Annotated in this window: 41 protein-coding genes and 4 pseudogenes; 18 read left to right on the top strand and 27 right to left on the bottom strand. The window is 50.9% G+C overall.

Translation table 11 applies throughout. The features are described from left to right. Positions 1-628 precede the first annotated feature (628 nt). Positions 629-895: pseudogene (locus H8L47_RS25570) on the bottom strand (OB-fold nucleic acid binding domain-containing protein); the annotation flags it as partial. On the opposite strand from H8L47_RS25570, the pseudogene H8L47_RS25565 reads away from it, so the two are divergent. Continuing rightward, a pseudogene (locus tag H8L47_RS25565) lies at positions 895-2,898 on the top strand (error-prone DNA polymerase); the annotation flags it as partial. The pseudogenes H8L47_RS25570 and H8L47_RS25565 overlap by 1 nt on opposite strands. A gap of 658 nt (positions 2,899-3,556) precedes the next feature. Here H8L47_RS25565 and H8L47_RS25560 read toward each other — a convergent pair. The 9 genes and pseudogenes from H8L47_RS25560 to H8L47_RS25520 form a co-directional block, all read right to left on the bottom strand. Beyond that, the gene (locus H8L47_RS25560) at positions 3,557-4,273 is read right to left on the bottom strand and encodes an IS6 family transposase (RefSeq protein ID WP_186956545.1); all 717 of its coding nucleotides are present in this window, start codon (positions 4,271-4,273) and stop codon (positions 3,557-3,559) included. A 729-nt stretch (positions 4,274-5,002) separates the two neighbouring features. Beyond that, complete coding sequence (locus H8L47_RS25555) at positions 5,003-6,043, bottom strand: PIG-L family deacetylase (protein ID WP_186956541.1); 1,041 nt, start codon at positions 6,041-6,043, stop codon at positions 5,003-5,005. 199 nt (positions 6,044-6,242) lie between these two features. Then, a complete protein-coding gene (locus H8L47_RS25550; protein ID WP_186956539.1) occupies positions 6,243-7,271 on the bottom strand; it encodes a LysM peptidoglycan-binding domain-containing protein in 1,029 nt (342 codons plus the stop codon). Positions 7,272-7,726: 455 nt separating this feature from the next. Further along, positions 7,727-7,915: pseudogene (locus tag H8L47_RS25545) on the bottom strand (Tn3 family transposase); the annotation flags it as partial. 15 nt (positions 7,916-7,930) lie between these two features. Continuing rightward, on the bottom strand, positions 7,931-8,695 hold the full coding sequence (locus tag H8L47_RS25540) for an alkaline phosphatase family protein (RefSeq protein ID WP_186956538.1): 765 nt from the start codon (positions 8,693-8,695) through the stop codon (positions 7,931-7,933). Between the two features lie 169 nt (positions 8,696-8,864). Next, on the bottom strand, positions 8,865-9,851 hold the full coding sequence (locus tag H8L47_RS25535) for a hypothetical protein (protein WP_186956537.1): 987 nt from the start codon (positions 9,849-9,851) through the stop codon (positions 8,865-8,867). Positions 9,852-10,102: 251 nt separating this feature from the next. Continuing rightward, positions 10,103-10,423 (bottom strand): hypothetical protein, encoded by a 321-nt coding sequence (locus H8L47_RS25530; protein ID WP_186956535.1) that lies wholly within the window; start codon positions 10,421-10,423, stop codon positions 10,103-10,105. A gap of 11 nt (positions 10,424-10,434) precedes the next feature. After that, a complete protein-coding gene (locus tag H8L47_RS25525) occupies positions 10,435-11,073 on the bottom strand; it encodes a hypothetical protein (protein WP_186956534.1) in 639 nt (212 codons plus the stop codon). Positions 11,074-11,343: 270 nt separating this feature from the next. Beyond that, on the bottom strand, positions 11,344-12,414 hold the full coding sequence (locus tag H8L47_RS25520) for a DNA-binding protein (RefSeq protein WP_186956532.1): 1,071 nt from the start codon (positions 12,412-12,414) through the stop codon (positions 11,344-11,346). Between the two features lie 747 nt (positions 12,415-13,161). Here H8L47_RS25520 and H8L47_RS25515 point away from each other — a divergent pair. Beyond that, a complete protein-coding gene (locus tag H8L47_RS25515; RefSeq protein WP_186956531.1) occupies positions 13,162-16,860 on the top strand; it encodes a leucine-rich repeat domain-containing protein in 3,699 nt (1,232 codons plus the stop codon). Positions 16,861-17,287: 427 nt separating this feature from the next. Here the strand turns inward: H8L47_RS25515 and H8L47_RS25510 are convergent, their stop codons facing one another. The 4 genes from H8L47_RS25510 to H8L47_RS25495 form a co-directional block, all read right to left on the bottom strand. Then, positions 17,288-18,028: a GIN domain-containing protein gene (locus H8L47_RS25510; RefSeq protein WP_230413908.1), complete on the bottom strand. Its 741-nt coding sequence runs from the start codon at positions 18,026-18,028 to the stop codon at positions 17,288-17,290. Beyond that, positions 18,028-18,438 carry a hypothetical protein gene (locus H8L47_RS25505; RefSeq protein ID WP_186956527.1) on the bottom strand — a complete coding sequence of 137 codons (411 nt, stop codon included), beginning with the start codon at positions 18,436-18,438 and terminating at the stop codon, positions 18,028-18,030. Before H8L47_RS25505 ends, H8L47_RS25510 begins: the two co-directional genes overlap by 1 nt. Positions 18,439-19,142: 704 nt before the next feature. Next, positions 19,143-20,084, bottom strand: a complete 942-nt coding sequence (locus H8L47_RS25500) for a hypothetical protein (protein ID WP_222616683.1) — start codon at positions 20,082-20,084, stop codon at positions 19,143-19,145. Then, positions 20,062-23,292: a hypothetical protein gene (locus H8L47_RS25495; protein ID WP_186956524.1), complete on the bottom strand. Its 3,231-nt coding sequence runs from the start codon at positions 23,290-23,292 to the stop codon at positions 20,062-20,064. The genes H8L47_RS25500 and H8L47_RS25495 overlap by 23 nt, the downstream gene beginning before the upstream one ends. Positions 23,293-23,923: 631 nt before the next feature. Here H8L47_RS25495 and H8L47_RS30350 point away from each other — a divergent pair. Beyond that, a complete protein-coding gene (locus H8L47_RS30350) occupies positions 23,924-27,787 on the top strand; it encodes a CHAT domain-containing protein (protein ID WP_186956523.1) in 3,864 nt (1,287 codons plus the stop codon). A gap of 155 nt (positions 27,788-27,942) precedes the next feature. Here the strand turns inward: H8L47_RS30350 and H8L47_RS25485 are convergent, their stop codons facing one another. From H8L47_RS25485 to H8L47_RS25475, 3 genes are all read right to left on the bottom strand, one after another. Further along, entirely contained in the window at positions 27,943-28,917 is a 975-nt protein-coding gene (locus tag H8L47_RS25485) for an IS5 family transposase (protein ID WP_186956521.1), read from the bottom strand. A 237-nt stretch (positions 28,918-29,154) separates the two neighbouring features. Beyond that, positions 29,155-30,876 carry a UvrD-helicase domain-containing protein gene (locus H8L47_RS25480; protein WP_222616682.1) on the bottom strand — a complete coding sequence of 574 codons (1,722 nt, stop codon included), beginning with the start codon at positions 30,874-30,876 and terminating at the stop codon, positions 29,155-29,157. Continuing rightward, positions 30,873-33,002 (bottom strand): ATP-dependent nuclease, encoded by a 2,130-nt coding sequence (locus tag H8L47_RS25475; RefSeq protein WP_186956519.1) that lies wholly within the window; start codon positions 33,000-33,002, stop codon positions 30,873-30,875. The genes H8L47_RS25480 and H8L47_RS25475 overlap by 4 nt, the downstream gene beginning before the upstream one ends. A 1,116-nt stretch (positions 33,003-34,118) precedes the next feature. Between H8L47_RS25475 and H8L47_RS25470 the strand changes: the two genes are divergently transcribed. The 6 genes from H8L47_RS25470 (at position 34,119) to H8L47_RS25445 (ending at position 43,569) form a co-directional block, all read left to right on the top strand. Continuing rightward, positions 34,119-36,152, top strand: a complete 2,034-nt coding sequence (locus H8L47_RS25470; protein ID WP_186956517.1) for a hypothetical protein — start codon at positions 34,119-34,121, stop codon at positions 36,150-36,152. A gap of 260 nt (positions 36,153-36,412) precedes the next feature. Then, on the top strand, positions 36,413-38,878 hold the full coding sequence (locus H8L47_RS29945) for a YecA family protein (RefSeq protein ID WP_186956515.1): 2,466 nt from the start codon (positions 36,413-36,415) through the stop codon (positions 38,876-38,878). A 78-nt stretch (positions 38,879-38,956) separates the two neighbouring features. Further along, a complete protein-coding gene (locus tag H8L47_RS25460; RefSeq protein WP_222616681.1) occupies positions 38,957-40,414 on the top strand; it encodes a Shedu immune nuclease family protein in 1,458 nt (485 codons plus the stop codon). A gap of 378 nt (positions 40,415-40,792) precedes the next feature. Further along, positions 40,793-42,193, top strand: coding sequence for a Fic family protein (locus tag H8L47_RS25455; RefSeq protein ID WP_186956511.1), 1,401 nt, complete (start codon positions 40,793-40,795; stop codon positions 42,191-42,193). A 31-nt stretch (positions 42,194-42,224) separates the two neighbouring features. Then, positions 42,225-42,521, top strand: a complete 297-nt coding sequence (locus H8L47_RS25450) for a hypothetical protein (protein ID WP_186956509.1) — start codon at positions 42,225-42,227, stop codon at positions 42,519-42,521. 121 nt (positions 42,522-42,642) lie between these two features. Continuing rightward, on the top strand, positions 42,643-43,569 hold the full coding sequence (locus H8L47_RS25445; protein WP_162062165.1) for an AraC family transcriptional regulator: 927 nt from the start codon (positions 42,643-42,645) through the stop codon (positions 43,567-43,569). 11 nt (positions 43,570-43,580) lie between these two features. On the opposite strand, the gene H8L47_RS25440 is transcribed toward H8L47_RS25445, so the two are convergent. The 6 genes from H8L47_RS25440 to H8L47_RS25415 are packed head-to-tail and all read right to left on the bottom strand — an operon-like array spanning position 43,581 to position 53,367. Continuing rightward, positions 43,581-45,338: an ABC transporter ATP-binding protein gene (locus tag H8L47_RS25440; protein WP_230413907.1), complete on the bottom strand. Its 1,758-nt coding sequence runs from the start codon at positions 45,336-45,338 to the stop codon at positions 43,581-43,583. Then, positions 45,338-47,152 (bottom strand): ABC transporter ATP-binding protein, encoded by a 1,815-nt coding sequence (locus H8L47_RS25435; RefSeq protein ID WP_230413906.1) that lies wholly within the window; start codon positions 47,150-47,152, stop codon positions 45,338-45,340. Before H8L47_RS25435 ends, H8L47_RS25440 begins: the two co-directional genes overlap by 1 nt. Before the next feature lie 20 nt (positions 47,153-47,172). Further along, the gene (locus tag H8L47_RS25430; RefSeq protein WP_186956506.1) at positions 47,173-48,366 is read right to left on the bottom strand and encodes an FAD-dependent monooxygenase; all 1,194 of its coding nucleotides are present in this window, start codon (positions 48,364-48,366) and stop codon (positions 47,173-47,175) included. Continuing rightward, positions 48,363-50,030 carry a thioesterase domain-containing protein gene (locus H8L47_RS25425; RefSeq protein WP_186956504.1) on the bottom strand — a complete coding sequence of 556 codons (1,668 nt, stop codon included), beginning with the start codon at positions 50,028-50,030 and terminating at the stop codon, positions 48,363-48,365. The genes H8L47_RS25430 and H8L47_RS25425 overlap by 4 nt, the downstream gene beginning before the upstream one ends. Further along, positions 50,027-51,307 carry an MFS transporter gene (locus H8L47_RS25420; RefSeq protein WP_186956502.1) on the bottom strand — a complete coding sequence of 427 codons (1,281 nt, stop codon included), beginning with the start codon at positions 51,305-51,307 and terminating at the stop codon, positions 50,027-50,029. Before H8L47_RS25420 ends, H8L47_RS25425 begins: the two co-directional genes overlap by 4 nt. Continuing rightward, entirely contained in the window at positions 51,304-53,367 is a 2,064-nt protein-coding gene (locus H8L47_RS25415; protein WP_186956500.1) for a TonB-dependent receptor, read from the bottom strand. The genes H8L47_RS25420 and H8L47_RS25415 overlap by 4 nt, the downstream gene beginning before the upstream one ends. A gap of 206 nt (positions 53,368-53,573) precedes the next feature. On the opposite strand from H8L47_RS25415, the gene H8L47_RS25410 reads away from it, so the two are divergent. From H8L47_RS25410 to H8L47_RS25390, 6 genes are all read left to right on the top strand, one after another. After that, a complete protein-coding gene (locus H8L47_RS25410) occupies positions 53,574-66,311 on the top strand; it encodes a non-ribosomal peptide synthetase/type I polyketide synthase (protein WP_186956499.1) in 12,738 nt (4,245 codons plus the stop codon). Between the two features lie 48 nt (positions 66,312-66,359). Then, positions 66,360-73,328, top strand: coding sequence for a beta-ketoacyl synthase N-terminal-like domain-containing protein (locus H8L47_RS25405; protein ID WP_186956497.1), 6,969 nt, complete (start codon positions 66,360-66,362; stop codon positions 73,326-73,328). Beyond that, the gene (locus H8L47_RS25400) at positions 73,321-74,469 is read left to right on the top strand and encodes a Gfo/Idh/MocA family oxidoreductase (RefSeq protein ID WP_186956495.1); all 1,149 of its coding nucleotides are present in this window, start codon (positions 73,321-73,323) and stop codon (positions 74,467-74,469) included. The genes H8L47_RS25405 and H8L47_RS25400 overlap by 8 nt, the downstream gene beginning before the upstream one ends. Continuing rightward, on the top strand, positions 74,466-76,175 hold the full coding sequence (locus tag H8L47_RS25395) for a thioesterase domain-containing protein (RefSeq protein ID WP_230413905.1): 1,710 nt from the start codon (positions 74,466-74,468) through the stop codon (positions 76,173-76,175). The genes H8L47_RS25400 and H8L47_RS25395 overlap by 4 nt, the downstream gene beginning before the upstream one ends. Then, a complete protein-coding gene (locus H8L47_RS30345; protein WP_329605494.1) occupies positions 76,166-76,861 on the top strand; it encodes a 4'-phosphopantetheinyl transferase family protein in 696 nt (231 codons plus the stop codon). The genes H8L47_RS25395 and H8L47_RS30345 overlap by 10 nt, the downstream gene beginning before the upstream one ends. Positions 76,862-77,200: 339 nt before the next feature. Further along, the gene (locus tag H8L47_RS25390) at positions 77,201-77,611 is read left to right on the top strand and encodes an energy transducer TonB (RefSeq protein WP_186956492.1); all 411 of its coding nucleotides are present in this window, start codon (positions 77,201-77,203) and stop codon (positions 77,609-77,611) included. Positions 77,612-77,916: 305 nt separating this feature from the next. On the opposite strand, the gene H8L47_RS25385 is transcribed toward H8L47_RS25390, so the two are convergent. The 3 genes from H8L47_RS25385 to H8L47_RS25375 all read right to left on the bottom strand — a co-directional run bounded on the left by H8L47_RS25385 (position 77,917) and on the right by H8L47_RS25375 (position 80,488). Then, complete coding sequence (locus H8L47_RS25385) at positions 77,917-79,176, bottom strand: type II toxin-antitoxin system HipA family toxin (RefSeq protein ID WP_186956490.1); 1,260 nt, start codon at positions 79,174-79,176, stop codon at positions 77,917-77,919. A gap of 16 nt (positions 79,177-79,192) precedes the next feature. Further along, positions 79,193-79,492, bottom strand: coding sequence for a helix-turn-helix domain-containing protein (locus tag H8L47_RS25380; RefSeq protein ID WP_186956489.1), 300 nt, complete (start codon positions 79,490-79,492; stop codon positions 79,193-79,195). 468 nt (positions 79,493-79,960) lie between these two features. Next, the gene (locus tag H8L47_RS25375) at positions 79,961-80,488 is read right to left on the bottom strand and encodes a helix-turn-helix domain-containing protein (protein ID WP_186956487.1); all 528 of its coding nucleotides are present in this window, start codon (positions 80,486-80,488) and stop codon (positions 79,961-79,963) included. 493 nt (positions 80,489-80,981) lie between these two features. On the opposite strand from H8L47_RS25375, the gene H8L47_RS25370 reads away from it, so the two are divergent. Both H8L47_RS25370 and H8L47_RS25365 read left to right on the top strand, forming a co-directional pair. Further along, on the top strand, positions 80,982-82,382 hold the full coding sequence (locus H8L47_RS25370) for a Fic family protein (protein ID WP_186956485.1): 1,401 nt from the start codon (positions 80,982-80,984) through the stop codon (positions 82,380-82,382). 31 nt (positions 82,383-82,413) lie between these two features. Next, positions 82,414-83,607: a tyrosine-type recombinase/integrase gene (locus H8L47_RS25365; RefSeq protein WP_186956483.1), complete on the top strand. Its 1,194-nt coding sequence runs from the start codon at positions 82,414-82,416 to the stop codon at positions 83,605-83,607. 1,611 nt (positions 83,608-85,218) lie between these two features. On the opposite strand, the gene H8L47_RS25360 is transcribed toward H8L47_RS25365, so the two are convergent. Then, a complete protein-coding gene (locus H8L47_RS25360; RefSeq protein WP_186956481.1) occupies positions 85,219-85,392 on the bottom strand; it encodes a hypothetical protein in 174 nt (57 codons plus the stop codon). Between the two features lie 1,752 nt (positions 85,393-87,144). On the opposite strand from H8L47_RS25360, the pseudogene H8L47_RS29935 reads away from it, so the two are divergent. After that, positions 87,145-88,026, top strand: a pseudogene (locus H8L47_RS29935) (IS3 family transposase); the annotation flags it as partial.

The following is an 88,026-nucleotide window of genomic DNA, read 5'->3' as shown; positions in this document are numbered from 1 at the left end:
TGCGCAAAGCGGAATTGATTGAAGCGATTCGTAACGGTTCAGTGGTCACTTGGCAGCATTTCAATTTGCATGGCGAATTCGATTTCTCTGATGATCGAATGGTTGATTCGGTCGGATTGACTGCGCCTAGAAATTTGACACCAAATGGAGGTTGAAAATTTGAGCCTGCACAAAGAAAAATCAACCTCTTAAAAGGCGCTACAATCAACGATCTGATGGTCGGGGGATAGAATATGTCGGTCGACCGTTAAAAAACGGCTGATTTACCATTTCTGTGGAACTTTAGCTCCGTTTGTTTAAACGCACCCTGAGTTTTGCAAACTCATGTACATGCTGATCATTGATATCTGGAATCTTAGGCATTACATTTTTATGTTCAATTGAAATAGGGGACATAAATTGGGGTTTCGATTATTGGTTATAAATGAATGAATCGGACTTTTACAAAAAATCAACGATGTTAGTACCATCTCCGAATCAATCTGTTCCTCATTTTTGGAAAAATATTCAATAAATATGGCGAATTCCGTCAGTAGAAATTTTCGTTTCTTCCGTCATCTTACAGCGATATTGTGATTCTTGATAAGGTAAGCCATCTCAAAGATAACTGCGTCGGTCTAGCCCTCTATTAACAAAAGTCACGACTCTTTGTATCCAGTTCACCCAGGAGATGAGACAGATCGACCAGGCGCATGGCGATCAAGTTTTTCACATTTGACTGCGACTGCCACTGCCCGTATACCCCTAAGAGAGAAGCGCCGTATATCTCCTTCCGAAATTGTTCAACGACAGATTCCCAGCAAATGACGTTGACAGTGCCAGTCTCATCTTCAACCGTCAGAAAAACCACACCGTTTGCTGTGTGTGGCCGCTGACGGCAAATCACAATCCCACAGCTATCTACGCAAGGAAAGCTATATCGGTGCGCATTGGCGATTTCCCGCAGGTATACCGGAAAACGTTATTGCTCAAATGGAGCATGAATTGAAGCTTATCGAGGATCTGAAATACGAACCATATTTCCTGTCTGTCTATGACATTGTGCGCTTTGCGCGCAGCCAAAACATCCTGTGCCAGGGACGTGGTTCTGCTGCAAATTCTTCGATTTGCTACGCCCTAGGCATAACAGAAGTCGACCCAGCCCGAGGCACTATGCTGTTTGAGCGGTTCATTTCAGCCGAACGAAATGAGCCCCCAGACATAGACGTTGATTTTGAGCATCAACGTCGCGAGGAGGTCATCCAGTACATCTATAAAAAATACGGAAGAATGAACGCTGCCTTGACTGCTGTCGTAACTTCCTATCGTCCCAAAAGCGTGCTACGAGATGTGGGGAAGGCTCTTGGCATCGATTTATCGATTGTAGAGAAGGTGGCGAAAGCCAGACATGGCTGGGGTGGTAGCGCTGATCTTAAAGAGCGACTCCAGGATTGTGGATTTGATCCAGATTCAACCATCGCCAAAACGTGGTCCGATATTGCCGACAAGATGATGCTATTCCCAAGGCATATGTCACAGCATCCAGGTGGGTTCGTCATCTCAAATGAAAAACTCTGCCGGCTGGTACCCATTGAAAATGCATCTATGAAGGATCGAAGTATCATTCAGTGGGACAAAGATGATATAGATGCTGTCGGCCTGCTAAAGATTGATATCCTTGCCCTCGGCATGCTCAGTTGCTTGCGTCGGACTTTGGATCTGGTTTCTGAGCAGCGTGGCGAGAGATTCGAGTTGTCTGATATTCCGGCTGAGGATCCGCGAACTTACGACATGATTTGCGATGCTGATACTGTGGGTACATTCCAGATTGAAAGCCGGGCGCAAATGAGTATGTTACCGCGGATGCGACCGCGAACTTTCTATGACCTGGTCATCGAAGTCGCGATTATTCGGCCAGGTCCTATTGAAGGGGGCATGCTCAAACCGTACTTGCGTCGACGAATGGGCGAAGAGCCAGTTACCTATCCTAGTCCCGAAACGAAAGCAGTATTAGAGCGGACATTGGGAATTCCAATTTTCCAGGAACAGGTCATGCAGATTGCCATGACTGCAGCCGGGTTCTCAGCTGGTGAAGCTGACCAGTTACGTAGAGCTATGGCTGCGTGGAAGAGGAAAGGCAATCTTGAACAATTCGATGCAAAGTTACGAATCGGGATGAGCGAGCGTGGCTATACAGCTGAATTCGCAGAGTCTATTGTCAACCAAATTCGTGGATTCGCCTCATATGGTTTCCCAGAGTCACATGCGGCCTCCTTTGCCCTGATAACCTACGCAAGTTGCTGGCTAAAATGCCACGAACCTGCGGCCTTTCTGTGTGGACTGCTGAATAGTCTGCCGATGGGGTTCTATTCAGCGTCCTCACTTGTGCAAGACGGAAAAAGGCATGGATTAGTTGTCCGGCCCGTGGATGTGACGATCAGTAATTGGGAAGCAAGTTTGGAAGCAATCACCGGTAGTCAACCAGCGGTCAGACTTGGACTCAACATGATCAATGGAATGGAAAAAGAGGCGGGATTACGGATAGAGGAGGCTAGGTGTATCCGGAATTTCTCCAGCGTTGCGGATCTTGCGAGCAGAGCGGGACTGGACAATCGAAATGTCAAAGCACTTGCGGCAGCCAATGCATTGGAACCTCTCTCAGGTAATCGTCGACAGGCACTTTGGCAATCTGTCGTCAGTGTTCCAGACAAAGGGTTGCTGAAAGGAGCACCAATCGCCGAATCACTCCTGGAACTCGAATCTCCCTCAGAGGGTGAAACAATTGTTGCAGACTATCGCAGCACCGGGCTTAGTCTGGGAGGCCACCCACTTTCACTCCTGCGCGCCAGGTTACGGGAAAAAAATTTCCTGCCTGCGAACATACTGAATGTTTGTCAGGATCGGAAACTTGTCCGCGGTTGGTAACAGTCTCTCCTTTTGGTACGAATTCTTCTGGATATTTGTATCGGAGTTCATCCAATGAGAACGTACATCGCTGTGCGACACGGACAGTTTCGTTCAAAGCCTCCCTGGAATAGAGATTTCCTAAACGCAGACGTGACCGCAAGTGCTGCTCCGCATTTGATGCGAGACGATAGCCGCATTCGGCGATTGGTAATCCGTGCCTGATTGCCGTCATCGTATCCTGTACGGGTTTGTAAGACCTGACGTGCATGCACACGTCGCCGGTGGCCACGATAGGCAGCCCATATATATCTGCCACTGTTTGCACAATCTCGGTGTGTCTATCGTCGTTGGAGCGGTTATGAAGGCTTAACGAAATACGTGCCCGGCCAGGCGCTGTATGCACAAGCCAGGCAGCCTGTTGAGACAAAGTGTCGATATCGCTCCCATACTCCGGGACCAGGATCAACTCACAGTCCGGTACTCCTTTCAAGTGCTTCATGTCCCCCTTCGGGTGGGCCAGATCTTCTGGCTTGATCAGGTAATTTCCTTTCTCAATGCGAGTACGCCCCACTGTAATGAGCTCGCATATATTGCCATAGCCATTTCTATGGTTGTGTTGCAATAAGGATTTGAGGTTGAGTTGAGTCGAGTCGAGCAATCGACCCAGAAATCAAAAAGCCAAGCTATAGAATTGTTCGGCAGCGGACGCAACTTCCCCGTTGGAGCATTGCAGTTGCCCCTTCTTGATCATGTGCATCGTCTCAATGCCTGCGATGATTTTGGCGGCGCAGTGGAAGTTTTTAAAGCCGAGCATGGGACGGGTTATTCGCTTGATGGCCCTATGGTCTTGTTCTACAAGATTGTTCAAGTATTTCGATTGGCGCAACATGATGTCAACGCCGCTGTCGGCGACCATGCTACGCACCGCCGCCGTGTTGGCGCCGCTCTTGTCGATCGTGATTTTCTCTGGCACATCGTGCGCCCCTATTGCCCGTTCGAAGAAGCGTCGTGCCGCAGCGTGATCGCGTTTGGCCGTGAGCAGAAAGTCCACGGTGTGGCCAAGTCTGTCTACTGCTCTATACAGATATTTCCACTGCTTGCCGACTTGGATGTAAGTCTCATCCATTCGCCAACTCCTGCCAACCGGCCGCTTGCGATGGCGAAGCACTTTGGCCAAGACCGGCAAGATCCTTACCGCCCACCGATGCACCGTGGTGTGATCAACTTCCACTCCGCGCTCGGCCATCATCTCCTCTAGATTGCGCAGACTCAGCGCATACGCCGCATACCAACGTACACACAACAACATCACATCAAGCGGATAATGCAAGCGCTTAACTACTCTACGAAGAACGGATTCTTCCAATTGGATCGACAGGGATTTCATGAATGCCATTCTAGCACTCCAACTTTCGCCTTACTGCAACAGAACCCTCCCCCGGTGGCAGCGTAAGCGGACAGGTATTTAGCAATTTGCACTTGATACCAAATTTCATGGCCACCGTGCATCGCTCGATCCAGTGTATCAATTAGTAATTGAAAGTTGGAAAACCCGTTCGCGGGAACAAGTGGCGCGGCTGGAAGGGTGGGGGGCACAGGATTAATCGGATTGACAATCGCGGCGCCGGCTAAGATCAGGCAGGGAGTCACGTTTACTGCTGCTGTTCCTCCTTGAGCGTAAGGAGCTGCGTTTGCCACTAATCCCGCAGTGGCTGGAAAGGAAACGGCCACAACCCCTGCCGGTGTGGTAGGAAGAGCAGCGTATGGATAACCGACGGCAAGTGCGCCAACGGGGGGAAAGCCGGCAGGTGGCCCCGCGGGAGAGGGCCCCAGGTCTCCATTGGATTGGATGAGGTGAACGACAGAGGAAAAAGCATTGAGCATTAAATTTAGAAACAGCATCTCATCTCACAAATTTAAGAAAGGATAGAAATTCCAAGGATAGGAGATTCTCCGGAGTCGTGAAGTTTACGATGTGCAGCACATTCCCTTAGTGTTCTTGGAATAATTTCTGGGCATCCATGTTATATAACTTTCCCATATTTGAAAATGAAGGTTTTTCGACCCGACCCCGTGGATACTTGATCGGAAAAAGTGCGCTCTCCTGCGAAGCAGGTTAATGATCGCTTGTGCTATCAGATGACGAGCATTGGCATCCACTACACCCGCTATAAAACGGCGTAGGCGGCCACAATGGTGCCAAGCTTGGCGGCGAAAAGTTGCCGGGTGTTGAAGTAGTAAATACCGGCGCTGCCATCATCCACCCGGCATACACCCCCAAATTATCCCCACCAATCGTGCAGCAGATCTTTCCCCCGCCGTTTTGCTGCCCCCGTGCACAGTCATAAACCTGCTTGTCATAAGCGGCCATCATGCCGATTTTCCAAAGGGCAGCTGAACCTTGTAACTGCGTTTTTCCATTAGGCGGTTGGGTCATTGCATAATCGAGATATTCGCTGACGGCCAACGGTGTCGATTGGCCGATGGCGGCATTGCTTGCCAAACCGGTCGCGTAGTGATCGTAATGATCACAGGGGTTGGTGGTTTGATCGGTCTGCTGGTAGTTGACCCAGCAATCGCTGATTGCATAGTTGCCATTGTCGGTGATGATGGCTTCCAAGGTGGTTGTGAAATCATTCCAGCTTGTATAGGTGGTGGAGCCGTCCACCGTACCGATAGTGGTAATCGTCGCCAGCGACGGAAACGGCTGAGGGGTAATGGCGCTGTTGCTCAGTTGCGGCAGGCTCACATCGCCTGTCACGCCAAACCCCTCGCCACACATATTGCCGTCCGGCAGGCGCATGAAATAGCAAGCGCAAGGCGTTTGTGCGATATTAGCGGTCCAAGTTGTAATATTGTGCTCATTGAAGCTCACAAAATTCCAAAGTGGAGCACCTGCCGCAGGGGACGGTGTTTCGTCAAAAGGGGCGTTTGGAGTGCAATCGAGCAACCAGCGCACTGACGCAATCGTCCCCCATTCGCGGGCCGCCCAGTATGCCGGGCCTTGCCCGCCGTCACCAGCGGTGGTAACGATAATGGCAACCGAATAGTCGCCGGATAGGATGGCGGCAGCGGCAACCGGATTCATGAAGAGCTGGAAATCATCCGGGTGGGCGACGACAAATACTGCTCTCTTCTGCTGTGCAACGGTATTCATTGCTGTTCCTTCCATTTCGATGGGAAACACTCAGGTACAACTTAAAACCACTGACAAAACATTAAAATATAAAATGAATGGCAAATTCAAACTGCTTATCTGGAGCCTTTACATGAGATAGCTGTTCATTTTTCACCTTTTCTACCGTATTTAAAAAACGGTTGCCATAAGAAATGCCTATATACGAATTTTCCGTAAATCACTGCTGCCACTGCAAAAATCCACCCAAACTTACCCCCTGAGCTAAAAAATATTCCTGGGCGTCAGCATATAGACTGGCATTGACTATGCTCGGAGCGACGATTGCCTTTGCATCCGCATATTCACTCCAGCTAACCCCTCCCGAAGTGGCATACTGGTTACTGGTTTCTTCTCCGGTGGTATAGAGCTGGGGCGATAGAATGTCGATGACGGGACTGGCGAAGAAACTGCGCATGAGTGCTGCAGCGTCTTCAATACCATAGGGCGCGGAATGACTCACCGTGACAAGAACCTTCAAACCTTTAGCCTTGGCTGCAGTAAAAGACGCTTCAAAAGCTGCTGCCAACCCTGAGCTACCTTCTTCAATGTCGTAAGCAATTCCCTGGTATGCGGACAGGCTGCCTGAGTTAATTGCGTTGGTGACAGAAAGCACAGCGGATTCAGTCCAGGCACCACTTTCATTTCCGCCACCCAGGCAAATGTATTTCAAACCAGGTAATTGACTGTGGACGGCATTGCTGTTGTCTATGGCTGTCTGTGGAGATACCCAACCACTAAAAGCGATACCCAGATTGGTGTTGTCAGGCACTTGTGTGTTTTTAGACCAAGTCCAATACCAGAGACCTTTCTGAGCATTGACAGACTGAGTCAATGGGATAGTTGGATCAGCAATGGGAGAGGTGAGGGATGCTGACGAAATAGGAATTGTCAAGACCTGTCCTACCGCCATTGCATTGGGGTTGACAGATGGATTCGCTTGTTCAATTTCTTGGAAACTCAGGCCGGTGCATCCTGCCAGATTAGCAGCAATGATTGAATAACTGTCGCCACTCTGGATGGTATATTTCAACGCAATAGCCTGACCAAGTTGTGCTGGGATATTGAGCAATGTCCCAATCTGCAACGCGTTGGCGTTGACACCCGGATTCGCTGCTTCGATTGCTTGTACGCTGACTCCGGCAGCGGAACTAAGCGCAGCAGCTATGTCATTGAGTGTATCGCCTGCCAAAACGGTGTACTTGAACATACGAACCCTTCTGTGAATAGATGATGATGACTATTACGGTTACAGACTTTCTAAGCGAGATGGCTTTTTGTGTTAGCACAGTAAGGAAACACACTTACTGCATGGAAACTGGTATGGGAATACTGTGGAAATCTGAGCAAGGTGACTACTTCTTTAGAGTCAATTAAAAATTGACAACTAATTATTATTTAAGTTAGCTTTTATTGCAAGTGAAAAAAGGTTAACTTTTTTTGGTCCGGTTCCATCAATCGAAATCTCATTTCATTCCATGTATCGGAACCAAATTCTAGAAACCTACAGATTATCCAAGCCAGCTAAGGCCGCGAATTTAGAATTCCCTGAAGTAAAGATCCATTTCTGAATCGCTATTCACCAACCCCATCTGGTGGGACGGCCGGGATTACGGTTTTTTCGCCGAAACAGATTAAGTCGATGACTTACACGGAAAAGTCGATTTAATAGTTGAGAGGCTCAATTTCCCTATCCATGTCCAGCGGATTTTCTCCAAAGCGATTGATGTGTTCACGCCGGAATGGCGCGGTGCCCCGTAAAATCGCCTCGGTGAGCACATACCCTTTTGCCCGGAGATTTTTCAGAATCCGCGACATTCCATGGACGTTATGTAAGATACCCATCATGGCGATTCCAGCCAGATTGAGTTATCGATGATCACGATAGAATTTTCTGGCCGCATGTCTTCGCTCTGTCATGTAACGCAACATCTCGGACTGAGACTTGAAAAGTTGCTCTAATGGCTTTCCGCTATCAGGATGGCCTGGATATTGGCTGCAGTAAGCCTTTGCAAAATCAAGTGCAACGGGTGGAACCGGTTTAGTTACCCTATGAATATACGGGCCGCTGTAGGGATCGTCGCCATTTGGGTCCGTCATTTCTGTTCCCCAATTAGCAAAGCCCACATGAGGTTTGATGAAGGCTGGACAGTGTTCATGTGGCGTTGCTCGCCACGCCGATAATGCGATGCTATTTGCGTTCAAATCGCGCTGAGTCAGACTCGGTGCCTCAGCGACTTGATTCTGTGCTGCAAACAGATCCTGAACGAAGCGAAGGATCGAGGTATTCCGGTACTGAGTACTGTCTACCACGCCCTTTTCGAGCCACGGCGATATTAACAGTGCAGGAATTCTCGGTCCTAGCATCGTGTAGTCGAATAGCAGCTTCTTATTGGAATAGTATCCGTACGAATCCGGAGCGCATACAGCAGGTGGCAGGACGTGATCGTACACGCCGCCATTTTCATCGAAAGTGACGATCAATAGCGTCTCTTCCCAAATCGGACTATTGCGTAATACGTTATATACCGACGCAATCAGATTTTCTCCCAGGCGGATGTCGCTGCACGGATGCATGGAATTACCGTTGGCGCTGCCTTCGTGTTCACCCGTCGAAAAAAGCAGGCTGGGCATGATTGTACGCGAAAGTAAATATGTAACCGTCGTTGCAGTAAATATGTAACTCTGCCTGAAAATGGTGGTTACCAGACCATTTTAACTTCAATTATCTCCAAATTCCCCGAAAAATCCTGAATAAAATCAATAGATTACAGCAACAGAAAAGTAATTATGGAACTATACGTCACGAGAATCCGAGTGCAGGCGATCCTGAATCAAATGCTGGAGTCGTCAACCAGCACGCGCGTGGCGGCACAAGATACGGATGAAGTGCATTGCGAGATCCGGTATTCAAATGCGTTAGCACACGGTCCCAGGCTTGCCAGGTGGATCGAAGATCCTGTTCAAAGTCGAGGCCGAGCCGATGTTGAATAACGGGGCGCTTAAGCAGTCGATCTGGCAAAACAGAATAACATGCCCACTCTGCGATCCCAAAGGGTGGATATGAGAATACAGTTGTCACTTCGCATTGGCGCGAGAATGCACCCTCCCAACTTTTGCGCCACCATTGCGTAACCTCGCGGTGCCGAGGCGAATTCAATTGTTGTAGCCGGTCGCAAAAGCGAGAATATTGTCCACAAAGCGACAAGAAGCGACTAGTTTGGAAGCGCGGCCAATGCAGCCGCGAGAATGCCGGCGCCGCAGTAATGGTGCCAGACAAATTTTGCATCGTCATGCCTGGCGGAAGCACCTCGTTCATTGTGAATATCGGCAGTGGCGGTGGATCATTGTGAAGTTTTTGCAATGCTCCTATAAAGCCGAGACGTCCGGCAATGCTCAGGGGCGCCGGAATATTTTCACGGTCCAGAAAGCGACCGGAAACATCGCGCCAGGTATGCGTACCTTCCGCGTACCAGTACACGTAGGTTGCCAGAAATCGCTGCCAATTCATGATGGAATTGTGTGATTTGGTGATATGGCTTTGCCTCGCGAGGATAGTCGGATCAGGAAGTAGCGAGTGTGCGCAGTGAGGACAGCAAAACGGTCTGACGGCGAAAGATGCATCGAGACGATAAGGGATTTTCTTTCGGCAGCTTGTGCAGATATCGAGCAGGGGAGTATGGTGAATCGGGCAGTGCAGAATCGGCGCGAATTGGAACAGCACCGCATGGAAGCCTTCCGCCATGCATGCCGCACAGAAGCGAAGATGCTGACTGGCGATTTCAATCATGCGTGAATCGGCACGCGGGCTGCACGCTGCGCCTGCGAGCAGGTCATGCGACACTGTACGCGAAAGTAAATATGTAACCGTCGTTGCAGTAAATATGTAACTCTGCCTGAAAATGGTGGTTACCAGACCATTTTAACTTCAATTATCTCCAAATTCCCCGAAAAATCCTGAATAAAATCAATAGATTACAGCAACAGAAAAGTAATTATGGAACTATACGTCACGAGAATCCGAGTGCAGGCGATCCTGAATCAAATGCTGGAGTCGTCAACCAGCACGCGCGTGGCGGCACAAGATACGGATGAAGTGCATTGCGAGATCCGGTATTCAAATGCGTTAGCACACGGTCCCAGGCTGTGTGGTTCGATACAATGCCTGATCAAACGAAAAATCTGGACGCGATTTACTGTCGTCGCTTGCTCGATCTTGGCCAAGGGCGTGCCGGCAACATATAACCTGATTGCCTCAATGCGGTTTAACAAACTCTTACGTCGTTTTCCTTCCAAAGCGTTCGGATCGACGGTAGGCCATTGGGAAAGGTCTTGCAGATCGGGAGGAATTAATCGTTTCATGGAGGATTCCTCTACGCCCGTGCCGCATTGGAATAGAAGAGCGTGGCACCGCTCAACGGCTTCTTTGTGAGATCAGCGCTAGTGATACGGCCCCTGTGCAAGAGCATGAATATTGCGGTGCGAACCAGTTGCTGGTCGATTCGACGCAATGCATGCTCAGCATCGAACAACGTGACCGGAGTCTCGAATAGGACAGCGGTCGCGTCGAGTATTTGCGGCGTCACAAAGCGGCCATTGCTAACAATGTAGGGATTGATCCGGTGCCAGTTGTTGATCCATTGCTGATGGCTGGCGAGCCACGCTTGCGTCACCGTATGGACTGCGGCATCGTGGAATGTTGGAACTGAATTGATGTTTTCTGGTTCGATCTGAATATCACCTTCAAGAACCAAAAACTGTTGCTGCCCGTCACCTTGTACCCAGAACGTCGCGAAGACCTGTTGATCATCAATGATGACGTATCCAGGATATTCACAGAAGCTCGTAATTGCAGGATGGCTTTCAATGAAAGCCCAAAGATTGAGGCTTCCATATGAAAAAACGGTGAGAAGATGTGAAAGCTTGGGACTAATAAGCGACAATCGTCGCATCCACGGGAGTCGCTTGATTTCAATAGGTGATGGTATCGTCAAGGGAGTGGATTGAGGCATGTCAGTACTCTCAAAATCGAGAATATGCAAAGTTACATATTCACTACGCTATTATGCAGAGTAACATAGTTCCTTCGCAGTCATGCGCAGTAAATGTGTTACATTTTTTGGCGAGAAAATCGTACTCTAGAGGGAAGCTTACTTGGACAGGGGGTAACAAAGTTACTTTCGCTGACACCTGACCACAAACAGCCAAATGAGTTGTGGAGTTAATATCCAACTCATCGAACCACGCGGCATGTATTCAAAGGACCCAAACAATGTTGCCCGCTATTCACAAATCCCATCCGGATCCGTTTCCCGTAGTGTTATTGCTCCAATCCCCCCGTTGCCCATCGTTTTCAGCTCATCTTCAATAACCCCCGCATCCAACAAATCCAACTGCCGCCCATCTTTTTCCTCAACCAGGGCAGGGGAGGCCACCACTGACGCTAGAGCCAATTCCTTAATCATCGCATCCCTCTGCAAATTCAAGGCAGTCAACTGACCCTTCAGCGCATTAATCTCCCCCCTGGACGCATCGATCGTCGAACGTGCATTTTGCAGCTGGCTTTTCACGAGATCCACCTCGGTCTGATTTCTGGAACGCAGAGAAAGTGCTTCCCCCTCCCAATGCAGCGACTTGGCCCGGGCCTCTTCAATCTGCTGCAGCATATGCCGTTCCATCCCCCGATAGCGCTGCTCATTCTGAACACCAGCCGCCTCAAACTCTGCCAACCGGCTCTTATGGTCCGCATTCAGATTGGCCAGGCTGTCCTGATATTGGGATGACAGGAGCTGCATCGCTTCCGTATGCCGCCTGTCACGCTCGTCAATCGCCTGCTGCATAGCATCCAACCTTTGGAGCAGCACACCTTGTTCCGCTTTCAGGCCCTCATTCATTTGCAAGGCTTGCTGCAAGCGCTCCTGAGAAACCGCCAGGCTCGTCGTTTGGCCAGCCAATTCGCCTTGCACTTGCTCCAGATGTCGTTGTTTCTCCTGAACAAGCTCAACCATCTGGGCATGCTCCTGGGTGAGCTGCGCACGCTCCTGGGTCAGAAGGGACTTTTCGTGGGCGAGATGACCCTGGGCCGCCGCGGTGGCCGTCGCCCATAACTGCCGCATGAGTTCCGCCACTTCATCTGGCATGCCCTGGCCAGCCGCTTGCGCACAGTGATGACTAAACAAACGCTCATACCAGGCGTGGATATCGGCTTGAACGTCGGTATCCGATCCCCCTTTGTAATAGCCGCGCACTTTAGATACAGATGGCTTTTCTGATGCAGCAGCCAGGGAATTACAGGCAGCCCAGACTGCTTCACGCCTAGTGTAAGAACGGTCGGACAGGACAAAAGTGGACATACGCATTTCCTGAAGGAAAAAAAACTAAAAAATTGCCATTAGCTCAATGAAATCGGCGACAACCCGCAAAAGAAGGAAATTTTCTTATTGGGAACGATCAAATAATAAATATATTATTTTATTTCGTCAATATTTAGACGTTTAATCCAACATTTGCATGATTATCTTACTTATCATGAATTATTTAAGGGAAATTCCTTTTGAATAAGTTGCAACTGCATTGGAAACGAGTATCCGCGTGAAACATTCGAGCGAAAATAGACGCGGGATTTAGCTGAAAGCCTTACGTGGTAAGGCTTTCCGGGGAGTTGAGAAGCTCAAATAACAAAAACAAATGTTTCACGGCGGCTATATTGTTGTCGAAATTCATTTAATTCTGAACTCTATTGCTCTGCATAGCTCAATTGTCAAAGAAAGGTAACCGGTGCGTCATCGGCGTTATTGTCAGCAGCCCCCATCCCCGGCACAAATCTCCCTCACGATTATCAAGACGAGGGTAAAACATGGGGCAGCAAGTGTCGGCAACATCCAAGGAAACCATTTGGCGTAACCACCTGACGCGCTAACCAGCCGTTATCGATGTTTCGAGCTGCTCCGAACCGGTCAAGACGCTTAAATCGACGGAAGATCTGATTTAGCGAGAAAATTATAATTTGATAAGACGCCACGTTAAATTCGTTATTATTTGCTGTAAATAATGTGATAATAATTATTCAACTAATTATTGTCTGACTGGGAAGAGTGACGATGGAGCAAAATGCGGTGTCGGCCATGACTGATAGTGGAATAATAGGTTGGGCGAAAGCCACGCCAGAAGAGTGTTTTGCAGAAGCAGAGGCACGGATAGAGTGTGAGTTGTTGGCTAAAACCGGCAGAATATATCTTGGCGACTTGAATAGACTCATTGTCTTGCCGCCAACGATTTCTCAATTGGAGCACTTATTTGAATTGGACATTGGCTACACGGCAATACATAACCTGACCCCGCTGGCGCAACTGAGCTCTCTGCAATCCTTGGATTGTGGCTTTACCGAGGTGTCGGAACTGACCCCTCTGGCGCAACTGAGCTCTCTGCAATCCTTGGATTGTTTCGATACCCAAGTGTCGGACCTGAGCCCGCTGGCGCAACTGAGCGCCCTGCAATCCTTGGATTGTAGCAAAACCCAAGTGTCGGACCTGACCCCACTGGCGCAACTGAGCGCTCTGCAATCCTTGGATTGTAGCGAAACTGGAGTCTCGGACCTGACTCCGCTGGCGCAACTGAGCGCTCTGCAATCCTTGGATTGTGGCTATACCCAAGTGTCGGACCTGACCCCGCTGGCGCAACTGAGCTCTCTGCAATCCTTGGATTGTGGCTATACCCAAGTGTCGGACCTGACCCCGCTGGCGCAACTGAGCTCTCTGCAATCCTTGGATTGTAGCCATACCCAGGTGTCGGACCTGACCCCGCTGGCGCAACTGAGCTCTCTGCAATCCTTGGATTGTGGCTATACCCAAGTGTTGGAACTGACCCCTCTGGCGCAACTGAGCTCTCTGCAATCCTTGGATTGTGGCTATACCCAAGTGTCGGAACTGACCCCTCTGGCGCAACTGAGCTCTCTGCAATCCTTGGATTGTAGGCGCACCCAGGTGTCGGACCTGATCCCGTTGGAGCAACTGAGCTCTCTGCAATCCTTGGATTGTAGCGAAACTGGAGTCTCGGACCTGACCCCGCTGGCGCAACTGAGCTCTCTGCAATCCTTGGATTGTAGGCGCACCCAGGTGTCGGACCTGATCCCGTTGGAGCAACTGAGCGCTCTGCAATCCTTGAATTGTAGCCAAACCAAGGTGTCGGACCTGACCCCACTGGCGAAACTGAGCGCTCTGCAATCCTTGTATTGTAACCATACCCAAGTGTCGGACCTGACCCCACTGGCGCAACTGAGCGCTCTGCAATCCTTGGTTTGTGGCTTTACCCAGGTGTCGGACTTGACCCCGCTGGCGCAACTGAGCGCTCTGCAATCCTTGGAATGTAACGGCACCCAGGTGAAGAACCTGACCCCGCTGGCGAAACTGAGCGCTCTGCAATCCTTGAAATGTAGCGGCACCCAGGTGAAGTACCTGACCCCCCTGGCGCAACTGAGCGCTCTGCAATCCTTGGAATTTAGCGAAACCCAAGTGTCGGACCTGACCCCACTGGCGCAACTGAGCGCTCTGCAATCCTTGGTTTGTGGCTTTACCCAGGTGTCGGACTTGACCCCGCTGGCGCAACTGAGCGAAGTACAAAAATTAGATATCTCTGAATGCAATATCCAAAGCTGGAATGCCTCGCTTATTTGGGGAAAGGCATTCCAGAATTTGATAACCTATCGGACCACATTGAACCAGATTCCATCCGAAGTTCTATCCTCTGATTGGAAGGAAAATTGTCTGCCAAACTTGCGCGCCCACCTACGTGACCTGGAAGCAGGTTCGGTGACAGCTTCCAGCGTCAAATTAATTTTACTGGGCAACGGCACTGTCGGCAAAACGCAGCTATGCCAGCGTTTGCGCGGCCTGGACTATGATCCCGCCATTTCCTCCACTCACGGGGTGCAGGTTCATTCACATTCGAATGGTGGGGTTGAAGGCGAATGGCATATCTGGGATTTTGGTGGGCAAGACATTTACCACAGTACGCACGCCTTATTTTTGCGTACGCGTGCTGTATTTGTACTGGTATGGTCACCTGGTACAGAGCAAGCGAGTACGCACGAGATTGACGGTATGTCATTTCGTAACCACCCTTTGGCATATTGGGTAGATTATGTACGCCATACCGCTGGCCTGGCATGCCCGCTGTTGATTGTACAAACGCGCTGTGAGCACATCAAAGACGAAGCTCACCAGTTGCCCTTGTCACAGGGCTTGCTGGATGATTTTGCCTGGTACAAGCCAGTGCAATACAGCAGCTTGAATAACCGGGGCTGGGCCGCCCTGGATGAAGCGTTGGGCTATGCACATGCCCGCTTGCTGGAACAGCACCCAACAAACATAGGTAAAGGGCGCATGCGAGTTCAACAGGCTTTGTGTTCCTGGCGCGATGCCGACAATCTTTTGTCCGCCCCAGAAAAGCAGCACCGCCTGGTCACACAAGCCGAATTTGCCGAACTTTGCGCGCAGGGCCATGGTGACGTCAGTGACCCAACTGCCTTACTCCATTACTTACACCATGCAGGTATCGTATTTTATCAGGCGAATTTATTTGACCAACAAATCATCCTTGACCAGGGCTGGGCGTTGGATGCCATTTACACTGTCTTCAACCGGGAAAAATGCTGGCCACTACTCCGCGACTTGCATGGCCGCTTCACACGTTCTCTTTTAGCCAGCCTCATCTGGTCAGGATACAGCCAGGCGGAGCAAGAATTGTTTCTCAGCATGATGTGCAGTTGTGGTGTTGCCTTTGTATATAGCGAAGGCGACTATACGAGAAATATCGAAACCAGGTACATCGCACCCGATCTGCTTCCAGGCAAAGCTGAAGTGCTAGCTGAGCTGGAGGAAAAATGGGACGATGCCGCGCCTTGTCTCAAGGCGCAAGTACATTATTCTGTGCATCAACCTGGTCTTCTCCGCAGTATCGTAGCTAAAATTGGAAGTGTCGCAGGGATCAATGGTCTGTACTGGCAAGGTGGTGTCTGTGTCTATGAAAAAAATACGCGCAGTCGCGCCTTGATTGAGCAAATTGCCAATACTGGCGTCGGAACATGGCATGGCGACATTCGCATCAGTACACAAGGCGGTAATGCCGACCAGTTGCTGGCGGCATTAAAAGAAGAACTGGAACGTGAAACCTCGGATTGGACAATACAAATGAAACATGAACTTTCTCCCCAGGCTGCAACGCCTCCAACGCCCCTGGAATTTTCTGCTGAACCTGTCAATTCCGTGCAATATGCTGTTTCCTATAACTGGGAAAATAACAGCAATGACGTGGTAGATAGACTCTGTAAAGACGCAGAGGCACGAGGCATTTCCATTTTACGTGACAAAACGTCGGTGGGCATAGGTGATAGCCTTTCTCAGTTCATGCAAAGGCTGGCGGTGCAAGACCGGATTTTTGTCATTTTGTCGGACAGCTATTTAAAGTCCCATAATTGTATGTATGAATTGTTTCAAATATGGCGTGACTGCAAGGGAAAAGACAAACAATTTTTGTCACGCATACGTGTATATCGTATGCCAGATGCAGACATTTTCAGCATCGATAAGCGACTAGAGTATGCCAGCTATTGGAAAACAAAATATAACAAACTCGATCAATCTTTCCAAACTGGAGACGCGGACATAATTGGTGTGCAAGGCCACATAATTTACAGCCGGATGCGAGACTTTTACAGCAACATCGGCGATATTTTGACTTTGGTAGCCGACACCTTGTTACCAAATAGTTTTGAGCAATTAGTCGAAAATGGTTTTAAGTAAACACATCATCGCCAGCAATGCCCATGATCTGAAGTAACGAGACTTCGTCCAAGCATCGCAAGCAATGTTTATACGGGGCGCGTGCGCCACTTTCCTCTTGACCTTTGATGAAGCTTTGAACCGCATCGTCATGTCTCGTGGTCAGCCGTTGCTGGCAATAAGCGAACGAACCTATTTTCTTCTCGCGAAGTTCTTACAGCTGGGGGATGGGCAAATTTAACCAATTAGTCGTTTAACGCTGATTGCGGGGATGTTACGCTCTCGTCATGGTACTACGCAAAATCTTGCGTTAAGTATGAAATGGAAGCATTAAAACAAGGCCAATATTTAGTTCAAATTTGGCCTTTTTTCATGGCTGGTTGCGGGGATGTTACGCTCTCGTCATGGTACTACGCAAAATCTTGCGTAAACTAAGAAACGGAAAGGGCTATCTAAACTTAATTTTGCCTGTTCCGAGTGTCCTACTATTGCGGGTTGCCGGATTACCGCGAACCACAATATCACCAGAGCCTAGAACCGATGCATGCACAGCATTACGCACCAGTGCATCAATTTCGCCTGAACCCGATACAGAAAGATCGGCCTGATCTGCTACCAGCTGGCTTGCGTCAACATCACCAGAACCCGCTATTTCGACATCCAGGTATTCGACCATACCTGAAGCGGCGATATCGCCTGACCCTTGAATTTTCAGTTTAAGGTCGGCCTGGTCCAGGTCAATTAAAGTTGCGTCACCGCTGCCCTTGATGCTGATTGTTGGTGCCGCCGGCAGAGCAATACCAACGACCACCCGGCCTATAGCTTTGTTCATGAGTATTTTTCCACCAGAAAATGTCATGTCGCCCATGATGACCTGACCCACTCCGCCATGAAAAACATTATTTTCACGCGTAAAACTGCCACTATCACCGGAAAGAATATTGACGGTTTCCTGTTCGATGACCAGCTTACCACCCTTGAAACTGGTGAAAACGCTCTCTAGGGCTTCCTTAAATTCTGCGGCCACTACCAGCTGCGGCTTGTCGGAACGCCTGAATATGACCTCTACAGCACCCTTGATGACGATTTTTTGAACAGGTTGCATCTGGCGTTCCTGTTTCACATAGTTTTCTAATCGACTCCAGGTAGAACCACTGGCGCTTTCATCACCAATTTTAAAAAAATCCATCATGCCCTCGTGTTTAAATTTAATCGCACCTTAGCCACATGCTTAGTCATTTCTGACACAAAATTGTGTAGCTCGTCTTCTGTCCAGGTGTCCAAGACTGGCTTCATTTGCGCGTATAGCGTGCAATAGATGCTGTCCAAATATTCCTTTGCTGCCTGCAGGGTGGCTTTTTCTTCCTTCGTCATTTCACTGACCACATACCCTGATACTTCGAGCAATTTTTTTGCGGCCTGGATATCCCCGCCTTCTTCGATAAGAAACATATCGTCACGGCTCATTTCACAGCTTGCACCATTGGGAAAACGCACGGTCGCTGTCAGTGATAGCCTCCATTCGTCCGGGTTCACTTCGCCCACCATTTGGTGGGCCATCCCGTACACATCCCAATTCTCCTTGATAACGCATTTCATGGCTTGATCTACCTGGCTTATAAAGTTGCTGTAATGACAGTGTACCCGCTGTCGTTCGTCATGCTGTAGTTGTCGTCATGGGTCACAAAGTAGGCTGCAGCGGTCGGGGACTTGCCAACGCGCAAACGGTCGCTGTTTTTCGCCATCACCTCGCGGAGCTGCTGCACCGCCCGGCATTGCCCGTAGCTGTCAAACAACCCAGGAATTACCACATTGCAGAGCTGGCCAGCGCGAAATTGGGTGTGTTTGTCCAACCTTCAAAAATGTAAAATTAGCTTGAATAGCCTTGGCCATCTTGCCCCCAAACTAACAGTTTAGGAAGTCTTTTAGGACTGCAATTTCTCTCTTTTTACAATTCGATGGGCAAATTTAACCACATTGGAAACGAGTATCCGCGTGAAACGTTCGAGCGGAAATAGACACGGGATTTAGCTGAAAGCCTTACGTGGTAAGGCTTTCCGGCGAGTCGACAAGCTCAAATGATAGAGGTGAATGTTTCACGATTGCAGAAAATCACTTAGATCTGAATTTTTCGTGTGCTTCCTCATCCGTTAAGACGTGCACAAATCCAGAGGTTATTTCTTAAACATCCAAATGTTGGCAAAGGTGACATACAACACATCATTGAGGTGGTTCATCAAGCCATTTCAAGCAGATCTACACAAACAGAAGGTTGCAGCATTTACAAAGCCAAGGGCATTAAATTACTTGCCTGTATTTACAGACACTCTTTTAACCCGCTGGCTTGTGCTCTTTGGCTTGACTACTGGATTTACTATCGCCCCACGTTTTACCAACTCATCAATGACTTTTGCCGCAGTACTGTCAACAATCGCCTGATTTGATTCGGCAATGTAGCTCTTCAAAACTTCGTTCATCAAAATTCGCATTTTCTCTACACTGGTCCTGCTGGCCAGATCACGTGCCATTTCCTTTAATTGGACATCCACCAAAGATTTATAGTAATCATCTGCATCAACAGTTTCTCCTATGCACAGCAACTGATGACTGTTGGCGATATTGCTCAACCCTGCTTCACTACTTACACTACCTGGTGCTCCCTCTGTAAAAATTCCTGAGACATTGTTGTATGGCGCTGCCGGGCGACCATCTCCTCCTAGCAACAGTTGTTTAGCTATTCTTATCACAGGACCCTTGCAAACACTGTTCTGCCTTATTATGCTGGACCAAGGCTGTTGATTCTTGACTGTTAATCCTGCGATATAGGTATTGGTTGTGCCACCGCTATATGACGACTCCCCAACTAAACCAAATCTGTTCCAACTCGACTGGTTCGTACTGTCCTTTAGAACAAGCGGATTTTGGCCTAGGTCGGCCAGACGGACGGTGGATTGTTGAAAAAAAACTCCATTTGGGCCTGTTAAGCGAAGGAGCGCAGGCACGGCAGAAAAATCCGCCAGCGTTACAAAATCCCCAGCGACAGGCTCGCGATAACCTACAGCTGGGTCCCAGAGCTGAACGTCGCGCACTCCAATACAAGCGAGGCACTGGACTGGCATGACCGTCCCTTGCTGTGTTGTTGTAAAGGTCGGGGTTTGAGCAATAGCAATCGATTCAAAAAATGCGAGAAACACTAGAAGAGTAATCTTTTTCATATTTGCCTCATTGGTTTTTTGATCGAACAAACGGGATTCTTTTCGGCTTTAAGAGGAAGGACATCAACATCGCCTCCCCCCCCTGTTTGTCCGCTTGATCTGGAAGACTCATCCGATTTTCCAGGTTGATGTAGTGTGCTACAGTTGTTAAAAACGTCTGCGCCAAAGGAATCACTTGGTAAAACTGGGCGCGTCCGCGCCATCTGCCCGACTCTAGTACTTCCTGACTGGGCAAAGGAGCGACCACACACACGTCCCTTTTCCTCATTTGCCAACGGGCATATTCATCACTCTTAGAATCTACTGGTTCAGTAAGACTTCCGTCATTTACTAAGTTGACATCGTTTGAGGGATCTTTAACCACTTTGTTGCCTACGCAAGTTCCGTTTCTGCATACAACTCGCGCATTTAAGGCCGGATCTTCAAAGCCACTGCAATGCCCCGCTAGTTCCATAAACCACTGGTCCCCTTGCTCCAACTCATTGGTGAAAGCCCGGCTATCGTCATTTGTCTTCAAATATCGAACTGGTATTGTCGGAAGTATATTCTGCAACATGCGCGGCTTTGATTGAGCCAACGCTATCCCATATTCGGGTCGAAAACTCGTTCCACGTGAAGTTTCATAGGGATCGATGCTGTTTGCATCTGAATGTTCTGGTTTCAACATCCGTTTTAGTTCAGCACGAACTCGCCACATCGCTATGTTTGCACGAATTTCAGGGAACTCCTTAATTGCGAGTAACGCATCTGCGTAAAGTATGTCCAGCCATTTTTTTCCGAAACGCTCACAAAGTGTCAACCCCTCCTCCCTCCGTGGCATTTCCGGACAACTACTTATAGCTTCTGCAGATGCTAGAAGTTCACTTATTAGAGGTACTGCGAAATCGCCTCTGTAAGCAACTTCTTGGGCAATTGCAATGTAAGCCAAAGGCGCAAGCTCCCACATCCAATTATTTGGCCGAGATTCAGAGATTTTCTCCAATACTCGAGCGTCGTCAATTTTCGCTGGAGAACGGTAGGCTCCATTTTCAACAGCTAACACCGGACTAACACCGCGCACTAGCAGAGCTGCCTGCAATATTTCGGCAATGGCGATCGTATTTAGCGGTCGGGAAACTGCCGAATGCAAGGAAACTGAATTTGAGGCACCAGCAGCCACTTTACCTAACCCATTCAATAGTTCTGGAAGATCCTGCGGCATCTGGGCACCAGAAGTGCGGTATTGCGCGAGGGCTATTCTTGCTTTTTCTGTTTGGAGCATCGAATCGGCTACAAGCATTAGCGCCCCCATCGCACCTTGCCCTTCCGGACCTACGGCAAAGTTGTTGGGTAAAGACATCATAGTTAGTCGGTAAAGGCTTTTGTAGCCTGAACTTGTCTTGGATAGCTCACCGGAAAGTGCATCATTTGTCGCAGCATTCGCAGCAGTCATTTGCATTGCTCTCTTTAATATATCTAAGCGCGCAGAAAACAATTCATTAATCGTTCCGTTAGCTTGCAAATTGGTAACCATCGACCCGCGCTGTAACCAAGTTGCACACTGAGGAATTTTGGTTGAAATAATATTGCTGACGGACGAAATTGCAGTCCGAAACTGTTGGTGATTGGAAATTCCGGTCTGCGTTGCAAACTCCGAAATATATTGACAATCACTAAACCCAGCACTTCCTACTAATTGCTGCAGTAACGCCAAGCTGCTTTGGCTGTATGCGGTTAGAGCGGCAAATTGACGGTCTTGCCTGGCAAACTGTTCAAGCATTGACTTATTTAATGCCTCTATTTGCGCGCTTATTTGTTGCAAGGCTTGCATTATCTTCTCGAACCGCTCTGCGTCCGGGTCTGGCCCATTTGCGGCGAACATACTTCCCAGAGACCCGCCCAAATCGAGGCAATGCGACGCGATGTTTACCCATCCCATTGGGCTAATGGAACCACTTGCCAGCGAAATGATCGAGGCAATTTCCGAACTGCTTTTCGCTGTAACAGCCACTGCACTGAATAACCTTACTGCCTCTGAATTGGCACCAACCGCACGTAAGCCCATTGCGGCGGTATTAGCTAATTGGCTTAGGTTCATCGCATTGTCAGAAAATACCTTCGCTTTTATCCGAAACACTACATCTTTTTCTATTGCTTCATAGGCACGGCACTTTTCACTTTCGGCATCAATTGCACAACTCAATCGCTTGTTGGAGATAGAAAATTTCTGGACAGCATTGACATCGTTGGGATTAACTCCTGATTGTTCCAATAATTGTTTTGCCAAGTCCCATATATTCCTATCCTTCGAGGCCGAAGATGCGGCTATTGCAGCAGCATCTGCGACTCCTTTTTCTTCCGACAAAAGATTTTGTGCTAATTGCTTTGCGTCATTTGCATTGACTATTGCCTCCTTTACTTTAGCTTCGATTTTACTTTTTTGTGCGCGCTCTTCGCGGCTTAAAGCTGCACTAGAGTTCCACTGAGCCAGATATCTTCTAAATGCAGCATCACTCGTTTTGGCACCTAAGCCCAGCCAGTTTGCCATTTGTTCGTCAAACCAAAGCCCGCCAGATTGATTTTCGGCTTTGGTCAGGACAATGCTTTCCAGTTGCGACCTGGCTGTGTTGAAAAAAATTTCCTTAGTTTCGTCAGATACCCCAGAAAACAAAGGAGACAATGGTTTGTCTCGTTCACTGTTCAACCATCGCATAACGTCCAACGCCGTAGCGGAACCTTGACCTTTTCTTGCTTCCAGGCTGGCCTCAGCAAATGCAATAAGTACTGCCTTTTTGATCAGGCTGCTATCAGGCGATATCATCGAAGTGAACCCTTCTACGGCACCTGAAGCTTCAACACCTGGCCCTTGCCAAGAACCAAATTTTTCACCGACTTTATCAACGGCTTTTGGCAGTAGCAGATCTGCGACCCACTTCCCCGCGGCACGTGAAACAGCTTGGTTACTGTATTCGTTTATGAGGTCTCCAACCGCTTTTTGAGCAGGCGTATATCGGTTCCGGACACAGTTTCGCATGTAGTTAGGAGCAATTATTCGCGCCGCAGCTGACGCATCTGAAAATCCGTTGCGCGCAAAATTTCTTTCCAAGGCTTTTAAATGATCAAACTGATCAGGCGTGAACTCACCACGAAGACCGGCTCGATATGCAACAGCAGGATCACAGTCAGCCAATTGAGCCCAAGTTTTTCCTGAATTAATCAGAAAGAGCGCACCTATCGCTACAGCGAGGTAACAACGCATGATTCGCTCCAAATAGAAGATAACTAATTAATATAATATATTGACCATTTTGTAATCACAACAGAAAAACCTGTCTGTTGATCCAGTGCTACTTGCCTAAATCTGCCAACATTTTCCGGCGGCGGCAAAGACAATTATCCTAGGACGGTTACGACAGCTAAAACCAGGAGAGGCGTCAAAATTTTGGACCTGACCCGGGTTGCGGCGCCACGTCCAGTCACTATTGATAGCTGGTAAATATGGCTTAGCTTGTGAGCATTTGAACGATAGGTTGCGGAACTTAGAACTTGCATCGCAAGAGTTCAAGTTGGTTTTCTTTGTCTAGAACAGTCAAAGACTTTTGCTCTATGGAGCTCCCACAAGACTTGTGCTTTTTAGTGCAGCAACGGCATGACACATATACCAGAGCTACACTCGCTACTAGCGAACAAATTCTTCAAGGAATTCTAAAGGAAGATATGAATGTTGTGTTCTTTATATTAGTATGGTCCCGGATGCTTTCTAGCAAAAAAATTACGGATATGTACGGCTATGTTTCAGCGTAACTAGGCACAAGCGCAAGTTGCGAGCGCTTGCTCATCGCTATCACAAATACAACAATTTGACTTGAGCAAGAGGATAGGGGACTGATGTGAGCGGAATACAGCAACGTAAGCAAGAAATACAAGGGTTTGACCCGGCAGTCCTATTTGGCAAAGGCTTCGATGTGGGCTGCATTGACCTTGTCGTAGGCGGATCTTTACGAGAGGTCGTTGGTCGCATTGTAGCTACTCTCCTCCCGCAAGCGAAGGATAAGGATGGGCGTTCTGTTTTCAAAGGCGCCTCCATTCTGTTGCCGCCAGTAGAAGCTACGGAGGTCACCGAAGAGAGAGTGTTCGCTGCTTTGCTTAAGGCAACCCATGAACTGCGTGGCTCTCCAGTCGATAGCGAAGAGGAGAAGGTCCTTCGACGCATAGTCCAGGTGCTGCACGTTCCCTCGCTCGTCGTCGCCGATTTAATTCATACGGTACAGAAACAGGGTCAACGCAGACTCATCGCGATCGCCGAGGCGAGCCGATTTCGAGACCTTGCTGTAAACTTGCCAGCCGCGTTCGGGGCGACTGTCACGCGGCTTCCAGAGGACCATTGGACTCCTCATGTAACGTCACTTTGCCAACAGCTGGTTCCTGCGGTTAAAGGAATAGACAGTTATGCTCTAGTGCATGTGCAGGAGCTTCCGCCCCGCAAGCCGGCGAATGAACAGCAGCTTCTGTCGGTGGACGAATGTTATGTCCTTACGTTGAGTTACGAAGGCGATATGGAGGAGCTGCTCTCTGCGCGAAGCGAGGCTTGGGTATCCATGGCGGTTCAAGGGCGGCTGGAAGAAGTAGAGGCCGAGCTGGGTGCCTTAGACATTTCCGAGGGGACTAAGCTGCATATACTTGTCCAGCTTGTGAACCGAATGGGGCGAATAGGTGACACGCTTGACCTTCTCAGACGACTCCAACCTCATCTGCCTGAGCTACCGGCACAGGCTGCCATTCAAGTCGCCCAGTTCGCGGCAAAAGCCGGCGACGAAGACCTAGCGCAGGAACTGTTGCCCGATAGCCCAAACGGTATCGGTGACCAAATTTGGCTCGAAGAGGGACTGGACGTTGCCACGCAGCTCGAAGACAACGACCGCATCGCGAAGTTTGATGCTCGGTTGGAGGCGCTTGTGTCAAGTTCAGAGCGGCTAAGAGAGAACCGAGACCGTCGCCTTCTCATGAACTGTCAGGAGGCAAAGCCTGGTGACGAGCAACGCTTCACAACTGCTGGCTTCACTGTACACCACTTGGAGCTGCAAAAGCAGCTGTCCGGCTCCCAGCCGGACTATGATACAGTCATCAAGACGGCTCAAGGTTGGGGGCAAGAATGGCTGGAACTTGCGGCGGTGTGCTGCGCAATGCACGCGAGGAGCGTAGGTCGATTCCGCGAAGCTGCCGACGTAGCCAGTGCCATCACTTCGTCGGAGGTTTACGGAAGACAGGCCACCCAGGTGTTGCTTTACTCCATTAGGGCAATGATGCTCAGGGAGTTGGTACCAAAGGAAGAGCACGATTACTACCGAGGGCTTTTTCAGTCGGTATTCCTGTTCTTGGCGCGCTATCCAGCCGACGAGGGTATCCGGTCAAACCTCACTTCGCTCCTCTCAGTCGAGTCATGTGGTGACCAAGGGGTACCTCTCGTCGCTTCGACCATGCTTGACCTGGCAGAACGCGGAGTCGACCTACCACTTCCAGAGACAGTGCCAGCTGAGACCAAAACTGACCTGTCTAACGAGGAAGTGAAAACTTCCATAACTAACGCGATTCACTGGATGGGTGAGAGAGGTGGTGGTGAGCCCGGAGTCACCGTAATCCCGCGAGAGCTCATCGTCGCGTCCCCGGATGACGTTATAAGCGCATTGGGGCAACTGGTCCAACGTGCAAGCGGGCAGTTGGGAGAGGACTCCGACCTGGACTTCATGGAAAAGCTCGTTTTTATCGCTTGCGCCGTGTGCCCTTACGCCACACAGGAGCGCGATGACGACATCCGCTTGATGCGCCTGCTTGCGTCACAATTTGCAACGTCGGGGCAGTTTCAGCGTGCGCGAGACTTCGCAGAGCAGATATTGCTGATAGGACAGACCTCGTTGCTTCGCCAACGGCTGGCATGGGGTGCGCTCGCCGACATCTATCACCGTTGCCGAAATCACGTCGTCGCACTTGTGGGTGCGGCCTGCGCGCTCGCGACTGACGTTGCTGTTCCCAAGGCGGACCTATGGCATGAGGTATATGCCATCCATCGCATCCTGCGTGACCTTGGCCTCTTTAACCTCTCTCGGCAGTTTCTTCCCTCGATGAAAAAACTCCTCGGAGGCCTGGGATTTGACCCGGACACTGATACCCGTGTTGTTGCCGCTGAACTTGGCTTGCAGCTCATGGAGTCTCGCCAAACATCCCTGGATGGGCTGCAAGAACTCCTCGCCAAAATCGCCGCGGCTTCCGAAAGCGCACTCGGGGACAGAAATCGTTTGTTTCCCCTCGCGGTGCTTCTGGGCCAAACTGCAACTAAGGTCGAAGCCGCGGGCGGCGTCGTGGCTCCGGCTATACGTGTGCTACTTGAAACGGCGCTTCAACAAGTTGGGAACAAGGTCGCCAATACAATCAAGACAATTTCAGCAGAGAAGCCAGTTGCTGCCGACGTTCTGGCCATGTTTAACGAAGTAGAACGTGCAGCCTTCGCTGCAGATGTCGCTCGCGACTATGCATACATCGGTCTGGCGGCAAGACGTCTTTTAGACGCTAGTCCTCAAGGCGCTACCATCGCTTCCGAAGCGGCGTTCGCGGTCGAGCTGCTTTCCGACCAAACCGTAAAGCTCCTCTCTGACGTGCCTGTGATGACGGTGGACTGGGCAACACAATACGCCTTTGAACTCAATGATGCCGGCTGCGACCTTGTGTTTATGGCTTTGGACGATAAGGGTGAACTATCGGTCACGCATGTCGCCGACCGCCAAGTTCGCGCAATACAGCAACCACGGCATTACGAAACGTTCCGGAGGCGCTTTGAAGCGTGGCTGGTGGAGTTTCCTAAGCATTACGGAAAAGTCGACCGTGAAGATGGAAATAACATCTTCTATCTCACTATGGAGCAGCTGGATGTTCGCCTTCCAAAAGCCGAAAGGTTAATTATCGTCGCAGAACCCGTGCTTCAGCAGTTGACTGCTAATTTGGTGGTCATGAAGCCTGATGACGGTGGCTGGGATTACCTAGCAGGGGCAAAGAGTTCCATCGGTATGGTGCCTTCGCTGACTTGGCTAGCTGCGACAAGAACCGCGCGGCGCTCAGAGAAAACTGGCTACAAGGCTTGGATCTCCGCTCAACTAGATTCCGAGCTCGAAAATAGTGAGGAACCAGGCAACCGCAATGGTGTCGATGCGCGAGCTGCTGACACCGCACAAACGCTTGACGTGGCACTGCGCCGTCTCAGTGGAAGCTTTGAGGAATACGGCTTCGCAGTCGACACTGGCCGCCGACTACCTCGTGATATGAAGGATGTGAGTCTCGCCGTAGTGACCGCGCATGGAGGACTTAGTAGCGACGGCCGCTATCTGCGTACCATTCGTGATGACAATGGGCTCGTAGAGGCTCCTTCCGCTCTGGCAAACGCACTCGAGGGAGTCGACCTGGTCATTCTCTTCGTATGTAGCGGGGGACGCATCGACAAAAATCCTTGGGACAACTCCACCACAAGCTTGCCAAAGCAACTTTTGAACGGGGGCAGCCGTGCAGTAATCGCGTCACCCTGGCCGCTCAACGTACTGGTCACATACAACTGGCTCGACCCGTTCCTGAGAGCGTGGGAATCAGGGGCCACAGTACTTGACGCTACGGGAACGGCTAACGATGCTGTTGCCAGACACTTCGGAGACGTCCCGCAGTACTCCCTCGCGATGCGGGTATATGGTGATGTCTTGCTAACCCGGCAGTAAGCGTGTGAATTGGGCGTCTAAGGCTACGCTGAATAAGCATCAATTTTTGATGGACGAAACTCCAAGTAGCACATTCAATTGATAAAAGCGTCGTTCAAGCTATTTTTCGCGCCCCCGATCAGGCCATTGATGGGGTTTTTGCTCATTTTTGCCCACTATGGGCGCACCTGTACCAGCAAGTGCCGACGCGATAAATAAATATTGGCCAAGGCCAGCGCAGTAAATGCGCGTGCGGCATTCTTTGCCAAACCACGATACCGCACCTTGTTGAATCCCCAGAGGCGCTTGTCCACCGCAAAGACGTGCTCAACGCGCGCTCGGATCTTCGATTTATTGCGGTTCTTGCCACGCTCAATCTCGTCAATCTCCCCTGATTTGCGGATGCGTTGATTGGTAAAGTCTTTGGCTCCTGGTGCTTTGGAGAGAATCAAATTCTTTTGACTGGCATAGGCACTATCACCGTACACCCGTTTTTCACGCCCATGCAGTAGCTTGGGCAGGGGATGCTTGTCATGAACGTTGGCTGATGTCACAACAGCACTATGTGTCAGCCCACTTTGGCTGTCGACGCCGATATGCAGTTTCATCCCAAAGTACCATTGCTTCCCCTTACGCGTTTGCCGCATTTCGGGGTCACGTTGCTTCTCACTGTTCTTGGTCGAACTCGGTGCAGCAATAATGGTCGCATCGACGATCGTGCCTGTCTTTAAACTCATGCCGCTGCTGCTAAGAACGCGGCCAACTTCCGTGAATAACTGTTCAGCGAGCTTATGCTGCTCCAGCAAATGCCGGAACTTGAGCATCGTGGTGGCATCGGGCACCGACTCACAGCCAAGGTCAATGCCAACAAAGCGACGCAGACTGACGCTATCGTATAAGGCTTCTTCGCAAGCAAAGTCAGCCAGGTTGAACCAATGCTGGATGAAGTGGATGCGTAACATTCGTTCCAGGCCAATTGGTGGTCGACCGTTCCCGCGCTTCGGATAGTGCGGTTCAATGATTGCGCAGAGTTCCTTCCACGGCACTATCTTGTGCATCGTGTCGAGAAAAACGTCACGTCGTGTCGGTTTGCGATGTTGTTCAAAGCTCGCATTCTGATCTTCTGCCATCGCCAGTGTCTGTTGTTTCATGGAAGTCAAACGTCTTGTTCGGTTGTCAGTCTTTAACGCTTGAGAATAGAATCCGTTTACTTAATCAGCGTAGCCCTAAGCTCTACCCACGATTAGAGCCGCAAACACCATCAAACGAGGAAAATGAAGCGAGCAGCGCCGTCTAGATAAGGTGATAAGCGACTTCTCCGCGCTGAATGAGCTCGACAAGATATTGATCGAGAAATTGATGTGGGAAATGTTGCCGCACAAATTGGACTAACCGATATCCTCAACATTCTCCGTTCCGAAGAGGTACGCGGCGGCGCTCAGCGCTGGGGCTGGCATTATCTGCGTTGCCAAGACTGCAAGGCGCTTCATTGGTCGAGAAATCGATACATATAATAAATTCCTAGCTCGATGGTAGCCTTTAGTGTTGCTCGCTGTCACCGCCCGTGTGTGCAAAAGTTCCAGCAATTGAGGCCAGTTGTAGTGATTCCATCCCCCGCCCAGGACTACAAGCACGTTTTCAAATTCGGCACCTTTTACACTATGTTGAGTTGCGAAGGGCGTGTATCCCTCGACGAATTTGACGAGTTGAATCACTTCTGCATATGGCACTTGGCGAAGCCTGTTGTATCGAAATAAACCAGTCGACTCCTCGGGTATGCGTGCCCCATTCAAGGCCGTAAGTGCATCTTCGCGTCGCATGACCGTATCAGGCAGCTGCGGTCGTCTGGTTTGCTTGAGGTGATCGAGAACCTCTCCTACGGTGCAATTCAGGCGCAAGTAGTTCAGCGCATCCATGCTTTCTCGCCAGTTAAGCTTGTCGCCATGTGATCTGATTGCTGGCGCGCTTCCAAAAAGGCGAAACATGTCACCATATTTACCGGCAGCGTACGCAGTACACATCGGTTCCAGAATTTCTGCAAAAAATCTTATCGTTACATCCTCTTTCTTTGCAAATGCCTCGTTGCGCTCGTAGATGCTTGCGATCGACGGATACCCTTGTTCCGCCGCCAGTGCGTTGTGGGTGAGCATCAAAATCTTGGTTTTGCTGAAATCCCAACCTTCGGAAGTCAACCGTTGGATCAATGCTTCGCGCATTTTGCGGGATGCATCGGGCAGCATGTCGTGTTTCGAATGCGTCGTATTCGTCCGATCGCCTCGATGAGAGTTGGTATGAAAGAATCTAGCCTCCCCTTCTGCGTCAGGATCGTGAACAGCTTGTTCAAGCTCCGGGCGGAGCTTGTTTAACACTTTGACGATCGCGGGAACAGAACGGAAATTTGCTCCTTTGTCGATAGCTTCGATGGGAAACGCCACTAATTCGTATTCGCCACGATAAATCGTTTGCCAATGATCCCCGAACAGGCCGATCTGTGGCCCTTCGCCAGTTTGCAAAAAATGTTCCAAGATCGCCGTCATAAAATTTTTGTCGGTGTCTTGATATTCGTCGATGAAGATGACCGGAAATTGCTGCTTGAGCAGTGCACGAAATTTTTGCTGCGAAAGTAACTTCGCCATGAACGACGGGATATCATCATGACCGAGGGTAATTTTGTTCTCGTCAACACCGAAAAACCCGAAATTGTATTCGACCGGTTTGTTGCCGATGCCGCCGCCAGCTTCGATTTTATCCTGTTGCTGGGAAAATTCAGTCACTAGGCCGCGTAGAGCCTTCTGAAATTGTGCAAGGAAGGCCCACGAAAAAGCGTGAATAGTATCAACAAGGATTGCCGGATGCTCTCCGATTTCTCGCCTGATCTCGTCTCGGGCAACTTCGGTGAATGTGATACAGGCAACTTTCTGACCCGCTTGCAACATCCCAGTGCCATTTTCCGCGATGAGTCGCTTGAGCGCCGCTACAAGCGAGTATGTTTTGCCAGCCCCTGCGCCAGCTTCAAGTCGAAAGCTAAGTCCGGCATCGAGGCAGGCATCAACCCTAACCTGTGCTTGCTGAGCGGCAATCAATGCCGGATTTGGGGTGGTTCTTATCAATTCGTCACCTCAGTTCCAGGGGTAGAATCTTGCTGTACGGGTGCATCAACGGCAGGCGCAACTGCCGGCGGTGGCGGTGGCTCTGCAAGCCAAATCAAGCCCTCTTTGATATAACGAGGCACATTCCAATTTTGTTCACGAATTGCGAATCGCAATGCCGTCTCTGCCTTAGATAAATTAGCAGCTATTTCCCACGCCGCGGCTGCATCGCGCGGCTCCCCTTCCCATGTAAAGCGGCCAGGATTTGCCAGAATTAAGGCGTCTTCGAAACTGCGAGCACAAATAGCGTTATCTGGATCTTCAGGCACTTGATACGCGATACGCCTGACGCCATTCGCCTTTTCTTCGTTTGTCTTCGCCGCAAGCGCCTGGGGAGTAAGATGAGGTGCAGGCACATTCTGCTGCTCCCCATCTGCCGTCTCTCCATTTGGCCTGAACCATTCCCGAATGGCGGCATTTGAAGTGCTTTGACCTTCCGCTACAGGGCATTTCTCCCACTTGTTCACTTGCGAGCCGTTTCGGTTTGTCTTGGGCACCTGGTGGACGGTATCAAGATCTGTTATGACGAGCGTTCGAAGCTCCAGAAAATCTAGCAGCGGATAGAACAAATGGGCGTAGGCGCCACCAACTTCGACGACCGTAATGTATTGGCGTGTAAGCTTTTTCGCGTCTTCAAGACCTGAATCTACAATTTCACGTAGGCGAGGCATCAGGATGCGCTCAGTTACGCCTTCGATCAAGATTGCTTTGTCGGCAAAATACAAGTCACACTTCGTCAACGTCATATATTGATGTAGGAATTCTTGATCTTGTGGACTAATCGTTGCGGCTCCACGTCTGAAGTCCTTCACTTTGGTCCGTCGTGGGCCACCAGCGGTCGGCTGCTCATTCAGGAAGTAACGTATCGCGTCGAACTTCGCCGCGTTTGCCAAATGGGCGGAATGCGTCGAGATGACGAATTGTACTTTCCATGTCGGCTCATTGGGATATTTTTCCGAAAGTTTCGCCGCCGCTTCATTAAGCTGCTTGATGAATACCTCTTGCATTTGCGGATGCAAATGGGCTTCTGGCTCTTCGATGAAAATCAGGTGAATGCCAGGACGCGTAGCTCTTGCACGATACGCCTTGTGATAGCTCTCTAGCTGCAAGAGCATATAGATAAGGTTGCGGGTCCCCAATCCGTTATAACCTTCCGGAAGATGCACCCCGTCAGTTCCGGCATATACGATTTTTGTATGGTCCGATAGCAGCGCCTCGACGTTCAGGGATGTCTCTGGGCGGAGCTTTGTGTCGTTCAGGCCCGGAAAGCCGAACGCTTCCAAGGCCGGCAAAAGACCTGTTAGCAATTCGTCGAAATCACTTTGCACGCCGCGTTCGATCGCTTCAACTGACGCCTTCAGCCTGACTGTCAAGTCTTGATCGGTCGCGGCAGCGTTTGGCGCAGTCGCGGTTTTGAATAATGTACCGAGCAATTTCCCTATCACGTCGGCGTCGCCATTCTTTGCGGAATCAAGGGTACGTTGTGCGCGCACGAGACTGCACTGCAATACAGCGGAAAGAGCGGCGGTGCCTTCGAAATTGCGCAGATTTTCTGGATCGGTCGGATCGATCGCTGCAACTTTGATAGAGTATGCCTTCGGCAAGTTCTCTTTCAAGCATTTGTAAAAATGTGCGCGCTCATTAGCGCCCGCTGCAGGCGCGGGAAATTCGAACAGTTTCTGAAGCGTCGCCAAAGCTGGCCCATACTCGACACGCGCGATAGCCGTTGTACTAGCCGCGTCGAGATCGATTATGAACGGCGAGAGGGGACCAAGATCAGAGGCATCTGCTTCGTAAAGAAACGTTATCGTCACCGTAATCTTTGGCAAGGCTGCAAGCACCTCTTCTGCCGACGAACCAGACGCGCGGAGCTGTCGCGCTTCGTCGAATCTGGGGCGTATTCCTGCCGAGAAGTCTTCGAGGCGAAACCGTGGGCTTGCCTCACCTACTATTCGATCGAAAACATCGGTCAGAGAGGTCTTGCCGCTGTTGTTTCGGCCAACGATCACCGTAGAAGTTTCCTCCAGCATGATGTCGACATCTGCCAGAAGCCGAAATCCTTCCACCCTGACTTTTTGTATCCGCATTCAGTGCTCCCTGTATATGGTTTTTGATTCTCAACGATTCCAAATGCGTACTCTCATAATGATAGCCAGTCTGTTTTTCAAAGTGACCGCCAATTGGCATCTTAAAACGTCCACCTACTCTCATTCTAAAGTATCTCCCTAAATAAATAGGGTAACGGCGTAAAGTGCCACGGAAGCTGAGACTGGAATTGGTAAAGAACGCACTGATTTACAGAAAATTGTCACGTAACGTGAGACTGATTGTCGCAATAGTTGAGATTTTTTTTGTTTCTGTCAGATAAAATGAGATTTTTTAGATTTCGTACTTTTAGGCATTTATGCGTACGTTTTCTTGCAAAATTCCCCCTGCAATTTGATCCACCACCCACTTCCTGGCGAACGCTGTCACGTGGTTATAACACCACTTCAAATCTTAAGTCTTTGAAATCCGAATGAACTATTCTAGCTGCGTCACTGCTTACAAATTTTGTCGGTTTAAGTTTTAAGACAGCTTGAAAATTACAGAAGATATTTATCAATGGCACTGATTATTTGCCGGTCCGAGTAAACTAACTCCCTGACTTAAGAACGCACCTCGTCGGACAGTGTAGAGAGAGATGCTCAGTCGACTAAATATCACCCATATTTGAATCTGGTCAATATCGTGCCAGCATTGAATAATACCTTTAATGCCACTTTAGTCACGGCCGTTTCCTACTCATCAAGCCAAGCAGGATTGTGCTCTACGCTTGTTTACTCGTGCAGCACCCACATAGTCATTTCTCACTGAGCTTAAGAAGCTAGCGTTGACTTGACGCAATTTCTATTAAGTAATTAATAATTTTAACAATAATTCAATAAATGTTGTCAAAAATTCTTTTCTTTAAATTAAATTCAAAACATAATCAATGCATGTCATTTCCATATTTTGAGCCATCAGGGCATGAATCGGAGTCTTGGAAATATTATTTCCGTTCGATTCCAACTGCTCATTTTTAGAAATACTGGCCACGCGCGAGTTTTACGAAAAATGCTATTTATATGAATTTTCGCCAAAGTCAGATAACGACAACTTTAGTTCGCGTCTGAAAATTATGCGCGTCACATGATTTCACTAAAGAAAAAAGAGGCAAACCGATGAAGTCGACGAAAGGCATGAAGAATGTGATCCGCATGGCTGCGTATATTATCCTGCTAAGCCTAACAGGATGCGCGGTCAAGAACACTATTCGGGTTGAACCGATGACACTGCTAGGTGTCCGTGCTGAAGACGCCAAAAAATCAGGTTTGGCACTGGCAGGTGGCGGTACGAAGGCGGCATCCTATTCTATGGGTATCCTCTCAACGCTGGCATCGGACGAAAAGAACGCGCTGGCAGAAATGACCGCTATATCGTCAGTTTCCGGTGGAGGCTACGCAGCACTGTTCCTCTACTCTAAGCTCATGCTGGGCACCAACGATCCATCATTGAAACCTGCAGACTATTTCAAGGACTGCATCCCTTCAGCCTACCAGGGGCTGCTGCCAGACGAGGCAGCTCATTTACCCGATCAGCCTTTGTGTGACACTCAGACCCGGCAGCGCGATGAATTTCGCTTCCAGCAGTTCGTGCGGTGCCGCCAGGATGTACTTGAAAGTGATTGCCGCCCTTCTTTTTCCAATCGAGATAGCGATTATGTTTTTCATACCGGCGCACTGTTCGCATTGACACTGGGCGCATCGGTGCCGAACTTCGTCGCGCGCACCGTATTCGACTGGCCGGTCAATCTGTCACCGTCGCGCGCTCTGTACCGAGCAGGCATTGGCACTACCTATGGCCTGTTCCCGCTAACTTCCGCCGCCGCCGACGAGCGCGCCAATATCGCAGAGATATGCGATGGTACGAATTTCAAGAACTGTGATGCAAGCGCCCCCTCAGCACGCATGCAGATTAAAGACATGACGTTTCCAGCACTACGCAGGTTCCTGGAGCAGACGGGCAACCGCTATCCGGTCTGGATCGTGAATGCCACCGCAAGCAAGAAGCGTAGTTTTCTGGGCTGGGCGATGGCTGGCCAGCGAGATTTCAGCAAATACACATTGCAGATGTCGCCCTACGCCGCACGGTCCGGCCTGTATGGCGCGCTAGACCTTGAGCGCGAAGGCATCGATCTGCTCGATGGTGTGACTGCTGCGGCATCGTTCTTCGATGCGAACCAGACCGCCACCGGACAGCCAGCGCGCATGGCCTTGGCTGGCACCCAGCACTTGCTAGCAACGGACTGGGGGACCGATGTTCCTAACCGCGATGTTGGCAGTGGCTGGCGGGTACTGCATGCCTTAACGCCGTTCCCCTTGTACTACCTTGACGGTACTATGCGCTATCTAAGCGGAAAGCGCGATGACGACACTCGCTCGGCCTACATTCGCCTGCTCGACGGTGGCAACAATGACGGTTTTGGAGCCTACAGTCTAATCGAAACCCGAATGAATAAAATCTTCATTGCAGACAACCTCGGCGATGACAAAGGCAGGCTGGCCGATCTGTGCTACCTGCGCAACGAGGTTGAGCTGCGTTATCCATATGGGTCTGTCAAACCAAGCAGACTACTAATTCCTGGCCTGGAGGGCTTCGACGCTTATTGCCAAACGTTTATGGAAGAGTCGGAAGGCCAGCCGCCAAGCAACAGTAAGGAAATCAAGCATGCATATCCCATCACGGCTTGGCGGCACAAAGTGCTGCTGGGCTGCATCCGCTCGGATGGATTCGATGACTGTGCAGAGCATGAAGGTACGCATATCGATGCGCGAATCTACTTTATGAAGCCGACTCTCGACATGGAAGAAATGACCAAAAAGTATATTGACATACCCCATCGCATGGTACGGCCCGCGGCATGCGACAGTGCCGAGCCGGGCCTGTGCGAGTTGAGCGCTTATGTGCTGGAGTGGCATCTGCAACATGGGACGGCAAAGGCAATTCATCCATTCCCTCAGGACAGCACGGCACTCATGACACTCGACTCCGATCCGCGCCGCTATGGTGCCTATCGTGAACTCGGCCGCTGGCATATGAGCAAAGCGCTTAAGGATAGCAGGTTAAGCGACGCGGACTTTGCTGCCAAGGTTGCCGACCAAAAAAAGTGTCCAGTTCAACGGGTCGGATCGATTAAGGCACAAGACTGTCAGTGAATTCCCGTCAAAGTAACGAAGCCGTTGGGAAGGTTGAATCGTTTGCAGAGCCAAAATGCTCTATTATTCGATGCGCTTAGCTTCAGCTATATGCGCGTGCAGTACATTTGCATTGGCGACTATGCAAAGACAGTGTAACTATCAGATTAGGGAGCAACTACGAAATACTAATTGGCAGCTACTATGAAATAAGAATCGCTGGTCATTGTGCAGTACGAAATTGAGATCGCATTTATAAGAATCCGCACATTTGGCGAGATATGAAAAAAAGGAACAACTCCAATAAAGCAAAAAAGAAGAAAGTCGCTCCGGACGAATTCTTCGAGCACGGTCCGATATCTATGGCTCGGTTCGGGAACCTGACCGTTGGCCAGTCCAACTGGCAGCCTGACCAGTTCAAGGATTATCACAAGCGCTTGGCAGAGGCGTATCCTAGGATTGTGAGCGAGATCGACTTGCTCATCGCGGAGGCCATGACTGTCATCGCTGCCTCAGAACCCCTCTCCCTGCTGCACCGGGCTTGGGGGGAGCGTACTGTGGCCCACATGGACATAACCAGTGAGATCGAAATCAAGGCTGAACACGTGCACAAGCAGCGGATGATCGACTACGTTCAGAGCCTCATCGCCGCCACACCTCCTGATGAGAATCAGAAAGAGATGGACGAAGAAACCTGGCAGCGACTAGACCAGGCAGTGACGTCGATATTTGAGAAACTCAATCCGTGGTTCTTCATCAGCGAGAGCGCTCACCGAAGGACCACGCTCCCCGAAGTAAGCGAAGCGGCCGAAGAATTCCGCTTCCGCGCGCAAATAATGTGGTGCAACGTCTCAGGCGTTGGATACCAGGCCCACAGCATCCCTGCGCTTCGAGAGCTCCTCATTCCCCAGAGCAAAAACATTGAGAAAGCATACGGCCTCGACGGAAACCAGCTGTGCAACGAACTTGCGAAGGTCTGGCACTCGCTTACGATGGGATTCGGCGAGGCCATTCAAGCGATGGACGAATTCCGGCATGAATCTCTGGACGCGCTGGAGGATGACATTCAGGCGGGTATTGCCAGCGAAGGAACACTAGCGGAACAAATGGACAGAACCGTGCTTAAGCACGGCCTTGCCGAGAAACGCGATGCTGTATTCGGCAAATTCTTCGGTCTTGATCTCTTCGATCTGCAAAAGGTAACAAATCTCCCCAGCGAACTGCTCAACGACTTCTCCTGGTCGCCCGGACAGGAAACAGATTTTCTCAGCGAAGGCAATTTTAAGGGCTGGCCGCTACGGATCTGGCCAACGTTCAAACGTCCTTTCCTGAAAGTCGGTAGTAATTACTACTGCTTCGACCAGACCACGCTATTCGACCATTTCTTCCGCCAGATCGAAAAACGCGTCTACCAATTGGCCGAAGCCGCGAAACAATCATGGATCGCAACGCGGAAGGAGGTTACTGAACGCCTACCATTCGAATATCTCGCCCGTATCCTCCCGCGAGCAACGATTCTCCAGGAGGTCTACTACTCGTTTGCCGAGGGCGGCAAGAAGGCCAAGACTTGCGAAACCGACGGGATCCTCATTTACGACGACCACCTCTTTGTCATTGAGATCAAAGCCGGCGCATTCACCTACACTGACCCGACAACAGACTTCGATGCTCACGTGAAATCGCTCAAGGCGCTGCTGGCGGATCCCGCAAAGCAGGGCAGCAGATTCTTGAAGTACTTGCGCGGGGCGAAGGAGGTTCCGCTCTTTAATAGGGACGGAAATGAGATTTTTCGAATCCGCAATGGTGACTACCGCCAGGTCACGCTGTGCGCGATTACACTTGACCAGTTCACCGAAATCGCGGCTCAGGCGCAGCGGGTCAGCAAGATCGGAGTCGAGGTCGGAACTGAACCCTTATGGGCGCTGTCCCTTGGAGACCTCCGAGTGTACGCGGATATATTCACCAACCCACTCGAATTCCTCCATTTCGTCGAGCAGCGCAAAGAGGCGTTCGCTTCCAGCAACGTGCAACTGGACGACGAACTGGACCACCTCGGGCTTTACCTGAAGCACAATCACTACGTCAAGCACCTTGAGGACGCCATGCAAGGACCAAAAGCGCGCATCCAAGCGCTGGGATACCGGCAAAAGATTGACGAGTTCTACAGCGCACGGTTAGGCGACCCTGCGGCCATATCGCCGCTACGGCAAGACATGCCGCCGCTCATGGCAACGCTCCTTGATCTCTTGGCACTATCAAGCAAACCTGGCAGGTCTGAGATTGCTGCCTACATCCTAGACCTAGGAGGACATTGGCGTACGGATATTTTTGACTACGTGCAGCAAGAAATTGAACGTATCCCCGATTCCCGACCTCGCCCATTTTCCACACACGGCAACGTACGGCTCACCGTAGTCCCTTGGAGCGAGCGATGGGGAACAACAGCATCCAACGAGTTCCAGAAGCACGTTAAAGCGATTATGCTACTCCACGGAGAAACCGACAGACACCTCTTGGAACTTGCATTCGACTTCGATGGGAAACTCAACACCGCCGACTGGAAAGTGATCCGACAGTCCGACATCTCATTCATCGAGCGACCGAAACTTGTGGAGATGGCTGAACTCCTGCGCGAGAAACGGCTGAAAAATGTAGCTGCAACCGGGAAGCATGTTGGACGGAACGAGCAATGCCCGTGCGGCAGTGGGAAGAAGTTCAAGAAGTGCTGCATTGAAAGAGCAACATAATCAGGGGGAAGTCACACGTCCCCCATGCACCGAGGGTCTCCTTACTTTTTGAAGACCGGCGTAAGCCAGTCATAGATAATGACCATGACAGAGGATTTGCAGATGGAAAACGGGACAGGAGGAGTTACGATCACGCCACAGCCATTTAATGATGACGACGTGCTGAGAGCACACTTTCGCTTGGAAGCAGCGACAGAGGGTGGAGAGTCTGCACAAAAACTCTTCCTTCGAACTTACAAGCTTATCAACAATCACGCGAGGATTTGGCATGCAATGCCCGAAGAGGAGTGGCCCTTATTAGCTACCATATTTCCGAACAGTATCATCATGCGACCGATCCACGTAAATCCACATGCTCTGCGCTATTTGACTCCAAAGAACGGGAGGTTTACTACGGTCATCTATGTCGATGACAACGACAAAGAGTTGGCGGAGGACGCTGAAGTTGCGGCATCGCAGATTGATTTGCGATTGGCATGGGGCCTCTTTGATTCTACCAACAATGGCTTAGGTCTAAACAAGGATCTGGAGGCTGTCTGGCAAGGCTTAACACGGATCCAGGACGTGGATGTCCTAGTGATAAGCCAATCCCCAGAAATGCATGCTAAAGAAGGAGTAGTTTCCATTAGCACTCAGGACGTCGATGATCTACGTCGCGCCTTCAATCGGGTCAAGACGAAAGGTCGTAAGCTTATCCGTCAAACGAAACAAAGCATTGTGCACGACGACTTGCTCACAAGACTAGATCCCGAAAGGTTCCAACGAATAGTGCGAGCGAATCCTCCCTTGGTCGAAGTTCGACTTGAGGGGAGCAAGCAGGCGGCGGCACGTAAACGTGTCGAACGTCGCTCCAACGTTCAAGCAGTCCGTGAGCATCTCGGGGAATTAATTACCGAAGCCCCACAAGAGTTAATGATTCTGCATGCCGAGATAGAACGGGTAACGCTCGCAAAGATGATTGTAGATTTCAAGGCGAAACTCGCCAGTAAGCTCTCAGAGCGGTACTGGCAAACATTCTTTGAGAATAACAAATTCGTACTTAGCATGGCTTTTGCACGTCCCGTCGAGTTGGCTCATACACAATTTCACGCGAAGGGCTCCACCTTGACTGGTGCTGGTGCTCAGATTGGCGATTTCTTGTTCAGGGAATGTGGTCAGGCACTCGCCATTGTTGAAATCAAAACACCCGAAACAGTCTTATTGCAGGGTACGGCCTACCGTGGGCAGGATATCTTTGGGCCAAACTCTGAGCTCTCTAGCGCCGTTACTCAAGTACTATTTCAGCAGAGTGAGCTTAAGCAACGCTGGATGGTTCATGTAAATGATGACCCGAGCTTACGCTTGTCCAAGGCTGACGTGGTTAAATGCGTGGTTGTAGCTGGTTGCTTGCCCACAGATCCAATCAAATTGCGTAGCTTTGAAGTGTTCCGAAACGCGTGTAAGGACGTAGACATCGTCACCTTTGATGAGCTTCTCGCGAAGCTTGAATTCCTGGATATACAGTTGGCTCCAAAACCTGAACCAGACCTGTTTTAAGTACAAGTTCAAAAAGTCAAAAGCTACCTTACTGTGAATTTTGACTCTATTACCAAGATGGCATCACCGGCTTAGTTTCCTCAAAAAGGAGCGGGAGTGGGATCGCGTTGGGCTACGCAGCTAGAATATACGAGCACGTTATTGAGGGCATGCTCGATCACGGGAGACCAAATTGACATGATGGTAATTTGCTCCACTTTGAGCAATACTTTACCATCATGGTAAACGTCTGAACTTCTTGCAGTTATCTTCAAGTTAAGAAGTATGCGACCTTAGTATCTCGCGCCACCAATCTGGCACATAAAATGGCACAAATTCATTTACGCGCCACTTTATTTGGCGCGATAATGGCATGAACAGCACTATGCCAACCCCAAAATGCCAAAACCCACCCTCCCCCAAGAGTTAGATCACCTGGTTGAGCTGATTTCCTTGCATGACGACGGTATTGGCATGGACGCCCTCTTACAAGCCCTCAGTGATCAAATTCCACGCCGCACCTTACAGCGCAGGCTAGCTCTCCTCATAGACCAAGGCCGCATCCAATCTAGCGGTGGAAGTCGTGCACTACGCTATATGCGCCGCCAAATGGTGCCAGAAGCATCAAACGACAACCAGGTCACGACGGCAGGCAAGGCATCTTCAGAGATGTATGTACCCACTTCTCCAGAAAGCGAAAAGATTAAAGCCTTCGTGCGTCAGTCGCGTCACTTACGTACACCGGTTGGCTACAAACTTGAATTTCTTGAACAGTACCACCCCAACCTGACAGCTTACGTCCCCCTGGGCCTGCGCGAACAACTACACAAGCTGGGACGTTCACCAGCTGAACAGGCCCCCGCTGGCACTTTCGCCCGTGACGTGCTGAATCGCTTGCTAATCGATCTGTCATGGGCCTCTTCACAACTCGAAGGGAACACCTACAGCCGTCTCGATACAGAACGGCTGATCGAATTCGGCCAGGCCGCCGAAGGTAAGAATGCATTTGAAACTCAGATGATCCTGAACCACAAAGAGGCCATCGAATATCTGGTGTGCAATCCAGAGCATGCACAACTCAATACGGACACGATTATTGCCTTGCATGCTTTCTTGTCGGATGGATTAATGGCTGATCCTTCGGCTTGCGGCCGTATCCGTAGCCGCGCCGTAGAAATAGGCGGCAGCGTGTATTTGCCTGTCGCCTTGCCGCAGCGACTGGAAGAATTATTTGGCATCGTCATCAAGATGGCTGCGGAGATACAAGATCCGTTCGAGCAAGCATTTTTCCTGATGGTCCACCTACCCTATCTGCAGCCCTTTGAAGACGTTAATAAACGAGTCTCAAGGCTGGCAGCCAATATTCCTTTCATCCGCCACAACCTGTGTCCTCTGTCCTTTATCGATGTGCCGCAGCAAGCCTATGTCGATGCCATGCTTGGGGTGTATGAACTTAATCGCATCGACCTTTTGCTCGATGTTTTTGTATGGGCATATGAACGTTCCTGTCAGCAATATGTCGCCGTGAAACAAAACCTGGTTCCACCAGATATCTTTCGCCTGCGCTACCGCCAAGCGTTGGCAGAGCTTGTTGCCGCCATCGTTCGCAGCGATGCATTTGCCACAGAAATCGTCGTACGTGCAAAAATACCTGCTCAGGTTGCAGAAGCGGACAAGGATCATTTTACCGAACTGGCGCTGGCAGAATTCAAAACCCTGCATGCCGGCAATGCTGTTCGTTTTGGTCTCAGACCTCTGGAGTTTGCGGCCTGGCAGGAGAAACATGGCGGTGCATCGTGACTGAGACCCACTTTATGGCCGAGCAAACGAATTGACCAAACCTATGCCTGACATCGACAAATCCGCTACTCCCGAGCCCTTCTTTGCCCTAAGCAAACTGGAAAATGCCCCCGCGTCCACCCTCGACGGAACATCAGGCATCAACCGGGCAACGTTGACGCCATGGATTACGGCAAGTAACGATTCAGAAGCCATCAAAGCCTGGTTGCACATGGGAAAATGCCGCATACGCATTATCATCGCCGGGTATGCTGAACTTCACGAAGATCTATTCATGACCTTGATTACACTTGCGACTGTTCTCCCGGAATACGCAAAAAGACAATAAAAAACACTTGGCAATGATAGTGATTCTCATTTAGAATAAACTTGTTGCCTGCATGACATTCCCGTATCTCGATATCTACTACAGGCTACATTTGTTCAACCGTACTTTGTAGTGAGCGTTTATGAACGGTTTGCGACCGATGTCAACACAGTTTGAAGAAACCCGTCTACAGATCAGTACTGGCCCCGGGGTCAAGATTTCCCATATTGATTACACACCGCAGCAGTATCGTAGCGTCAAATCAGAATCACCACCCTGCCTGGCTCTTTGTGTATTTCTGGAAGGCAGCGGCGAATCCATACTGGCTGACCGTTCGCGCATCCATTTCGCACCAGATCAGGCTTTGCTGTTTGCCTCACCCAGCAATAGCTGTTCGGAAACCAACCTACCTGGACATCAGCGTCTGCGCGCTATCGAGATACATTTTACAGCGCAAACACTGGAGCAAATAAGAGGCATGCAAATCCAGACCATGTTGCAGCAGCTTGCAGCTAATGCAAGCTTGCGTCCAGCTGGTGAAGACAGCTTTCTCTATCAGTTCCCTGCCTCAGCAGCAATTAGGGCGATTGCCGAGCAAATTTTTCGTCAGCGCACACCTGAAGGAACTCAACAGCTTTTCTTGCATAGCAAGGCACTGGAATTATTGTCGTTGATGGTGGAAGCCTTGTTATCCATCCTGGCCACTCCACGAAGCCAGGACAAACTTGCCATGCAAAAGCGGGACCATAAAAAACTGGATCGCGCGCGTGAATGTATGCTGGCAAGACTGGATCACAATTGGTCATTGGCAGAACTTGCCCATGCTTCTAACCTGAATGAGCGCAAGCTGAAGGAAGGTTTCAAGGCCCTGTTTGGAAATTCGGTACATGCCTATTTGCAAGAAAAACGCATGCAGGCTGCCGCGCATTTGCTCAGTTGTACAGAACTCAGCATCACTGAAGTTGTGATGCAAACAGGCTATGCTAATCCCAGCCATTTCTCCAAACTATTCCGGCGACATTTTGGCATGTCGCCACGTGAATTCTCTCAACTGAAAACACCTTTTTAGAGTTGCTAGATTCAGATCGCCTGACGAAAACGCCAGTGGCGACAACTTTCCTGCTGCTCCCAGAAGCGTGAGTACAAGCCAGCATGCTGCATCAAACCAGTATGCTGCCCTTGCTCTACCAGTTTGCCCTGGTCCAGCACGAGTATCTGATCGGCGTCAGCGATGGTCTGCAAGCGGTGCGCAATCATCAGCACAGTCTTGCCACGTACCAGTGCCGCCATGGCTTGCCGTATTGCGTGTTCATTGCCGGCATCTATGGATGCAGTGGCTTCATCCAGCAGAATAATGGGGGCATCCTTCAAAATGGCGCGTGCAATTGAGATACGTTGTCTTTCGCCACCAGACAGGTTACTACCACCCTCGCCAACCATGGTCTGATAGGATAGCGGCAGTGCTGTTATAAAGTCATGGCAGCAGGCCGCGCGAGCGGCAGCGACCAGCTCTTCCTGAGTCGCATCTGGCCTGGCTATGCGTAAATTATTTTCTATGGTGTCGTTAAAGAGGTAACTTTCCTGCAGTACGATGGCCAGCATGTCCATGAGTGCATCCTGGCGCATATGACGAATATCGACACCTCCGATGAGGATTTTTCCGCTTGCCACATCATGAAAACGGGCCAGCAAATGTACGATAGTCGTCTTACCAGCACCGCTGGGGCCTACCAGGGCAGTCACTGTGCCTGGCTGAGCACTGAATGAGATATCTCTCAAGGTCTGCGCACCAGCTTCGGCACTGTAGCTGACATTGCAGAATTCTATATCGTGGCGGTCAGGCACGATAGCCAAATTAGGCTCAGACAGGCTTTTTTCGTTGAGCAAAGCAGCTATTCTCTCAAAGCTTTTTCCATAAAATGCCAGTTGCGCGGTCAACAAGGCAGACTCGTTCATCATGGCATAAAAGCGATGACTCATGACCAGGAATACGACAAGTGTGGCATGTGCCAGTTTGCCATCCAGGTTCAGTTGGAAAGCGCGTGCCAATACCAGTAAAAAACCGACTTCCAGTAAGATAGAAAAACCGATTGCGGCAATGCCTGCGATGATTTCCACGCGTATTGACAGTGCGCGCAGGTTTTGCAGCGCACTCCATACCTTGTCATAGCCTCGTGCTGACAAACCAAAAGCACGGATTACCTTGATGCCTTGCACGAACTCGAGCAAGCGGCTATTGGTTGTCGCTTTTTGTGAGACTTTGGCACGGCTGACCATGCTTGCTGTCTCCTTGACCAGATGGAACAGTAATAAGCCTGCTGCGACACTCGCCATGGTCAACAAGCCCAAACGCCAATCTATAAAGAGCAGCAATCCCCCCGTCAGCCCGGCAATAGCCAATCTGCCGCACAATTCACCAGCCAGATGGGTGAAGGCTTCTTCTATATGCAGCAGGTTTTCTGTCATGACTGCCGTCAATTCACCAGTCTGGCGACGTGCATAAAACCCCAGTGGCAAGCGACGCAGATGCCCGGCAATTTGCAGACGCAAGTCACACATCATGCCAGTACCACCAATAAAGCCGTCCACATTGGATGCGACACTGCACACTAACTGCAGCAGCAGGCTGGCGACCAGTATCAGCATCAACTTGATCAAAAGCGCCATATTGAAATAGCCACCGAACATGGCATTCAACGCGGCAAACAGGACTACATAGGGAACAGTGGCAAACAGTGATTCTGCCACTCGCCAGACGATGCTGCGACGGAAGCGACCAGTATTATTGACTGATGTATCACCTTTAACAATGCGCATTAATCCAAATATCATCTGCATTATGCTGCTCCTTTTACAGCATTATGTGCCAAGGCAAGTTGTTCATGGCCTGATACAGCCTTTATTTTCCAGCTAGCACTATCGCTTTGCAATTGCCATAGCTGGCGGTACAAAACACAGTCCTCAAGCAATTTTGTATGCCTGCCACAAGCGATGACACGGCCTGCATCCAGCACCACAATCTGGTCAGCGTCAATAATCGTAGACAAGCGATGGGCGATGACCATGACGGTTTTGTCACGTGTCAGTACACCCAGGGCTTGCAATAACTGTGCTTCGTTGTTGGGGTCAGAGAATGCTGTGGCTTCATCAAGGACAATCACAGGCGCGTCCTTAACCAATGCCCTGGCGATAGACAGTCGCTGTTTTTCGCCACCAGACAATCGCGCACCGCGCTCGCCCAATACGGTTTGATAGCCTTGCGGCAAGCGGCTAATGAAATCGTGTGCCTGCGCCGCAGTTGCCGCTGCAATTACCTGAGCTTCGCTGATATCTTCACGGCCAAGGCGTATATTTTCCAGCACCGTGTCGTCGAACAGGAAGACATCCTGCATTACGTAAGCGATCTGGGCGTGCATGTTTTCCAGAGGCAGTTCACGCACATCTATGCCACCAATCTTGACAGCACCTTGTTGCACATCCCAAAAGCGAACGAGCAATTGTGCCAACGTCGTTTTTCCAGCGCCGCTGGGGCCAACGATAGCAGTCAAACTGCCTGCTGCCATCTTGAAACTGACGTCTTGCAAGACATTCACATCACCATAAGCGAAGCCAACATGGGCAAATTCTACGCTGTTGTCGTCTGGTACCAGGGTACCTGTGGCGTCTGGCAGTTCAGGCGCTTCCATCAAGTCCTGTATCCGGCCATAGCCATCTTGTATCAGGCGCATCAGGCTGCCAAAAAATGCCAGTTGAAATAGCGGTCGGGTGATACCCAAGCCAAGCAACAGACAAAGAACAAACAGTTCCAGCGACAAACTACCCTGTAAATACCAATAGCCACCAAACGGCAATATGCATAACATATTGGCACCAATCACCACGGTAAAGGCTGACCAGGCAGGTACTGTCAGTTTCACCATGCGTACGATGACATCAAAATAGGCGGCAACCACCTGATGCAAGGCAACTGCACTGCTGGTGCTCTCTGCACCACGATAGTAGGTCTTGATGACGGCAATGCCTTGCACATATTGCACTACCTGGCTGGCCAGGCGAGCATTGACTTCGTTGTATTCACGCATGACTTCCGGTACTTTTTTCCATAGCAGCAGCTGCACGACGACTGCAAATGGCACAGTCGCCAGGGTCACCAGGGCCATGCGCCAGTCCAGATAAAACAGGACAATGGCGCTGATCAGAGGCAAGGTCAAGGCAGCAACGCTGTCATTAAGATGGTGGGCAATGAATAGTTCCAGTCTGTCCACGTCATCACGCAATACTTTGTTGGTGGATTCTGCGCTGCGTGCCGTGATCCAGCCCATGGGCACGCGCCTGAGTTTGTTTGCTACTGCCAGGCGCAGGTCAAACAAGACATTAAAAGCCGCCAGATGCGCCAGTATCCCGCCACTGACTTGCAGCAACCAGCGCATGCCCATTGCCAGCGCCCCCCAGCACAGTACGGTCCAAAGTCCGGCAAGGGCATTGTCTTGCTCATTATGTACCAATCGCAATAGCACCAGATAAATGACAAGTAACGGTGCCAACGACAACACACTGCTGAGAGCACTGAATATGCCAGCCCAGATCAGGCTGGCCTTGCGGGCACCTGCCAATTCCAACAGCGCCCACACACCGCGTTTTCGGTTAGCCATAGTATTTGCTTGGTCGCTCATTATGCTGCCTGCTTGCTTAGCTGTCGTAGTTGAATATGGTCTGCCAGGTGAATTTCTTCTCGCGCACTTTTGAGAAAATAATTGAGCAGCATGGACTTGGGCATGGCGCCCATGATCCAGTTGCGCATCCGGAAAGACCATGCACTGTCAGGCAAATACAAGCTGGCTGCCTTGCGCCCACGGACTTGCAAAGCATGTAAGCCGGGTGACATACGTTGTTGGTAGCGCTGCAAGGCCGCCGGACTGGAATCTGCCGCCAATTCTTGCGCCAGGCAGCAAGCCCCTGCCAGTGCCATGCTGGCACCCTGCCCGTTTGCCAAACTCAGGCAATGTGCAGCGTCTCCCAGCAAGACCACCCTGCCACGACTCCATTCAGACATGTGCACCTGCATCAGCGCATCCATGTAGATGGAGCGTGTAGCAGGTAAATTGGTAATAGCATCTGTAACACGGGCATGACTGCCAGCAAATTGAGCTAACAACTGATCTTTGCGAGCCTCTTGCGTCGCTGCGGTGTCCAGATCGGATTTCCAGATGTGCAACGCTGTGATGCCTTTGCTGCCAAGCCGGTAGTACATGCTCATGCGGCGTGGCTCGGCAATGGCAACCATATCTTCTTCCAATTGCGTGCCAGCATCCATCCAGTAAGCTGCTGCATGCATGCCCAGATGCTGGCAAAATTCCGTATCTGGTCCAAATGCCAGCCGCCGCGTCGTTGAACGAAAACCATCAGCGCCAATCACATAGTCAAAGCGTCCGGCTTGACCGTTGCTGAGCCGTACATCTACACCCTGCTCATCTTGCTGTAGAGAGGAAATTCTTGTCCCCAATTGCAAGTTCGCTGTATCGTTCAGGCTTTGATGCAAGATGTTGGCAAGATCATTGCGCAAAACCGTTTGATGGTCGAGTTGCGCCATCAGCTTGCCGTGATTAAATTGCATGATGGTGTTCCCGCGAACATCCAGGTAGAGATGACGGTCCATGGACAATCCTGCCTGGCGGAGTTGCACCAGCAAGCCCATCTCCCCCATCACCCGCATGCCTGCACCAGACACACTGAGCATATAACCTTCATCGCGCAAAGTAGCTGCCTGTTCAACAATAGTGACTGCATAGCCGCTGCGACTTAGCCACCATGCTGCACAAAGGCCACCAATACCTGCACCGGATATCAAGATACTTTTACTACTCATACGATATTTCCTGCTTTCCCTGTTATTGCCGCAGCTTGCGTGCGTAGCATGGCCTGCACTTCTGTACGAGACCCGCGCAGAAAAAAATGTTCGGCGTCTATGCTCATGCCTGCAACAGGTGTCGCGCTGTAGGTTTGCCAACCCCGCATATGCGCTGGTGTGACAAGTTTGTCACGCGTACCTGCTATGGTATGTACAGGGCAAGGTAGACGTCGCTTCTCAAAACGCTGGTAGCGCGCGCCGACGGCGAAATCCGCCTGCATGGTCTTTTGCACCGCGCGCATCATGGCTGGTGCTGCCAGCACATCTGGCGGCGTACCGCCCAACACCTTGAGTACAATTGCCAAGTCAGCATGATCGAAAGGAGCGATCTGCAATAAATTGATCAGCATGGATGACAATGGCAGATGCGGCGGATTGGTTGCGGTCAACCATAGGGCTGCTGGTGGCCTGCCAGCCTCGGTCAAAGCCAGTGCCAGCTCGTATGCCAGCAGGCCACCTAGACAATGGCCGAACAAAGCAAATGGACGCTCATCGCCCATGGCATCAAGTTGTGGCCGAATTTGTGTCATGACCCAAGCTACCCACTGGTCCATTGATTGCAAAGGACTTTCCATCATAAATCCTTCGCGGCCAGGCAACTGTACTGGGCAAAATTGCATGTCGTTCGCCAGCGTTTGATGCCAGCCTCGAAAAACCGAGGCACCACCACCCGCGAAAGGAAAAGCAAAGACAGGCAAACGCGTAGCATCGCAAGGCATACCATAAGGAAAAACCTCGCCAACGGCTGCTGGTGCAGCAAAAGCAGATGTTTCTGTTACCCGGGCGATTGCTGTTGGCACGGGAAGCTGCCAATGTGGCAGGCTTTCATTGACTGGTCTGCCATCACGGATAAGACGCAGAGCCTTATAGCGCAAACTGGCCGTTGCCAGTGCTGTCTGCTGCGCTGCGAGCTCTTCACTGAGTACGGTTCTTAGAAAATTTTCTTCATTGGTGGCGGCATCGCCATTACCACCATTTTCTTGATACTGCATCTGTCTGACGTTGGCAGCAGCCAATACGCCTGCGCTAAGATCACGACAGGAATCCAGCCTGAAACCACCTTCAAGAAGTTGCCTGCTCAACGTTTTCCAAGCATCCTCGTTGAGCAAATCTGCAATCAACAGACAGCCGCCCGTCTTCAGTAAGCGCGCTGCACTAAGCACGAATGCAGATGGTGTATGCAATTCCTTGAGCAACTCAATAGCCAGTATCACATCCTGACTGCCAGCCACCTGAGGCAAGTTGGCTGCATCAGCTACCTGCCAGCGTACTTTCAATCTCCCAAAACGGCTGCGGCAGGCATCGATCTGTTCAGGTGACAAATCAATGCCAGTCAAACTGGCAGATGTCTGTTTGCGTGCAATAGCCGCCAGCGTGCCGCCACGACCACAGCCCGCATCAAGAATATGACAACCATCCAGAGCCGTGTCACCGATAATCTCCCACAACAGGCGTTCCTGCATATCTCCTGCAGACTGTTTGCTTCCCGCTTCCGCATAGCCGCGATTCATGAATTCAAAACGCTGCCCAGCATCCAGTGCCGTCACTAGGTCGTTCAGGCGTGCATATACAAGACGAGTCAAGCCCGCCGCTTCTTGTACTTGCAATTTGACCTCCGTCATGACCTGACCTCTGCCAGAGCCGACAGTACCGGATCTTCTGCTACTACCTCAGCTTCTCCATTGGTTAAGGCTCTAGCATATAGACGAGGGGCCAGCAGTAAACCCGCAAATGCCAGACCACTGGTGATGATGAAAGTCGCACCATAGCCCAGTCTGGAAGTGACCCAGCCAGCACTCAGACCGAATACCAATGCACAAAATGCGTCGGTACATTGCAGCAAAGAATAATCAGTACCGGCCTGCGCTGGTGATGCCCAGTCCATCATAATTGTGTACAAGACCACGAAACCTAGCGACATCGTCGTACAAAACAGCAGAAACACGCCAGCCAGCAAGGGTTTCGTATGCCATGCCTGACTTTCGATAAGCAGGTAGACAAGCTGCAGCGCCAAATATGCTACCAGGCTGGCCTTCAACATACTGAGCCGTTGATAACGTTTGAGCAGCAAGCCACCGAGCAAGGCACCGACCACACCAGCGATAGCCACACCTACACCGGACAAGATGCCGATCTCGACCACCGCAAAGCCACGGTCCACCAGATAAGTCAGCATGATGGTACTGAACCACCGCAAAGACGCCTGGCAACTGATGATGGTTGCCATTCCCCAGCGTATAGTGGGGCGGCGCCAGGCTGCTCTAAGGCTGGGCGTAGTCTTAATGACAGGTGCCGCTGGTGATATACGTCGTCTGCGTAGCCATAGTGCGGGCAAACCGCATAAAGCAACTAGTGCAGCAAGACAGCGTATTCCGGTTTCCCAACCAACGTAGCCAACCACAGTCACCAGCACACCACCACCCAGGATATAGCCAAGATAGCTGCCACCAATTTGCATGCTATTGCCCAGGCTGCGCTGGGTAACAGCCAATGCTTGCACTGCCATGCCGTCGGTGACTATATCTTGTGTCACCGATGCCACCATCAACACCAGCAACAAAAGCATGATGCCTGACAGCGCGGATTCTAGCGGTAGCAAAGTCAACACCAGCACACCAAACAGCAGGAATAGCTGAAAATTACTTGCCCAGCGCAAGCTTTGTTCAGGCTGACCACCTGTCATGCGGTCTATGCGTGAGGCCCATAAAAATTTCAAGGCACTCGGCAAAAACAACAGCGACAGCAAACCTATCTTGTCCAGGCCTATGCCACGCGCCCGCAAGAGCACGGGCAAACCTTCATGCACCAGCCCACTCAACAATCCCTGGGTAGCATACAAAGCACCCAGTACAGTAAGCAGGCTGCCCGCAGCCATAGGTGCGCCAATTTTTTTCATCATAATTGCGCTTGTAGGCGTAAGCCAACCGTGCGCCCACGATTGTATTGTCCAAAATTGCCGAGAGGGCCGAACGAAAACGCATAGTTAGGAACGATACGGTCACCAGCATTGTCGACATAGGCAGTAAGGTTAAGCCGCTTGTTGATTTCCCAGTTAAGCGAAGTATCAATAAGTGTATAAGTCGGCTGACGCAGGGTATTGGCGGTATCGAACCACAGGTCGCCTGAATAAGTCAGACCGGTGTTCCAGCGCAGCGTGCCTGCACCAGCCAACTGGAAGCGATATTCCATGCCTGCCCGCAAACTGACGGGAGCAACATAGGGCACACGTTTGCCATTCAAATCTACGTTGCCAACTGGCGCGTGGAAGTTTTCTATGGTGCTATGCGTCCAACTGGCACCACCTCGCACACTGAAGTCTGGTGTGGCAGCGAAGGCGGCATTGATTTCCAGACCATTGGTTTTGGCATCACCGACATTGGTCAGCATCTGGAATGGACCAGATTGCACTGGTGCCTGCAAGTCGCGGGTATTGCTATGAAAAATCGTGCCATCCAGTTGCAAACGATGGCCCATCAGGTCAGCCTTGAAACCTGCTTCCAGGTTTCGTATGGTTTCTGCCTCGTAAGGAATGCCACCCACTGTGTTTTCTGCAACACGGTTATAACCTCCAGCTTTGTAGCCTTCGCTAATCAAGCCATATACACGCCATTCAGGCGTTAATTGATAACCCAGTGCCAGCTTGGGACTGATATGACTGAAGCGCTTGTCCGCCACAAAAGACAGGCCCGCAGGACCTGTGCGTCTAAAATCAATCTCTGCTTTATCTACGCTGTAACGCAAGCCACCCGTCAAATCCAGGCGTTCATTAATATGCCAGACTGCTTCACCAAAGATCGCCGTGGATGTGATGGTCGTTGCACTTTTACTTGGACCCGGGAACAGGAAGGCAGGCACTGTTGCCACTGCCACACCACGTAGGCGTTCAAAATCCTGCTTTTCATAATACAGACCAAACACCCCATCTACAGCGCGTTTCCCACCGCTGGTCGCAAGGCGCAATTCTTGGTAATAGGTCTTCTGATTTTCCGGGTCAGCATTACCTGTGGTGATGACGCGATCGAATTTCCTGTCCTGATAAGAACTACTGGATGTCAGCTTCCAGTCATGCATGAAATAGTCGACAACAAGCCCAACCTGGCTGACCGTGCGGGTCAGCATTGGTTCGGCAAAATCAAATGGCGTGCTAGCGATCGCCCGACGGTCTTTCAATGGGAAAGACTGGAAGTACTCATCATGTGCGCTGTAGCGATCGCGGCTCAATGTCAGCAAGGCATCAAGATTGCCACCCGTTGGTGCCCAGCGCAAACGCGCCCGTCCCAAAACTTCGCGGCTAGAACCCAAATCATCAGCAACTTTAGCAGCACCATTGGCACGTAAGCGACCTGGATATTCGTCGGCATAAACATTGATGTCACCATACAGACTGTCTTTGATCAAGGCACCACTGGCCATGACATCAAGTCTGCGTGTCATATTGCTGAGATCCAGAGTCAAATTTGCTTTGCTGTTGTTGTTCGGTTTGCTGGTGACAATATTGATGACGCCAGCCTGTGCAGAACGTCCATACAGGCTGCCTTGTGGCCCTTTTAATAATTCAATTTGCGCTACACCAGCCAGGGGCTGGCTAAAATAAGACATATCTTGGGGTATGCCATCGACATAGACGGTTACCGCAGGATTATAAAAATCAATGGAGGGAGCTCCACGCATGCCGAAAAGCGAGTAAACCCGGGTACTGCGCGGCATAACTGTCAGCTCAGGAAACATTTTGCCCAGCTCATCGGTACGCACGATACCAGCGGCATTAAGGCGCGCTGCAGTGGCAACTGAACTGGCAACATCCGGTGTCAGCCCGGTCGCGTCAAGTTTGGTGGAAGTAACCACCAGTTCTGGCAACACATAATCTTCGCGCTGCTGCGCCATTGCCCCGCTCATCAAACTGCTAGCACCCAGTGCACCGCTGGCGAGTAAAACACTACGCAAATAACTCAACTTCATTTCCACTCCTCTTTGATCAGTGGCCGCAGTATCTACGGCATTTCCGCGGCGCACTACCGTGATCGGTGCAAAAAATATCGTAATCGGTACTTTTAATTGATAATCATTCTCATTTAGAAGATATTCATATGCTAATGCGGAAAAGCCATAAGCAATCCAGCAAACCGGGCCAGTTTCCGCCATGCCAACTGATATAGAGAAAAACGATGACCAATACACCTGCCATCTCTTTGAGCCAGCACCCGACTCTGGTTGACTGGATAGAACATCATGCACTGCACCAGCCCGATGCCGAAGCCCTATGCTTTATAGGCCAGCGCGCGGTAGGCACAGATATCAATGATGATGTGCGCCTGACTTATTCTGCCTTGTCAGAACGCGTAAAGTGTTGCGCCGCCAGCCTGCAGCAATGCACAAATCCGGGTGACAGTGCGCTGATCCTCTTTCCATCAGGCATAGATTATGTAGTCTCCTTGCTGGCCTGTTTTTATGCCGGAGTCACTGGTGTGCCAGTTAATTTACCGGGTGCTGCCAGAGTTAGACGCGTGCTGCCAAAGCTGGGCGACATTACACGTGATTGCAGGCCAACCCTGGTCATCAGCAACCAGCAAGTTACTGATGCAAGTGGCAGCGACCTGCAAGCTTTTGCCAATGAACATGGTTTGCGTTTGCTGCAACTGGAGGATTTACAGGAAGAAAGTTCGCAAATCTGGCAACGTCCCGCACTGAATGGCACGGCACTGGCCTTCCTGCAGTACACCTCAGGTTCGACTGGTCAGCCTAAAGGGGTAGTCAACCGTCACGGCCCCATGCTGCACAATCTAGAATTTTTGGGACGACTGACCGCAGTCAACACCCGTCCAGCCAGTAATACAGTCATTGCCAGCTGGTTGCCACTGTTCCACGATCTGGGTTTGATCATGGGCATATTGCTGCCGCTTGCCTATGGGGGCCGGGCTGTCTATATGGCACCGATGGCCTTTGCTGCCGACCCTTTGCGCTGGTTGGAACTAGCAACGCGTGAGCGCGCCACTGCTCTACCATGCCCTTCATTCGCTTTGCGCCTGTGTGCTGATGAAGCTAAAACAGCGCCACACAGACTGGCTACCATCGACTTGGCATCTGTAACTTGCCTGATGCCTGCGGCCGAACCTGTATTGCCCACTCAGATAAAAAGCTTTTATGCCACATTTGCTGAGCAAGGCTTGCGCCGCACAGCCATCAAACCCGCTTATGGTCTGGCGGAAGCGACCTTACTGGTGACGGCTCATGTTGACGACCATGATCCATATTTCATTGATGTGGACAAAGCGAAACTGGAACGAGGGCATGCTGTCGTCAGTCCAGCCCTCGAAGAAAATGCCGACACAGGCATGCGACGCTACACCAGCAATGGCAATGATTTTGGTGGCCAGGATGTGCGCATCGTCAACCCCGAAACCCATGCAGCAATGGCTGAAGACCAGGTTGGAGAAATCTGGATCAATGGCCCCGCCGTTGCTGGCGGTTACTGGAACAAACCTGAACTGAATCGCGATATCTTTGGGGCATGCATAGCTAGCATCAATATCAATGAAGAAGACAGCAAGCCCTACCTGCGTACTGGTGACATGGGTTTCATGCATGAGGGGCATTTATTTGTCACCGGCCGACTCAAGGACATGCTGCTGTTTCGCGGACAGTGCCATTATCCGAACGATATAGAAGTCACCAGTGGCCGCAGTCATGAGGCCACAGTTCCGGAAAGCGGCGCGGCATTCTCAGTCACTCAGGGTGACGAACAAACAGAGCACCTGGTCATTGTGCAGGAGGTCACGAAGCGGGCTGATGTCGACTACCAGCAAATAATCAACACCATCCGAACAGCAGTAGCGGAAGAACATCAACTAAGCAGCCATGCAGTCGTACTGATACGCAAAGGCACTTTGCCGCGCACAACCAGTGGCAAGGTAAGGCGTGCTGCTGTGCGTCAGTCTTATCTTGATGGTAGCTTACCAGTCCTGTATCAACATGTGATAAAAGCTCATCAAGTATCAGAAACATCTGGTGACACAGGTTTGCTGGATAAGTTGCGCCCGCTGTCATTGGTGCAACGTCATCAGCACTTGCGCAACTGGCTGGCAAACGAAGCTGCTGCCATACTGGGTACGGTCACAGCAAGAACAATACATCCTGACACGAGCCTGTTCAATTATGGCCTGGATTCTATGTCGGCAGCGCGCCTGGTCGCAAACGCGGCAAAATCTCTCGGCATAAAATTGCCTGACAACGTGATATTCGATCACCCCAGTCTGACTGAACTGGCAGTGCACCTGCAGACTGCCGTGATAACTCAAGCACGCTTGCCACTCGCTACCGATAACAAGTCTACTGTTTCTTCCGCTCCGGATATTGATACAGAAAAAGCATCTCACGCTTCGGTAGACAAAGAAGCCATCGCCGTCATTGGCATGGCATTTCGCCTGCCTGGCCAGGATGGGCAAGATGCCAACAGCGATGAAGCATTCTGGGAAATGCTGGAACAAGGCGGCTGTGCCATACGCCCTGCGCCGTCAGAACGTTTCCGCACCCGTGAAGATATACCCGGTTTCGGTGCTTACCTGAATCAGGTAGATCAGTTTGACGCCGCTTTTTTTGGCATGTCACCGCGTGAAGCAATGAACACAGATCCCCAGCAGCGCCTGCTACTTGAAGTGGCCTGGCATGCGCTGGAAGATGCAGGTCAGCGCCCTTCTGTCTTGCGCGGCAGCGACACTGGTGTGTTTGTTGGCATTGGTACAGGTGACTATGGTCACCTACCTTTCATCAGTGGAGAACCATCGCACTTCGATGCTTATTGGGGCACAGGCACTTCGTTTGCTGCTGCCTGCGGCCGCCTGTCTTTTAGTTTTGGCTGGGAAGGTCCTTCCATGGCAGTAGATACTGCCTGCTCGGCTTCACATAGTGCCTTGCATCTGGCAGTACAAAGCTTGCGGGCGCGTGAATCTGGTTTATCACTCGCTGCTGGCGTTAAATTGCAGTTATTGCCTGAAGTTGATCTGGTATTGCACAAGGCGGGCATGCTGGCCCCTGATGGACGTTGCAAGACGCTGGATGCACGCGCCGACGGTTATGTGCGGGGCGAAGGATGTGTGGTGCTGGTACTGAAACGCTTGTCCGATGCACTTGCCGATGGTGATGCCATACGTGCCGTCATCCGCGACACGACGGTACGTCAGGACGGCGCAGGTAGCAGCCTGTCAGCACCGAATGGAGCTGCCCAGCAACGCCTGTTGACTCTGGCGCTTAAAAAGGCCGGACTGACACCCGCCGATATCGATTACATAGAATTGCATGGCACAGGCACCCGTCTGGGTGACCCGATTGAATATCAATCCGTCGCTGATGTTTTCCGCGGACGAGACCTTGACGACCCTTTATGGCTGGGGTCAGTCAAGACCAATATTGGTCACCTGGAAGCTGCCGCCGGTGCCGCAGGCCTGGTAAAGACCATACTCGCCATCGAACATGGAAAATTGCCACCTGCGGTTGAATTGCATGAAGTCAATCCATTGATTAACCTAGATCTGATTCCTGCGCGGGTGCCTGAACAAACTATCAACTGGCCCAAGCGCCAGGTTTTGCGGCGCGCGGGAGTGACCTCATATGGTTTCGCCGGAACCATAGCCCATGTCTTGCTGGAACAGGCACCTTTGATGTCCAGCGCCAAACCATCAGAAAAAATCACTGCACCGCAACTTTTCCTGCTGTCAGCGCGCTCACCAGAATCATTGCGCATGCTGGCCTCCAGCTATGCAGGAAATTTGGCTGGCTATGACGACTTGCCTGCAATGGCCCGTGGAATGGCACGCCAGCGTGAACATCATGGCATGCGTGCCGCTGTGCTGGCATCCAACCGCGAAGAACTGGCTAACGGCTTGCAACAACTGGCAGCACCAGAATATACAGCGACAGAAGCAATGCGCAATCCAAGAATAGGCTTTCTGTTCACCGGTCAAGGCTCACAATATAGTGGCATGGCACGTGAACTGTATGCGCAGCAGCGTGATTTCCGTCAGGCGCTGGATGCTGTTGATGCAGCGCTCGCAACTGATCTGGGTATGTCAGTCATCACCCTGATGCATGATGATGCATACGACGTGCGCCTGCAACAAACCGCATTTGCTCAACCTGCGCTGTTTGCGCTTGGCTATGCCTTGGCGAAAATGTGGCAGGCTTTTGGCGTGCAGCCAAGTATCGTGCTCGGCCACTCCATAGGTGAATTCGCAGGCATGGTCATCGCCGGTGCACTGACACTGGAGCAGGCCGCGCGTCTGATCGTCAAGCGTGGCGTTTTGATGCAAGCACTACCTGCTGGTGGTGCCATGCTGGCGGCGCGGGCAACGCCAGAGCAGGCACTTGCCGTGCTGGCCGGATTGCATGCTGACTATGCCAGCGAGATTGCTATCGCAGCCTACAATGGCCCGCAGGACGTGGTGTTTTCTGGCTCTTCGGCAGCGATAGAAGCAGTACAAGCCTTGCTGACTGCGCAGCAACTACATGCCCGTTCCTTGCAGGTATCTCATGCCTTCCATTCTCCCTTGCTTGATCCCATGCTAGCTGCATGGGAAAGCGAGTGTGCCGCGCAAGAGATGCAAGCACCTCACATTGCGCTCTGTTCCAGCCTCACAGGCGAATTGCTTACGCAGGCACCAGATGCAGCCTATTGGACAAATCACGCACGCCAGCCAGTACGCTTTGACCAGGCCTTGCAAAATGCCGTCAGCGCCTGCGACATTCTTTTGGAAATAGGTCCGAACGCGATTCTGAGTGCCGTGGCACAGCGTAATCAGGCTGTGCAGCAATGGCCGCATGCTGTCAATTGCCTGGCAAGCTTGCGCCGTAGTGGCAGTGATCTTGTCGCCATAGGCGATGCCTGCGTTGCACTGTATATCAGCGGACAGGATTTTGACTGGGACCATGTATTCTCTGGCAGCCTGCCATCTCCTCGTAGCTTGCCACGTTACCCGTTTGAACGCCAAAGCTATTGGCTAGATTATGACGATGATGCGCCACGTCTGCCGTTGCAACTGCAACCGCAGCCAGAGCGCGCCGCAGCAAAGCCAGTTGACCTATACGCCATACAGTGGGAACACTTCACACTGGCAAAAAATGAGACACATGCGCAGCGTTATTTCCTGCTAGGTGGCGATATTTCGCATACTGCCGCCTTTGCTGCCGAATTGGAAGCCAATGGTGCCACTACCTACTCATTGACGGCAGATGAATGGCCACTGGCAGCAGTACAGCTAGGAGACAGCGATGTCGTCATTTATCTCAATAGCTGGCATACACAGGCTGAGCACGTGACACTGGCTGATCAACAAGGCTGGCAGTTGACTGAATTTGTCAAGGTACTGCAACACCTTCAGAAGAAACCACGCATCCTGCTGCCAACCAATTCAGGACAGGCAATTGCAGGAACTTCAGGCAATCCTTTGCAAGCCTCGCTTTGGGGCGCAGCACGGGCGCTGGCACTTGAATATCCAGGTCCACGCTGGCTACTGGCGGACAGTGATGCTGGCCTGATGCCGTTCGCAGCTGCCGTACCAGCCCTGCTCCCCTTATTTGGCCATGAAGAAGCCGTAGCCTTGCGTAAAGGACTGTGGTTGCACCCGCGTCTTGAGCATGTCGCTGCACAATCGCCAAAAGTGGCACTGCCACCAGTGCTGAAACAGGATGGCATCTATCTTGTGGCCGGTGCCTACGGTGCACTGGGCCGTCATGCTACAGACTGGCTCGCAACCCGTGGCGCACGTCACCTGGTGTTGCTAGCACGCCGCGCTGCACCTTCGGGCTGGCAGGCACGACTTGCCTTATTGAAAGCCCAGGGCATACAGATTACTCATATTGATGCCGACGTGGCAGATGAAGATGACATGGAGCGAGTATTTGCCCACATCACTGGCATGGAGCAGGATAGCGGCTTCAGCCTTGCCGGTGTCTTCCATTGTGCAGGTACCAGCCGTTTCAATGACCTGGCCACGATCACGAATGAGGATTACCAGGCAGTCAGCCGCGCCAAGATACAAGGTGCATGGCTATTGCATGAACATACGTGTAAGCGTGCACTGGATTACTTTGTCTGCTTCACTTCCATTTCCGGCATCTGGGGTTCGCGCTTGCAAATTCCTTATGGCGCTGCCAATGCCTACCAGGACGCACTGGCGCGCATGCGTCACCACCAGGGCTTGCCTTCCCTGGCAATTGCCTGGGGCCCCTGGGGTGGCGGTGCTGGCATGTCGGAAGTGGATGAAGACTTGCTGCAATTATTGCGGGCAGCAGGCATAAGGAGGCTGGCACCCGCCCGTTATCTCGCCACGCTGGACGAACTATTAGGCGGCGAGCATGAAACAGATGACGGCACTTGCGTCGCCGTCGATGTCGACTGGCAACAATTTGTTCCCCTGTATGCGCTGTATAACCCGGCCAACACTTTCAAGCGTTGCCTGAGTGCCAGTCAGGCAAATGCAATCGCTGTTTCCGTAACGGCAGATACGCCCAGCGCCCTGCATGCGCTGGATGAACAGGCACGCCAGGCAGCTGCGCATGCCTTTGTGATTGCAGAACTTGCGCGCACCTTGCGCATTCCACCGGCACAACTGACACCAGATATTCAACTGCTAAAACTAGGTATGGATTCAATACTGGTCATGGATTTCTCTCGCCGTTGCGAAGCGAGTCTGGGTATCAAATGTGAACTGAAAGCCATTTTTGAACGCAATACGCCACAAGGCCTGACGGACTATTTAATCGAACAACTTGGCAAACAACTACCAGAGAGTCGTGCTCAGAAAGAAGCAGAACAAATCATTGCCGACCCCGCCAATGCAAACTCGCCTTTCCAGTTGACTGAATTGCAACACGCATATTGGATAGGTCGTCACAGCCACTATGGACTCGGTGGTGTAGCTTGTCATGCCTACCTGGAAGCTGACGCACCAAACGGGCTGGACCTGGACTTGCTGGAACGTTGCTGGAATATGCTTGTTGCCCGCCACAGTGCACTGCGTCTGGTCATTGCTGAAGATGGCCTACAACGAGTGCTGCCTACAGTACCTAGCTATGCCTTCCGGGTAGCTGATCTGACTGATGCCGATCAGAGCGCTGCTGATGCACATTGCACAGCATGGCGTGAAATCATGTCGCATCAAGTGATGGATGCGGCGAAATGGCCCCTGTTTGACCTCCGTGCTAGCCGACTTCCTGAAGGTAGCGTCAGATTGCACATTGGCATAGACATGCTGATCAACGATGCCACCAGCGGTCAGATCATCTGGGAAGAACTGGCGGCACTGTACCAGGCAAAAGGGGATATGCAACTTGCCGGTTTATTGCCATTTCAGATTTCCTTCCGTGATTATGTGCTGGCCAAATACGTACACAGTAGCGAGCGCCGTGCCGAGCGCGAATCTGCCAAAGCATTCTGGCTGGAACGCATCCCTGCCCTGCCACCAGCGCCACAACTGCCTTTGCGAACTGAGGCCTTGCGCCAGACCAGCCCGACATTTTCGCGCAGACAACAGCAACTGGCGGCACCACTATGGCAAAGCTTGCGCGACCAGGCCGCCCAGGCCGGTTGTACTCCAGCGTCATTGCTGATCGCAGTTTTTGCCGAAGTGCTGGCAGCCTGGAGTGCAGAACCGCAATTCACGCTTAACCTGACTATTTTTGACCGCCTTCCGTGGCATGCCGATGTGCCGCGTCTGCTTGGTGATTTTACGGCAGTTACCCTGCTGCCACTCGACTGCAGCGAGGCCTTGCCATTTGGCCAGCGCGCGGCTGCCGTCAATGGCACAGTGCTTGAACATTTGCAGCATCGGGCTTTCAGCGCCGTCGATGTCATGCGTGAATGGAACCGTGGCCGAGAACGGCAGGACGCGATTGCCATGCCTGTCGTTTTCACCAGTCAACTGGGCATGAATGACCCAACCAAGGGTGCTGCACCGGATAGTGCACTCGGCAACGTCGTCTATGGTATCAGCCAAACCCCGCAAGTCTGGCTGGATCATCAAGCATGTGAACTCAATGGCGCATTGATTTATAACTGGGATGCTGTCGATGCCCTGTTCCAGCCAGGCACACTGGATGCCATGTTCAATGCTTACCACGGCCTGCTAGAAAAACTGGCCACACAACCACTGGCATGGCAACAGGCGTTGCCTGCACTACTGCCACAAACACAGCAAGCGATACGCGCCCAAGTCAATGCCAGCACCGCCGCCATGCCTGAACGTTGCCTTGATCAGCTATTCTTTGAGCAGGCGCAACGCAGCCCGCAAGCCATAGCCATGATCGCCCATGAGCAACAATGGTCTTATGCAGAACTGGCAGACTGGTCCCTGCGTCTGACAAATGGCTTGTTGCGGCATGGCGCTACACGCAGCGACCGTATTGCCATCGTCATGCGCAAGGGGCCAGAACAGATAGCTGCCTGCCTGGGTATCCTGGCTTCTGCCTGCGTATATGTGCCGGTGGACGCAGATGTGCCCGCCGCACGCTTGCAGGCAATACTTGATGGTAGCCATATAAAACTGGTAGTGACACAGGCAGATTGCCTGCCCATCGTGCAGGAAATGTGTGCCGGACGCGAAGTGACAGTGCTTGATGCCGGCCAGGTTGCGACTCAAGCCTGGCCCGCCAGCTTCCCGCACATTGAACGTGCAGTGACAGACCATGCTTATGTCATCTACACCTCGGGTTCAACAGGCATCCCCAAAGGGGTATTGATTGATCATCGTGGAGCTGTGAATACTGTGCTGGATATCAACCGCCGTTTTGATATCAGCAATACTGACCGGGTGCTGGGACTGTCTTCGTTGTATTTCGATTTGTCCGTGTATGACCTGTTCGGTATTTTTGCTACCGGTGCAGCACTGGTGTTGCCAGCAGCAAGTGGCACACGCGACCCAGCGCATTGGCTGGATTTGCTGTTGCGTCATCGTGTCACCATCTGGAATTCGGTCCCTGCCCTGCTTGAACTCTTGCTTGATGAAGCGGAAGCTGCCGGTGCATCACTGGCTGGTTTGCACCAGGTATTCTTGAGCGGTGACTGGATTGCACTGGGACTGCCCGCACGGCTGCGCTCCCAGGCACCACAGGCAAGACTGGTGGCAATGGGCGGTGCAACCGAGGCATCGATCTGGTCCAACTGGTTTATCGTGCCAAATGTCTTGCCGGCGCAATGGCACTCTATTCCCTATGGCTATCCTCTGGCCAACCAGCATTATCGTGTATTGGATACACGTCTGCGCGATTGCCCAGACCATGTCAGCGGCGACTTGTATATAGGCGGCACAGGCCTGGCTGTGGCTTATGAAAATGATGCTGCCAAGACCGCTGCCAGTTTTATCACCCACCCTGTAGATGGTGAACGCCTGTACCGCACCGGCGACCTGGCGCGTTACTGGGGCGATGGTACGCTGGAATTTTTGGGAAGGCGCGACTTCCAAGTCAAAATCGCGGGCAACCGCATAGAGTTGGGTGAAATTGAAAGCGCGCTCTTGAGTCACCCCGGTGTACGTGAGGCAGTTGCCGATGCTGTCGGCCCGGCACGTGGCAACAAGCGTCTGGCCGCATGGGTCGTGCCAAACATCACCGATACTAGTCTGTACGATGCATTTCCTGGCAACCCTGTCTTGCACAGTGAACGCTGGAATGCTGTTGAGCATATTAGTCGTCAAACTTTTGCACAGACATCTAATCCGCGACAAACCGAGAGACTGGAGCAGTTCTGGAGCCTGATGGACCATATAGGTCAATGTATGATGCGCGATACCTTGCTGGCAGCCGGCGCAACTGTTGGCGACAAGGAAGACTTACTGCAGATGCTGGCACCGGCACCAGACTTGGTCGTGCTGGCACAACGCTGGTTAAACACCCTCGATCTTAATACGCAGTATGACAGCGAAGCTGCCTGGAATACCCTGGTTCCAGAAGCACTGGACTTCGGTTTATCACGCGCTGTCCTGCAACGTCTGCGGTCAGGTGCAACTCAAAGGTTGGAAGTGTTGCGCGGCCAGGCCAGTGCACTGGAAGTGTTTTATGGTGCTGATGACACTCTGGCCCCAGAACAAATGACACGCATGAACCCTTTGTCCGGTCTTTGCACAGTTGCACTGGCGGCTGCCATACGCAGTGTGGCCCAGCTTCTGGGGCGACCTTTGCGCATACTGGAAATTGGCGCGCGCAGTGGTGCATCAGCACGTGATTTGCTTGCGCAGCTAAGTGATTGCACGATTGACTATACGCTGACTGACCCCGCGCGCAGCCTGGTTGAGCAGGCTGAACAGGCGTTTGCCGCACAAGCCGCCAGTCCCTTGCACACTATCCACTGTCGCGTATTTGAACATGAACGGGCAGCGGCGACACAGGGTATGCCGGAATATGAATTCGATCTGCTGATTGCATTCAATGCCTTGCACCGTAGCCGCAATATCCCTGTCTTGCTGCGTCGTCTGCGCAGGCTGCTAAATGCAGGTGGCATGTTGATGGCACCAGAAATCACCCGTAATAGCGATTTCCAACTGGCAACGGTCGCCATGCTCGAAGGTGGCTATACCCAGTTTGAAGACCGTAGGAAGCTAAACGGCAATGCACTTTTGCCAGAGAATGCGTGGCTGGATGAATTGGTGCAAGCAGGCTTTGCCGCCGGCGCTGCATCCGGCACATACAGCAATGCTGGCATGCACTTACTTGCAGCGCGGCAAACCGATACGGTGTTGCGCTTTGCCCCGCGTCGTCTGGTAGAACATCTGGCGACCTTGTTACCTACATATATGGTGCCGCAAACTATTCTTGAGCTGGATACCTTGCCATTGTCTGCTACGGGAAAAGTCATGCGCCAGCAATTGCCACGGCCTGAAATGGGGGCAACCCGCCGCGCTATTCGTCAAACTGGCAATGATGCAATGGCGCCTGCAAACGACTTGGTCAGGATATGGCAAGAATTGCTGGGTGTTGCAGACCTCCATGGTGACGATGACTTTTTCGACCTGGGCGGCGATAGCCTTATCGCGGTACGCTTGATAGAAAGAGTCCGCCATGGCATGAATGCGCATGTAGCCTTGTCAGACCTGTTCGATGCCTCCAGTCTGTCGGCATTTGCTGAAAGAGTCGCAAAGGCAGACCCGTATGAAGACAGCTTGCCACCGTTACTACCTGATGCAGCTGCACGCTATGCGCCCTTCCCGTTGACCGATGTTCAGCAAGCCTACTGGATAGGACGTGATGAAAGTTTCGAGCTAGGCGGCGTCTCCACGCATCTATATGCCGAAATTGAAGTTGCAGACCTTGGTTTGGCTGATCTGGAACGAGGTTGGCAGCAGGTAGTGGCACGGCATGACATGTTGCGCGCAGTCATCAATGTCGATGGCATGCAACAGGTGCTGCAGAATTTGCCAGCTTACCGCCTTGCCAGCCATGATTTGCGTGCTGCCAGTGCCGCTGAAGTATCCGAGTGGCTGGAAATCACGCGCCTGGAACTGTCGCATGAAGTATTCGACACAGCACGCTGGCCCTTGTTTACCGTGCGTGCCGCGCAAATGACAGACACCCGCGTGCGCTTGTTCGTTAGCCTCGACAATCTGGTATGTGATGGACGCTCCATGCGTACTCTGCTGGCAGAATGGTCGCAATTCGCCCGCGATCCTCATTTGCAATTGCCACCACTGACAGCAAGTTTCCGCGACTATGTCATGCTGAGCCAGCAAATTGAATTGCTGCCGTCTTACCAGCGCTCATTGGCGTATTGGCATGACAAGCTTAGTACACTGGCACCTGCTCCGGCTTTGCCGCTGACCCAATATGCGCCAGAAGATGTGTCGCCGCCTCACTTCACCCGCCGTGAAGCGAGCCTGACACCGCAAGACACGCAAGCCTTGCAGGCCCAGGCGGCAGCGCATGGCGTCACTGTCAATGCAGTATTGTTGGCCGCTTATGGCGAAGTGCTTGCCAACTGGTCTGCTATACCGCGCTTTACCCTGAACCTGACTCTTTTCAACCGTCCACCTGTGCATGAAGAAATCGATGCACTCGTCGGTGATTTCACTTCACTCGTGCTGCTGGGCTTTGATGCTACTGTAACTGCCAATTTTGCTGAAAGGGCGTTTTCCATTCAGCGCCAGATCTGGGCTGATCTGGAACACATGCAGGTATCGGCAGTCCGAGTATTGCGCGAAGCTGCACGCCGCAACCGCCGCCTGAACCAGGTTGCCATGCCCGTGGTGTTTACTAGTGGTCTCGGCGTTGCCAATGATGGCGCGGCAGAACTTGACTGGTTGGGCGAATTTGTCTATGGCATCAGCCAAACGCCACAGGTATGGATAGACCAGCAGGTCGTTGAGCGCGATGGTTCCATGGTATTCAACTGGGACTCGGTCGATGCACTATTCCCAGAAGGTTTGGTCGATGAGATGTTCCTGGCATATCACGGCTTGCTATTGAATCTGGCACAGAACAGTGATGCATGGCAAAACAGAGTCGTCATGCCAGAGAATCGCTGGCATGCATCAGCTTCAGAAGTCTTCAGCGACATTTCGACACCAGCGCTGCCAGATGACAGCCCTGTCATCGACGACAAATTGTTGCGCACGGTTAGCAGGCGTCTTGCTGCACTGCTCGGCCATGATGAGCTTGCGCCACAGACCAATTTCTTTGAGTTGGGGGCAACCTCGCTGGACCTGATACGACTGCGCCAGCAATTGCAGGCGGATACCGGACGGGTACTCAGCATCACCGAAGTGTTCCAGCACACCAGCATCGCCGCCCTTGCCGCCCATTTACGTAGTCGTGATCAGTCACTGGTGACGGAAGATATCTCCAATATTGATGGCGGACAAGCCCGTAAGCGCCAGCGTCTGGACAATGACCGCCGCCGTAGGCGTGGTCAGCAATCCAAAGCCTGATTATTAAAAAAATCGCAAAAAGATAGAGAATCGAAGTTAAGGATACTTATGAATACAAACGATCAAATCAATTCAACGACAATTCCAAACTATGGTGACAGCATGCCCGTCGCCATCATCGGTGCTGGCTGCCGCATGCCACGGGCAGATGATATTTTTGAATATTGGCGCAGACTGGCAGATGGTGAAGAACTCATCGACTTTTTCGATGCCGAACAATTGGCTGCCGCCGGTGTTGACCCTGCCCTGCTGCAACGCCCCGCGTATGTGCCAGCCGCAGCGGTGGTGGCACATGCAGACCGTTTTGATTGGGGCTTCTTCGGTTATTCACGCCATGAAGCTGAATCCATAGACCCACAGCAAAGACTCTTCCTGATGTGCGCATGGGAAGCGTTGGAAATGGCAGGATATGCGCCCGATGCGCTTACAGCCAAAGGCGACGAGTTAAAGATAGGTGTGATCGGTGCATGCAAAATGAGCAGCTACCCAGCAGCTTCTTTCGACAAAATGGAAGAAATCGCCTCACCATCCACTTTCGCCCGCCTGCTAGGCAACGACAAGGATTATCTTGCCACCCGCGTATCCTACAAGCTTGGGTTGACTGGCCCCAGCATGACGGTGCAGACCGCTTGTTCTAGTTCGTTGGTGGCGATACATGTGGCTTGCGAACAGATTGCCAGCGGTGAATGCGATATGGTCTTGGCGGGCGGTGCTGGTATAGGTTTTCCGCAAGAGTCTGGCTATGTACACCGAGAAGGCATGATTTTTTCCAAGGATGGCCATTGCCGCCCGTTTGACGCAGAAGCAGGTGGCACCACGATAGGCAATGGCGTCGCCGTGGTTTTATTGAAATCACTGGAGCGCGCTCTTGCTGACGGTGACCCGATACTGGCCATTGTCCGTGGTTCTGCTGTCAATAATGATGGCGCTGGCAAGGCAGGCTATACCGCACCATCTCCAGAAGGCCAGGCACGTGTCATCAACGAAGCCCTGGTCATGGCAGAGGTAGACCCAGCCAGCATTGGCCTAGTCGAAGCTCATGGCACGGCCACTCCTCTAGGCGACCCTATAGAAGTGGAAGCCCTGACCCGTGCCTGGCGCAAACATACCAATGCCAGCCAATATTGCGCCCTGGGTTCAGTCAAATCCAATCTGGGCCATCTGGACACAGCAGCAGGTGTCGCCAGTTTCGTCAAGGCTGCGATGGCCTTGCATTTTGGCCAGGTGCCACCCAACCTGCACTACGAACAGGCAAATCCTGCCATTGATTTTGAGAACAGCCCTTTCTTCGTCCCGCAAATGCTCTTACCCTGGCCCCTGGATCACGGTCCGCGCAGGGCCGCTGTCAGTGCCTTTGCAATCGGTGGCACGAATTGCCACGCAATACTGGAACAAGCCCCGGCTCGTGCCACATTGACGCCTGCAAACGGAGCGCCAGTGTTCTTGCTGCTCAGCGCCCGCAGTGAAGCTGCCTTGAAAACACTGGCACAGCGCCATGCATGGCGTCTGTGTGAATGGACTGCCGACCAGTCGCTGGCGGATTATTGTGCTACCAGCGTCCATCATCGCAGCGTCTATCCATATCGCCTGGCACTGCTGGCCAATGATGCCGACAGCCTCATCAGTTTGCTGTATGCCTTCATCGACGGCGACGATACAAAAACCAGAAAACTTCAACACCACCGGACCCATGCCTGGATCGCCAATGCGCTGCAATCAGATAATGATGGGCAGGCCCTGCTTGATTTTGTTGCGACGCAGGCTAGTGCTGAACACCCATCCTGGGAACAGCATCTTGTTTGCTCCATACGCCCAGTTGCACGTGCCCTGTTGCCAACTTGCCCTTTTGAAGGTGAGCGTTGCTGGTATACCAAACCTGGCCCCAGTCCGGTAGCAATAGGCAAGGACGATCATACGACATGGCAAGCCATGCGCGATGCAGGTCATCAATGCGCGGCAGTATTGGCCGCTGATCTGGATTTGTCAGGCCTGCCACGTGAAAACGAAGGTGTTGACGCCCTACATGCCGCTTATGTCGGCCAGGCATTTGCGACACTGGGCATATTTAATAACAATGATGACTGGATGGACGTAGAAGCTTGCCTGCAAGCCACGGGCGCACCAATCCGCTTCCATCAGTTGTTTGCACGTCTGTTGCGCGATCTTGCTGATGCTGATCTGCTGGAAAGGCGTGGTGAAGGCGGACAGTTCAGTTATCGCCATCTGCGCACAGACTGGCCAGATCCAAGTTCCTGGCTGGTGCTGATGCGTGAACTGGGTTATCAGCAACTGGCTGATCTGGTTGAGCGTACAGGCCCGCGTCTGGCAGATATGCTGACTGAAAAAGTGGACGCAGTCAGTATCGTTTTCCCAGGTGCTGCCACTGACGATGTTGAGCATATGTATCAGGACCAACCATATTCTGTTTACCTGAACAGTATCGCCGCAGCTACGGTCGCGGGCTTGGCGAAAGCACATGGACGGCCGCTGCGCATACTGGAAGTGGGTGGCGGCACTGGTGGCACGACGCGCGACATACTCGCGCAATTGCCTCCCGGCGCTTGCGGGTTGTATACCTTTACTGATCTAGGACCACTATTCCTGCAAAAGGCACGCAAGAAATTTGCAGCATATCCATTCATGCAGTACCAGAGTTTTGACATGAATGGCCCAGCTATTACACAAGGTTTGAAAGCTGGCAGTTATGACCTGATCGTAGCGGCCAATGTATTGCACAATGCACCTGATCTGCGAGTCATGCTGGCCAACCTGGCTACTGTACTGGCTCCGGATGGCGTGCTGATGATGCGCGAAATAACCACACAAAAAAAACTGTTCGACTTTGTCTTTGGTCCTTTGGTTCCTGCGTTATCCGACAGTGAGCAACGTGATGGCGAATTGTTTGCCAGTCGCCAGCGTTGGCAGCAGGCACTGACAGATGCCGGTTTCGTACAGACCGATGCCATGCCTGCGGAAGACTTACCCACTTATGCATTGGGTGAACAGATATTGCTAGCCCGTTGGCAGGGCATAGCCAAGGATAACGCGGCGACAAATACTGCCGTCCCCAATCCAAATATCGGCCATTTGCTGACAATACCAGAACCAACTATCGGTAAAGTCATGGCAGCCATATTGGCCTGGTTGCCACTAACTAGCAGACGCCAGTTGAAAAACCTGCGCTGGCATCTGGATATCAGCAATGCCCCCTCTCCTTTGCAATTGGCATTGCACTATAGTGGCGAGAGCTTGCATGCCACGGTAGCAGATACACGTGGCATGCAGCAAACTTTGTTGACTGCCGCTGTGTCAAGTCCCCGCACATTGCGCAGGTATGACAGTCAGACCGCTGGGGGAATGCATTTAGATCCGTCCAACCAGACATTGTTTGACCGCGTCATTGATGCTTTGAGCGACGATGCATCCCTGTTTGCTGGCATGGACAGCCTGTATTGGTCCACATCTACCGACAATCTACAAAGCCTGCGCCTGCATATCATCGAACATGGCTCTGTTGTGACTGACACCACAGGCCAGGTGCAGCTTGATCTGCGTGGAGTAAATCTATTGCGCCATCCTGCTTCCCTGCCGTCTTTGTGGTGTAACGAAGGCGATGCCGAATTGTTTAGCTGGCAATGGCAGCAGGTAACTGTGACCAATCGGTCCTTACCATTGCCACGACGTGTGCTGTACATCAGCGATGACAATCAATCTGAATTCAGTCATTTACTCAGTAATGCTGATGTTGCTTGCAGCCTGTTAACTGTAGCTGAGCTTATGGATAAAGAAGCACTGAATACACTTCTGAGTTCAGATACTGCGTTTGATGCGGTAGTGTACAAACCCGCCCCGGTGAAAAGTCTCGATAATGCTACATCGCTCTTTGAGGCCATGGGTGTAACACCACTGTTGAATCTGATGTCGACATTGGCAAAACTGCCAGCCGTGCCAACCCTACTCCTCCTCAACCCGCAAGCCTATGCAATCACAGAGACAGAGTTTTGTGTTGCTTGGCCATCCGCAGGCACGAGTGGATTACTGGCAGTAGCACGTCAGGAAATGCCAACTCTGCATTGCACGCAACTCGATGCAGCAGATGCCAGCGCCGAGGAACAAGTGCAAGTGATCTTGCAGTTGCTGAGGGATACCCAATTAAAACATGCACCTGTAGTCGCTGTTCGGGATGGAGTTATATATCGTCAGGAACTGACACCTACAACCCTACCTGCTGCGACACCCCTGCCCCAAGGTCGTCATGTCCTCATAGGTGGTTTATGCGAGTTGGGGCTGGAACTTGCCAACTGGCTGGTTGCCAAGGGCGCTCTTGACCTCGTCTGGCTGACACGTCGCGCACCAGACATCAAAGAAAGGCAGGCGCTGGACATGCTGCGGAGCCAAGGTGTCGCTATTCACATCGACGCCCATGCCGATGTCACCGACGCCAAAGCGATTACAGCAGCACTGCGACGACTGGCAGATGGTCCACCACTAGGCATCGTGTTCCACCTTGCAGGCGTGCTCAATGATGCACCACTGAGCGCGGTAAAAGCTCAAGACTGGGAGGCCAGCTTGTCTACCAAGTTGCGTGCTGCCTTGCACCTGCACGCAATGGAAGCAAAATTGCAACCCGCCCTGACAGTCTACTTTTCTTCCGCAGCCAGTGCATTTGGTCCGACAGGACAAGGTGCCCATGCACTAGCCAATGCCACACTGGAAGCCCTGGCAGAGCATCGCAACCGTGCTGGCAACGACACCGTGGCACTGGCCTGGGGTTTCTGGCGTGAAATAGAGAGCGATAAACGCCAAGGCCTGGCAGCTTATCTGGCCGAACGCGGCATGCTGGGCATGTCCAATGCCCAGGGCTGGGCCTTTTTGACCAGTGCCATAAGTGGCAATGCCTCCGTTTACCTAGCCTGCAATGTCGATTGGAAACGCTTTGCAGCACAAGCGACTCCTGTGCAGCAAGCACGTTTTGGCGCTTGCTGGAATACTGCCTCATCTACTGCAATTACGTCGAAACCGGTATTGGCAGAACAGTCAGCTATGCCCCTGCTACATCAATTGCGCCAGCATATCGCTGGCGTGCTTGGTTGCCCTATTGATCAAGTGAATGAAGAAAGCAAACTGGTGCAAATAGGATTGGACTCATTGCTGATGCTGGACCTGACCGAACAACTGAAACAAAAATATGGGTTGACCGTTTCAGCGGAAACCCTATTCAAGGCCGATACCCCCAAAACACTGGCTACAGCATTGCAACTGCAAATGGATGGCCAAGCCGATCCATTAGCGACCTTACTGCAAGCAGAAGTTGCCTTAGCTTTGCCGGCAGCCCAGCAGTATTTGCGCAGACGCCTGAGCAGCCTGTTGCAATGTAGTGAAGCGGACATGGATGCAAATACCAAATTGGTCGAGATGGGATTGGACTCTTTGTTGTTTTTGGAGTTGAGCGAAACCATACAGCAGGAACTAGGCTTCAAACTGTCTGCCGAAGTGGCATTCCAGGGCGGCAGCATAGCAGCCTTGGCAAAAATACTGGTGCATGCACTCCATCCCAATCTGGATACAGCAAGCAAAGACCCTGCAATATCAGGATTGCGCCAGGCTTTGATGGAACTGGAGCAGCGTGAAGGCGGCTGGTTGGGAAGCAACGGTGATGTACTACCGCGACCAGGTAACAAGCAGCAAACACTGACAGGCTTACGCAAACTACGCTGGCAACTACGTAACAAAGATCTTCCACAACAGTTGTATGTGGAATTCGATAAGCCAGGCAATTTTGATCTGGCAGGTTTTGAACGTGCATGGCAGTTACTACTGGACCGCCACGCTGCACTACGAACGACTGTAGATGCCCAGGCAAATCTGCATGTCATGGAAAAAGCACCGCATTACGCGGTGCAGACATATGACTTTCATGGGCTGGCATCTCAACAAAGAGATGTAGCATTGGCAGCCCTTCGTGAAGAGGTGACAAATGCAGTCAGCGATCTCGCGGTTTGGCCGCATTTCGACTGGCGCGCTAGCAAAATTAATCTGGAAAATAAGGATATCCTGCGCATACATTTACGCATAGATACCACGCTGACAGACATAGAAAGCTTCCGCATCATGCTGCGCGAACTGCATTTGTGGGTCCTTGATCCGCAGCGACGCCTGCCTTCGCTACAATTCAGCGCCAGTGATTATTATGCATGTGAACAAGCCTTGGCTACGACCACGGTTCATGCAAAACAGCTGTCGACATATGGCAAGCTGCTTTCTCAACTACCACGCGCGCCATCACTAGTAAAAGCTGGCGCAAAGGAGCTATCTGGCAACCAGATAGCAGTATGGCGTGAAGCCCTGCCCCGCGCCAGTTGGCTAGCATTAAAGGCAACTGGCGCGAAAGCGGGTCTAACTGGAACAGCTGTCATGCTGGCAGCCTATGCCACTGCTATTGCCGCATGCTCAGAAAGCCCCGACTTCATTCTGCGACTCGATTACCCTGACCGCAAGCCCCTGCATGCACAGATAGGCAATATCATGCTCGATGCCGTTGACAGCGCCGTGATTGCTTGCCATACCAATGTCGTCAGTTTCATGGCTTTGGCACAAGCATGCGCTGAAGGAATTCAGCAAAGGCTGGCAGTTGATTTGCTGGATGGTGCCAGTGTGTTGGCTGCTTATCAGACAGCTGGCTTGGACCGCCCGGCTTTGCCAGCTATCGCCATGACCAGTCTGCTGGGTGTGCGCACTACCTATGCCATTCCTGAAACATCAGACCCTTTGCTGGGTATGCCAGCCTATGAAATCGCAACGCAACCTGGAACCGCACTGCACTTCCAGGTTTTGGAAGAAGAAAGTGCGCTGCTATATAACATCGACTTGCATACTGGCTTGATATCCAAGGAACTGGGTAGTACCCTGATGCGCCATCTGGGCACTATCCTGCAGACATTAGCCACATCACCAGCCGAATGGAACACCAGGCCACAAAGCTTGCTGATAGCGAACAAAGAGGCGCCACGTGGCTGATATCCTCAACATCGTCGTCTGCGGCACCCGGTTTGGTGAGCATTACCTGGCGGCTCTTACCTGTGCCGAACACCTGTGGTCTGTCCGGCCAGCACAGCTGCCACGTTATCGGCTGGCTGGCATTGTGGCAAGAGGTAGCGCCCGCTCACGGGCACTGGCTGCCAAACTAGCGGTGCCGCTGTATACCGATGTTGCACAATTGCCCAGCAATATAGACATAGCCTGCGTAGTGGTGCGCAGTGCCATCGTCGGTGGCGATGGTTCCTCACTGGCACGTTCGCTGCTGTCAAAAGGCATACATGTATTGCAAGAACATCCCGTGCACCCGACTGATATCGTGCGCCTGCGTGCTCTGGCAGCACAACAGGGCAAACGCTACCACGTCAATACTTTTTATCCACATCTGCCTGCTGGCAAACGCTTTATTGACTATGCAAGGCGCAGTGCCTCAGAACGCCCACCCGCTTTCATAGAAATAACGACGAGCTTGCAACTGCTGTATTCAAGCCTGGATATTGTTTGCCGGGCCTTGGGTAAATCCACACCTTTTGCTTGTTCAGAACCACTTGTAATGCAGGGGGCACTTGCAGATTACGCCGCGCCATGGCCCTTCCGTGCGATACAGGGGCTTATAGGTGGTGTGCCATTTTCACTGAACCTGCAAACCTGGCTGGACCCACATGATCCTGATCACCATAGTCTGGTGATGCATAAAATAGCCATAGGTGGCCCTGAAGGTAATGTCTTGCTGGCCAATAGTTATGGGCCGGTAGTCTGGAGCCACCCCATCTATGCACCGGACTATGAACGAGATGATGCCCAATCTTCTTACCTCCTGGTTGCGGATCAGTTTGCAGAAAGTCGCTTCAACCACCAGCCAACCGCGAAGATATTTGGCAAGCCACATGGCCCAAGTCTGACTGAAGCCGCTGCGCATGACTTCCCCCTTGCGATCCATGCAGCGCTCGATGAGTTGATACAGGATGACGCTCCGGTTCATCAAGACCAGTGGTGGCAAGCCCATGGTGCTGCCTGGCTGGGCATCATGCGCGCGGTCGGCCCGGCAAAGATGACTAGCTGCTCACCGCCGCCGCCGCCCTACCCTGACCCTGTGAGCTACGCAAAGGAGTACCAGTCATGAACCAAGCTGCAATACAACCTCCACGACCATCATCATCAGCGACGCTGGACCGCAATCGCCAGGCGTATGCGGGCCTGGCAGAAGTGCTGGAAAATGCCGGTCTGGCAGAGCATGCGCTTTACTTAAACTGGGGCTATGCACCGCAAACCGGCTTGCCAGACTGGGCATCAAACGCATTGTCAGCAGGAGAAACCGGCATGGCACAAGCACGTCTGATACTGGAAGTGCTTGGTGATACCCAATTGGCAGGCAAGCGTGTGCTGGACGTAGGTTGCGGTCGTGGCGGTGCACTGGCCCTGTTGGCGCGCTTATATCCTGATGCCAATCTGGCTGGCGCCGACCTCAGTGCAGCCAATATTGCTTACTGTCGCAAACGCCACCAGCATGCCCGTCTGCGTTTCCAGGTAGCAGATGCTTGCCGTTTACCGTATGTAGACCAGAGCGTGGACGTTTTATTGAATCTGGAGTCATCCGGTGCCTATCCCGATCTGCCCGCCTTTTTTGCCCATGCTTATCGCGTACTCAAACCCGGTGGCCGTTTTTGTTACGCAGACGTGCTCGCAGCCGATAATCTGGAAGCTATACGCCAGGCATTGCTGGAAATCGGTTTCGTGTTGGAGCGCGAACGCTCGGTCAGAAAGCAAGTATGTGCTGCCAGAACTGCCAGCCCGTCGGGTTTATGGACAAGGCTGGACAAGGCACTCGATGCCCTCGACAAACCTGGTTTGCGGGCTGAACTCGAACGCTACCTGGCACAGCCCGAATCCGGTCTGTTTCATGCATTGCAGGATGGACGAGCTGATTATCATATCTTTCATTTTCGTCGTGCCAACGCTCCAGCTGGCAAAGTCAGCCACGAGATTGCAGCACAACTGGCTGAGCGCTCTGCCAGACTTGATCAACTGGAAAATCCGGCGACTACTACACCGTCAGTGTCCGCATGGTTCCCGTTCACGGCCCCTGATGCTATCAAAGGTTATAACGTGTTCGCTCTGCCATATGCTGGTGGCGGTGCATCCGTATATCGCCAATGGCAACTGGCCTCCTGCAATACTGAGGCTGCCTGGCGCGTATGTCCCTTGCAGTTACCTGGCCGCGAAAGCCGCCTGACAGAAGCTGCCATTAACGACATGGATGTCATGGTGGACCAGATTACCGCAGCCATTGCCCCCTACGCCCACTTGCCATGGGCTCTAATGGGATGTAGCCTAGGATGTAAAATTGCCTTTGAAGTAGCACGCCGCTTTGAGCATATGGGAAGAAAACCAGCACTGTTATTCCTCATGGCCTGTCCTGCTCCCAGCCTGCCATTAAAGCGCCGCGTATCCGACTACAACGACCATGACTTTGCTGGCGAAGTAAGACACCTCGGTGGTACACCCACAGAAATCATGGCAGACGCTGAAATGATGCGCACCATCATGCCCATATTGCGCAATGACAGCGCACTGGCCGAAGGCTATACCGCATCAAATGATGACAAGATCAATTCCCCCATAGTCATGGTCGCAGCCAGCGATGATCACCTCGTCACCGTGGAAGAAGCTCGGCGCTGGGGACGTCACGCCGCTGCCGGCTTTGACTGGCGCATGGTAGATGGCGGTCACTTTTTTTTGCGCAAACGCCGTGTTGAGTTATTAAGCTGGCTGGCAGATGCACTCCGAGCCAGTGAAAACCAAATCAACGAGGCTGTGCTGTGCCAATAAGCGTATTCACAATTGGCCAGCTTGTCCCCACTCTCAAGCTGGCAGAAAAAGAAATACTCGTCATACTGGCACAGCGCCATTTGGCTGAGACATGCTCTTTGGATATGCTGAGTCGAGCGGAACAGGCCAGATATCATGCCTACGTCTTTGAACCAGACCGTCAACGTCACTTGTTAGCGCACAGCCTGAAGCGACAGATCCTTGCATGTCTGACAGATCAGGCTCCTGCCAGGCTTGAGTTCCACACCGGCCAGGCAGGCAAGCCCTATCTGGCCGATGGGAAAATGCATTTCAACATATCCCATAGTGGCGACTGGGTAGCCCTCGCTTTCAGTGCCGATCTTCAAGTTGGCATAGACATAGAACAGGCTAGAGATCTGGATTACGGCAAATTGCTCACTCAAATCGCCCACCCTAAAGACGAACTCCCACCATCCAATCTAACCACAGAACAGCGTTTTCTCGCCAGTTGGGCCATGAAAGAAGCAGTCGCAAAGTGCTCAGGAGAAGGACTATCCATGCACTTCCCCTCACTATGCTTGAATCCCGATGGAACTGGCAGGTATGTTTGCCAAACATCGGATGCCGTCTGGCATGTCTGCCATTTCGTTCATAACGACACGCACCTAGCGGTAGCCAGCCAACAAGCACACCAAAACTTACGGGTTGTCCAGATGCGGATATAGGTGTTGAGTTGCAATAAAGAAAATTTATCAATCAAGAATTAATGCGAATTCCTTGGGCAGAACTTCGTCTTTCTTTTGTATCGAGCGACTGCGTGCAACATTTTCGCGATAATAGATTCAGAGTTTAGGAGGAATTTTTATCTGGCAAGGCTTTCTGGCGGTTTAGAAAGAGAAAATAATAGAAGTGAATGTTTCACGGTTGTCATAATGTCATTAACATGCTTTTTCGAGTTTTTTATGAAGGCGGCAAAATAAACACAGCAATATTAAAAGGCACCATTAAACTGATCGCCCCTCAACATTTTAGCCGAGAAGATTTCTTTTCGAAATTGCAAGAAAATGAAGAAAATTTTACTAACCGTTACCTTTCTGTGCGCTTGTGCTGATAGTTTTGCTGCTACTGATGAGCAGTTATCGCCTAAATCCAACCAAGCAATGAAGCCTGATTCTCCAGTATTTCCAAAGACGCAGATACGGGCACTTCGTGCGAACAGCAAAGATTGCCATATAACTTACCCGCCTGAAGCGGTTTCTGATAACGCAACCGGAATAACTCGCATGCAACTACTAATTGATCTTGATGGAAGTGTAGTTGATAAGAAAATTTATGCGTCGAGCGGGTTTAGGATACTTGACTCAGCAGCATTAGATGGCATTGGTAAGTGCAGGTTTGCACCAACCAGAAAGGATGGAAAACCAGAAAGGGCATGGGCCTATATAGAATATCGCTGGAATTTGAATGAGGACTAGCGAATTAAATTAACCGACTAGCTACCGCAGAACTGAAAAACCGTTCTGCGTTAACATCAAATTTAACAGTGTTCAATTGCGTGCAAACTCATTGCAGTTTCAAATTGATTAGAAACCCAGCATAAATTAACATTACTAGGTGTTTAAGCCGAAGTGCTTCTGTCACGTTATTGATCAGAAGGCGAAATTTTCCTGCGATGGGATATCGCCCCCTCATACTGGACGAACCATTCCCGCCATCGCATAAAATTGGTAAGTGAATGACATCTCCTTGGCACCGTTGCTCGCTAACTGGCCCTTACTACCTAAGACCCTCTGGAAATATTCGATGCCGTCTCTGCTGCGTCAGCTGCGGTAAAACAACTAGCGAGCAAATGAATATCGTTTTCCGACACACCAGATTCTCTAAATATCTGCCTCCAGTTTGACACTGCTTCTTTGACCTCGGAAATGATCTCTTTGGCCGTTTTATCCTCAAGGAAAAAGCGGCGGCATTGGGACAATGCATTCATCATTGTACTTGCTGCACCAAACGCCCCAACACCAATGGACTGTGGCATGTAGGATGCGCCAATATGTGGGAGCAAATCGAAGGCAGGTGAAAGCCGATATTGATTGTTCTCAGCCATGAGAAAGCCATGATTGCGCAGATGATCGTCCACGTTGCCGATCAAAATATTAAACACCATGCGGCGAAATAATTCATGTGAGTCAGCAACTGCAAACGGATTGAATGGACGCGTTATCTCCGCAATTCCAGCGTATGAAAAATTGGTCTGATATTCACGTTGATCATTGGAGAGAGCTCCAATATTAAGAAGACTGTGAGCACTAATGTAATGAATTCGATGCCCGTTGTCAGTGCGATCAAACCGTTTCACAAGTAACGCAGGTCTCCCGGCAATAACAAGTTGTTCAAAATCAGGAACTTCAATTTTTGCCAGATACGCAAGACGCATGGACGCATATTCGACCGTTGATACATCGAACAAATCATCTTGCTTGTTGAATTTAGCTATATGCTCGTAGCCGTCATGCATGACCACAGTCTTCGGACGAACGCCACCCAGGCTTGCGCCTGGCAACACAAGGCGTAGGATGTATGGATCTATTTCTTTGTCGAGATTGTCGATTGCTTTTATAAATCGTGCATCGAGTTCATCCAAAGAAACTGGGATGATTGTGGGACTGGGGGCTTCATTTGGTGATCGTGAAAATGCAAAGCAGCCAGCTCCATAATGAAATGATGAGAGTACCCAGTCGACTGGAGTGATAGGAACGGGTTTCTTCGCTTGCTTGCAAATACTAATCGTCAGGCGTTGCCCCCATGTGTTTGGACCTGCATCTGAAAGAACACCAAATGATCCGTCTCGATGCACAGGTACCATCAACCTTTGCGTAGTCAAGGGTAAATTGATTGGATCGAACGAGAAAGCATCATCCGTCGAACTCGTAAACCGAGCTCCATAAACAAAATGGCCCTGCCCATCTTCGTCAAGACCAAATTTCGCAGCAGCGACAGGATTGTTTGGATCCTTACAAACGAAGACCGTGCATTCAGTCATAGATGGCTAATGAAGGTTAGAAGTTTCTATCAAGTTCCGGAATTTTCTTAGCGGCAGGAATTGCCTTAGCTGGACTGCTGATTACCGCCTCAATATCTGACAGGAAACCTAAAGCCTCCAGGACCGCCAATAAAACTGCAAAACTCACACTGGGATCGCCGGCCTCAAGTCGGGATAGTGTCGTCCTGTGAACGCCGCATCTGTTCTCGAGGTCATTAAGGGTAAGTCGCTTATGTTTGCGCGCAGCCCGTATTCTCTCCCCTAGCCTCTGAAAGCTTGCTTCGGCACTTAAGGAAGTGTGATATTTTAGTCGCATGTATGCATCATATCATGAGTATAGATGCATATATATGACTTTGTTATTGCTTTGATGGTATCAATAGCAACTAGCCCCCTGTCTTTGATTGTAGTAACCCGATATTGCTCACGTTCACGCTCCAAATAATCGGACTCATAGAGTTTAGTCGACTGCACAACGGTTCCGGCGCGTTTATCGTGCTCTAAACGACGGTGCATTAGGAAACGCCCCCAACGATCAGGACTTGCGCCAGAAAAACTGCATGTCTGGATCGACCTTCTGGCGGATATAGAGGGCCTGTGAAGGCTTGTAAACGTGGGTCACGTTGAACATTCACAAGCGTTGGGTGTGTAAGGGCCTCGTCATCGAACTAAAACTCGAAGAGTTCTTGGCTACCACTTCGACGGGTATTCAGGAAACCAAGGCGTAGCGGCTTTTCCGAACCTTCCCAATCTCCATATACCGCGATCCGTTGTTGAGCCATCTCTATTTTTCTTTTTTAGGTGAAGCGATCAAGTTGGATAGCGCACTAGAACTAATGAATTTACCTTCATTTGCCCAATTCGTATGATCTTTGTTGGTAACGCTGGTTTCTTGGGATTTACGCGGCTTGTCCAATGCGCTATCGGAAGCCGCCAGGCGCTTCATTTCTTCATAGTCAGGCCCAAAGGTGACCTCACGGTTCTCTCCTATTAATGTCCTACTACGCACACCAGCTACCCGTGGTGCAGGAAGGCGTGAATCCTGTAATGATCGTCCTATGGCATCGACTTGTCCAAGCAAGCTTAGATCTTGCTCAATTCCAAGCACCTGCATTACTGCCAGATATGCGCCTATGGTAACGCCTGAGCCACCTCGCTCTACACTACGCAATGTCATAGGTGCCATTCCCGCACGCTCACAAACTTGTTTAGCTGATAAGCCACGGCGTAGCCGCGCTAAACGCAGACGCTCTCCAAATTGCTGCAACAACTTGTCAGAGTTGGGTAATAAAGTAGAAATTTTCTGAGCCATAATGCATTTAATTTAGATCTATTAGCGCATTTTCGCTAGAATATTTACATGTTATTTTAATAGCATTAGCGCCAGTTATTAAGGAAAAATCCAATACTTTAGTAAATGTAGGAGTCAAATTAACAGCTCCGCCTAGACCTCACAAAAATCTAGAAACCATTCCAGCACGCAAACAAACTTCTTCATCGATATGTCACTGTGTAAATACGCTTAACGAAAGCGCCTTTGAGCAGAAACAGCAGTTTATCAACTATAAAAAAACATAATCTCTTAACACTATAATCTGAATGTCTGAATGCAGGGAACGTGGCTCACGTTCTCCATGAAAGTGATGATGCAACGCAAGCGCGAGAGTTTCATCTGCTCGGGCATCACAAATATGTCACTTTGACATTTCTGGCCACCAATCTGGCACATAAAATGGCACAAATTAATTTGCGCGCCACTTTATTTGGCGCGATAATGGCATGAACAGCACTATGCCAACCCCAAAATGCCAAAACCCACCCTCCCCCAAGAGTTAGATCACCTGGTTGAGCTGATTTCCTTGCACGACAACGGTATTGGCATGGACGCCCTCTTACAAGCCCTCAGTGATCAAATCCCACGCCGCACCTTACAGCGCAGGCTGGCTCTCCTCATAGACCAAGGCCGCATCCAATCTAGCGGTGGAAGTCGTGCACTACGCTATATGCGCCGCCAAATGGTGCCAGAAGCATCAAACGACAACCAGGTCACGACGGCAGGCAAGGCATCTTCAGAGATGTATGTACCCACTTCTCCAGAAAGCGAAAAGATTAAAGCCTTCGTGCGTCAGTCGCGTCACTTACGTACACCGGTTGGCTACAAACTTGAATTTCTTGAACAGTACCACCCCAACCTGACAGCTTACGTCCCCCTGGGCCTGCGCGAACAACTACACAAGCTGGGACGTTCACCAGCTGAACAGGCCCCCGCTGGCACTTTCGCCCGTGACGTGCTGAATCGCTTGCTAATCGATCTGTCATGGGCCTCTTCACAACTCGAAGGGAACACCTACAGCCGTCTCGATACAGAACGGCTGATCGAATTCGGCCAGGCCGCCGAAGGTAAGAATGCATTTGAAACTCAGATGATCCTGAACCACAAAGAGGCCATCGAATATCTGGTGTGCAATCCAGAGCATGCACAACTCAATACGGACACGATTATTGCCTTGCATGCTTTCTTGTCGGATGGATTAATGGCTGATCCTTCGGCTTGCGGCCGTATCCGTAGCCGCGCCGTAGAAATAGGCGGCAGCGTGTATTTGCCTGTCGCCTTGCCGCAGCGACTGGAAGAATTATTTGGCATCGTCATCAAGATGGCTGCGGAGATACAAGATCCGTTCGAGCAAGCATTTTTCCTGATGGTCCACCTACCCTATCTGCAGCCCTTTGAAGACGTTAATAAACGAGTCTCAAGGCTGGCAGCCAATATTCCTTTCATCCGCCACAACCTGTGTCCTCTGTCCTTTATCGATGTGCCGCAGCAAGCCTATGTCGATGCCATGCTTGGGGTGTATGAACTTAATCGCATCGACCTTTTGCTCGATGTTTTTGTATGGGCATATGAACGTTCCTGTCAGCAATATGTCGCCGTGAAACAAAACCTGGTTCCACCAGATATCTTTCGCCTGCGCTACCGCCAAGCGTTGGCAGAGCTTGTTGCCGCCATCGTTCGCAGCGATGCATTTGCCACAGAAATCGTCGTACGTGCAAAAATACCTGCTCAGGTTGCAGAAGCGGACAAGGATCATTTTACCGAACTGGCGCTGGCAGAATTCAAAACCCTGCATGCCGGCAATGCTGTTCGTTTTGGTCTCAGACCTCTGGAGTTTGCGGCCTGGCAGGAGAAACATGGCGGTGCATCGTGACTGAGACCCACTTTATGGCCGAGCAAACGAATTGACCAAACCTATGCCTGACATCGACAAATCCGCTACTCCCGAGCCCTTCTTTGCCCTAAGCAAACTGGAAAATGCCCCCGCGTCCACCCTCGACGGAACATCAGGCATCAACCGGGCAACGTTGACACCATGGATTACCGCAAGTAACGATTCAGAAGCCATCAAAGCCTGGTTACGGAATTTTGATGCGGAATCACATACCTATCGTGCCTATGAAAAGGAAGCGCTGCGCCTGCTACTGTGGGCAGTCCTGGAACAAAAAAAACCCTTATCCAGCCTGGTGACAGATGATTTTGAGGACTACTTCAAATTCCTGGCCAATCCACCGACGCACTGGGTAAGCACGGCCAGAGTAGAAAGAGAATCACCAGAATGGGCTCCCCTGCGTGCCCCCCTCAAGCCAAGCAGTATCAAACAAGCAAAGGTCATCTTAAACGCCATGATGATCTGGTTGGTCAACGCCAGGTATCTTGCCGGCAACCCGCTGGCCATCGTCCGCCAGAAAAGATCAAGTCAAATCAAACGCCCTAGCCGTTATTTGCCAATGACCACCTGGGAATTCTTTTGGGATTGGCTGGAAACCTGGCCGGAAATGACCGACAGGCAGCAACGCGACAAACTGCGTATTCAAATGCTCTTCAGCCTGCTGTATGTCACTGCTGCGAGGCTCTCAGACGTGGCACAGGCGACCATGGGTGATCTACGTCAGGATGATGATGGTTACTGGTGGTGGCACGTCGTAGGTAAAGGTGATAAAGAAGGAGAAATCCCGATTACGCCAGAACTGCTGGGCTGGATTAAGCGATACAGAATATTGAACGGACTAAGTCCCCTGCCCTCCCCTGGAGAAAAAATAGCACTGTTCTTCCGTAGCAATGGACCAAGTGAAGAACGGCTTAGTGACAGTGTTATTTACCGGACAGTAACCAAAACCATGCGCAAGGCAGCGGCCGAGGCTGATATCCGGGAACAGTTTGATATTTCAGCACGGTTACGTGACGCCTCTACACATTGGATGCGGCATACCGCCCTCACCCACCAGGCACAAGCCGGTATGAACATCGTGACGATTAAGGCGAATGCGCGGCACAACTCAATCGCTACTACCTCGAAATATCTGCATGATGAGGAAAAGCTTCGTCACAAAGAAAATCGCGACCAGGTGCATATCCGTAAATCCCATGGCGACTAGAAGGCATGTAAGTGCCTGTTAACGTCCAGTTCGTAATAGCTATCTGGTCAATACTTGCACGTCCAATAAAAACAATGTTATTATTTTTAAGCCTTGAAAGGCATGAAGTTCACAAGTAGCCTCCTAAAGCAAATGTCGAAGAATACCCATCCCTCTGATTTGGATGGTATTAACGTCCTCGCAACATCCCCTCCTCCTCATTAAGAGGTCACCGTTCATCTATAGCCATCTATTGATGGGCTGACGCTTAAGCTTTTCACCGCCGTTTACCGGCACCAACTCCACAAAATACCCTCGGGAACAATCGCTCCCGTCGAATGCATTGTTTCCGCGCCTTTCAAAACGAGGAAATAATGATCCAAGCAAACCTTAAACTGAACAGGGCCATCCCCATTCCTATTTGCTGTGATATGTTATCAAGGTTGGGATATGAACCTTTCAAGATGGCAGCATAAAAAAAGAGCTTTCGCTCTTTTTATCAATTTCTCTTAGTGGTTTTTTATTCGATTTATTCTAGTAGAATAAATTTTGATCTAAAAACTATTTTCACTTCTTTGTTGGTCTATATCATTGGTAGTCACCGTATAGTTCAAAACTCAATTTTCAAAATTATTCTAGTAGAATAATTTCAAGCGGTCTTGGTTCCGACTTTTTCTGCGGCCGCAGAAAAAGTTGTCGCTTTATGTGAATTGGCCCAACTATTCAGAGTAACTAACCTGGTACTGGAATGCTTCTGTTTCGGGTCGCGTATCACATGGAATATCAAATCTCCCGTGAATATATGTCAGCAGCCAAACCTTAATAAAACCCGTCTCTCATTCAAAGCGTCGAATCGTTTGGTAGACTGCTCAAACAAAATTATATTGTTCTAGTGTTGCGTTCCATGTTGAAACTTCTGTGCGATTACCTCCAGCAGTATAATTTCATTCCTATACTCACCTGAATCTACTAGTTCTATAAAATGCGTGAGGAGGGATACAATATTGTTTTTATATTTTTCATCTTCCGTTGCTCATGCCACTTTCTTACATTTCCCAAGTTATATGTATTGCAGCATTTCACTAGTAAGAAGTTAATCATAACGTCCGCTGTCAACATCTATGTTCGTCCGGTAAATTAAAAAAGTCGAAGATGTAACTACCATCCACTAAGTAAAATTAGAACCCTTGGACCAGGCCTGACTCATCGTAAAGCCAAGGTAGGCACGATGGTTCATCTCTGATCAGCAGCCTTTCGGCTCTGCCTCCTAGTTAAAACTATATTTAGGGATAGAGGCAGTGTCCCAACTTGTGATTCCGCGTGAAACCATGGTCGTAGCACTGAGTTTGGGGTAATTACACTGGCGATCCTGACTACGTTTCTACCAAACCGTTTAGCGCCACTTAACGAAAATTCGATGCTTTCATGACAGTTCTAAACGTGGTTAGCTGCCTATATACGGCAGGCTGTCGCTATGCCTATTGTCTATTTTTTTGATTCCCTATCGCGGCATGTGATGCCAGCGGCATACCTTCGATGATATTTGTTGAACGACCTATGCAAGTAATCACGCATTAATTTTCTTCGGCTTTGATAACTAGGGCGTGTTGACATATCTTTTAGACAAAGTGTTCACGCCATATCGCGGCCTGGCAAGGCCTGTGGTGCGGTCAGGACTGGTGCCCCTGACACGACGCAGATTCTTCCAAACCCTGCAGTCCAGCGTGTGGTATGGTGGTGCCGCCTATGCGGCACTTGGAGGGCATGGGCCAGAAACCTCGCCTGGCCTTGTTGTGTGTCGCTCACTTGGCTCTCCAAGCAGTGCTCCGCACGCCTAACCAGAAGAGGTTTCTCAACCATTCACTTAACTAAAAGATATGTCAACACATCCTAGATTATTCTACTAGAATAATAGCGCCATTTCGTTGGCTCATAATTACCCAAAGAAGAACGATGGTGCATGGTACTGAAATATTGGTTATTCAGATGCAAAGCACATGTAACGACAGATATATTCACCGCCACACATGTTTAAGCCTAATACTCATGGAACATAATACTTGTTAGCCCGATTAATTTGGAGTCTGAACAATTTGAAGGCAATGGAAACAACGATGCAAAATAGGCAAAAAATGAAGAATGTGCGTTGGAAGTAAGTTTCATACATCAATAGCAACCGGTGCACATGCTCACTAAAATGACCCGGACCCAAAGTCACCCGGTACCAATGAAATAAGCAAGCTCACAAAGTAGACAGTGGCTGCCAGGCAGCAGCCATAATCCATAGCGATTGTGGGATGAACAATTTATCAGCACTGTTGAATCCCGCTCAAAAGAACAAAGCGCCACACCCGCTAATATTCATGTCAGATGCCTTGTAATGTATGAATTGTTACCCTGACGCACTATAGCTTCCCCAGTGCTGATCCACCAGAGTGTTTAGATCTTTACCAACGGTTCCCGCTTATGAGAAGTAACAAATCACCAAATTGATAGGAAACTTACAGCAAGAGGGGAAAACATGTGACAAAACTGCTGCGTGGTTCGTTGCGCCCCTGGAATGCTTGGCGTCGTGGATCAGCACCGCAGTAGCGGGATTGAGAAACGGGACCATCTAAAAACGACATCCAATATTTTGCAAATACAAAAGAGCTGGTACGCGTCTAGCACCATGCAGCACAGAACCTGTGCTGCATGGCCACGTCTAAAAGCCTATGGGCATTGACTCAGAAGTTCGATTCAGCAGCTTTCTAGCCGGAAAAATACCAACACTTGCGCACAAGCTTTTCGAGAAAGAGCCTCACAGTGCGCAGTGTCAATTCAATGAACTACATTCCGCTGACTTTTCCCTTCTGCTGATATTGCTACGTTTGGCCCAAGGGACACGACATCCGTATGACTATACATATTGCATGTTCTAAGCTTCAATTCAGCGACATCAACGAAGACAAACCAAGCTCAATCGCCTATATGACCAATTGGCCAATACCTCCAAACAAACATGGTGCCTGCGCGAGAAGTATCTCCCCACCATGGTGTGCTGTTTGGGTACTTTCAAGTTTGCAGTAGTCAATATTCACGGCGGTAAGCTGCTCAAACGGGAATATGGCGGGGCAGCTGCTTTCTTATTAAACACAGATCCTGACATTAAGAGGGCACAACGTATTACAAATCTACAATGGTAAAGGTGAGCCAGCCCGAACTTCACATAAACATAGAAGTTATCTGAATATCCCTGGAGCATCGATTCCGCGTTCAGTCGATCCCAGTTGAGACGACAGCATTCATATTTAAGCTTGGCACAGCACTTACCAATACGCGCCCAATATTCGGTCCAGATGCACAGAGAACATCGTTCATTCGTTTTTCGGGTCATTGCAACTTGTGACATGGAAAAATGGCACCCATTCGCACAGAACCTAAGCTTATGTGAAGCCGCTATATCAACACTACTGCTGCTAATGCCCGAAAATCATTAGACAGCCACCAAACAAAGCCTGAGGTATCCTGATTTTTTATGACATTCCTGTTTGTTAAAATAAACGATCAGGAGAAATAATGAAACAGAAAAAGAGATATACACCGGAATTGCGGGAAGAAGCAGTGAAACTTGTGCTGGCACAAGGATTGACACTAGAGGAAGCGGCATCTCGTATCGCCATTCCGAAAGGGACTTTGGTTGGTTGGGTGAATGCGGCCAAGAGTGGACAGACACAGAAGACAGCCCCAGGAAGTCGCACGGTGCCGGAACTCGAAGCGGAAGTCGCCAAACTGCGCAAGGAGCTGGCCCAGGCAAAGATGGAGCGCGATATCGTAAAAAAGGCGGCAGCGTACTTTGCGCAGGAGTCGCTGCCAAATACGCGTTCATGAAGACCATGCGACTCGATTATCCCGTTGCCAGCTTGTGCCGCAGCTTTGGCGTCTCACGCAGTGGTTTCTATGCCTGGCTCAACAGTATCCCGTCGGAACGTGCCAAGGCGGATGAACGTCTCAAGCTGGCCATCACAGCGGTTCACAAGCAAAGCCGGGAGACTTATGGTCCCCTGCGTATGCAACCGGAGCTGGCAGCGCAAGGGTTTAAAGCGGGTCGTGACCGTATTATTCGATTGCGCCGGGTGCTAGCACTACGTTGCAAACAGAAGCAGAAATTTAAGGCGACAACCAACTCGAATCATCAATTTCCAGTTGCAGAAAACCTGCTGAACCAAACATTTACTCCACGCAGTCCAAATGAAGTATGGGTGACCGATATCACCTATATCAGCACTGGAGAAGGCTGGCTTTATCTGGCAGGAATCAAGGATGTCTATACTTGCGAGATTGTCGGCTATGCCATGGGAGAACGCATGACACAAGCCTTGACAGCAAAAGCATTGTGGAAGGCTGTCAGCAATAAACGACCACCGCCTGGTCTGATTCATCACTCAGACCGTGGTAGCC

This window comes from Undibacterium umbellatum, from assembly GCF_014284125.1.
GTDB classification, from domain to species: domain Bacteria; phylum Pseudomonadota; class Gammaproteobacteria; order Burkholderiales; family Burkholderiaceae_D; genus Undibacterium; species Undibacterium umbellatum.
The sequence above is the reverse complement of the archived record's forward strand: the minus strand, read 5'-3'. Positions and strand labels throughout refer to the sequence as shown.

Coding starts and splice junctions, on each gene's coding strand:
- H8L47_RS25395 (WP_230413905.1), top strand. CDS start 74,466: ATGAACCAAGCTGCAATACAACCTCCACGACCATCATCATCAGCGACG.
- H8L47_RS25455 (WP_186956511.1), top strand. CDS start 40,793: ATGCCAAAACCCACCCTCCCCCAAGAGTTAGATCACCTGGTTGAGCTG.
- H8L47_RS25440 (WP_230413907.1), bottom strand. CDS start 45,338: ATGCAGATGATATTTGGATTAATGCGCATTGTTAAAGGTGATACATCA.
- H8L47_RS25425 (WP_186956504.1), bottom strand. CDS start 50,030: ATGACGGAGGTCAAATTGCAAGTACAAGAAGCGGCGGGCTTGACTCGT.
- H8L47_RS25405 (WP_186956497.1), top strand. CDS start 66,360: ATGAATACAAACGATCAAATCAATTCAACGACAATTCCAAACTATGGT.
- H8L47_RS25560 (WP_186956545.1), bottom strand. CDS start 4,273: ATGAAATCCCTGTCGATCCAATTGGAAGAATCCGTTCTTCGTAGAGTA.
- H8L47_RS25430 (WP_186956506.1), bottom strand. CDS start 48,366: ATGAGTAGTAAAAGTATCTTGATATCCGGTGCAGGTATTGGTGGCCTT.
- H8L47_RS25530 (WP_186956535.1), bottom strand. CDS start 10,423: ATGAAACGATTAATTCCTCCCGATCTGCAAGACCTTTCCCAATGGCCT.
- H8L47_RS25550 (WP_186956539.1), bottom strand. CDS start 7,271: ATGTTCAAGTACACCGTTTTGGCAGGCGATACACTCAATGACATAGCT.
- H8L47_RS25445 (WP_162062165.1), top strand. CDS start 42,643: ATGAACGGTTTGCGACCGATGTCAACACAGTTTGAAGAAACCCGTCTA.
- H8L47_RS25475 (WP_186956519.1), bottom strand. CDS start 33,002: ATGCGGATACAAAAAGTCAGGGTGGAAGGATTTCGGCTTCTGGCAGAT.
- H8L47_RS25410 (WP_186956499.1), top strand. CDS start 53,574: ATGACCAATACACCTGCCATCTCTTTGAGCCAGCACCCGACTCTGGTT.
- H8L47_RS25535 (WP_186956537.1), bottom strand. CDS start 9,851: ATGATTGAAATCGCCAGTCAGCATCTTCGCTTCTGTGCGGCATGCATG.
- H8L47_RS25370 (WP_186956485.1), top strand. CDS start 80,982: ATGCCAAAACCCACCCTCCCCCAAGAGTTAGATCACCTGGTTGAGCTG.
- H8L47_RS25385 (WP_186956490.1), bottom strand. CDS start 79,176: ATGACTGAATGCACGGTCTTCGTTTGTAAGGATCCAAACAATCCTGTC.
- H8L47_RS25540 (WP_186956538.1), bottom strand. CDS start 8,695: ATGCCCAGCCTGCTTTTTTCGACGGGTGAACACGAAGGCAGCGCCAAC.
- H8L47_RS25495 (WP_186956524.1), bottom strand. CDS start 23,292: ATGCGTTGTTACCTCGCTGTAGCGATAGGTGCGCTCTTTCTGATTAAT.
- H8L47_RS29945 (WP_186956515.1), top strand. CDS start 36,413: ATGAAAAAAAGGAACAACTCCAATAAAGCAAAAAAGAAGAAAGTCGCT.
- H8L47_RS25515 (WP_186956531.1), top strand. CDS start 13,162: ATGGAGCAAAATGCGGTGTCGGCCATGACTGATAGTGGAATAATAGGT.
- H8L47_RS25375 (WP_186956487.1), bottom strand. CDS start 80,488: ATGGCTCAGAAAATTTCTACTTTATTACCCAACTCTGACAAGTTGTTG.
- H8L47_RS25460 (WP_222616681.1), top strand. CDS start 38,957: ATGACCATGACAGAGGATTTGCAGATGGAAAACGGGACAGGAGGAGTT.
- H8L47_RS25485 (WP_186956521.1), bottom strand. CDS start 28,917: ATGAAACAACAGACACTGGCGATGGCAGAAGATCAGAATGCGAGCTTT.
- H8L47_RS25555 (WP_186956541.1), bottom strand. CDS start 6,043: ATGAATACCGTTGCACAGCAGAAGAGAGCAGTATTTGTCGTCGCCCAC.
- H8L47_RS25470 (WP_186956517.1), top strand. CDS start 34,119: ATGAAGTCGACGAAAGGCATGAAGAATGTGATCCGCATGGCTGCGTAT.
- H8L47_RS25380 (WP_186956489.1), bottom strand. CDS start 79,492: ATGCGACTAAAATATCACACTTCCTTAAGTGCCGAAGCAAGCTTTCAG.
- H8L47_RS25510 (WP_230413908.1), bottom strand. CDS start 18,028: ATGGATTTTTTTAAAATTGGTGATGAAAGCGCCAGTGGTTCTACCTGG.
- H8L47_RS25505 (WP_186956527.1), bottom strand. CDS start 18,438: ATGAAATGCGTTATCAAGGAGAATTGGGATGTGTACGGGATGGCCCAC.
- H8L47_RS25420 (WP_186956502.1), bottom strand. CDS start 51,307: ATGATGAAAAAAATTGGCGCACCTATGGCTGCGGGCAGCCTGCTTACT.
- H8L47_RS25520 (WP_186956532.1), bottom strand. CDS start 12,414: ATGTCCACTTTTGTCCTGTCCGACCGTTCTTACACTAGGCGTGAAGCA.
- H8L47_RS25525 (WP_186956534.1), bottom strand. CDS start 11,073: ATGCCTCAATCCACTCCCTTGACGATACCATCACCTATTGAAATCAAG.
- H8L47_RS25390 (WP_186956492.1), top strand. CDS start 77,201: ATGAAGAAAATTTTACTAACCGTTACCTTTCTGTGCGCTTGTGCTGAT.
- H8L47_RS25435 (WP_230413906.1), bottom strand. CDS start 47,152: ATGGCTAACCGAAAACGCGGTGTGTGGGCGCTGTTGGAATTGGCAGGT.
- H8L47_RS25415 (WP_186956500.1), bottom strand. CDS start 53,367: ATGAAGTTGAGTTATTTGCGTAGTGTTTTACTCGCCAGCGGTGCACTG.